97 protein-coding genes and 6 rRNA genes (1 of these 103 only partly in view) are annotated in these 114185 nt (G+C 70.7%); 64 read left to right on the top strand and 39 right to left on the bottom strand.

Annotated elements, in window-relative coordinates; translation table 11 throughout:
- Window positions 1–262: the start of a DUF5937 family protein gene (locus tag V4Y03_RS14630; protein ID WP_332437181.1), read on the bottom strand. 821 nt of this gene lie to the left of the window's left edge; only the first 262 of its 1083 coding nucleotides appear in the window; it begins with the start codon at window positions 260–262; the stop codon falls past the left edge of the window.
- A gap of 106 nt (window positions 263–368) precedes the next feature.
- Between V4Y03_RS14630 and V4Y03_RS14625 the strand changes: the two genes are divergently transcribed.
- Window positions 369–569 carry a hypothetical protein gene (locus V4Y03_RS14625; protein ID WP_332435202.1) on the top strand — a complete coding sequence of 67 codons (201 nt, stop codon included), beginning with the start codon at window positions 369–371 and terminating at the stop codon, window positions 567–569.
- On the opposite strand, the gene V4Y03_RS14620 is transcribed toward V4Y03_RS14625, so the two are convergent.
- Window positions 566–1804 (bottom strand): threonine aldolase family protein, encoded by a 1239-nt coding sequence (locus V4Y03_RS14620; RefSeq protein WP_332435201.1) that lies wholly within the window; start codon window positions 1802–1804, stop codon window positions 566–568. The two genes, V4Y03_RS14625 and V4Y03_RS14620, sit on opposite strands and share 4 nt — an antisense overlap.
- A 124-nt stretch (window positions 1805–1928) precedes the next feature.
- Here V4Y03_RS14620 and V4Y03_RS14615 point away from each other — a divergent pair, with 124 nt between their 5' ends.
- The 10 genes from V4Y03_RS14615 (at window position 1929) to V4Y03_RS14570 (ending at window position 9974) form a co-directional block, all read left to right on the top strand.
- Window positions 1929–2894, top strand: coding sequence for a Rossmann-like and DUF2520 domain-containing protein (locus V4Y03_RS14615; protein ID WP_317878775.1), 966 nt, complete (start codon window positions 1929–1931; stop codon window positions 2892–2894).
- On the top strand, window positions 2891–3982 hold the full coding sequence (gene panC, locus V4Y03_RS14610) for a pantoate--beta-alanine ligase (RefSeq protein ID WP_332435200.1): 1092 nt from the start codon (window positions 2891–2893) through the stop codon (window positions 3980–3982). The genes V4Y03_RS14615 and panC overlap by 4 nt, the downstream gene beginning before the upstream one ends.
- Window positions 3979–5673: an L-aspartate oxidase gene (locus V4Y03_RS14605; RefSeq protein ID WP_332435199.1), complete on the top strand. Its 1695-nt coding sequence runs from the start codon at window positions 3979–3981 to the stop codon at window positions 5671–5673. Before panC ends, V4Y03_RS14605 begins: the two co-directional genes overlap by 4 nt.
- Window positions 5674–6696, top strand: a complete 1023-nt coding sequence (nadC, locus tag V4Y03_RS14600; RefSeq protein WP_317878470.1) for a carboxylating nicotinate-nucleotide diphosphorylase — start codon at window positions 5674–5676, stop codon at window positions 6694–6696. It abuts the gene before it with no gap.
- Window positions 6696–7502: a type III pantothenate kinase gene (locus tag V4Y03_RS14595; RefSeq protein ID WP_317878471.1), complete on the top strand. Its 807-nt coding sequence runs from the start codon at window positions 6696–6698 to the stop codon at window positions 7500–7502. Before nadC ends, V4Y03_RS14595 begins: the two co-directional genes overlap by 1 nt.
- 114 nt (window positions 7503–7616) lie before the next feature.
- On the top strand, window positions 7617–8213 hold the full coding sequence (locus V4Y03_RS14590; protein ID WP_332437180.1) for a hypothetical protein: 597 nt from the start codon (window positions 7617–7619) through the stop codon (window positions 8211–8213).
- 14 nt (window positions 8214–8227) lie between these two features.
- Window positions 8228–8407, top strand: coding sequence for a hypothetical protein (locus V4Y03_RS14585; RefSeq protein WP_317874820.1), 180 nt, complete (start codon window positions 8228–8230; stop codon window positions 8405–8407).
- 120 nt (window positions 8408–8527) lie between these two features.
- Window positions 8528–8947: a BlaI/MecI/CopY family transcriptional regulator gene (locus V4Y03_RS14580; RefSeq protein ID WP_317874819.1), complete on the top strand. Its 420-nt coding sequence runs from the start codon at window positions 8528–8530 to the stop codon at window positions 8945–8947.
- A gap of 9 nt (window positions 8948–8956) precedes the next feature.
- Entirely contained in the window at window positions 8957–9502 is a 546-nt protein-coding gene (locus tag V4Y03_RS14575; RefSeq protein WP_317874818.1) for an amino-acid N-acetyltransferase, read from the top strand.
- A gap of 136 nt (window positions 9503–9638) precedes the next feature.
- A complete protein-coding gene (locus tag V4Y03_RS14570; RefSeq protein ID WP_317874817.1) occupies window positions 9639–9974 on the top strand; it encodes a histone-like nucleoid-structuring protein Lsr2 in 336 nt (111 codons plus the stop codon).
- Here V4Y03_RS14570 and V4Y03_RS14565 read toward each other — a convergent pair.
- Window positions 9953–10543, bottom strand: coding sequence for an SCO3374 family protein (locus V4Y03_RS14565; protein WP_332435198.1), 591 nt, complete (start codon window positions 10541–10543; stop codon window positions 9953–9955). The genes V4Y03_RS14570 and V4Y03_RS14565 overlap by 22 nt on opposite strands.
- A gap of 461 nt (window positions 10544–11004) precedes the next feature.
- Here V4Y03_RS14565 and V4Y03_RS14560 point away from each other — a divergent pair, with 461 nt between their 5' ends.
- Entirely contained in the window at window positions 11005–13527 is a 2523-nt protein-coding gene (locus V4Y03_RS14560; protein WP_317874815.1) for an ATP-dependent Clp protease ATP-binding subunit, read from the top strand.
- 95 nt (window positions 13528–13622) lie between these two features.
- Here V4Y03_RS14560 and V4Y03_RS14555 read toward each other — a convergent pair whose 3' ends face one another.
- From V4Y03_RS14555 to V4Y03_RS14545, 3 genes are read right to left on the bottom strand one after another with little or no spacing between them, the layout of a single operon-like run.
- Window positions 13623–16418, bottom strand: a complete 2796-nt coding sequence (locus V4Y03_RS14555) for an NACHT domain-containing protein (RefSeq protein WP_332435197.1) — start codon at window positions 16416–16418, stop codon at window positions 13623–13625.
- Entirely contained in the window at window positions 16415–16747 is a 333-nt protein-coding gene (locus V4Y03_RS14550; protein ID WP_317874813.1) for a trypco2 family protein, read from the bottom strand. The genes V4Y03_RS14555 and V4Y03_RS14550 overlap by 4 nt, the downstream gene beginning before the upstream one ends.
- Before the next feature lie 38 nt (window positions 16748–16785).
- Window positions 16786–19833 (bottom strand): NACHT domain-containing protein, encoded by a 3048-nt coding sequence (locus tag V4Y03_RS14545; protein WP_332435196.1) that lies wholly within the window; start codon window positions 19831–19833, stop codon window positions 16786–16788.
- A gap of 488 nt (window positions 19834–20321) precedes the next feature.
- Here V4Y03_RS14545 and V4Y03_RS14540 point away from each other — a divergent pair, with 488 nt between their 5' ends.
- Window positions 20322–21023 (top strand): M23 family metallopeptidase, encoded by a 702-nt coding sequence (locus tag V4Y03_RS14540; RefSeq protein WP_317874811.1) that lies wholly within the window; start codon window positions 20322–20324, stop codon window positions 21021–21023.
- A gap of 67 nt (window positions 21024–21090) precedes the next feature.
- On the opposite strand, the gene V4Y03_RS14535 is transcribed toward V4Y03_RS14540, so the two are convergent.
- The gene (locus V4Y03_RS14535) at window positions 21091–21648 is read right to left on the bottom strand and encodes a TetR/AcrR family transcriptional regulator (RefSeq protein ID WP_317874810.1); all 558 of its coding nucleotides are present in this window, start codon (window positions 21646–21648) and stop codon (window positions 21091–21093) included.
- A 101-nt stretch (window positions 21649–21749) separates the two neighbouring features.
- On the opposite strand from V4Y03_RS14535, the gene V4Y03_RS14530 reads away from it, so the two are divergent.
- Window positions 21750–23336, top strand: coding sequence for an MDR family MFS transporter (locus V4Y03_RS14530; protein WP_332435195.1), 1587 nt, complete (start codon window positions 21750–21752; stop codon window positions 23334–23336).
- 120 nt (window positions 23337–23456) lie between these two features.
- Here V4Y03_RS14530 and cseC read toward each other — a convergent pair whose 3' ends face one another.
- The 6 genes from cseC to V4Y03_RS14500 form a co-directional block, all read right to left on the bottom strand.
- The gene (gene cseC, locus V4Y03_RS14525) at window positions 23457–24821 is read right to left on the bottom strand and encodes a two-component system sensor histidine kinase CseC (protein WP_332435194.1); all 1365 of its coding nucleotides are present in this window, start codon (window positions 24819–24821) and stop codon (window positions 23457–23459) included.
- A 12-nt stretch (window positions 24822–24833) separates the two neighbouring features.
- On the bottom strand, window positions 24834–25535 hold the full coding sequence (gene cseB, locus V4Y03_RS14520; protein ID WP_317874807.1) for a two-component system response regulator CseB: 702 nt from the start codon (window positions 25533–25535) through the stop codon (window positions 24834–24836).
- A 118-nt stretch (window positions 25536–25653) separates the two neighbouring features.
- Entirely contained in the window at window positions 25654–26457 is an 804-nt protein-coding gene (locus tag V4Y03_RS14515) for a hypothetical protein (protein ID WP_443079785.1), read from the bottom strand.
- Window positions 26445–27017, bottom strand: coding sequence for a SigE family RNA polymerase sigma factor (locus V4Y03_RS14510; protein ID WP_317874806.1), 573 nt, complete (start codon window positions 27015–27017; stop codon window positions 26445–26447). The genes V4Y03_RS14515 and V4Y03_RS14510 overlap by 13 nt, the downstream gene beginning before the upstream one ends.
- 189 nt (window positions 27018–27206) lie before the next feature.
- Window positions 27207–28259: an A/G-specific adenine glycosylase gene (locus V4Y03_RS14505; RefSeq protein WP_332435193.1), complete on the bottom strand. Its 1053-nt coding sequence runs from the start codon at window positions 28257–28259 to the stop codon at window positions 27207–27209.
- A gap of 32 nt (window positions 28260–28291) precedes the next feature.
- Window positions 28292–28975, bottom strand: coding sequence for a phosphatase PAP2 family protein (locus tag V4Y03_RS14500; protein WP_332435192.1), 684 nt, complete (start codon window positions 28973–28975; stop codon window positions 28292–28294).
- A 269-nt stretch (window positions 28976–29244) separates the two neighbouring features.
- Between V4Y03_RS14500 and V4Y03_RS14495 the strand changes: the two genes are divergently transcribed.
- The gene (locus tag V4Y03_RS14495) at window positions 29245–30087 is read left to right on the top strand and encodes a hypothetical protein (protein ID WP_332435191.1); all 843 of its coding nucleotides are present in this window, start codon (window positions 29245–29247) and stop codon (window positions 30085–30087) included.
- A 156-nt stretch (window positions 30088–30243) separates the two neighbouring features.
- Here V4Y03_RS14495 and disA read toward each other — a convergent pair whose 3' ends face one another.
- A complete protein-coding gene (gene disA, locus V4Y03_RS14490; protein ID WP_056569600.1) occupies window positions 30244–31368 on the bottom strand; it encodes a DNA integrity scanning diadenylate cyclase DisA in 1125 nt (374 codons plus the stop codon).
- A gap of 287 nt (window positions 31369–31655) precedes the next feature.
- Window positions 31656–33053: a DNA repair protein RadA gene (gene radA / locus V4Y03_RS14485; RefSeq protein ID WP_317877424.1), complete on the bottom strand. Its 1398-nt coding sequence runs from the start codon at window positions 33051–33053 to the stop codon at window positions 31656–31658.
- Window positions 33054–33224: 171 nt separating this feature from the next.
- Between radA and V4Y03_RS14480 the strand changes: the two genes are divergently transcribed.
- The gene (locus V4Y03_RS14480) at window positions 33225–35060 is read left to right on the top strand and encodes a BACON domain-containing protein (protein ID WP_332435190.1); all 1836 of its coding nucleotides are present in this window, start codon (window positions 33225–33227) and stop codon (window positions 35058–35060) included.
- A 75-nt stretch (window positions 35061–35135) separates the two neighbouring features.
- Here the strand turns inward: V4Y03_RS14480 and V4Y03_RS14475 are convergent, their stop codons facing one another.
- Complete coding sequence (locus tag V4Y03_RS14475) at window positions 35136–35891, bottom strand: hypothetical protein (RefSeq protein WP_332437178.1); 756 nt, start codon at window positions 35889–35891, stop codon at window positions 35136–35138.
- Between the two features lie 152 nt (window positions 35892–36043).
- On the opposite strand from V4Y03_RS14475, the gene V4Y03_RS14470 reads away from it, so the two are divergent.
- The 4 genes from V4Y03_RS14470 to ilvD all read left to right on the top strand — a co-directional run bounded on the left by V4Y03_RS14470 (window position 36044) and on the right by ilvD (window position 40594).
- Window positions 36044–36976 carry a Ppx/GppA phosphatase family protein gene (locus V4Y03_RS14470; protein ID WP_317878822.1) on the top strand — a complete coding sequence of 311 codons (933 nt, stop codon included), beginning with the start codon at window positions 36044–36046 and terminating at the stop codon, window positions 36974–36976.
- 152 nt (window positions 36977–37128) lie between these two features.
- A complete protein-coding gene (locus V4Y03_RS14465) occupies window positions 37129–37965 on the top strand; it encodes a sugar phosphate isomerase/epimerase family protein (protein ID WP_332435189.1) in 837 nt (278 codons plus the stop codon).
- Window positions 37962–38573: a TetR/AcrR family transcriptional regulator gene (locus tag V4Y03_RS14460; RefSeq protein WP_317878339.1), complete on the top strand. Its 612-nt coding sequence runs from the start codon at window positions 37962–37964 to the stop codon at window positions 38571–38573. The genes V4Y03_RS14465 and V4Y03_RS14460 overlap by 4 nt, the downstream gene beginning before the upstream one ends.
- Window positions 38574–38740: 167 nt before the next feature.
- On the top strand, window positions 38741–40594 hold the full coding sequence (ilvD, locus tag V4Y03_RS14455) for a dihydroxy-acid dehydratase (RefSeq protein ID WP_332435188.1): 1854 nt from the start codon (window positions 38741–38743) through the stop codon (window positions 40592–40594).
- A gap of 106 nt (window positions 40595–40700) precedes the next feature.
- On the opposite strand, the gene V4Y03_RS14450 is transcribed toward ilvD, so the two are convergent.
- Window positions 40701–42926, bottom strand: coding sequence for a protein kinase domain-containing protein (locus V4Y03_RS14450; protein WP_332435187.1), 2226 nt, complete (start codon window positions 42924–42926; stop codon window positions 40701–40703).
- A gap of 158 nt (window positions 42927–43084) precedes the next feature.
- Here V4Y03_RS14450 and V4Y03_RS14445 point away from each other — a divergent pair, with 158 nt between their 5' ends.
- The 6 genes from V4Y03_RS14445 (at window position 43085) to proC (ending at window position 47773) form a co-directional block, all read left to right on the top strand.
- On the top strand, window positions 43085–43399 hold the full coding sequence (locus V4Y03_RS14445) for an SH3 domain-containing protein (protein WP_317877185.1): 315 nt from the start codon (window positions 43085–43087) through the stop codon (window positions 43397–43399).
- Window positions 43400–43434: 35 nt separating this feature from the next.
- On the top strand, window positions 43435–43983 hold the full coding sequence (locus V4Y03_RS14440) for a hypothetical protein (RefSeq protein ID WP_332435186.1): 549 nt from the start codon (window positions 43435–43437) through the stop codon (window positions 43981–43983).
- A gap of 146 nt (window positions 43984–44129) precedes the next feature.
- A complete protein-coding gene (locus V4Y03_RS14435) occupies window positions 44130–45221 on the top strand; it encodes an NAD(P)/FAD-dependent oxidoreductase (RefSeq protein ID WP_332435185.1) in 1092 nt (363 codons plus the stop codon).
- A gap of 57 nt (window positions 45222–45278) precedes the next feature.
- Complete coding sequence (locus V4Y03_RS14430) at window positions 45279–46145, top strand: ABC transporter ATP-binding protein (protein ID WP_332435184.1); 867 nt, start codon at window positions 45279–45281, stop codon at window positions 46143–46145.
- Window positions 46142–46879: an ABC transporter permease gene (locus V4Y03_RS14425; protein WP_332435183.1), complete on the top strand. Its 738-nt coding sequence runs from the start codon at window positions 46142–46144 to the stop codon at window positions 46877–46879. Before V4Y03_RS14430 ends, V4Y03_RS14425 begins: the two co-directional genes overlap by 4 nt.
- Before the next feature lie 84 nt (window positions 46880–46963).
- Window positions 46964–47773: a pyrroline-5-carboxylate reductase gene (proC, locus tag V4Y03_RS14420; RefSeq protein ID WP_317877189.1), complete on the top strand. Its 810-nt coding sequence runs from the start codon at window positions 46964–46966 to the stop codon at window positions 47771–47773.
- 6 nt (window positions 47774–47779) lie between these two features.
- Here the strand turns inward: proC and V4Y03_RS14415 are convergent, their stop codons facing one another.
- Window positions 47780–48391 (bottom strand): cysteine hydrolase family protein, encoded by a 612-nt coding sequence (locus V4Y03_RS14415; RefSeq protein WP_317877190.1) that lies wholly within the window; start codon window positions 48389–48391, stop codon window positions 47780–47782.
- A gap of 45 nt (window positions 48392–48436) precedes the next feature.
- On the opposite strand from V4Y03_RS14415, the gene V4Y03_RS14410 reads away from it, so the two are divergent.
- A complete protein-coding gene (locus V4Y03_RS14410) occupies window positions 48437–49480 on the top strand; it encodes a GlxA family transcriptional regulator (RefSeq protein ID WP_332435182.1) in 1044 nt (347 codons plus the stop codon).
- Here the strand turns inward: V4Y03_RS14410 and trpS are convergent.
- Window positions 49447–50445, bottom strand: a complete 999-nt coding sequence (trpS, locus tag V4Y03_RS14405) for a tryptophan--tRNA ligase (protein WP_317877192.1) — start codon at window positions 50443–50445, stop codon at window positions 49447–49449. The two genes, V4Y03_RS14410 and trpS, sit on opposite strands and share 34 nt — an antisense overlap.
- Window positions 50446–51200: 755 nt before the next feature.
- Between trpS and V4Y03_RS14400 the strand changes: the two genes are divergently transcribed.
- The 14 genes from V4Y03_RS14400 (at window position 51201) to V4Y03_RS14335 (ending at window position 69031) form a co-directional block, all read left to right on the top strand.
- A 16S ribosomal RNA gene (locus V4Y03_RS14400) occupies window positions 51201–52726 on the top strand.
- A 287-nt stretch (window positions 52727–53013) separates the two neighbouring features.
- Window positions 53014–56136, top strand: a 23S ribosomal RNA gene (locus V4Y03_RS14395).
- Window positions 56137–56210: 74 nt separating this feature from the next.
- Window positions 56211–56327 (top strand): 5S ribosomal RNA (rrf, locus tag V4Y03_RS14390).
- A 579-nt stretch (window positions 56328–56906) separates the two neighbouring features.
- Window positions 56907–58432 (top strand): 16S ribosomal RNA (locus V4Y03_RS14385).
- Window positions 58433–58721: 289 nt separating this feature from the next.
- Window positions 58722–61843: ribosomal RNA gene (locus tag V4Y03_RS14380) — 23S ribosomal RNA — on the top strand.
- A gap of 74 nt (window positions 61844–61917) precedes the next feature.
- Window positions 61918–62034 (top strand): 5S ribosomal RNA (gene rrf / locus V4Y03_RS14375).
- Together the 16S, 23S and 5S rRNA genes form the textbook arrangement of a ribosomal RNA operon.
- Before the next feature lie 67 nt (window positions 62035–62101).
- Window positions 62102–62749 carry an HAD family hydrolase gene (locus tag V4Y03_RS14370; protein ID WP_317876977.1) on the top strand — a complete coding sequence of 216 codons (648 nt, stop codon included), beginning with the start codon at window positions 62102–62104 and terminating at the stop codon, window positions 62747–62749.
- A 43-nt stretch (window positions 62750–62792) separates the two neighbouring features.
- The gene (locus V4Y03_RS14365; protein WP_332435181.1) at window positions 62793–63998 is read left to right on the top strand and encodes an MFS transporter; all 1206 of its coding nucleotides are present in this window, start codon (window positions 62793–62795) and stop codon (window positions 63996–63998) included.
- Window positions 63967–65145 (top strand): acetoin utilization protein AcuC, encoded by a 1179-nt coding sequence (locus V4Y03_RS14360; protein ID WP_332435180.1) that lies wholly within the window; start codon window positions 63967–63969, stop codon window positions 65143–65145. Before V4Y03_RS14365 ends, V4Y03_RS14360 begins: the two co-directional genes overlap by 32 nt.
- 105 nt (window positions 65146–65250) lie before the next feature.
- Window positions 65251–66066, top strand: a complete 816-nt coding sequence (locus V4Y03_RS14355) for a phosphatase (RefSeq protein WP_332435179.1) — start codon at window positions 65251–65253, stop codon at window positions 66064–66066.
- Window positions 66067–66193: 127 nt separating this feature from the next.
- Window positions 66194–66403, top strand: a complete 210-nt coding sequence (locus V4Y03_RS14350) for a helix-turn-helix domain-containing protein (RefSeq protein WP_015034391.1) — start codon at window positions 66194–66196, stop codon at window positions 66401–66403.
- Between the two features lie 164 nt (window positions 66404–66567).
- Window positions 66568–66666, top strand: coding sequence for a 30S ribosomal protein bS22 (locus V4Y03_RS14345; protein WP_003948845.1), 99 nt, complete (start codon window positions 66568–66570; stop codon window positions 66664–66666).
- 136 nt (window positions 66667–66802) lie between these two features.
- A complete protein-coding gene (locus V4Y03_RS14340) occupies window positions 66803–67915 on the top strand; it encodes an NAD-dependent epimerase/dehydratase family protein (RefSeq protein ID WP_332435178.1) in 1113 nt (370 codons plus the stop codon).
- 15 nt (window positions 67916–67930) lie between these two features.
- Complete coding sequence (locus tag V4Y03_RS14335) at window positions 67931–69031, top strand: lysophospholipid acyltransferase family protein (RefSeq protein WP_332435177.1); 1101 nt, start codon at window positions 67931–67933, stop codon at window positions 69029–69031.
- Window positions 69032–69096: 65 nt separating this feature from the next.
- Here V4Y03_RS14335 and V4Y03_RS14330 read toward each other — a convergent pair whose 3' ends face one another.
- From V4Y03_RS14330 to V4Y03_RS14320, 3 genes are all read right to left on the bottom strand, one after another.
- Window positions 69097–70335: a DUF5667 domain-containing protein gene (locus V4Y03_RS14330; protein ID WP_332435176.1), complete on the bottom strand. Its 1239-nt coding sequence runs from the start codon at window positions 70333–70335 to the stop codon at window positions 69097–69099.
- A 298-nt stretch (window positions 70336–70633) separates the two neighbouring features.
- Window positions 70634–71425 carry an ECF subfamily RNA polymerase sigma factor, BldN family gene (locus V4Y03_RS14325; RefSeq protein WP_332435175.1) on the bottom strand — a complete coding sequence of 264 codons (792 nt, stop codon included), beginning with the start codon at window positions 71423–71425 and terminating at the stop codon, window positions 70634–70636.
- A gap of 420 nt (window positions 71426–71845) precedes the next feature.
- Window positions 71846–72802 carry an HAD family hydrolase gene (locus V4Y03_RS14320; RefSeq protein WP_332435174.1) on the bottom strand — a complete coding sequence of 319 codons (957 nt, stop codon included), beginning with the start codon at window positions 72800–72802 and terminating at the stop codon, window positions 71846–71848.
- Between the two features lie 92 nt (window positions 72803–72894).
- Here V4Y03_RS14320 and V4Y03_RS14315 point away from each other — a divergent pair, with 92 nt between their 5' ends.
- The 6 genes from V4Y03_RS14315 (at window position 72895) to hemB (ending at window position 79380) form a co-directional block, all read left to right on the top strand.
- Complete coding sequence (locus tag V4Y03_RS14315; protein WP_332437177.1) at window positions 72895–73173, top strand: glutaredoxin family protein; 279 nt, start codon at window positions 72895–72897, stop codon at window positions 73171–73173.
- Between the two features lie 272 nt (window positions 73174–73445).
- Window positions 73446–74246, top strand: a complete 801-nt coding sequence (locus V4Y03_RS14310) for a redox-sensing transcriptional repressor Rex (RefSeq protein WP_317874886.1) — start codon at window positions 73446–73448, stop codon at window positions 74244–74246.
- Window positions 74243–75598, top strand: a complete 1356-nt coding sequence (locus tag V4Y03_RS14305; protein ID WP_317874885.1) for a glutamyl-tRNA reductase — start codon at window positions 74243–74245, stop codon at window positions 75596–75598. The genes V4Y03_RS14310 and V4Y03_RS14305 overlap by 4 nt, the downstream gene beginning before the upstream one ends.
- The gene (hemC, locus tag V4Y03_RS14300) at window positions 75595–76581 is read left to right on the top strand and encodes a hydroxymethylbilane synthase (protein ID WP_332435173.1); all 987 of its coding nucleotides are present in this window, start codon (window positions 75595–75597) and stop codon (window positions 76579–76581) included. The genes V4Y03_RS14305 and hemC overlap by 4 nt, the downstream gene beginning before the upstream one ends.
- Entirely contained in the window at window positions 76578–78248 is a 1671-nt protein-coding gene (locus V4Y03_RS14295) for a uroporphyrinogen-III synthase (RefSeq protein WP_317874883.1), read from the top strand. The genes hemC and V4Y03_RS14295 overlap by 4 nt, the downstream gene beginning before the upstream one ends.
- 127 nt (window positions 78249–78375) lie before the next feature.
- On the top strand, window positions 78376–79380 hold the full coding sequence (gene hemB / locus V4Y03_RS14290) for a porphobilinogen synthase (RefSeq protein WP_332435172.1): 1005 nt from the start codon (window positions 78376–78378) through the stop codon (window positions 79378–79380).
- 127 nt (window positions 79381–79507) lie between these two features.
- Here the strand turns inward: hemB and V4Y03_RS14285 are convergent, their stop codons facing one another.
- Complete coding sequence (locus V4Y03_RS14285) at window positions 79508–80284, bottom strand: DUF4253 domain-containing protein (RefSeq protein ID WP_317874881.1); 777 nt, start codon at window positions 80282–80284, stop codon at window positions 79508–79510.
- 110 nt (window positions 80285–80394) lie between these two features.
- On the opposite strand from V4Y03_RS14285, the gene V4Y03_RS14280 reads away from it, so the two are divergent.
- On the top strand, window positions 80395–80664 hold the full coding sequence (locus tag V4Y03_RS14280; RefSeq protein ID WP_317874890.1) for a DUF1876 domain-containing protein: 270 nt from the start codon (window positions 80395–80397) through the stop codon (window positions 80662–80664).
- A 51-nt stretch (window positions 80665–80715) separates the two neighbouring features.
- On the opposite strand, the gene argS is transcribed toward V4Y03_RS14280, so the two are convergent.
- A complete protein-coding gene (gene argS / locus V4Y03_RS14275) occupies window positions 80716–82485 on the bottom strand; it encodes an arginine--tRNA ligase (RefSeq protein ID WP_332435171.1) in 1770 nt (589 codons plus the stop codon).
- Window positions 82486–82701: 216 nt separating this feature from the next.
- Here argS and lysS point away from each other — a divergent pair, with 216 nt between their 5' ends.
- The gene (gene lysS / locus V4Y03_RS14270) at window positions 82702–84426 is read left to right on the top strand and encodes a lysine--tRNA ligase (protein ID WP_317874879.1); all 1725 of its coding nucleotides are present in this window, start codon (window positions 82702–82704) and stop codon (window positions 84424–84426) included.
- Window positions 84427–84510: 84 nt separating this feature from the next.
- Here the strand turns inward: lysS and V4Y03_RS14265 are convergent, their stop codons facing one another.
- From V4Y03_RS14265 to V4Y03_RS14255, 3 genes are all read right to left on the bottom strand, one after another.
- Complete coding sequence (locus V4Y03_RS14265) at window positions 84511–85773, bottom strand: DUF2637 domain-containing protein (RefSeq protein WP_332435170.1); 1263 nt, start codon at window positions 85771–85773, stop codon at window positions 84511–84513.
- Between the two features lie 121 nt (window positions 85774–85894).
- Entirely contained in the window at window positions 85895–86635 is a 741-nt protein-coding gene (locus V4Y03_RS14260; RefSeq protein WP_317874877.1) for a DUF3558 domain-containing protein, read from the bottom strand.
- 122 nt (window positions 86636–86757) lie between these two features.
- A complete protein-coding gene (locus V4Y03_RS14255) occupies window positions 86758–87711 on the bottom strand; it encodes a DUF3558 domain-containing protein (protein WP_332435169.1) in 954 nt (317 codons plus the stop codon).
- A 174-nt stretch (window positions 87712–87885) separates the two neighbouring features.
- On the opposite strand from V4Y03_RS14255, the gene V4Y03_RS14250 reads away from it, so the two are divergent.
- Entirely contained in the window at window positions 87886–89079 is a 1194-nt protein-coding gene (locus tag V4Y03_RS14250) for an RtcB family protein (RefSeq protein WP_332435168.1), read from the top strand.
- 70 nt (window positions 89080–89149) lie between these two features.
- Here V4Y03_RS14250 and V4Y03_RS14245 read toward each other — a convergent pair whose 3' ends face one another.
- Together V4Y03_RS14245 and V4Y03_RS14240 are read right to left on the bottom strand one after the other, a co-directional pair.
- Complete coding sequence (locus V4Y03_RS14245; protein ID WP_332435167.1) at window positions 89150–89914, bottom strand: SDR family NAD(P)-dependent oxidoreductase; 765 nt, start codon at window positions 89912–89914, stop codon at window positions 89150–89152.
- A gap of 68 nt (window positions 89915–89982) precedes the next feature.
- Window positions 89983–90318 (bottom strand): YnfA family protein, encoded by a 336-nt coding sequence (locus V4Y03_RS14240; RefSeq protein ID WP_332435166.1) that lies wholly within the window; start codon window positions 90316–90318, stop codon window positions 89983–89985.
- Window positions 90319–90393: 75 nt separating this feature from the next.
- Here V4Y03_RS14240 and V4Y03_RS14235 point away from each other — a divergent pair, with 75 nt between their 5' ends.
- Window positions 90394–90876, top strand: a complete 483-nt coding sequence (locus V4Y03_RS14235) for a hypothetical protein (RefSeq protein WP_317874873.1) — start codon at window positions 90394–90396, stop codon at window positions 90874–90876.
- A gap of 28 nt (window positions 90877–90904) precedes the next feature.
- Here the strand turns inward: V4Y03_RS14235 and V4Y03_RS14230 are convergent, their stop codons facing one another.
- Window positions 90905–92329, bottom strand: a complete 1425-nt coding sequence (locus V4Y03_RS14230; RefSeq protein ID WP_332435165.1) for an FAD-dependent monooxygenase — start codon at window positions 92327–92329, stop codon at window positions 90905–90907.
- A gap of 115 nt (window positions 92330–92444) precedes the next feature.
- Here V4Y03_RS14230 and V4Y03_RS14225 point away from each other — a divergent pair, with 115 nt between their 5' ends.
- Both V4Y03_RS14225 and V4Y03_RS14220 read left to right on the top strand, forming a co-directional pair.
- On the top strand, window positions 92445–93005 hold the full coding sequence (locus V4Y03_RS14225) for a TetR/AcrR family transcriptional regulator (RefSeq protein WP_332435164.1): 561 nt from the start codon (window positions 92445–92447) through the stop codon (window positions 93003–93005).
- A gap of 90 nt (window positions 93006–93095) precedes the next feature.
- Complete coding sequence (locus V4Y03_RS14220; protein WP_332435163.1) at window positions 93096–93581, top strand: MarR family winged helix-turn-helix transcriptional regulator; 486 nt, start codon at window positions 93096–93098, stop codon at window positions 93579–93581.
- Window positions 93582–93605: 24 nt separating this feature from the next.
- Here the strand turns inward: V4Y03_RS14220 and V4Y03_RS14215 are convergent, their stop codons facing one another.
- The gene (locus V4Y03_RS14215; protein ID WP_332435162.1) at window positions 93606–94343 is read right to left on the bottom strand and encodes a Mut7-C RNAse domain-containing protein; all 738 of its coding nucleotides are present in this window, start codon (window positions 94341–94343) and stop codon (window positions 93606–93608) included.
- A gap of 77 nt (window positions 94344–94420) precedes the next feature.
- Window positions 94421–95272, bottom strand: a complete 852-nt coding sequence (locus tag V4Y03_RS14210; RefSeq protein ID WP_332435161.1) for an NmrA family NAD(P)-binding protein — start codon at window positions 95270–95272, stop codon at window positions 94421–94423.
- A gap of 138 nt (window positions 95273–95410) precedes the next feature.
- Between V4Y03_RS14210 and V4Y03_RS14205 the strand changes: the two genes are divergently transcribed.
- A complete protein-coding gene (locus V4Y03_RS14205) occupies window positions 95411–95860 on the top strand; it encodes a GNAT family N-acetyltransferase (RefSeq protein ID WP_317877579.1) in 450 nt (149 codons plus the stop codon).
- Here the strand turns inward: V4Y03_RS14205 and V4Y03_RS14200 are convergent.
- Window positions 95857–96393 carry a GNAT family N-acetyltransferase gene (locus V4Y03_RS14200; RefSeq protein ID WP_332435160.1) on the bottom strand — a complete coding sequence of 179 codons (537 nt, stop codon included), beginning with the start codon at window positions 96391–96393 and terminating at the stop codon, window positions 95857–95859. The two genes, V4Y03_RS14205 and V4Y03_RS14200, sit on opposite strands and share 4 nt — an antisense overlap.
- A 14-nt stretch (window positions 96394–96407) precedes the next feature.
- On the bottom strand, window positions 96408–97265 hold the full coding sequence (locus V4Y03_RS14195; protein ID WP_317877578.1) for a helix-turn-helix domain-containing protein: 858 nt from the start codon (window positions 97263–97265) through the stop codon (window positions 96408–96410).
- Between the two features lie 80 nt (window positions 97266–97345).
- Here V4Y03_RS14195 and V4Y03_RS14190 point away from each other — a divergent pair, with 80 nt between their 5' ends.
- Window positions 97346–97948 carry a TIGR03086 family metal-binding protein gene (locus V4Y03_RS14190; RefSeq protein WP_332435159.1) on the top strand — a complete coding sequence of 201 codons (603 nt, stop codon included), beginning with the start codon at window positions 97346–97348 and terminating at the stop codon, window positions 97946–97948.
- 57 nt (window positions 97949–98005) lie between these two features.
- Here the strand turns inward: V4Y03_RS14190 and V4Y03_RS14185 are convergent, their stop codons facing one another.
- Entirely contained in the window at window positions 98006–98185 is a 180-nt protein-coding gene (locus V4Y03_RS14185; protein WP_332435158.1) for a hypothetical protein, read from the bottom strand.
- A gap of 195 nt (window positions 98186–98380) precedes the next feature.
- Window positions 98381–98785: a MerR family transcriptional regulator gene (locus V4Y03_RS14180; RefSeq protein ID WP_332437176.1), complete on the bottom strand. Its 405-nt coding sequence runs from the start codon at window positions 98783–98785 to the stop codon at window positions 98381–98383.
- Window positions 98786–98987: 202 nt separating this feature from the next.
- On the opposite strand from V4Y03_RS14180, the gene V4Y03_RS14175 reads away from it, so the two are divergent.
- Window positions 98988–100946 (top strand): APC family permease, encoded by a 1959-nt coding sequence (locus tag V4Y03_RS14175; RefSeq protein WP_332435157.1) that lies wholly within the window; start codon window positions 98988–98990, stop codon window positions 100944–100946.
- Window positions 100947–100974: 28 nt separating this feature from the next.
- On the opposite strand, the gene V4Y03_RS14170 is transcribed toward V4Y03_RS14175, so the two are convergent.
- A complete protein-coding gene (locus tag V4Y03_RS14170) occupies window positions 100975–101592 on the bottom strand; it encodes a hypothetical protein (protein ID WP_079044608.1) in 618 nt (205 codons plus the stop codon).
- A gap of 230 nt (window positions 101593–101822) precedes the next feature.
- Here V4Y03_RS14170 and hemL point away from each other — a divergent pair, with 230 nt between their 5' ends.
- The 8 genes from hemL to V4Y03_RS14130 all read left to right on the top strand — a co-directional run bounded on the left by hemL (window position 101823) and on the right by V4Y03_RS14130 (window position 110331).
- On the top strand, window positions 101823–103169 hold the full coding sequence (gene hemL, locus V4Y03_RS14165) for a glutamate-1-semialdehyde 2,1-aminomutase (protein WP_317875783.1): 1347 nt from the start codon (window positions 101823–101825) through the stop codon (window positions 103167–103169).
- Window positions 103166–103882, top strand: coding sequence for a histidine phosphatase family protein (locus V4Y03_RS14160; RefSeq protein ID WP_317875782.1), 717 nt, complete (start codon window positions 103166–103168; stop codon window positions 103880–103882). The genes hemL and V4Y03_RS14160 overlap by 4 nt, the downstream gene beginning before the upstream one ends.
- Window positions 103883–104139: 257 nt before the next feature.
- A complete protein-coding gene (locus V4Y03_RS14155) occupies window positions 104140–105411 on the top strand; it encodes a hypothetical protein (protein WP_332437175.1) in 1272 nt (423 codons plus the stop codon).
- A gap of 113 nt (window positions 105412–105524) precedes the next feature.
- On the top strand, window positions 105525–106130 hold the full coding sequence (locus V4Y03_RS14150) for a TlpA family protein disulfide reductase (RefSeq protein ID WP_332435156.1): 606 nt from the start codon (window positions 105525–105527) through the stop codon (window positions 106128–106130).
- A 4-nt stretch (window positions 106131–106134) separates the two neighbouring features.
- The gene (locus V4Y03_RS14145; RefSeq protein WP_317875780.1) at window positions 106135–106872 is read left to right on the top strand and encodes a cytochrome c biogenesis CcdA family protein; all 738 of its coding nucleotides are present in this window, start codon (window positions 106135–106137) and stop codon (window positions 106870–106872) included.
- A 5-nt stretch (window positions 106873–106877) separates the two neighbouring features.
- Complete coding sequence (resB, locus tag V4Y03_RS14140) at window positions 106878–108674, top strand: cytochrome c biogenesis protein ResB (RefSeq protein WP_317875779.1); 1797 nt, start codon at window positions 106878–106880, stop codon at window positions 108672–108674.
- Complete coding sequence (gene ccsB / locus V4Y03_RS14135; protein WP_317875778.1) at window positions 108671–109756, top strand: c-type cytochrome biogenesis protein CcsB; 1086 nt, start codon at window positions 108671–108673, stop codon at window positions 109754–109756. The genes resB and ccsB overlap by 4 nt, the downstream gene beginning before the upstream one ends.
- A 44-nt stretch (window positions 109757–109800) precedes the next feature.
- Window positions 109801–110331 carry an SRPBCC domain-containing protein gene (locus V4Y03_RS14130; protein WP_317875777.1) on the top strand — a complete coding sequence of 177 codons (531 nt, stop codon included), beginning with the start codon at window positions 109801–109803 and terminating at the stop codon, window positions 110329–110331.
- 51 nt (window positions 110332–110382) lie between these two features.
- Here the strand turns inward: V4Y03_RS14130 and V4Y03_RS14125 are convergent, their stop codons facing one another.
- Together V4Y03_RS14125 and V4Y03_RS14120 are read right to left on the bottom strand one after the other, a co-directional pair.
- Window positions 110383–111930 (bottom strand): hypothetical protein, encoded by a 1548-nt coding sequence (locus tag V4Y03_RS14125; protein ID WP_332435155.1) that lies wholly within the window; start codon window positions 111928–111930, stop codon window positions 110383–110385.
- A 4-nt stretch (window positions 111931–111934) separates the two neighbouring features.
- Window positions 111935–114061 (bottom strand): hypothetical protein, encoded by a 2127-nt coding sequence (locus V4Y03_RS14120; RefSeq protein ID WP_332435154.1) that lies wholly within the window; start codon window positions 114059–114061, stop codon window positions 111935–111937.
- Window positions 114062–114185: the final 124 nt, after the last annotated feature.

Raw genomic sequence — 114185 nt, 5'->3', positions numbered from 1 at the left:
CGTCCAGCTCCTCGGCGAGGGTCCCCCGGGGACGCGAGGGCAGCAGGATGTCCGAGCGGGTGGAGTTCCACATGAAGTCGGCCTCGTGGAGCCGGTCCGCGAGCTCCGGCTTCAGCGCCGCCGCCGTCGTCGTGGTCCAGGCGTGGAGCCGGGCGTGGTGCGCGGGCTCGGACAGGGCGTGCAGGGCGGCGCCCAGCTCGGCCAGCGGCGAGGGGCTGAAGGTGATCCGCTCGTGCGGCAGTCCGGTGATGTCGATGGTCACGCTCACCCGTCCATGGTGCGGGGTGGAGCGGGGGTGGTGTCGCGCCGTTTGACGACGGCCGTCAATCGGCGCGCCAAGGGCTGGGGGCCGGGCGCACGGTGAGGGCATGAACGCGATGCACCAGTACCTCTTCGACGCGTACCGCGCCGCCCGGCTCGGCGAGCCGGCGCCGCCGGCGCCCGGCACCCATGACGTCGCCGTCCTGCGGGCGGTCCGCGAGCGGCGCCGCGCCGAGCGTGAGCGCGCGGGCCGCCCGGCGCGGGGCGCCCTCCGCCACCGCCTCCGAGCGGCCCTCGGCCTCCGCTAGCCCAGCCGCCCCAGGAAGTCCCGTACGGCCGTCCTCACGTCCTCCGCCGTCCACTCCAGGCCCGGCTCCGTCACCGTCACCTCCGTGAACGAGACGCCCGGCGGGCCGCCCGCGCCCGGGGCGAACCAGCGGCGGAAGAGCGCCGTGCCGGTGTCCTCGGTCTGCGCGAGCGCCGCCGCCGTCAGGGCCTCGGGGGCGTACGGCAGCCAGACCTGGAACTGGTGGGTGTGCGGCGCCTCGGGGTGGATCCGGAACCAGCCCGTCCCGGCCTCCGTGAACGCCTCCCGCAGCGCGTCCGCCACCACGCGCGCGTGCGCCACGTACGACGGGAGCAGGGGCAGCTCGATGTCCAGGCCCCGGAGCGCGGAGAGCGCCGCCGGGTACTGCTGGAAGACCATCCCCCCGTACCGGTGCCGCCAGACCCTGGCCTCCTCCATGACGTCCTCGGGGCCGGCCAGCGCGGCCCCGGACATACCGCCGAGAGACTTGTAGAACGAGACGTAGACGCTGTCGGCGAGCCCCGCGATCTCCGCGAGCGGACGGCCGAATCGCGTCGCGCACTCCCAGAGCCGGGCCCCGTCGAAGTGGACCACCGCGTCCCGCTCCCGGGCCGCCTCGACGACCTCGGTCAGCTCCTCCCAGGTCGGCAGGACGAAGCCCGCGTCCCGCAGCGGCAGCTCCAGCATCAGCGTCCCGAAGGGTTCCGGGTGGTCCCGCACCTCCTCGGCCGTCGGCAGCCGGGGCGCGTCGGTGGGGTGGACGGTGCGGAGTCCGGAGACGGCCCCGAACGCGCCGTTCTCGTGGACCTCGGGGTGGCCGAGCGGGTGGAGGGCGACGACGGGACTGCCGGTGCGCCCGGCCCAGCAGCGCAGAGCCACCTGCTGGGCCATCGTGCCGGTGGGGAAGAAGACGGCGGCGGGCAGGCCGAGCTCCTCGGCGACGCGCCGCTCCAGCACCTCCACGGTGCCGTTGCCGTAGGTGCCGAGCGGGGCCCCGCCGTATCCGGCGGTGTCCGCCCAGTCGGCCAGCTCACGCAGGCGCGTGCCGACCGTGCCGTCCACCGAGGTCTGCCCCATCTTGCGCGCGGCCTCGCCCCAGACCTTCGCCCGGTGCAGCCGGGCCGCTTCCTCGTCCGGAGGCTCCACGGGGTCTGTCCGGTCCGCGGGGGCCACCGGGTCCGTGCCGTCCACCGGGTCCGTGCCGTCCACGGGATTCACGGGATGCATGCCATTCATGAGCCGATCATCACACCCCGCCCACACCCTGTGGACAGCCACCGAGGAGCGCGAAACGCTGGCGTAGCATGACCAGAAATCGTCCGGTACCCGCCGAGGACTGGAACGGAAGGCCGTCCCCACCGTGAACGCACCAGCAGCGCCAGAGCCCCGAGCCGAGGACCGACCCGCCCGGCTCACCGTCGGAGTCGTCGGCGCCGGCCGCGTGGGCCCCGCCCTCGCCGCCGCCCTCCGGCTCGCCGGGCACCGCCCCGTCGCCGTCTCGGCGGTCTCCGACGCCTCCCGGCGCCGCGCCGCCGCCCTCCTGCCCGACGTCCCCGTCGTCGAGCCCGCGCGCGTCCTCGCCCTCGCCGACCTGGTCCTGCTCACCGTCCCCGACGACGCCCTGCCCGGGCTGGTCGAGGGGCTCGCCGACACCGGGGCCGTACGGCCGGGACAGCTGATCGTGCACACCTCCGGGCGGTACGGGGCACGGGTCCTCGACCCCGTCCGCCGGGCCGGCGCCCTGCCGCTCGCCCTGCACCCCGCCATGACCTTCACCGGCACGGGGGTCGACGTCCAGCGGCTCGCCGGCTGCTCCTTCGGCGTCACCGCGCCCGGGGAACTGCGGCTCGCCGCGGAGGCCCTGGTGATCGAGATGGGCGGCGAGCCCGAGTGGATCGCGGAGGACGCCCGCCCGCTGTACCACGCGGCCCTGGCCCTCGGCGCGAACCACCTGGTCACGCTGGTGGCCCAGTCGATGGAACTGCTCCACAAGGCGGGCGTCGCCGCCCCCGACCGGATGCTCGGCCCGCTGCTCGGCGCCGCCCTCGACAACGCCCTGCGGTCCGGGGACGCGGCCCTCACCGGCCCGGTCGCGCGCGGTGACGCGGGCACGGTCGCCGCGCACGTCGCGGAACTGCGCAAGCACGCGCCCGGCACCGTCGCCGGCTATCTGGCGATGGCCCGCACGACCGCCGACCGGGCGCTCGCGCACGGCCTGCTCAAGCCCGAGCTGGCCGAGGACCTGCTGGGCGTGCTCGCCGACACCCCGGCGGGTGCGACCGGCCCCACCGGAAGCGCCGACGGGCCGCAAGGAGACGACCGATGAGCCTGTTCGCCCGTGACGGCGACACCGGTCGCCCGGTCCGCCACCAGCCCGCCGAACTCCTGCGCACCGGCGAGGACCTCAGGGACGCCGCCGCCCACTTCGCCGTCCCCGGCTCCACCGCCGTGGTCATGACCATGGGCGCCCTCCACGAGGGCCACGCCACCCTGGTCCGGGCCGCACGCGCCCGCGTGGGGGAGAAGGGCTTCGTCGTCGTCACCGTCTTCGTCAACCCGCTCCAGTTCGGCGCCGGCGAGGACCTCGACCGCTACCCCCGCACCCTCGACGCCGACCTCGCCCTCGCCCTCGAATCGGGCGCCAGCGCCGTCTTCGCGCCCTCCGCCGACGAGGTCTACCCCGGCGGCGAGCCGCAGGTCAGGATCACCGCCGGCCCCATGGGCGAGCGCCTCGAAGGCGCCTCACGGCCCGGCCACTTCGACGGCATGCTGACCGTCGTCGCCAAGCTGCTCCACCTCACCGCGCCCGACCTGGCCTTCTTCGGCCAGAAGGACGCCCAGCAGCTGGCGCTGATCCGGCGCATGGCCCGCGACCTGAACTTCCCGGTCGAGATCGTCGGCGTGGAGACCGTCCGCGAGCCCGACGGCCTCGCGCTGTCCAGCCGCAACCGCTACCTGTCGGCCGAGGAGCGCCGTACCGCCCTCGCGCTGTCCGGCGCGCTGTTCGCCGCCCGCGAGCGGCTCGCCGCGCAGGAGGCCCTCCGCGCGCGTGCCGCCGCCCTGCCCGCCGCCCAGGGGCGTGCCGAGAACCGCGCCGAGGCGCTCTCCCGGCTCGGCGAGGCACGGGCCGCCGCCGACGCCCACGCGGTCGCGCAGGCCGTCGAGGGCTGCGGGGCCGAGGCCGTCAGGGCCGCCGCCCGTACCGTCCTCGACGACGCCACGAGGACCGAGCCGCCGCTCACGCTGGACTACCTCGCGCTCGTCGACCCGGCGGACTTCACCGAGGTCGCCGACGACCACGACGGGGACGCGGTCCTCGCCGTCGCCGCGCGCGTGGGCACCACCCGGCTGATCGACAACATCCCCCTCCACCTCGGAGGCACCATGTCCACCACCCTGGGAGCGAACCCGTGACCGGAATACGGCTGCACGCCGCCGCGCCCGGCTGGGCCATCGACGCCGATGTCGTCGTGGTCGGCTCCGGAGTCGCCGGCCTCACCGCCGCCCTGCGCTGCACCGCGGCCGGGCTCCGTGCGGTCGTCGTCACCAAGGCCCGGCTCGACGACGGCTCCACCCGCTGGGCCCAGGGCGGCATCGCCGCCGCGCTCGGCGACGGCGACACCCCCGAGCAGCACCTCGACGACACGCTCGTGGCCGGCGCCGGGCTCTGCGACGAGCAGGCCGTGCGGGTGCTCGTCACCGAGGGGCCCGACGCCGTCCGCAGGCTCATCGCGACCGGCGCCGACTTCGACAAGGACGCCGACGGCGGGATCGCGCTGACCCGGGAGGGCGGCCACCACCGCCGCCGGATCGCGCACGCCGGCGGCGACGCGACCGGCGCCGAGATCTCCCGCGCCCTGGTCGAGGCGATACGGGACCGGGGCGTGCGCACCATCGAGCACGCCCTCGTCCTTGACCTCCTCACGGACGCCGGGGGCCGCACGGCGGGCGTGACCCTGCACGTCATGGGCGAGGGCCAGCACGACGGCGTCGGCGCCGTCCACGCGCCCGCGGTGGTCCTCGCGACCGGCGGCATGGGCCAGGTCTTCTCCGCCACCACCAACCCGACGGTCTCCACCGGCGACGGCGTCGCGCTCGCGCTGCGCGCCGGCGCGGAGGTCTCCGACCTGGAGTTCGTCCAGTTCCACCCCACGGTGCTCTTCCTCGGCGTCGGCTCCGAGGGTCAGCAGCCGCTGGTCTCCGAGGCGGTCCGGGGCGAGGGCGCCCACCTGGTCGACGCCGACGGGGTCCGCTTCATGCTCGGACAGCACGAGCTGGCCGAGCTGGCGCCCCGGGACATCGTCGCCAAGGCGATCACCCGCCGGATGGGGGAGCAGGGCACCGACAACATGTATCTCGACGCCCGCCACTTCGGCGCCGAGATGTGGGCGGAGCGCTTCCCGACGATCCTCGCCGCCTGCCGCTCCCACGGCATCGACCCGGTGACCGAGCCGATCCCGGTCGCGCCCGCCGCGCACTACGCCTCCGGCGGCATCCGTACGGACCTGCGGGGCCGTACCACCGTCCCCGGCCTGTACGCGTGCGGGGAGGTCGCCTGCACGGGCGTCCACGGCGCCAACCGGCTCGCCTCGAACTCCCTCCTGGAGGGCCTGGTCTTCGCCGAGCGGATCGCCGAGGACGTCATCTCGGCCGCCCCGCGCGTGCCGGGCGCCCCGGTCGCGCACCCGTCCCCGGTGACCCTGCCGCTGCCCGTGGCCGGCGCCCGGACCCGTATCCAGCGGATCATGACGGCCGGCGCCGGGGTGCTGCGCTCCGAGACCGGCCTGCGGGGGGCCGCCGAGGCCCTCGACGCCCTGCACGGCGACGCCCTCGCGGGCGGCACCGACGACACCAAGGCCGGCGAGCCGGGCGTGGACGCCTGGGAGACCACCAACCTGCTGTGCGTCGCGCGCGTGCTGGTCGCCGCCGCCCGCCGCCGCGAGGAGACCCGCGGCTGCCACTGGCGCGAGGACCACCCGGACCGCGACGACACCGACTGGCGCCGGCATCTCGTCGTACGCCTCACCCCGGAGCGGACCCTCGACGTCCGGACGACCGGCACACATGACTTTCCCCCCACCTCCGATGCCCCAAGGGAGCCGTAAGTGACCACGCCCGAGGAAGCCCGTCCGCAGCCCGTGGACGTCCCTCTCATCCAGATCCACACGGTTTCCTCCGACGAGGCGGCCGGCGGCTGCGGCGACGGCTGCGGCTGCGGCGGTGCCGACGAGTTCGAGTGCGGGCTCGACCCGGCGCTGGCCGAGCTGCTGGAGGCCGCGGGACTCGACCCCGTCCAGGTCGAGGACGTCGCCCACCTGGCGATCGCCGAGGACCTCGACGGCGGCGTCGACGTGACGACCGTGGCGACCGTCCCCGAGGACGCCGTCGCCACCGCCGACTTCACCGCCCGCGAGGCCGGTGTCGTGGCCGGTCTGCGGATCGCCGAGGCCGTCCTCTCGATCGTGTGCACGGCCGAGTTCGAGGTCGAGCGGCACGTCGAGGACGGCGCGCGCGTCGAGGCCGGGGACGTGCTCCTCAGCGTCACCGCCCGCACCCGTGACCTGCTCACCGGCGAGCGCAGCGCGCTCAACCTCCTGTGCCGCCTCTCCGGCATCGCCACCGCAACGCGCGCGTGGGCCGACGCCCTGGAGGGCACGAAGGCCAAGGTCCGCGACACCCGCAAGACCACTCCGGGCCTGCGCGCCCTGGAGAAGTACGCGGTCCGCTGCGGCGGCGGCGTCAACCACCGCATGTCGCTCTCCGACGCGGCGCTGGTGAAGGACAACCACGTGGTGGCGGCCGGCGGCGTGGCCGAGGCCTTCAAGGCCGTGCGCGAGCTGTTCCCCGAGCTGCCCGTCGAGGTCGAGGTCGACACGATGCCCCAGGTCCGCGAGGTCCTGGAGGCGGGCGCCGATCTGATCCTGCTGGACAACTTCACCCCGGCCGAGACCGAGGAGGCCGTCGCGCTGGTCGCGGGCCGCGCCGCCCTGGAGTCCTCGGGCCGGCTGACCCTGGAGAACGCGGCGGCGTACGCGGCGACCGGGGTGGACTACCTGGCGGTCGGCGGGCTCACCCACTCCTCCCCGATCCTCGACATCGGCCTCGACCTGCGCGAGGTGCGGGCCTGATGCTGCTCACCATCGACGTCGGCAACACGCACACGGTCCTCGGTCTCTTCGACGGTGACGAGATCGTCGAGCACTGGCGGATCTCCACCGATCCGAGCCGCACCGCCGACGAGATGGCGGTCCTGCTCCAGGGCCTCATGGGCATGCACCCGCTGCTCGGCGTGGAGCTGAGCGACGGCATCGAGGGGATCGCGATCTGCGCGACGGTCCCCTCGGTGCTGCACGAGCTGCGCGAGGTCACCCGGCGCTACTACGGGGACGTCCCCGCGGTCCTGGTGGAACCGGGCGTCAAGACGGGCGTGCCGATCCTCACGGACAACCCCAAGGAGGTCGGCGCGGACCGCGTGATCAACGCGGTCGCGGCCGTCGAGCTCTACGGCGGCCCGGCGATCGTCGTCGACTTCGGTACGGCGACGACGTACGACGCGGTCACCACGCGCGGCGAGTACGCGGGCGGCGCCATCGCGCCGGGCATCGAGATCTCGGTCGAGGCGCTCGGGGTCAAGGGGGCCATGCTCCGCAAGATCGAGCTGGCCAGGCCGCGCAGCGTGATCGGCAAGAACACGGTGGAGGCGATGCAGTCGGGCATCGTCTACGGGTACGCGGGCCAGGTCGACGGCGTCGTCGCCCGGATGAAGCGGGAGCTGGTCGGCCCGAACGGCGACCCCTCGGACGTGACGGTGATCGCGACCGGCGGCCTGGCGCCGATGGTCCTCGCCGACTCCCGGGAGATCGACGAGCACGAGCCCTGGCTGACCCTGATCGGCCTGCGCCTGGTGTACGAGCGGAACGTCTCCCGCATGTGAGGGAGGCGGGCGGACGGGCGGGCCGTCGGCGCGCCGCAATGATCGCTAAGAGGAAATTGTCCGATTAGCGCGTATCGTCGGCCCATGCCCACGCCATACGGATCCCGCGGCGGCATGGCGTTCAGCGCGGACGAGCTGCGTGTGCTCCGCCGTGCCCTCGCCGTCGCCCTCCACCCCGCCCCGCTCCAGGACGAGGACGTCCAGGACACCCTGCGCCTGGCCGAATCCGTGGACGAGGCGGTACGCGAGGCCGGCCGGCTGCGCGCCTTCCTCCTCGCCGACCTGGCCCGCTACCGCGAAGCGCTCCCCGGGTCCCTCGGCGGCTATCTGGAGCTCCTCCAGGACGCCCTCGCCGCCGGTTACGACCCCGGGGCCGACGACCTCGCCGCACTGCGCGCCCTGCGCCGCAACCCCGCGGCGGCCGAGCTGCTCGCCCGCTGCCAGATCCTCGCCGAGCGCTCCGTACGCGCGCGCCTCGCCCGGGTCTCCCAGGCCACCGGCACGACCGCCGGACGGAGCCCGCAGGGCGCCGTGGTCACGGCGCCCCGGGTCCGGCTGCTCGCCCTGCCCGGCGGGCGCGCGGCGGCCGACGATCCCAAGCCGACGCCCCCGGCGCCCGCCGAGCGTCCGGTGCCCAAGCCCTCCGAGGTGTTTCCGCCGCGCCGGAGGCCCGTACCCCCGCCCCCGCCCGAGGAACGCGTCGCCGGATAGCTAGGCTGGTCGCCATGGACTACGTATCCGCGCTCGTGCCCCCCGTCGTGATGGCCGCGTTCTTCATCGGCCTCGTCGTCACGATCGTCAAGAGCCAGGGCGGCCCGAACAAGGCGAAGGAGGACGCGGTCGTGGACGCCGCGCTCGCCCGCGCCGAGGCGACCCGCCAGGCGGACAGCACCCCCGCCGTCTGACGCCCGCCCGCACCGCCGCAGTACCCGGGACGTACGACCCTTCGTGGTCGTGCGTCCTTTTTGTTGTGTTTCCTTACGTCAATGGGCGCTAAATGGCGTTTTGAGCACTAAAGTGACGTTGTGCCCCGTCCCCTGGGAGAGCTCGAAGACGCCGTGATGACGCGCGTCTGGCAATGGAACCGTCCGGTGACCGTCCGGGAAGTTCTGGAGGACCTTCAGCAGGAACGGTCCATCGCCTACACCACCGTCATGACCGTCATGGACAATCTCCATCAGAAGGGCTGGGTCCGCCGAGAAGTCGAAGGCCGCGCCTATCGATATACGGCGGTCTCCACCAGGGCCGCCTACGCGGCCGCCCTGATGAACGAGGGATGGGCACAGAGCGACAATCCGGCCGCCGCGCTCGTCGCCTTCTTCGGGATGATGTCGCAGGAACAGCGCGAGGCCCTCAACGACGCCATCCGGATCGTGCAGCGGGACACCCCGCTCCCCGCCCCGCCCGAGGAGGGCGCCGAGGGATCCGGGGCCCGGGAGCGATAGCGTCCCCCCATGTCGCCGTCCGCTTCCCCGGCCGCTTCCCCGGCCTCCGCCAAAGCCGTCACCGTCCGCAGGGCCCGCACCGGAGACGTCGCCGCGGTCCGCCGCCTCGTCGACCCCTTCGTGAACCGGGGCATCCTGCTCGACAAGGCCACCGTCACCCTTTACGAGTCCATCCAGGAGTTCTGGGTGGCGGAACGGGACGAGGACGCCACCGTCGTCGGCTGCGGCGCTCTCCACGTCATGTGGGAAGACCTCGCCGAAGTGCGCACTCTCGCCGTGGATCCCGAGTTCAAGGGAGCCGGCGTCGGACATCAGGTGCTGGACAAGTTGTTGCACACCGCCCGATGGCTCGGTGTGCGGCGGGTATTCTGCCTCACCTTCGAAGTCGACTTCTTCGTGAAGCACGGCTTCGTCGAGATCGGCGAGACCCCGGTCGACGGAGATGTCTACAGCGAGCTGCTGCGTTCCTATGACGAGGGAGTCGCCGAGTTCCTCGGTCTCGAACGAGTGAAGCCGAACACCTTGGGCAACAGCCGGATGCTTCTGCACCTGTGACCCGTGCGGATCCCTATGTCCGAATCGCGCACGTTTCCCGCGCGGTCGGGGTTCTGAACCTCTGCCAGGGGTTTGTGTTTTTCCGGGAAAAGCGGTTTCCTTTCCGCGTACTGCATTTTCGATGAAAGGAAATCCGGTGGCACAGAAGGTTCAGGTCCTTCTTGTCGACGACCTCGACGGCGTCGAGGCGGACGAGACCGTGACGTTCGCGCTGGACGGCAAGACCTACGAGATCGACCTCACCACCGCGAACGCGGAAAAGCTCCGTGGTCTGCTCGAGCCCTACACCGCGAGCGGCCGTCGTACCGGTGGTCGTACCGCCGGCGCTCGCGGCAAGGGCCGCGCCGTGGCGGCGGGCAGCCAGGACACCGCGAAGATCCGCGCGTGGGCCAAGGAGAACGGCTACGACGTGAACGACCGCGGTCGCGTGCCGGCCACCGTCAAGGCGGCCTACGAGGACGCGAACCGCTGAGGCGACAGCTGCTGAGCCGCCGGCCCCCGGGTCCGCGCACTCAGCAGCCGCGCCCGGTGGCACTCCGCGGCCGCCGCGGCCACCAGACGCACCAGGCACGGGGCATCCGCACCGCCCCAGGGCGTGGACCGCAGGGCCGGCAGCGAGGACTCGACCTCGCGGCCCGGCGCAGGGGCCCGCAGCCACACGGAGGCACCCGGCGTGCCGGATCCGCCCCGCTCCGGGGGAAGGGGTGCGGTCATCCGGCCGTCGGCCCCCATGGCCGTGAGGTCGAGCGCGATCCCGCCCCACTCCAGCCAGTCGAGCAGACCCGGTAGCTCCTCGGCCGTCCCGGCGGCCACGAGGAGCCGCATCCGGCGCCCCAGCAGGGCCACCGGACCCGTCGCCGGGCCCGTCCGGCGCAGCACGCCCCGGCCGGCCTCGGCGGGCAGCTCAAGGACGTCGAAGCGCAGCCCCGTGACCAGCTGCACCGGCGGACCCGCCACCGTCGCCCAGCCGAGCTCCCGCTCGTACCACCGCGCCAGAGCGCCGTCGAGCGGCGTACGGGGAAGCGGGACGGTGAAGGCCATGCCGGGGGAACTCCCGCGAGGGCGTGTTGGTTACGCCCGCGATGACACACGGTCTCCGTCCGGACGCGCAAGGTGTCCGTGATGGGGCGTACGCGTGCATTCGGCAGCGCAAGGGTGTTCGCTGGTAGCGGAGGGAACCGGGGTGCGCCGCATGGAGTGTCAGTCCTTACGGGTAAGACATTCCTAGTGGAGAGGGGCGACTCGCGGGCTTCGGCGTCTCACGTTCGCCATCGGCGTACTGATGGCGCGGCTAACTACTTGGCCTGCGGGAACATCGTCTCGCACCATCGGGTTGGAGCATTTGTCGGCTGTTCGGCAGCAGGTCTCCCCGCGGAAGGTGGGGTGATCCGGACGGATGTCGGCAGTTGGAATGAGCGGTCCCCGCTTGCGGGACTAAGCTGCGGAAGGACAGGGAGGGGATCGACCCCTAACTGACTGACCGCTCTGAGGAGCGATTAACGATGTTCGAGAGGTTCACCGACCGCGCGCGGCGGGTTGTCGTCCTGGCTCAGGAAGAAGCCCGGATGCTCAACCACAACTACATCGGCACCGAGCACATCCTTCTGGGCCTTATCCACGAGGGTGAGGGTGTCGCCGCTAAGGCCCTGGAGAGCCTCGGGATTTCGCTCGAGGCGGTCCGCCAGCAGGTTGAGGAGATCATCGGGCAGGGGCAGCAGGCCCCGTCCGGGCACATCCCCTTCACCCCGCGTGCCAAGAAGGTCCTGGAGCTCTCGCTCCGTGAGGCCCTCCAGCTCGGCCACAACTACATCGGCACCGAGCACATCCTGCTCGGCCTGATCCGCGAGGGCGAGGGCGTCGCCGCCCAGGTCCTCGTGAAGCTGGGCGCCGACCTCAACCGGGTGCGGCAGCAGGTCATCCAGCTGCTCTCCGGCTACCAGGGCAAGGAAGCCGCCACGGCCGGCGGTCCTGCCGAGGGCACCCCCTCGACGTCCCTGGTCCTCGACCAGTTCGGCCGGAACCTCACCCAGGCGGCCCGCGAATCCAAGCTCGACCCGGTCATCGGGCGCGAGAAGGAGATCGAGCGGGTCATGCAGGTGCTGTCCCGCCGCACCAAGAACAACCCGGTCCTCATCGGCGAGCCCGGCGTCGGCAAGACCGCCGTCGTCGAGGGCCTGGCGCAGGCCATCGTCAAGGGCGAGGTGCCCGAGACCCTCAAGGACAAGCACCTCTACACCCTCGACCTCGGCGCGCTGGTCGCAGGCTCCCGCTACCGCGGTGACTTCGAGGAGCGCCTGAAGAAGGTCCTCAAGGAGATCCGCACCCGCGGCGACATCATCCTGTTCATCGACGAGCTCCACACCCTCGTGGGTGCGGGTGCCGCCGAGGGCGCGATCGACGCCGCCAGCATCCTCAAGCCGATGCTGGCCCGCGGTGAGCTCCAGACCATCGGTGCCACCACGCTCGACGAGTACCGGAAGTACCTGGAGAAGGACGCGGCCCTCGAGCGCCGCTTCCAGCCCATCCAGGTCGCCGAGCCGTCGCTGCCGCACACCATCGAGATCCTCAAGGGTCTGCGCGACCGGTACGAGGCCCACCACCGGGTCTCCATCACCGATGAGGCGCTCGTCCAGGCCGCGACCCTGGCCGACCGGTACATCTCGGACCGCTTCCTCCCGGACAAGGCGATCGACCTGATCGACGAGGCCGGCTCCAGGATGCGCATCCGCCGGATGACCGCGCCGCCGGACCTCCGCGAGTTCGACGAGAAGATCGCCGGCGTCCGCCGCGACAAGGAGTCCGCGATCGACTCGCAGGACTTCGAGAAGGCCGCCTCGCTCCGCGACAAGGAGAAGCAGCTCCTCGCCGCGAAGGCCAAGCGCGAGAAGGAGTGGAAGGCCGGCGACATGGACGTCGTCGCCGAGGTCGACGGCGATCTGATCGCCGAGGTCCTCGCGACCGCCACCGGCATCCCGGTCTTCAAGCTGACCGAGGAGGAGTCCAGCCGCCTGCTCCGCATGGAGGACGAGCTCCACAAGCGCGTCATCGGGCAGAAGGACGCCGTCATCGGCCTCTCGCGGGCCATCCGCCGTACGCGTGCCGGTCTCAAGGACCCGAAGCGCCCCGGTGGCTCGTTCATCTTCGCCGGTCCGTCCGGTGTCGGTAAGACCGAGCTCTCGAAGGCTCTCGCCGAATTCCTCTTCGGCGACGAGGACGCGATGATCTCCCTCGACATGTCGGAGTTCAGCGAGAAGCACACGGTTTCGCGTCTCTTCGGTTCGCCGCCCGGATACGTCGGCTACGAAGAGGGCGGCCAGCTCACCGAGAAGGTGCGCCGCAAGCCGTTCTCCGTCGTCCTCTTCGACGAGGTCGAGAAGGCCCACCCCGATATCTTCAATTCCCTTCTCCAGATCCTGGAGGACGGTCGTCTGACCGACTCCCAGGGCCGGGTCGTGGACTTCAAGAACACGGTCATCATCATGACGACCAACCTCGGGACCAGGGACATCTCGAAGGGCTTCAACCTGGGCTTCGCCGCCCAGGGCGACACGAAGTCCAACTACGAGCGGATGAAGGCGAAGGTCAGCGACGAGCTGAAGCAGCACTTCCGCCCCGAGTTCCTCAACCGCGTGGACGACATCATCGTCTTCCCGCAGCTGACCCCGGAGGACATCCTCCAGATCGTCGACCTGATGATCGGTCGCGTCGACGAGCGCCTCAAGGACCGGGACATGGGCCTTGAGCTCTCCCAGTCCGCGAAGGAGCTGCTGTCCAAGAAGGGTTACGACCCGGTCATGGGCGCCCGGCCGCTGCGCCGGACGATCCAGCGCGAGATCGAGGACACGCTCTCGGAGAAGATCCTCTTCGGCGAGCTGCGTGCCGGTCACATCGTGGTCGTGGACACCGAGGGCGAAGGTGAGGAGCGCAAGTTCACCTTCCGCGGCGAGGAGAAGACGGCGCTGCCGGACGCCCCGCCGATCGAGGCCACGGGCGGCACGGGCCCGAACCTGTCGAAGGAAGCGTGACGCTGCGCTGAGCAGGTGGCGCGGTAAGGGGCGGCCCCGGAACCCGATGGTTCCGGGGCCGCCCCTTTTTGCCGTCCCGGCGGCGCCCCGGCCGTCTATTCGACGGTGAGCCGGTCACCGAGGGCGGCGGCGCCGAGGATCCGCTTGCGGGGGAAGGACGTGATGTTCACGATCACATGGGGCAGGTTGTGGAGCGGGGTGAGGTCCAGCGTCCCGGTGGAGTCCTGGACGCCGCCGACCCTGAGGTAGGCGAGCGCGCTCAGCCGCGCCACCGCCGTCAGATCCGTCAGCCGGGGGCAGTGCGCCAGGTAGAGGCCGGTGAGCTGGGCGCAGTCCACTCCGCTCAGGAAGCCGAGGTCGGTGAGCCGGGTGTTCTGGGAGATGCCGAGGAAGCGCAGCCTCCGCCCGCTGAGGCCGCTGAGGAGTTCGGGTGCCTCGAAGTCCCCGTAGAGGTGGACGCTCGGGTGGTCCGGCAGATGCCGCAGCTGTTCCACGCCGGTCACCATGATGGGGGCGTCCGGGGTGAGGTGCGGGGCGATCTCCCGCGCGTACGCCTCAAGGGGGAACTGGCTCCAGACGCCGGAGAACCTGTCCGCCTCTCCCGCCTCGGCGAATGCGCGGGCGTACGGCAGGGCCTCCCGGCCGCCGATCGTGAAGACCAGATGGACGATGGTGCCGATGGCCTCCCTGGACACCTCCGCGGGGCCGGGCAGCAGCGGCAGTACGTATCCGCCCAGGCGGGCCAGCTGTCCCACCTGCTCGGTGTTCCGCGGCGGGATCACCGACTTCACCGCCTTCCGCACCCGCCCGTGCAGGGCGCCGTCCAGCCAGGCCGCGTGCTGGGCCGCCAACGCCGCCAGGACGTACAGCGTGGTCTTCAGGTCGCGTTTGCGGGTGGCCGATCCTGCCGTGAGGAGGCCCTCGACCAGGGTGGGCAGGTCGCGGCGGGTGCAGTGGCCGGCCGCCAGGAGCAGGACGTCGTGCCACTGCTGGTCGTGGGCGTGCCGCAGGGCCTCCTTGAGCTGGTCGTCCTCCACCAGTTCCTTCGCCGCCAGGAAGTCCTGGAAGGTGCGGTGGGCGAACTGGAAGACGTCGTCCGTGCGTTCCTGGAGCAGGCCGCTGCGGTTCAGGAGATGGGTGAGGATCTGCTCGGGGGCGCCCTGGGCGGCGACCCTCGGCATCCCGGGCAGGGCGCGGGCGAGCTGGTGCAGGGCCTGTTCCCGGGTGAACTCGGTCTGGCCGCCCCGGACCAGCCAGGCCGCGAGCCGCTGGAGGAGTTCGGTGTGCTCGTCGACCGTCATGCCGATGCCGTCGGGGGTGCCGATCCCGCGCTGTTCGTCGCGGACGCCGAGCAGCAGGTGCAGCGCCGAGGAGTAGAGCGCCCAGCGGGTCTCGGGCAGGAAGCCCTCCCGTAGCCGGTGCAGGGCGCAGATGACCGCGCAGAGCAGCGGGGTCCGGGCGAGATCGGCCAGAGCACGGTTGTGGCGGAACTGCTGGGCCAGGTCGCGTTCGAGGTCGGTGAGGTTCCGGTCGGGGTCTCCGTCCAGCCGGGCGGCGGCGTGCCAGGCGGCGACGAAGGCCTGGATGTCGGCGTCCCTGAGCGGGAGGAGGGTCAGTTCCTCGAACTGCTCGGAGCCGAGCCAGTCGGGGGCGACGGCGAAGGGCCGTACGGTCGCCACGCACCGGGTGCGGGGGTAGCGGGCGAGCAGCTGGGAGAGCCAGGTGTGGGCGGCCTCGCGCTCCTCCGCCGGGACCTCGTCGAGGCCGTCGACCAGGAGCAGGCCGCGCCCCGCGTTGAGGACCCGGCCGGCCCAGCCCTCGGGGGCGGGGTCGATCATGAGCCCCGAGACGCGGGCCAGTTCGGCGGGGGAGGGGTAGCCGTTGCCCCGGGCGCGCAGGGTGCGCAGCGGGACGACGAAGGGGACGAGGCCGTTCAGCTCGGCGAGGTTGGGCCCCAGGGTCCCGGCGGCGGCGTGCGCGGCCAGCCACCACACCAGGGTGGTCTTCCCGGCCCCGGCGTCGCCCCTGAGGAGGACGCGCGGCCGGGAGGCGAGCAGGTCGTCGATGCGCTGCGGGACGCGGTCGGGCGAGCCGGGGGTCCTGGACGCGGCCTCCAGGGAGAGGTAGGCGGTGTCGAGGTCCCACTGGGAGGCGCGCTTGCCCAGTTCGTCGAGGCCGAAGATCCGGGTGCGGCGGTAGAAGGCTCCGACGGCCTCCGCGTACTCCTCCTCGTACGGCCGGTCATGGGGGTGCGTGCCGGTGATCCGTACCGGCGGGGCGACGTCGGGGGGAAGCCACCGCCGTACTTCCTCGTCCGCGAGGACGGCGGTCAGGGGTACGCACTCCAGACGGCGGTGGCCGCGTCCGCGCGGTACGGCGCGGACGATGCCGAGCAGTCTCCCGTCGGCGAGGACGGGGGCGCCGGAGAGGCCCGCGAGGGGCGAGGGGCCGTCCTCCGTGCCGGTGACGGGAGGGTGGTCCAGCTCGACGGTCAGGGTGTGGCGGAGGAGTCCGGCCATGGGCAGGACGGTGCCGGTGAACTGGTCGACGTCCGGTTTCCGGCCCTCGTACCGCTGGACCCGGGGGAAGCCGACGATCTCGCAGCCGGGTATCGGGCGGTCGGTGGCGAGGGCGCTGAACAGGGGCGGGGTGCCGAGGCGATGGCCGGACCGGAGGAGGGCGGCGTCGAGGCGGTCGTCGGACCAGACGACCGACAACCGTCCCGGTACCGCCATGTGCGGGGCGGCGGCCGTGGCGCTGCGGGCGCCGCCGAGGACGTGGGCACTGGTCAGGACGAGGGTCGGGGTCAGCAGGACCCCGGTGCCCTGCTGCTCGCCGAGGACGGCGAGGACGGCGGTGGTGGCGGCGGTGGCGGGGGTGAAGTCGCTCACCGTGCCTCGGACCCGCCGCCGAAGTCGGACAGGTCCGCGCCCTCGTCGTTGCCGACGAGCCAGGGGCCGGCGGTCGTGGCGTTCCGGGGCTTGAGCGTGAAGGAGACCCGGTGGGTCTCGCCCCGGGTGCGGGAGGCGTCCGCACCGGCCTCGACGACCCAGGCCTTGACCTTGCCGCCGGCCTTCACCTCCTTGCGGAGTTCGATGGTGAACTCCATCTCGATGTCGCCCACTTCGAAGGCGACGGGCTGCCCGGTCGCCCGAGTGGCGGCGGCGACGAGCTGGTCGCGTACGGAGGCGATGGCGTCGGCGAGTTCGATGTCGGTCATGACCATGAACGTATCGGGGGAGGTGGAGGGCGGTCAGGTCATGGGCGGATCTCGACCGTGGCGGCGAGGGCTTCGGCGCCGGTGAAGCCGCTGCCGTTGATGTACCGGAGTTGGGTCAGGGACGCCAGCGGGGTGAGGTCGTGGACGTTTCCTTCGAGGTCGCCGTAGAGGACCAGCAGACGCAGGGCGGGGAACGACCGGGCGATGATGTCCAGGGGCGCGGGCGAGCCGAAGCACCCCACCCACAGGGTCTGCGTCTGCGGCAGCCTCAGCGATTCCGGAATGTTCCTCATCGTCTCGGCCATCAGATCCAGCAGCGAGAGGTAGTCCAGGGCGGCCACCGTGGCCCAGTCCTCCGCACTCAAGACGGCGTCGTTGATGGCGAGCTCGTGGAGACCGGTCAGGCGACGGAGGAAGCCGAGTCCCCCGGTGGGTTGGCTGGTCAGGGTGAGCCTGCCCAGCTTGTTGTCGGAGGGGAGGCGGCTCAGGAACGGGGCCAGGGTTCCCGGCACATGCGCGATTTCCGCCTCGCCCAACGCCTCGCGGAGCATGGCCATGCCGTCGGGGGTGAGGCTCGGGCTCATGCGCAGGTCGAGGCGCTCGGGGCGCAGCCCGAGGCGGGCGATCTCGGCTGCCTGGTTGTTGGACACCAGGGTGAAGTTGAGGTCGCTCGGATCGAGCCGGGCGATGATCTCCTCCGCGTAGGGGGCGGTCGCGAACCGGCCCCAGCCCCACATCAGCTGGGAGCGGACGCCCAGCGACGAATGGTCCGTGAACTGGGCGAGGTACGGCAGCGTGGCATCGTCCGTGATGTGGGTCGCCGTGATCACCAGGTCCTCGACCACCTCGTCGTCCAGCCCCTCCGGCCCCGGCAGCAGGTCCAGGACCGCCCGTCCCACCGACGCCAGCTCCCGCGCCTCCTCCGGACCGCGCGGCGGGATCACCTCGGCCGTGCGGGCCAGGATCCGTTCCCGGATCTCCGGTGCCACCTCCGTCGCGTGGGTCAGCGCCGTCGCCGCCACCACCAGCACGCGGAGCTGCGTCCGGCGGTCCGGTGCCGCGTCCGCCGCCTTCAGCAGCTCGTCGAAGATCTCCGCGCACTCGCGCGGGCGCGCGTGCCCGACGGCCATGCGGATGACGTCCTCCCACTGGTCGTCCGCCGCGTGCCGGACGAGGACGCCGATGTCCCAGCGGTCCACGAGGGCCTTCGCCGCCAGGTAGTCCTGGAAGGTGCGGTGCACGAAGTCGACCGTGTCCGCGGTCGGCTCGCGCAGGAGGCCGCTGCGGTGGAGCAGATGCGTGAAGACGGTGCCGGGGTCGTACCCGGCCGCCTCCGTGATCGCGGGTACGGCCTCCCGTACGACGTCCTGCGCGTGCGCGCGGTCCATCGCCGTGCGGCCGTTGAGCGTCAGCCAGTACGCGATCCGCTGGATCAGCTGGATCTGCGGGGTCTCGCCGAGGTCGATCCCGTACGGGGTCCCCATGTCCCGCTCGCGGTCCCGGCGCGAGAGCAGCATCGAGAGGGCCGCTTCGTACAGCGCCTTCCGGCCGCGGGGCAGGAAGCCGCGCCTGCCGTGGTGCAGGGCGCAGATCAGACCGCACATCAGGGGGTTGGTGGCGAGCTGGGCGACGTCCGCCGTCGTGCGCAGGGCGTCGAGGAGGGGCCGCTCGTACGGTGCCGCCTCCGGTCCTGCGGCCCGGTGCCAGCGGCGGACGAAGGTGGCGACCGCGGCGGAGGACATCGGGGAGAGGGTGAGTTCGGCGAAGCCGTCCGGGGCGAGCCAGTCGTCGCGCACGGCGGTGGGGCGTGAGGTCACGAGCCAGCGGTTGCCCTCGTAGGCGTCGAGGAGGTCGCGGAGCCAGCGCCGGGCGCGGTCCCGCTCGGCCTCGGGGATCTCGTCGATGCCGTCGACGAGGACCAGGCCGCGCCCGGCGGCGAGGACGCGGTCGGCCCAGCCGTCGGGTGCGGGAAGGGGGCAGTCGACGGCGGAGAGGAAGCGGTCGGGGGTGGGGAGCCGCTCGCCGTGGCGGGTCAGGGCGCGCAGGGGGAGGACGAAGGGGATGCGGTCGCGGAGGTACGCCATGCCGTCCGCGAGGTCCTCGCGTGCGGCGGAGACGGCCAGCCACTGGATGAGGGTCGTCTTGCCGGAGCCGGCGGTGCCGCGCAGGAGGACCTTGTCGTGGCGGGTGAGGATCTGGTCGGCGGGGCCGCCGGACGGGTCGCTCCGGAGGATGGCGGTGGCGGTGTCCGGGAACCCCGCGGACGGGGTCTCGGAGAACCCGTCCGCGGGGTTCCCGGAGAACACCGTCTCCACCCGGCGTGCGTACTCCCGCTGCATCCGGCTCAGGGTCATGGGCCCTCCCGTCGCCTCCAGCGACAGGTACGCCACGTCCAGCGGCCACTTCTCCGGGGCGTCCCTGAGGTCCACGCCGTAGATGGTCAGTCGGCCGTGCTTCTTGGCGAGGTGGGTCAGATAGCGGCGTTCGAACTCGGCGTCCCGGCCGTCCTGCCGCGGTGTCCTGCGGATGACCTCGTCGACCTTCGCGATGAGTTCCCGCTGGCCACGGGTCTGTTCCACCAGGCTGCGGGCCACGAAGGTGGAGCGCTGGGTGAAGAAGTCGAGGATGTGGAGGCAGGCCCACTCCGTCATCGACTCCAGGTAGAGGACCGAGTCGGTGGACAGGCCGTCCGGGGCGGGGGCCGCCGCGCGCAGGCGGCGGGCGAGGTCGAGATGGCCGAGGCGGACCGCCTGGACGTCGTCCATGTCGAGGTCGCCGAGGGCGATCAGGGTGGCGGCGAGGGTGTCGGTGACGGCCTCGGCCTCGTCGGCGGGGAAGGGGCGCTCGTCGGTGGAGCCGCTGTCGCCGCCTCGCAGCGAGCGCTCGACCAGCGTCGACGCCAGCTTCCGGACGTCCTTCTCGGTCAGCGTGCGCTTCTCACCGCGGAAGGAGACCAGCGAGGAGAGCCGGACCTTGCCGGACCGCCCCGTGAGGCCTGCCCCCGGACCCTCGTTGACCAGCAGTTTCCTCAAGAGCGGGCCGATCGCGGCCGAGGCGAGGCGTGTGCCGATGAGTGCCGGTTCCATCTGTGTCCCCCCATGGGTCCCCGAAGCGGTCAGCGTAGTGCGGGAGGGGCCTCGGGGTGGGCCGGTCGAGTGACCCAGGTCCCATCCGGGGCCGGTGCCTGGTGACAAGGCGCACAGGGCTTTCGAGGGGTACTAACCGGAATAGTGGCGACCTTTGGTGTCGATTCGGGACGTTACGGAGCGAACCGTCGGGACTTTGGTCCCGAGGGGTCCCGAACCGGACGGGAGGCGGCGTTTTCGGCGGTTCCGGGCATCCGTGACATGCGGATAAACCGATTCACTTGTGCCGCTATGTCCGATTTCAAGGATGGGTCCGGGGGTCGTCAAGGGGTGAACTTCCCCGGAGATCGCTACGAGGCGATGTCGTAGATGGGGTGTTTTGGGCTGGATGGGGGTCCGGGTTACCAAGGATGAGCAAGCCCGGCGCCGCACCGTTCGCGTCGGGCCTCGCACATTCCGTTCCGCACTACCCGGAGGTTTTCCCCCGTATGTCGAAGCGCGTCATGAACCCCGCCGCCCGTGTCACCGTCGTCGCTCTTGCCGCCGCCGGCCTGGGAGCGTCGCTGGTGGCCGGAGCTGGGTCCGCCTTCGCCGCCGAGGGCAAGGTCGCCGCCCCGGTAGCGCTCACCGCGTCCGCCGCCGTCTCCGCCCAGGCCGAGGCCCAGGCCCACGTCGCCGCCCAGGTGAAGGCCGCCGCCGCGAAGGCGAACGCCAAGACCGTGGCCGTGAAGGCCGCCGCCACGCAGCACACCGTCGCCGCCAAGAAGGCCCCGTCCTGGGTCAAGCCGGTCAGCGCCTACACGCTGAGCGCCAGCTACAACCAGGGCGGCGCCATGTGGGCCCACAAGCACTCCGGCCAGGACTTCGCCGTCCCGACCGGCACGCCGGTCAAGGCCGCGGCCGCCGGCACCGTCGTGAAGGCCGGCCCGAACGGCGGCGGCGACGGCCCCGCGTACGGCAACGCGATCGTCGTCAAGCACGCCAACGGCACGTACTCCCAGTACGCCCACCTGTCGAAGATCAAGGTGCACGTCGGCCAGAAGGTCGGCGCCGGCCAGCAGATCGCCCTCTCGGGCAACACCGGCAACTCCTCCGGCCCGCACCTGCACTTCGAGATCCGTACGACCCCGAACTACGGCTCCGCCGTGAACCCGGCCGCCTTCCTGCGGACCCACGGCGTCTCCATCTGAGCACCCTGAGCGCCCTGGGGCGCCGGGGCCTCCCCCGGGCGCGCCCGGTCCAACCGCATAGAGCGCTCTACACGGCCCCGTGGGCCTGATTGAGCAGATCGAGGGCGACCTCGAGGGTGGCCTTGTGCTTCTCCTCGGGGTCGCCCTCGAGGTTCTGCATGAAGAACGTGCCCGCGTGCAGGGTGAAGATCGCGCTGACGCAGCGCACCTGGTCCACCATCGCGAAGTCCGGCTCCTGGATCAGTCCGGTCAGTTCGAGCATGCGCTCCTTGAACGTGAGGCCGACGCTGAGCTCGCGGACCGTCGCCTGGTTCTCCTGCATGAAGCGGAAGAGCGGGGCCGCCGCGCGCAGCGCCACCTGGTAGCGGCGCAGTACCTCCTGGCGGGTCTCCAGGGTGCGGGGCTGTTCCCGGGCCCAGGCGATCAGCTCGTCCATGGGCCGGGTCAGGTCCTCGAAGATCCCGACGAGGATGTCTTCCTTGGTCTTGAAGTGGTAGTAGAGGGCCGCTTTGGTGACGTCGAGGCGTTCCGCGATCTCGCGCAGGGAGGTCTTCTCGTAGCCCTGCTCGGCGAAGAGGTCGAGGGCCACGTCCTGGATGCGCTGGCGGGTGTTGCCTCGGGCCATGACTGCCCTCCACTTTCCAAAGAACTTACTTGACGACCGGCAAGTTGCAGGTCTACTTTCCCCAGTGTAGTAACTAGCCGGGCGGCAAGTAAGGGACTGACATGGCGGCGCAACAAGACACAGCGAAAACGACGCAGGGGGAATCGGAGCCGCAGCCACGCAGCGTCCGCGTCGTCCTCCTCGCCCTGATGATCGCGATGCTCCTCGCGATGCTGGACAACATGATCATCGGCACCGCGATGCCGACGATCGTCGGTGAGCTCGGCGGCCTGGAGCACCTCTCCTGGGTCGTCACCGCCTACACCCTGGCCACCGCCGCCTCCACCCCCCTCTGGGGCAAGGTCGGCGACATGTTCGGCCGCAAGGGTGTCTTCCTCACCTCGATCGTGATCTTCCTGATCGGCTCGGCGCTCAGCGGCATGGCCCAGGACATGGGCCAGCTCATCGGCTTCCGTACGATCCAGGGCCTCGGCGCCGGCGGCCTCATGGTCGGCGTGATGGCGATCATCGGCGACCTCATCCCGCCCCGCGAGCGCGGCAAGTACCAGGGCATGATGGCCGGCGTGATGGCCCTCGCCATGATCGGCGGCCCGCTCGTCGGCGGCACCATCACCGACCACTGGGGCTGGCGCTGGTCCTTCTACATCAACCTGCCGCTCGGCGCCGTCGCCCTCGCCATGGTCAGCACCGTCCTGCACCTGCCGAAGAAGCAGCGCGCCACGGGCGCCCGGATCGACTTCCTCGGTGCCGCGCTGCTCACCGTCGGCATCACCGCGATCGTCCTCGTCACCACCTGGGGCGGTACGGAGTACGCCTGGGGCTCGGCCACCATCATCGGTCTCGCGGCCGGCGGAGCCCTCGCCCTCGCCGCCTTCCTGTGGGTGGAGACCCGGGCGAGCGACCCGATCATGCCGCTGCACATCTTCCGCAGCCGCAACTTCACCGTGATGTCCCTGATCGGCTTCATCACCGGCTTCGTGATGTTCGGCGCGGTCCTCTACCTGCCGATCTTCCAGCAGTCCGTCCAGGGCGCCTCGGCGACCAACTCCGGTCTGCTCCTCCTGCCGATGCTGCTGTCGATGATGGTCGTCTCGCTGCTCGTCGGCCGGTTCACCACCAGCACCGGCAAGTACAAGATCTTCCCGATCGTGGGCGGCGCGCTCATGACGGCCGGCCTCTTCCTGCTCTCCACGATGGACACCGGCACCTCCCGGCTGACCTCGGGCGTCTACATGGCCGTCCTCGGCGCCGGCATGGGCTTCCTCATGCAGATCACGATGCTGGTCGCCCAGAACAGCGTGGAGATGAAGGACATGGGCGTCGCCTCGTCCTCCACCACCCTCTTCCGGACGCTCGGCTCCTCCTTCGGCGTCGCGATCATGGGCGCGCTCTTCACGAGCAGCGTCCAGGACGAGATGGCCACGCGCGGCGGGTCCGGGATCACCGAGCGGACCGCCCAGCTCGACGCGGCGAGCCTCGCCAAGCTGCCGGCGGCGCTCCGCGAGGCCTACCAGCACGCGGTCTCCGCCGGTACCCACGGCGCCTTCGTGGTCGCCGCGGCGGTCTCCGTCCTCGGCTTCGCCCTCGCCTTCCTCGTCAAGGAGGTGGCGCTCCGCGGCGCCGGTCCCGCGGCGGGGCCGAAGGCGTCCTCGGACGACGAGAGCGCGAAGGTCGACCAGAAGGTCTGACAGTCCGACCCGAAAGCGGAAGCGGTACGTACGGCGGTGGGGCCGGTCCCGGAACAGGGGCGGGCCCCACCGTCGTACCCCCGGAAACCCGGTCCGACGAAGGCTCGGTCCGACGAAGACTCAGTCCGACGAGGTCCGCGACTCCGCCGCCCGCTGCTCCAGCCGGCACAGCTCCGAAGGCCGCAGCATCGGGAAGCTTCCCGTGTTCGTCGGCGCGTGGTCCGGCAGCCACAGCACGGCGATCGCGCCGGCCACCCCGTTCGGTGCCGCCTCGGACGCCACGTTCCGGAAGGTGAGCCGGGCGCCCAGGACCCGGGCCTGGCCCGACGCGATGGTCAGGCCCAGACCGTGGCCCTGCCCCGCGCGGTCGCTCGTGCCCGTACGGAAGCGGCTCGGGCCCTCCTTGAGGAGCGCCTCGGGGAAGCCGGGGCCGTGGTCCCGGACGCGTACGACCCGGCCTTCGACGGTGACCTCGACCGGCGGCTTGCCGTGCTTGGCGGCGTTCGCGAGGAGATTGCCCAGGACGCGTTCAAGACGCCGGGGGTCGGTGTTCACCCAGGACTCGTGGACGACGCGGACGACCACCTCGGGGTCCAGGGCCCGCACCCGCCGCTCCACGAACTCACCGAGCGCGATCTCCTGCAGCTCCGCCCGCTCCGAGGCGCTGTCCAGCCGGGCCACTTCGAGCACGTCCTCGACCAGTGTCCGCATCGCCTGCGCCCGGTCCCGTACCAGCTCCGTGGGGCGGCCGGGCGGCAGCAGCTCGGCCGCGGTGAGCAGCCCGGTCACAGGGGTGCGCAGCTCGTGCGCGATGTCGGCGGTGACCCGCCGCTCGGCCTCGATCCGTTCGTTGAGGGCGTCGGTCAGGGCGTCGACCGCCCACGCGAGGTCGTCGGTCTCGTCCCGGACGACTCCGCCGACGGCGTCCCGCACCCGTACCTCCGTGTTGCCCTGGGCGACCCGTCCGGCCGCGACGGCCGCCTTCCGCAGCCGCCGGGAGAGCTGGCCGCCGATGAGCACGCCGAGCGCGCAGCCGCCGAAGACGACCGAGACCGAGCCGATGACCAGGGCCCGGTCGAGATCGCTCATGATCGTGGCGCTGCGGTCGGCGAAGGGGATGTGGAGGGAGAGCACGTCGCCGTTGGCGAGCGGCACCGCGGCCCACACGTCGGGCGGCCCGCCGTGCCGGTGCTCCTGCACATACGTGCCGCGTCGCCGGTCCCGCATCAGCTGGTCGAGCTGGGCGGGCAGCGAGGGGTCGTTGATCTTCGTGCCGAAGCGCGGTTCCTTGGGCTTGGAGGTCTCGTACATGCGCTGGGCGAACAGCAGCCGCTCCATCTGCACCTCGCGCGCGTTGTCGAGCATCGAGATGCGGGCGGCGTTGTGCACGACCACGCTCAGGGTGACGGCGATCAGCGCGCCGACCGCCGCGATGGCGACGGCGATCTTCCAGCGGACCCCGGTCCGGAGGGGGAGCAGCTTCATCCGGTACGCGCCCTAGCTCTTGAGCTTGTAGCCGAAGCCGCGGACCGTCTCGATCCTGTCCTGGCCGATCTTGGCGCGCAGCCGCTGCACATGGACATCGACGACCCGGGTGTCGCCGCCCCAGCCGTAGTCCCAGACCCGTTCCAGGAGCTTGTCCCGGGAGAGCACGGTGCCGGGCGCGGAGGAGAACTCGAGGAGCAGCCGCATCTCGGTCGGGGTCAGCCCGACCGTCGTGCCGCCCTTGCGGACCTCCATGCCCTCGGTGTCGACCTCCAGGTCGCCGAAGACGAGGAGGCCGCCGTCCGCCGCCCCCTCGCCGTGCTCACCGGCGCCGGGGCCGCCCGCGTGCCCGAAACGGCGCAGGACGGCGCGGATCCGGGCCATCAGCACCGAGCCGTCGAAGGGCTTGGTGACGTAGTCGTCGGCCCCCGCCTCCAGACCGAGGACGACGTCGATCGAGTCGGCGCGCGCCGACAGCATGATCACCGGCACGGTCGACTCGTCGCGGATGCGACGGCAGAGGCTGACCCCGTCCATGCCCGGCAGCATGACGTCGAGCAGGGCGATGTCCGGCCGCTGCGCGCGGAAGGCGTCGAGGCCGGAGAGCCCGTCGGGCATGGCCGTGACCCGGAAGCCGTCCCGCTCCAGGGCGAGCTGGGTGGCCTCACGGATGACGTCGTCGTCCTCGACGAACAGGACATGGGTTTCGGCCATCGTGCGTGTCCTTCGGGTCTGTGCGCTGCTGCTGTGTGCGTCGTGCGTGTTCGGGGAGTGTCGGCCGGGTCCGGAGCGTTCGCCGCGGGGCGTCCGCCGGGTGCGGGAGGCGTACGGCTCAGTCGGCGGGGGACGCGGACGGGGCGGGCTCGGCGACGTCGGCGTCGCCGAGGGCACGGCTGTAGTCGTTGTGCACCCAGTCGTGCTGGGTGAACTTGTTCCCCGACCAGCGGTAGGTGATGACGTCCTCGCCCGAGGGATACGCGACCGGGTCGCCCTTGGCGTACACCTGCTTGGTGACGACGAGGTCGCCGCGGTCGATCGTGGCGTACACGGCCGCGTCCTCCGCCATGAAGACGTTCTCGTACCGGTCGCTCTGCATCCGGTACACGTACGTGCCGATGCCGACGGCGTCGCCGCAGGTCATCACGTTGACGACCACGTCGGGGGCGGGCACGCCGGTGAGACTGCCGTAGGAGGCGTCGACCGGGTACGCGTCCGCGACACAGGGCTTCAGATCGGCCTTGAGCCGGTCGCCGATCTTGGGGTCGGCCTTGAGCAGCGCGATCGGGTCCACCCGCTCGGCGGACTGCGGACCACCGGAGGCGGAGACGGAGGGAGTGGGAGCGGTGGCGGCCACCCCGTCGCTGCGGGCGGCGCCCTCGTCGCGGGAACCGGTGCCGCCGGTCGAGCAGGAGACCAGGAGAAGACCGAGGGCGACGAGCCCGGCCGTCGCCGTGAGCCCCGTCGCCCGGGAGGTACGGCGCCGGCGGCGCCGCCCGGTTCCGCACCGGTCGTCGCCGCCGTCGCAAGCGCGGTCGATGCCGACGCTGCCGCCGCGGCGTACGCCGTGGTGGCCTCCGCCGCCGCGCCGCTCGCCGCCTTCGCGTCTGCCGTCGGATTCGCCGTCTAGGCCGCGCACTGCTCCCGCCCCCGTCCGTCGCCAAGTGCGGTCGTGCGCTCCCCGGGGCGCCCCAGGGCACGGGCGTCGAGGTCACGGCTCTCCAGCTCCTGACGGAGCCGGGCGAGCGCGCGGTGGAGCGTGGACTTCACCGTACCTGTCGACATGCCGAGCGCCGCCGCCGTCTCCTCCGTGCTCATCTGCTCCCAGTGGCGCAGGACGACGACGCTGCGCTGCTTCGGTGCGAGCACCTTCAGGATGTCCATGAGCAGGGCGCGGTCGGCGTGCTGCTCGGTGGGGTCGTCGACGCAGGCGTCGGGGAGCTGCTCGGTGGGGACCTCTTCGAGCTTGCGGGAGCGCCACCACTCGGTCCGGGTGTTGATCATGACCCGGCGGAGGTAGGCGTCGGCCAGCGACTTGTCGGCGATGCCGTCCCAGCGCCCGAACGTGCGGGCGAGGGCGGTCTGGAGCAGGTCCTGCGCGTCGACGGGGTCGGCCACGAGACGACGGGCACTGCGCAGCAGCGCGTCCTGCCGCGTGCGTACGTACTCCTCGAAGTCGAGCACCTCGCCATGCCTCATCCGAACCGCCTCCGAACCCCGTGACCTGCTTCGTTCCTCGTGTCGTGGAAGACGCTACGGAGCGGTTGTCACGGGGTTGTGCGTGGCAGCCGTCGGTGGACGCACGGGTACCCATCGGTTGTGTAACGACGAGGGGGAGGAGGTTTCCGGCGCGGATTCCCACGGGTCCCGGGCCGGGCCCGCCCGGGTTCAGGACACCGGAAGCCGGTAGAAACCGTCCTCCAGCGGCTCGACCAGGCCGTCCGCTACCAGGCCGTCCAGCGCCCTGGCCCGCTGCACCGGCTCGTCCCAGACCGTGTCCAGGGCCGCCTGCGCCACCGGCTCGCGCGACTCCCGCAGCACCGCGAGGAGCCGGCCGCGGACCTGGCGGTCGGTACCCGCGTACGTCTGGCCGCGCCGGGGCGGGCCGTCGTGCGCCGGCTTCCCCGCGAGCCGCCAGGCGCACCGCCCGGAGATCGGGCAGCGCCCGCAGTCCTCGTTCTTCGCCGTGCAGACGAGCGCGCCCAGCTCCATCGAGGCGGCGGCCCAGCGGGCGGCCGTCGGCTCGTCCTCGGGGAGCAGCGCGCGGGCGAGCTTGCGCTCGGCGGCCGTGGTGGCGTTCGGCGGGTACTGGACTCCGCTCGCCGCCCGCGCGAAGACCCGGCGCACATTGGTGTCCAGGACCGCGTGCCGCTGCCCGTACGCGAAGGAGGCCACCGCCGCCGCCGTGTACTCGCCGATGCCGGGCAGCGCGAGCAGCTGTCCGTGATCGCTGGGTACGTCGCCGCCGTGCCGTTCCGTTATGGCCACGGCCGCCGCGTGCAGCCGCAGGGCCCGGCGCGGGTAGCCGAGTCGCCCCCAGGCGCGGACGGCCTCGCCGGGGGCGTCGGCGGCCAGGTCGGCCGGCCGGGGCCAGCGCGCGAGCCACTGCTCGTACACCGGGAGCACCCGGACGACGGGGGTCTGCTGGAGCATGAACTCGCTGACCATGACGCCCCAGGCGCCGGCCTCGGGGTGCCGCCAGGGCAGGTCACGGGCGTGCCGGTCGAACCAGGCGAGGACGGGCCCGTGCAGCTCGGCGGGGGGCGTCGGGACCTCTGGGGCGCCCGCAACGGCGGGGACGACCGGGGTGCCGGGGACGCCGGAGGCGCGGGGGGCGGCGGAGGCCTGGGGCGCGGCCGGGACGGTCGAGGCAGCCGGGACAGCCGAGGCAGCCGAGGTGCCGGGGACGGCGGGAGTGAGGGGAGCGTCGATGGAAGTCATGGCACCCCGATCCTGGCACGTCCCCGACGGGATCAGTACGCGCCGTGGCGTGAGCGCGGGGCTTCCTCGCCATACGGGGAGGCGTGCGCCGGGGCGTGCGCGCTGGGCCCGCGCCCCGCGCACCATGCCACGGCCGGGTTCCGGCTGGACCTGGCCGTCTCCACCAGCGCCCCCATCGGCCGCGCCGCCGTCCGCATCACGACGAAGGCGACCAGGGCGCCGACGAGCAGGCCGACGGTCACGTCGTGCGGGTAGTGGACGCCGACGAAGACCCGGGAGAACGCCATGAGCAGCGCCATCGGCACGGTCAGCCAGACGATCCCGCGCCAGGACAGGGCGAGCGCGACGGCGGCGGCGCCCGCGATGGCCGAGTGGTTGCTGGGGAAGGACCAGTCGCCGTGCGGCGGGCAGGTCACGAGTGAGGCGGGCGCCCCGAGGAGGGCCCGGCACGGGCGGTCCTCGTCGACCAGCGACTTCAGCGCCTCGCTCACCACGTATCCGAAGGCGGTGGCGAGCGGGGCGAGCAGGGCGAGGGCCATCATCCGGCTCGAACCCTCGCGGGAGCGCCACCAGACAGCCAGGAACAGCACGCCGAAGAGCAGCAGTCCGGCCTCGGTCCAGACCTCGGCGCCCCACTGGAACCAGTGGGGGGTGGAGTGCGCGAAGTCGGCGACGTCGAGATACAGACGGTCGGAGAGGTCGAGAAGGGTGTCCATGGTGGATGACGCTAACCGGAATCCGGAGTCCTCCGCCCCGGGCCAACGGCCAGAGCGACCCCTGACGAAAGTGGGGGTCTCCCGGAGCATGTCGGTTCTCTCCCGGTTCCGGTGGGCTTGGGAGGGTGGCCGGCCGGGTCCGGGAGGGGGCTCGGCGGCGGTTCCCGAAAAAGTTCCCGGAACCGACGGATGTGATCATCGGCAAAACTTGAGGTCTCGGGCGGCGGGTGGGGCGGGAGTTGGGCCGGATCTCTCGTAAGGTTCGGGTCGTGGGATCTCTGCGCAATCCGGTCGGGCCGCTTCCCTCCACCATCTACTGGCGACGGAGGGCGGTGGCGGCGTGCCTGGCGGCGGTTCTGGCGCTCCTCGCCGTGTGGGCCCTCGCCTCCGGTGACGAGGGCGGGAAGAAGTCGAACGACGCCGCCAACGGCTCGTCCCCCACACCTCCCTCGATCACCCCCGGCCCCTCCGGCACCGGGCCCGCGATCAGCCAACACCCCGGCGGACGAGACGAGTCGGGCGACTCCACGGGCGGCAGCGGCGGCTCGGAGGGCACCGGTACGGGCCCGGGTTCGGGCGCCGACGCGGGTACGGACGCGGGTACGGGTGCGGGCACCGGGGCCGGCGGCAAGAACGGCGACACGGACGGCGCCGGCGGCGACGGCGGCGCGGGCACCGGCGCGGGCCAGCAGGTCCCGGCCGGCTCCCCGCTCCCGAACTGCCCCGCCGGAGCGCTGCAGTTGACGCTCCGCAGCACCAAGGTCACCTACGAGGCGGGGGAGAAGCCCCGCTTCCACCTCGTCGTGAAGAACACCTCGAACACCACGTGCAAGGCCGACTTCGGGCCCCGCAGCGCGGTTCTGACGATCAGTGACAACAAGGACGACGAGGTGTGGTCCACCGCGGACTGCCCGCGCCCCGGCAACCCGGTCCTGCTGCGCGTCCCCGCGCACGCCACCGTCACCCACACCGTGGAGTGGGACCGCGTCCGCAGCGCCCCGCGGTGTGCCACCGTCCCGGCGGGCCCGGTCGGCCCCGGCACCTACCTCGCGGAGGCGACGATGCCGGGCGCGAAGGTGCTCCCGGCCCCGTTCAGCCTGGCCAAGGACTGACGGGCAGGACAGGCCCACGGCTCAGGCCCACGGCTCAGGCGGGACAGGCCCACGGCTCAGGCCGGACAGACCCACGGCTCAGGCCGGACAGGCCCACCGCTCAGGCCGGACAGGCCCACCGCTCAGGGCCGGGGAATCGGCGCCCCGGGCCGGAGGTCAGACGTACCGCTCCAGGATCGAGGACTCCGCGAGCCTGGACAGGCCCTCGCGGACGCTGCGGGCGCGCGCCTCGCCGACGCCGTCGACGGTCTGGAGGTCGTCCACGCTGGCCGCGAGCAGCTTCTGCAGCCCGCCGAAGTGCTCCACGAGCCGCTCGATGATCGCGCCCGGCAGCCTCGGCACCTTGGCGAGCAGCCGGTAACCGCGCGGCGAGACCGCCGAGTCGAGAGTCTCGGGCGAACCGCTGTAGCCCAGCGCCCGTGCCACGACCGGGAGTTCGAGCAGCTCGGTGTGGGTCAGCGCGTCCAGCTCGGTCAGCGCCTCCGCGACCGTCCGCGAGCGCTTGGCGGTCGGCTCGGGCACGTAGTCCCGGATCACCAGCTCGCGTTCCGGCTCCACGCCCGCGATCAGCTCGTCGAGCTGGAGCGAGAGGAGCCGCCCGTCCGTACCGAGCTCGACCACGTACTCGGCGATCTCGGTCGCGATCCGGCGGACCATCTCCAGACGCTGGGCGACCGCCGTGACGTCCCTGACCGTGACCAGGTCCTCGATCTCCAGCGCGGAGAGCGTGCCGGCCACCTCGTCGAGCCGGAGCTTGTACCGCTCCAGGGTCGCGAGCGCCTGGTTGGCCCGGGACAGGATCGTGCCCGACTCCTCCAGGACCCGGCGCTCCCCGTCCACGTACAGCGCGATCAGACGCATGGACTGGGAGACGGAGACGACCGGGAAGTTGCACTGCTTGGAGACCCGGTCCGCCGTGCGGTGGCGGGTGCCGGTCTCCTCGGTGGGGATGGAGGCGTCCGGAACCAGCTGGACACCCGCGCGGTGGATCTTGGTGATGTCCTTGTCGAGGACGAGCGCGCCGTCGAGCTTGCACAGCTCCCGCAGACGCGTGGCGGCGAACTCGACGTCCAGCACGAAACCGCCGGTGCACATCGAGTCGACCGTCTTGTCCAGGCCCAGCACGATGAGACCGCCCGTGTTGCCCCGGAGGATCCGCTCCAGGCCGTCACGCAGCGCGGTGCCCGGCGCGACCGCGCTCAGGGCGGCGCGCATCAGCGCTTCGTTGCCGGAGCCCGCGCCGGACTTTCCAGGAGCTGCTGCCCCGTCCTTGGCTGCCACTGCACTCCTCCGGCTCGTACGGATGGGCGAGACCAGGGCAAAGTCTAGCGACACCACCCCGCCGCCCTCCGCCCCCGACCGATCGCGGGTGGTCCGAAAGGGGTCCCCGGCCTGGCACCGGCCAAACCCTTCCCGCCTTTGCGAAGCGTACGGAACACACCTGTGCACCCGTCGAGCCGCACCCGGCACCGCTTCTCGACGGAACCCTACGCACCCGAGGCGGACGCCCGGCCCGGCACCCCGCGCACCCCGCGCGGACGCCCGGCCGTGACACCCTTCCGCCGGGCCTACTCCTGCGCCCCCTTCGCCGCGCGGCGGCTGCGCGGCAGCACCCGCAGCGCGTCGCCCATGTCCGCGACCTCCGTCACCTTCATGCCCGCCGGGACCCTGCCCGGGTCCGAGGGGACGAGTGCGTGTGTGAAGCCCAGCCGGTGCGCCTCGGACAGCCGGCGCTGGACGCCCGTCACCCGCCGGACCTCGCCCGCGAGCCCGACCTCACCGATCGCGACGAGGTTCTTCGGCAGCGGCGTGTCGCTCGCGGCGGAGGCGAGCGCGAGGGCGATCGCCAGGTCGGCGGCCGGCTCGGTGAGCTTCACACCGCCCACGGTCGCGCTGTAGATGTCCCGCTTGCCCAGCGCGGTGATCCGGCCGCGCTGCTCCAGGACCGCCAGCATCATCGAGACGCGGGAGGTCTCAAGACCCGAGGTGGTCCGGCGCGGGGACGGGATCTGGCTGTCCACGGTCAGCGCCTGCACCTCGGCGACGAGCGGACGCTTGCCCTCCAGGGTGACCGTGAGACAGGTGCCGGGCACGGCCACGTCACGCCGGGTCAGGAAGAGCCCGGAGGGGTCGGCGAGCCCGGTGATGCCCTCGTCGTGCAGCTCGAAGCAGCCGACCTCGTCGGTCGCCCCGTACCGGTTCTTCACGCCCCGGACCAGCCGCAGGCGCGCGTGCCGGTCGCCCTCGAAGCTCAGTACGACGTCGACCAGGTGCTCCAGGAGACGGGGCCCGGCGATGGCCCCGTCCTTGGTGACGTGACCGACGAGGAGCGTGGCCATGCCGCGCTCCTTGGAAGCCCGGATGAGCGCTCCCGCGACCTCGCGGACCTGGGCCATGCCGCCGGGCGCGCCGTCGATCTCGGGGGAGGCGACGGTCTGCACCGAGTCCATGATCAGCAGCGAGGGCTTCACGGCGTCCAGGTGCCCCAGGACCGCCGACAGATCGGTCTCGGCCGCCAGGTACAGGTGGTCGCTGAGCGCGTTGATCCGGTCGGCGCGCATCCGGACCTGGCTCGCGGACTCCTCGCCCGTGACGTACAGCGTGCGGTGCTCGTCGCTCGCCGCCTTGGCCGCCACGTCCAGCAGGAGCGTGGACTTGCCGACGCCCGGCTCGCCCGCGAGGAGGACGACGGCGCCGGGCACCAGCCCCCCGCCGAGGACCCGGTCCAGCTCGTCGACGCCGGTGGAGCGGGCGGTCGCCTGCCGGCTGTCGACCTGCCCGATGGGGACGGCGGCGGTGGACACCCGCCCCGCCGCGGTCGTACGTACGGCGGGCGCGCCGTACTCCTCGACCGTCCCCCAGGCCTGGCACTCGGGGCAGCGGCCGAGCCACTTGGCCGTCTGCCAGCCGCACTCGGTGCAGCGGTAGGACGGCCGGTCCTTGGTCGATTTCGTACGGGCAGCCATGTCGCCCACCGTAGCTGCCGCCACCGACAACGGGCCCCGGCCCGGGACACGGCCGGCACCCGCCCCCGGAACGTCCGGTTCCTGTCCCCCTTCGGGCGATAGCTTCACCCGTACGAATGAGAAGTCCGCAACCGGTACGAAGAGCGCCCCCGCGCTGCCTACGGTCGACCGGTGACGAGCAGCAGGCTGGAATCCCCCGCACGCACCACCGGCGCACACCGGGCGCACTCCGCCGCGGACCAGGGCCCGCGCACGCTCGGCCGACGGCCCCCCGCCCGCTACGAGGCCGCCCTCGACGGTCTCTTCACGTACTGCCTCTCCGTGCTCTGCGACCACGACACGGCCACCGCCGTCCTCGGCGACGTCCTCGCCGTCGCCGACCGGCACCACGGCCGCTGCCCCTCCGACGAGGACGGCCGTACGGCCTGGCTGTACGCGCTCGCCCGCTGGGCCTGCCTCCGCAGCCTCGGCGAGCAGCGCCGCAGGCGCCAGGGCGCCCACACCGGCCGGCCCGCCGTCACCGCGCCCGAGCCGCCCCGGGTCCCCGAGGAGACCGCCGAGCGCCGCCGCGCCGAACTCGCCAGGCTCGCCTGGCCCGAGGCCGCCGGCACCACCCCCGAGCAGCGCGAGGCCCTGGAACTGGCCGTCCGCCACGGCCTCAGCCACCGCCAGGTCGCCGCCGTGCTCTCCCTCGACCCGCTTGCCGCCCGCGAACTCCTCGCCACCGCCGGCTGCGAGGTCGAGCGCACCCGCGCCGCCCTCACCGTCGTCGAGACCGGCAGCTGCCCCACCGTCGCCCGGCTCACCGGCGACCACCAGGTGCTCCTCTCGGCCGCCCTGCGCGCCGAACTCGTCCGGCACGTCGACGACTGCCCCCGCTGCCGGAAGGCCGCCGAGCGGGTGGGCGCCACCGCCCCCTGGCCCGGCGCCGGGGCCCTGCCCTCGGCCGGACTGCCGCTCGTCGCGGCGCCCCGGGCCGCCGCGTACATGGCGATGCTGCACGTCCCGCGCGCGCGTGCCGGCGCCCCGCGCTTCGCGCCGACCGGATTCCCCATGGACCCGAAGGACCATGTGGCCCGCCGCGACCGGATGCGGGCCCGCGCGGTCACCACCACCGTCGTCGCGGCCGTGGTCGCCGCCCCCGTCCTCGCCCTGTGGACCTCCTACCGGGGCAGCCCGGTCGCCGACGCGGGCGCCCGCGACGGGGCCCGGATCAGCGCGAGCGACCAGGACGAACAGGTAGGCCCCGACGGCCGCCCCTACGACCACTACGAGAACGCGGGCAACGCCCGCACCACCCCCGAGCCCCGCTTCACCCGGGGCAGCCGCGCCCCCGACGTCTCCGTCGAGGTGCTCAGCCCCGGCGGTCCCACCGGCTCCGCGGGCCCGTCCCGGCCCGGTGAACCCGCCCCCGGCTGGATCACCGTGAGCGCCCGGAGCCACGGCGACCTGACGCTGCTCACGCTCACCGCCGAGGGCGGCTCGCCCGTCGACTGGTCGCTGTGGACGGACGCGCCCTGGCTGTACGTGAGCCGGGCCTCGGGCACGCTCCGCCCCGGCGAGACGGTCACGATCGCCGTCCGCGTGGACCACGGCCGCGAGCCCCGGGGCGCCTGGAGCGCGCGGATCGGGGTGAACCCCTCGGGCGCGGTGGTCAGGATCGACGGGCGCGGCGAGACCGCCGTGCCGCCGGTCGTCGACCCGGTCACCCCGCCGCCGACGACGACGGAGCCGACGACCCCGCCGACGAGCCCGCCCACCACCGGGCCGACGACCCCGCCGCCGACGACGGACCCGGGCACGACCCCGCCGACGACCCCGCCGACCACGGAGCCGACCACCCCGCCGCCCACGACGGACCCGGGCACGACCCCGCCGACGACCCCGCCGACCACGGAGCCGACCACCCCGCCGCCCACGACGGACCCGCCGACGACGGGCCCGGGCACGACGGAACCGAACACCCCGCCGCCGACGACGGAGGAACCGCCGTCACCGTCGTCCTGAGCCGGGCCCCCGGCATCAGGATCTCGGCGTGGGACGGGCCTCCGGCCTCAGGCCTCCGGGGTCAGGCCTTCGGCCTCAGGCCTTCGGGTCAGCCGGGTGCGGGGCCACCAGCGGCAGCTGCGAGGAGAGCCGCGCCGCGCACAGCCCGGCCAGTACCTCGTAGGCCTCCTTGCCCATCATCTCGGTCAGCTCGGGCCGGTACGTCACGTAGACCGGCTCGCCCGCCCCGTGCGCCGAGGTGGCCGAGGTGCACCACCAGTGCAGGTCGTGGCCGCCGGGACCCCAGCCCCTGCGGTCGTACTCGCCGATCGACACCTGGAGGACCCGGGTGTCGTCCGGCCGGTCGATCCAGTCGTACGTGCGCCGCACCGGCAGCTGCCAGCAGACGTCCGGCTTGGTCTCCAGTGGCTCCTTGCCCTCCTTGAGGGCCAGGATGTGCAGCGAGCAGCCCGCGCCGCCCGCGAAGCCGGGACGGTTCTGGAAGATGCAGGACCCCTCCCAGCGGCGGGTCTGCCGGTCACCGTCCTCGTCGAGTTGGGTCCAGCCCGACCCGGTGCCGATGTCGTGGAACTGCCACAGCTCGGGCGTCAGCCGGGCCACGTGCCCGGCGACCCGCTTCTCGTCGTCCTCGTCGGAGAAGTGCGCGCCGAGGGTGCAGCAGCCGTCGTCGGCCCGGCCCGCCTGGATGCCCTGGCAGCCGCTGCCGAAGACGCACGTCCAGCGCGAGGTCAGCCAGGTCAGGTCGCAGCGGAAGACCTGCTCCTCGTCGGCGGGGTCGGGAAACTCGACCCACGCGCGCGCGAAGTCGAGCCCCTTCTCGTCCGGCTCCATGTCCTTGCCCCGCTTCTTGCCGCTCTTCACACCCTTGCCGGCCTTCACACCCGTCACGTCCGTGTCGCCACCGCGGTCTTTGCCCGGCTTCGCCTTCTTCGTCTTTGGCACAAGTCCAAGCGTATGCGGGCAGGCGCAGTAGCGTTCCGCCCATGAGACTCGGAGTCCTCGACGTCGGTTCGAACACAGTGCACTTCCTGGTGGTGGACGCCCACCCCGGCGCCCGGCCGCTGCCCGCCCATTCCCACAAGGCGGAGCTGCGGCTCGCCGAACTTCTCGACGAGCGGGGTGCCATCGCGCCCCACGGCGTCGAGCGGCTCATCGCGACCGTCAGGGACGCGCTGCTCGCCGCCGAGGACAAGGGCTGCGAGGAGGTGCTGCCGTTCGCGACCTCGGCGGTCCGCGAGGCCAGCAACGCCGACGCCGTCCTCGCGCGCGTGAAGGACGAGACCGGGGTCGACCTCCAGGTCCTCACCGGCGAGGAGGAGGCCCGGCTCACCTTCCTCGCCGCTCGCCGCTGGTACGGCTGGTCCGCGGGGAAGCTCCTCCTCCTCGACATCGGCGGCGGCTCCCTCGAAGTCGCGTACGGCCTCGACGAGGACCCCGACACCGCGGTCTCCCTGCCGCTCGGCGCGGGCCGGCTGACCGCCGGCTGGCTTCCCGGCGACCCCGCCGACATCGCCGACGTGAAGGCCCTCCGTCGCCATGTGCGCGCACAGATCGCGCGTACGGTCGGCGACTTCAGCCGCTCCGGCCGCCCCGACCACGTCGTGGCCACCTCGAAGACGTTCAAGCAGCTGGCCAGGATCGCCGGCGCCCCTGGCTCGGGGGAGGGCCTCTACGTCCAGCGGATCCTGACCCGCAAGTCCCTGGAGGAGTGGGTCCCGCGCCTCGCCGCGATGACCGCCCCCGAGCGCGCGGCCCTGCCGGGCGTCTCGGAGGGCCGCGCGGGCCAGCTCCTCGCGGGCGCGCTCGTCGCGGAGGGCGCGATGGACCTGCTCGGGGTGGAGGAACTGGAGATCTGCCCCTGGGCCCTGCGCGAGGGCGTCATCCTGCGCCGCCTGGACCACCTGCCGACGGAGTAGCCCGGGCCACACGCGCGCGTGGCGCCGGGACCCCGGTCCACGCGCGCGTGCCCCCCACTCCGCCGGTCAATCCCCGCCCGCGCGCGCGTGCCCCCCGCCGGCGTGACCTGAACCACCCCCCGGCCCCCCGGCCCGCCCCGTACCCTGTCCCCGTGGCAGAACCAGTGGTGCGCATCCCGGATGCGAAGGTCGCCCTGTCGACGGCCTCGGTCTATCCGGAGTCGACGGCGACGGCCTTCGAGATCGCCGCGCGCCTCGGATACGACGGTGTCGAGGTCATGGTGTGGACCGATCCGGTCAGCCAGGACATCGAGGCGCTCCGCCGCCTCTCCGACTACCACCAGGTCCCGATCCTGGCCGTGCACGCCCCCTGCCTCCTCATCACCCAGCGCGTCTGGTCCACCGACCCCTGGGCCAAGCTCCAGCGCGCCCAGGCCGCGGCCGAGCGGCTCGGCGCGTCGACGGTCGTCGTCCACCCGCCGTTCCGCTGGCAGCGCCAGTACGCCAAGGACTTCGTCACCGGCATCTGGCGGATGGCCGACGAGACCGACGTGCGGTTCGCCGTCGAGAACATGTACCCCTGGCGGTACAAGGACCGCGAGATGCTCGCGTACGCCCCCGAGTGGGACGTCACCAAGGACGACTACCGGCACTTCACCGTCGACCTCTCGCACACCGCGACCGCACGCACCGACGCCCTCGCGATGATCGACCGCATGGGCGACCGGCTCGGTCACGTCCACCTCGCCGACGGCAAGGGCTCGGCCAAGGACGAGCACCTGGTCCCGGGGCGCGGCACCCAGCCCTGCGCCGAACTCCTGGAGCGGCTGGCGCTCACCGGCTTCGACGGCCATGTCGTCATCGAGGTCAACACCCGTCGCGCGATGTCGGCCGCCGAACGCGAGGCCGACCTCGCGGAGGCCCTGGCGTTCACCCGGCTCCACCTCGCGTCGGCGGCCCCCCGCCCCTCCCGGGTGCCGCGACCGTGACCGAACCGGCCCCGCGCCGGCGCGGCCGCCCTTCCCGTACCGGCGAGGAGAGCGGACCGGGCACCCGCGAACGCATCCTGGAGGCGGCCCGCGCCCGGTTCGCGGAGCGGGGTTACGACAAGACCTCGGTGCGCGGCATCGCCAAGGCGGCCGGGGTGGACCCGGCGCTCGTCCACCACTACTTCGGGACGAAGGACGAGGTCTTCGCCGCTTCGATCGAGGTCTCCTTCGATGCGGCGACGGTGGTCCCGGCGATCGTCGGCGGCCCCCGCGAGGCGATCGGGGAGCGGCTCGCGCGCTTCTTCATCGGCGTCTGGGAGAATCCGGCCAGCCGCGCCCCGCTGCTCGCGGTGGTGCGCTCGGCGCTGACCCACGAGGCGGCGGCGAAGGTGCTGCGGGCGTTCGTGCTGCGGCGGCTCCTTGAGCGGATCGCGGCCGAGCTCGACGTACCGGACCCCAAGTTCCGGGCGGAGCTCGCGGCCTCCCACATGATCGGGATCGCGATCATGCGGTACGTGATCCAGGTCGAGCCGATGGCCTCGGCGGACCCGGAGGACATCGTGGCCCAGGTGGCCCCGACGCTCCAGCGCTACCTGACCGAGGCCTGAGCACCGGCCGGAGGCCCGGACCGCGCGCCCCGGCCGAGCCCGGTCCGCCGGGCCGAGCCCTGACCGAAAACTGAACACCCGGTCCGCCATGCGGACGCGCTGTCCAGATCTTGGTCCGTCGGCGTACGCTCGACGGCAAGCACACCCTTCACGAGGAGCGAGCGACGATGCCCGAGCTGAGGTCCCGCACAGTCACCCACGGCCGCAACATGGCGGGCGCACGCGCCCTGATGCGCGCCTCCGGTGTACCCGGCGCGGACATCGGCCGGAAGCCGATCATCGCGGTGGCCAACTCCTTCACGGAGTTCGTCCCCGGCCACACCCACCTCCAGCCCGTCGGCCGGATCGTCTCCGAGGCCATCACGGCCGCCGGCGGCATCGCCCGCGAGTTCAACACGATCGCCGTCGACGACGGCATCGCGATGGGCCACGGCGGCATGCTGTACTCGCTCCCCTCCCGCGACCTGATCGCGGACAGCGTGGAGTACATGGTCGAGGCGCACTGCGCCGACGCCCTGATCTGCATCTCCAACTGCGACAAGATCACCCCCGGCATGCTGATGGCCGCCCTGCGCCTCAACATCCCGACGGTCTTCGTCTCCGGCGGCCCGATGGAGTCCGGCCGCGCCACCCTCGTCGACGGCTCGGTCCGCACCCTCGACCTGGTCGACGCGATCTCCGACGCGGTGAACCCGAACATCTCGGACGAGGACATCTCCCGCATCGAGGAGAACGCCTGTCCGACCTGCGGGTCCTGTTCCGGCATGTTCACCGCCAACTCGATGAACTGCCTGACCGAGGCGATCGGCCTCTCCCTCCCCGGCAACGGCACGGTCCTCGCCACCCACACCGCCCGCAAGGCACTGTACGAGGACGCCGCCCGCACGGTCGTCGACATCACCCGCCGGTACTACGACGAGGACGACGCCTCCGTCCTGCCGCGCTCGATCGCGACCCGCGGCGCCTTCGAGAACGCCATGGCCCTCGACATCGCCATGGGCGGCTCGACCAACACGATCCTGCACCTGCTCGCCGCCGCCCAGGAGGCCGAGCTCGACTACGGCCTGCCGGACATGGACGAGGTCTCGCGCCGGGTGCCCTGCCTGGCCAAGGTCGCCCCGAACGTCGCCAAGGACCGTACGTACTACATGGAGGACGTGCACCGGGCGGGCGGCATCCCGGCCATCCTCGGCGAGCTCTACCGCGCGGGACTCCTGAACGAGGACGTCCACACCGTCCACTCCCGCTCCGTCAAGGAGTGGCTGGATGCCTGGGACGTGCGCGGCGGCTCCCCCTCGGACGAGGCCGTCGAGCTGTGGCACGCGGCCCCCGGCTGCGTCCGCTCGGCGACCGCCTTCTCCCAGTCGGAGCGCTGGGACACCCTCGACACGGACGCGGCGAACGGCTGCATCCGCGACGCGGCCCACGCGTACTCGAAGGACGGCGGCCTCGCCGTCCTGCACGGCAACCTCGCCGCCGACGGCTGCGTCGTGAAGACCGCCGGCGTCGACGAGTCGATCTGGACCTTCGAGGGCCCGGCCGTGGTCTGCGAGTCGCAGGACGAGGCCGTCGAGAAGATCCTCAACAAGCAGATCACCCACGGCGACGTGGTCGTCATCCGCTACGAGGGCCCGCGCGGCGGCCCCGGCATGCAGGAGATGCTCTACCCGACGTCCTTCCTCAAGGGCCGGGGCCTGGGCAAGACCTGCGCCCTCGTCACCGACGGCCGCTTCTCCGGCGGCACCTCGGGCCTGTCCATCGGCCACGCCTCGCCGGAGGCGGCCTCGGGCGGCACCATCGCCCTCGTCGAGGACGGCGACCGCGTCCGCATCGACATCCCGAACCGCTCGATCGAGCTGCTCGTCGACGAGGAGACCCTCGCCGCCCGCCGGGACGCGCTGAACGGCGTGTACGAGCCGAAGAACCGTCAGCGCAAGGTGTCGGCGGCCCTCCGCGCGTACGCCGCGATGGCGACGAGCGCCGACAAGGGCGCGGTCCGCGACGTGACGAAGCTGGGCTGACCCGCCCGGAGACCCACCCGGAGCGGACGGGAACGAACGACGGCGGCGGGGAGCGGGCGGAGACGCCCACTCCCCGCCGCCCTCGTCTCCGCGCGGCCGCCCGGCGTCACCAGGACGCGGGATCGCGCGCGTCCACCGCGAAGACGGAGCCGTCCGGGGCCGTGCCGAACACCCGGTCCCCGACGACCAGCGGTACGGGCACGAGCGGCGCGTACTCCATCCGCCCGTTCGTGAGCCGGGGCCTGGTCTGGCCGATCAGCGCCCCGCGCGCGGTGTCCACGGCGAGCAGCCGTCCGTCCTGGGCGGCGAAGTACAGCCGGTCGCCGGGGCCGAGGACCGGCGCGGACACGTTCCCGGCGCCGGTCTCCAGCTCCCACAGCACCCGGCCCTTGGGCGCCGCCGTGTCGAAGGCGGTGAGATGCCCGTCCGCGTCGAGGACGTGGACGACCGCGCCGCGCACGGCGACGCCCCGGATGTCGGTCCGGTAGGGCAGCGCGAGCCGGCGTACGGAACCGCTCTCCGGGTCCAGCAGGACCAGGGTGTCGAACAGCGAGGCCTGGTAGCGGGAGGCGAGGAGCACGGCGCCGTCCCCGGTGAGGCCCAGCGGGTCGAGGTCGCCTTTCAGGTTCCGCTGCCGGACCAGCTCGCCGGTCCTCGGCCGGAGCGTGCCCACGCGCGTGTGCGTGCCGTCGGCCGAGGTCTCGGACACGGTCATCAGCCCGGTCGGGGCGTCGTACGGCCCGAGCCGCGCGGCTCCGAAGCCGGCCAGCCCGTGCCGCCAGAGTTCCTTCCCGGTGCGGCCGTCGACGGCCCGCGTCCCGCCCCGTCCGTCGGAGACCACGACGGCGGTACCGGCCGGCCGGTACAGCTCGGGGAGGTCCGCGTCGGTGGTCCAGCCGGGGACGCCGCCCTCGGCCGCGTACGCCCGCAGGGGACCGGTCGGCGTGGAGGCGCCGACCAGGCCGTCGGCGAGGAGGAGGGGCGGCTTCGGGGAGTCGCCCTCGACGGGAGTGGTCCGCGACCAGAGGACCCGCCCCGTGACGGGGTCGAGCCGGGCCAGGCCGATGCCCCGGGCCGCGCAGTACAGGGCGCCGCCGCCGTACGCGCAGGCGGGAGCGGCGGTGGGGCCGTGCTTCTGGAGCCCGGTGTGCCAGCCGGCGAAGGCGGTGGCGACCTCGGCCGGACGGGCGGGGGGCTCGGGGGTGCCGCCCGTCGGCGGGGTCAGCGCCGCGTACAGCCCGGCCCCGGCCAGCGCGAGCGCGGCGACGGCGGCGAGCGTCGGCCGGAGCCGCACCCTGCCGAGGCCCGTCCGGCCGCCGCGCGTGCGGCCGGACGGCCCGTCCGCGCGGTCCCGGCCGGGGCGCGGACGCCGTCGGGGCGGGGCCGGAGCGGTGGCCCGGACCGGTGTGTCCGCGTCCCACGCGGGCGTGGGGCCGGACACGTCGTCCCGGCCGTCCGGCAGGGCGGGCCGCCGCCGCTGCGCCGGTATGAAGGCCTCCGCCGCGTACGAGGGCGGCAGCAGCGCCGACATGATCTCGGCCGGCGTCGGCCGCCCGGCGGGGTCCTTGGCGAGGCAGCGCGCGACGAGCGGCGCGAGGTCCGCGGGCACACCCGTCAGGTCGGGCTCGTCGTGGACCACCTGGTACGCCACGATGTACGGGCTGTCGGAGTCGAAGGGGCCGTGCCCGGTCGACGCGTGCACGAGCACGGAGCCCAGCGCGAACACGTCCGCCGCGGGACCGACCTCCCTCGGCCGCTGGAACTGCTCGGGCGCCATGAACGGCGGCGAGCCGATGAGCTTGCCCGTCTCGGTGTGCAGATCGCTGTCGACGGGCCGCGAGATGCCGAAGTCGATGACCTTGGGGCCGGTGTCGGTGAGCAGGACGTTGCTGGGCTTGAGGTCGCGGTGGACGACCCCGGCACGATGGATGTCGCGGAGGGCCTCCGCGAGTCCAGCGGTGAGCCTGCGCAGCTCGGCGGGGGCCAGTGGGCCGTTCCGTTTCACCTGGTCGGAGAGGGTGGGCCCGGGAACGTAGAGGGTGGCCATCCAGGGGCGTACGGCATCGGGGTCGGCGTCGACGACCGGCGCGGTGAAAGCCCCACTGACCCGGCGGGCGGCGGCGACCTCCTGGCGGAAACGCGCCCTGAACTCGGGGTCCTCCGCATACCGTGCGTGCACGACCTTGACCGCGAGCCGCAGCCCCGAGGCCGAGGCGGCGAGGTGTACGACCCCCATGCCACCGGCTCCCAGACATGCCTGCAGGCGGTAGTCGCCCGCGTACTCGGGCCCCTCCGCTTCCCGGTCGGCACCGGTGTTTCGCAGCGGCGGCATCGCCCACCCCCGTGTGGTTGCCCGTCACCTCGCGCGCACGTGCGCGACCCGACGGAGCCTAGTCCATGACCCCCGCGATGTCGGTGCGGCTTGCTAGCCTGCGCGTCGCGGAGAGTGAAACTCAGCGGAGCGCTTTTGCGCCAACGGGGGAGGACCAGATGGACACGGACAAGAACAAGACGACGGACGACGCCGCCACGCCGAGCGCGGTGACGGCGATGGCCGCTTCGCGCTACACGGTCGCACCGGGCTACCAGGTCAACGTGCGCTCGGGCCCGGGCACCCAGTACGCGATCGTGCGCGCGCTGCCCGTGGGCGCCACGGTGGCGATCTCCTGCCAGAAGTACGGCGAGTGGATCACCGGCCCGTACGGCACCACGAGGATCTGGGACAGCATCGCGCCCGGCGAGTACGTCTCCGACGCCTATGTGCACACGGGCAGCGACGGCTTCGTCGCACCGCGCTGCGCCTGAGGCCCTCCTCCGCCGGCCCGGGGATAATCGACCTCGTGAGCGACCAGAGCGACGACGAGCAGACCCCCCGTACGGCCGGCGGCACGGGCGGTGGCACTCCTGGCGGCACCCCCGCCGGGCCGCGGCCCGAGGAGATCCGTTTCTTCGGTACGACCTGGGTCGGCCACGACGGCCCTTACACGGCGCGCCGCGTCGGCATGGCCGCCGGCTCGCTCGCCGCCGCCGTCGCGGCCTGCTTCGTGCTGCGCTTCGCGTACGAGGGCCTGGAGATCGCGGACGTCGGCGGCATCGTCAACATGCTGGTCGTCCTCATGTTCGCGGTCTGCAGCGCCATCGCCTTCCGCAAGACCTGGGAGGGCTTCCTCCGCCGGCCCGCCGACCCGGCCCGCGAGGAGTCCCTGCGCAGCCTCAAGGCGATCGGCTTCATCGGCTCGCTCCTCGCCTACTGCGCCCGCTGCTTCGTCGAGGCACCCGGCGAGAAGCTGCGCCGCGCCGAGTACGAGACGGCCGTCGCCCAGTTCGAGAAGCGGCGCGGAACCCGCACGGGCAACCCGGCCGCCCGCAAGAAGCCCAAGCGCAAGTAACCCGCGCGCGAGGCGGCGCGCCCCCGGCCTCTCCCGGCCCACCGCCCCCGAATCACCGCTCCCGGCCCCCGCCCCCGAATCACCGCTCCCGAACATTCCTTCCGCGCCGATGTCACACTTCGCGGGGCCTGCGCCGTCCCCTTGGCATGCAGACGACACAGCACCGCCCCGCCCACCGCGTTCTCGTCCTCGGCGCCGGATACGCGGGCCTCATGACCGCCCTCCGGCTCGGCCGGCACGCCCAGGTCACCCTGGTCGACCCCGCCGACCACTTCACCGAGCGGGTACGGCTCCACGAGCGGGCGGCCGGCCGCCCCGACGTCACCCACCCCCTGGCCGGCCTCCTCCACCGCACCGGCATCGAGCACGTCCCGGCCCGCGCCACCGCCATCGACACGGCGGCCCGCCTGGTCACCACCGACGACGGCCGCCGCCTCCCGTACGACCGGCTGGTCTACGCCCTCGGCAGCCGCACCCGTCTGCCCGCGACGACCGGGGACTCCCGCGCCTACACGGCGGAGTCCGCCGAGGCGCTGCACAAGCACCTGCGGGACCGCCCCGGCACGGTCACCGTCGTCGGCGGCGGCCTGACCGGCATCGAGATGGCCACCGAGCTGGCGGAGACGTACCGCCCGCTGGGCGCCGGGGTACGCCTCCTCACCGGGGGCCGGGTCGGCCCCGGGCTCTCCCCGCGCGGCGCGGCCCATGTGCACCGGGTTCTCCAGGCGCGAGGGGTCCGCGTCGAGGAGGGCCGCAGGGTCACCACCGCCGACGAGATCGACTCGGACGTGGTCGTCTGGGCCGCCTCCCTCGTCCCGAACGCCGAACTCGCCGCCTCCGCCGGCCTCACCCTCGCCCCCTCGGGCCGGATAGCCGTCGACTCCTCGCTCCGCTCGGTCTCCCACCCGGAGATCTACGTCCCCGGCGACGCGGGCGCAGCCCCGCACGCGGCCACCGGCGGGGAGCTGCGGATGGCCTGCGCCACCGCGCTGCCCACGGGCATCCACGCGGCTCGGTCGATCGAGAGGGAGCTGCGCGGCGAGGAGCCGGAGCCGCTCGACTTCGGGTTCCACTTCCAGTGCGTCAGCCTCGGCCGCCGCGACGGGCTCATCCAGTTCGTCCACCCGGACGACTCGCCCCGCGACCGCATCCTCACGGGTCGCCCGGCGGCCGTGTTCAAGGAGCTGGTGGTACGCGGCGCGACCTGGTTCGTCCGCCGCTCGGCCCACCGCCTCTGACCGGCGAGGCACGCCGGGTGCTTGACGACGGGTACCCCCGGGAGCAGTATTCATCGCATGATGAATTACTCGGCGGGGGAGCCCGCCGACCCCGCCAGGCACGCCCGGGCCACCACGCCGCCCACCGCCGCTGCCCAAGAAGCCGCCGCGGCCCAAGAGGCCACCCCCGCCATCACCGCCCACGGCCTCACCGTCGTACGCGGCGACCGCACCGCCCTGCGCGACCTCGACTTCACCGTCCCCGCCGGCCGCATCACCGGCCTCCTCGGCCCCTCCGGCTGCGGCAAGTCCACCCTCATGCGCGCCATCGTCGGCACCCAGGCCAAGGTCGACGGCACCCTCCGCGTCCTCGGCCGCCCCGCCGGCGACGCCGCCCTCCGCTCCCGCATCGGCTACGTCACCCAGGCCCCCTCCGTCTACGACGACCTCACCGTCCGCCAGAACCTCGACTACTTCGCCGCCGTCCTGCTTCCCGGCCGCGCCCGCCGCCAAGAGCGCCGCGCCGCCGTCGACCGGGCCGTCGAGGACGTCGACCTCGCCTCGCACGCCGACTCCCTCGCAGGCCGGCTCTCCGGCGGCCAGCGCAGCCGCGTCTCCCTCGCCGTCGCCCTCCTCGGCACCCCGGAACTCCTCGTCCTCGACGAACCCACCGTCGGCCTCGACCCCGTACTCCGCCGCGACCTCTGGAACCTCTTCCACCAGATCGCCGCCGACCGCGGCACGACCCTCCTGGTCTCCTCGCACGTCATGGACGAGGCCGAGCGCTGCCACCGCCTCCTCCTCCTGCGCGACGGGGAACTCCTCGCCGACGACACCCCCGAGAACCTCCGCCGACGCAACGACACCAACACCGTCGAGGAGGCCTTCCTCCACCTGGTCGACGCCGCCGCGGCCCGAGCCGCCCACGAGGAGCCCCGGACATGAACACCGCACGCACCCTCGCCACCGCCGCCCGCGTCCTGCGTCAGCTGCGCCACGACCCCCGCTCGATCGCCCTGATGCTGCTGGTGCCCTGCGTGATGCTCTTCCTGCTCCGGTACGTCTTCGACGGGAGCCCGGGCACCTTCGACAACATCGGCGCCTCCCTGCTCGGCATCTTCCCGCTGATCACGATGTTCCTGGTGACCTCCATCGCGACCCTCCGCGAACGCACCTCGGGCACCCTCGAACGCCTCCTCGCCATGCCCCTCGGCAAGGCCGACCTCATCGGCGGCTACGCCCTCGCCTTCGGACTCGTCGCCGTCCTCCAGTCCGTCCTGGCCACCGGCCTCGCCGTCTGGTTCCTCGGCCTCGACGTCATCGGCTCCCCCTGGCTGCTCCTCCTGGTCGCCCTCCTCGACGCCCTCCTCGGCACCGCCCTCGGCCTCTTCGTCTCGGCCTTCGCCGCCTCCGAGTTCCAGGCCGTCCAGTTCATGCCGGCCGTGATCTTCCCCCAGCTGCTCCTCTGCGGCCTCTTCACCCCGCGCGACCGCATGGCCCCCGCCCTCGAAGCGATCTCGGACGTCCTGCCCATGTCGTACGCCGTGGACGGTATGGACCAGGTCCTCCACCACCCCGACATCACCGGCGACTTCGTCCGCGACGCCCTCGTCGTCGCGGGCTGCGCCGTCCTCGTCCTGGTCCTCGGCGCGGCCACCCTCCGCCGCCGCACCGCGTGACCGCCCCTCGGACACCGGCACACCACCCGGCCCACCGGTGCGAGGATGACGACACGTACCCCCTCCGGCGAGGTGAACAGAGCCATGACCCAGACCGTCGCAGTCCTCGGCACCGGCAAGATCGGTGAAGCGCTCCTCAGCGGCATGATCCGCGCCGGCTGGCGCCCCGCGAACCTCCTGGTCACCGCCCGCCGTGCCGAGCGCGCCGAGGAACTCCGCGCCCGCTACGGCGTCGAGACCGTCACCAACGCCGAGGCCGCCAAGCGCGCCGACACCCTCATCCTGGCCGTGAAGCCCCAGGACATGGGCCGCCTCCTCGACGAGCTGGCCCCGCACGTCGCCGCCGACCGCCTGGTCATCAGCGCCGCCGCCGGCATCCCCACCTCTTTCATCGAGGACCGCCTGACCACCGGCACCCCCGTCGTCCGCGTCATGCCGAACACCCCCGTCCTGGTGGACGAGGGCATGTCCGTCATCTCGGCCGGCAGCCACGCCACCCCCGAGCACCTCGCCCACACGGAGGAGATCTTCGGCGGCGTCGGCAAGACCCTCCGCGTCCCCGAGTCCCAGCAGGACGCGGCCACCGCCCTGTCCGGCTCCGGCCCCGCGTACTTCTACTTCCTCGTCGAGGCCATGACCGATGCCGGCATCCTCCTCGGCCTGCCCCGCGCCCAGGCCCACGACCTCATCGTCCAGGCCGCCATCGGCGCCGCCGTGATGCTCCGCGACAGCGGCGAGCACCCGGTCAAGCTCCGCGAGGCCGTCACCTCCCCGGCCGGCACCACCATCAGCGCCATCCGCGAGCTGGAGAACCACGGCGTCCGGGCCGCCCTCATCGCCGCCCTCGAAGCCGCCCGCGACCGCAGCCGCGAACTCGCCTCCGGCAACAGCTGACCCCTACTACTCCGAGGCCGCGCCCTTCAGCACGTCCTCCGTGGTCACGACCCGGGCGAACCGCCCACCGTGCAGCGACACCGCCGTCGCCCGGGTCAGCTCCTCCGCCGTCTGCGTCCAGTCGAACGGCCCCGCCAGGTCGAAGGTGTGCATCGCGTCCAGCGGGAACAGCACGTCGTACCCGAGGTTCCCGCCCATCCGGGCCGTCGTCTCGTTGCACATGTTCGTCTGGATCCCGACGATCACGATCTGCCCACGCTGTCCATCAGCGGCTCCGCCGCGGGCCGCGCCCTTCAGCCAGGCGTCCAGATCCGGCTCCCCGTAGAACGCCGAGTTCACCGACTTCGTGACGAGCAGCTCCGGACCGGAGCCCTTCCCCCGCCGCTCCTCGACGAAGTCCTTGAACCCGTTCCCCTCGGTCCCCGGCTCCAGCGGCGAACCCGCCCGGGGCGAGTCGTGCCGTACGAAGACGACCGGCCGTCCCGTCTCCTGCCAGGCATCGATCAGGGCCGCGATGTTCCCCTCGGCCTCCGGGTTGTCCCGGCGCCCCCAGAAGTCGAACTCGAAACCCTTCTGTACGTCGATGACCACCAGCGCTGCGTTCTCTGCGATCTCCATGCCCACGATCCTTCCCCCGCGCGGCCCCCACTCCCAGAGGGACGAATGACAGCGATCGATGATTTACTGCCACACGTGCCGCCGACCCCCGCGCCCCGCCCCCAGCGCATCGCCCTCCTCTCCTTCCCGGGCATTCGCGCCTTCGACATCTCCGTCATCACCGAGGTCTGGGGCAGCGACCGCACCCTCCGGGGCGTGCCGCCCTTCGAACTCCGCAGAGCCGCCGCCGACCCGGACACCCCCATCCCCCTGCGCGGCGGCCTCACCCTCACCCCCGACCGCCCGCTCGACTGGCTCGACGCCCTCACCACCACCGACCTGGTCGTCGTCCCCGGCATCGAGGACCCCGACGCCGACCTCCCGGCCCCCGTCCTCGACTCCCTCCGCCGCGCCCACACCAGGGGCACCCCGGTCGCCTCGCTCTGCGCCGGCGCGTTCGTCCTCGCCCGCGCCGGACTCCTCGACGGCCGCCGCGCCGTCACCCACTGGCACCTGGCCGCCACCCTGGCCGCCCGCCACCCCGGGATCCAGGTCCAGGCGGACGCCCTCTTCGTCGAGGACACCGGAGTCTGGACCTCCGCCGGCACCGCCGCCGGGATCGACCTCTGCCTCCATCTCGTACGCACCGCCCACGGCGCCGAAGCAGCCGCGGCCATCGCCCGCTCGATGGTCACCGCCCCCTTCCGTACGGGCACCCAGGCCCAGTTCATCGAGCACCCCACGCCACGCGCCGACCGGGACGCCGACGCCCTGGCCGCCGTCCGCGCCCATGCCCTCGCCCACCTGGACGAGCCCCACACGGTCGCCACGCTCGCCGCCCGCGCCGGCATGTCCCCCCGCTCCTTCGCCCGCCACTTCCAGGCGACCACCGGAGCCACCCCCCTGCACTGGCTCATCACCCAGCGGGTGGCCGCCGCGCAGAAACTCCTCGAACTCACCGACCACCCCCTCCCCGAGGTGGCCCGCCGCGCGGGCTTCGGCAGCGAGGTCACGATGCGCCAGCACTTCGCCTCGCACCTCGCCACCAGCCCGCGCGACTACCGAAACGCCTTCCGTCACCCGGCGGGCAACAGCCCGATCGCCCGATAGGCCCGGTCCACCAGGGGCCGCGCCGTCCCCCGGGCCCGCTCGGCCCCGTCCCGCAGCACCCGGTCCACATGACCGGGATCCGCCGCGAGCCCGGCATGCCGTTCCCGTACGGGCCTCAGCATCTCGACGACCGCGTCGGCGGTATCCCTCTTCAACGCCCCGTACGACTCGTACGCATCAGCGAGCACCTCGGGCTTCCCACCCGTCGCGGCGGCCAGCAGATCGAGGAGGTTCGCGATCCCCGGCCTGCCCTCACGGTCGTACTCCACGTCCCGCCCGCTGTCGGTGACCGCCCGCATGATCTTCCGCCGCACGGTCTCCGCTTCATCGAGCAGATAGACGATCCCGGCCGTGTTCGCGTGCGACTTCCCCATCTTCGAGTGGGGGTCCTGCAGGTCCATGACCCGCGCCGCCACCTCGGGCCGAGTGGCCCGGGGCACGGTGAACGTGTGCCCGTACTGCTGGTTGAACCGCACCGCCAGGTCCCGCGTCAGCTCCACGTGCTGAGTCTGGTCCTCACCCACCGGCACCTCGTCGGCCCCGTACGCCAGGATGTCCGCCGCCATCAGCACCGGATACGTCAGCAACGACAGCCGCACCCCCTGCCCGGCCGCCCGCGCCTGGACGCTCTTCTCCTTGTACTGGATCATCCGCCGCAGCTCACCGTCGGTGGCCGTGCACTCCAGCAGGTACGAGAGCCTCGCGTGCTCGTCCACGTGGCTCTGCACGAACAAGGTGCACAGCTCCGGATCGAGCCCCGAGGCCAGCAGCAGCGTCGCCGCCTGCCGGCTGAGCCTCCGGACCCGGGCCGGATCGTGCTCGACGGTCAGGGCGTGCAGGTCCACGACGCTGAACAGCGCCTCCGACCGGTGCTGGTCGACCTCGACCCACCGTCGTACGGCCCCGAGGTAGTTGCCCAGCGTCAGATGCCCGGTGGGCTTGACCCCGCTGAAGATCCTGGTCATCGCGTTCGTTCTCCCTCTTCTCCTGGGCGCCGGCCTCGACGGCCCGGCTCCCGGAGGGGGATACGCGAACGGCCGCCGAAGCGGCGGCCGCGTGGTGCATGCGCGAGTGCGGGCCGCCGTCAGGCGGCCCACCACTGGGTGGTGTGCGCACGCGTAGTCATGGGGGAGAGGCTACCCCCCAGGACCCGGGTTGACACGGGATTACCGGATCCGTAGTGTTCTCCGAGTTGTCCGACGTGAGCACCGACTCCGGTCGGCCCCGGACAGCCATCCCGCAAGATCCACAGAAGCCGTCGGCGCTTTGTCGCGCCGTTCTGCTTTCCGTGCGTTTTTGCGAAATGAGGAATCCGCGTTCGAACTTCGGACGCAGCCGCCCGATTAGCGTCGGAGGCAGGGAATCCGCTAAAGTCTCACTCGTCGGAACGGCCCAACAGCCGGAAAGACAAATCCCGCTGACTGGGAATCAGACGCCGAAAGGATCTGATAGAGTCGGAAACGAAGGAAGCGCCGGAGGAAAGCCCGAGAGGGTGAGTACAAAGGAAGCGTCCGTTCCTTGAGAACTCAACAGCGTGCCAAAAATCAACGCCAGATTAGTTGATACCCCGTCCATCTTCGGATGGCAGGGTTCCTTTGAAAGTCCTGCCGGCCCTTGTGGTCAGCAGGCAACATACACAGCGAGGACGCTGTGGACAGTCGGCCTTATTCCGGCCTGACTGTCCCGCTCAACGCGAGTGTGACCCGATTACGGGTAAACATTCACGGAGAGTTTGATCCTGGCTCAGGACGAACGCTGGCGGCGTGCTTAACACATGCAAGTCGAACGATGAAGCCCTTCGGGGTGGATTAGTGGCGAACGGGTGAGTAACACGTGGGCAATCTGCCCTTCACTCTGGGACAAGCCCTGGAAACGGGGTCTAATACCGGATAACACCGGCTCCTGCATGGGAGCTGGTTAAAAGCTCCGGCGGTGAAGGATGAGCCCGCGGCCTATCAGCTTGTTGGTGGGGTAATGGCCTACCAAGGCGACGACGGGTAGCCGGCCTGAGAGGGCGACCGGCCACACTGGGACTGAGACACGGCCCAGACTCCTACGGGAGGCAGCAGTGGGGAATATTGCACAATGGGCGAAAGCCTGATGCAGCGACGCCGCGTGAGGGATGACGGCCTTCGGGTTGTAAACCTCTTTCAGCAGGGAAGAAGCGAAAGTGACGGTACCTGCAGAAGAAGCGCCGGCTAACTACGTGCCAGCAGCCGCGGTAATACGTAGGGCGCAAGCGTTGTCCGGAATTATTGGGCGTAAAGAGCTCGTAGGCGGCTTGTCACGTCGGGTGTGAAAGCCCGGGGCTTAACCCCGGGTCTGCATCCGATACGGGCAGGCTAGAGTGTGGTAGGGGAGATCGGAATTCCTGGTGTAGCGGTGAAATGCGCAGATATCAGGAGGAACACCGGTGGCGAAGGCGGATCTCTGGGCCATTACTGACGCTGAGGAGCGAAAGCGTGGGGAGCGAACAGGATTAGATACCCTGGTAGTCCACGCCGTAAACGTTGGGAACTAGGTGTTGGCGACATTCCACGTCGTCGGTGCCGCAGCTAACGCATTAAGTTCCCCGCCTGGGGAGTACGGCCGCAAGGCTAAAACTCAAAGGAATTGACGGGGGCCCGCACAAGCAGCGGAGCATGTGGCTTAATTCGACGCAACGCGAAGAACCTTACCAAGGCTTGACATATACCGGAAAGCATTAGAGATAGTGCCCCCCTTGTGGTCGGTATACAGGTGGTGCATGGCTGTCGTCAGCTCGTGTCGTGAGATGTTGGGTTAAGTCCCGCAACGAGCGCAACCCTTGTCCTGTGTTGCCAGCATGCCCTTCGGGGTGATGGGGACTCACAGGAGACCGCCGGGGTCAACTCGGAGGAAGGTGGGGACGACGTCAAGTCATCATGCCCCTTATGTCTTGGGCTGCACACGTGCTACAATGGCCGGTACAAAGAGCTGCGATGCCGCGAGGCGGAGCGAATCTCAAAAAGCCGGTCTCAGTTCGGATTGGGGTCTGCAACTCGACCCCATGAAGTCGGAGTTGCTAGTAATCGCAGATCAGCATTGCTGCGGTGAATACGTTCCCGGGCCTTGTACACACCGCCCGTCACGTCACGAAAGTCGGTAACACCCGAAGCCGGTGGCCCAACCCCTTGTGGGAGGGAGCTGTCGAAGGTGGGACTGGCGATTGGGACGAAGTCGTAACAAGGTAGCCGTACCGGAAGGTGCGGCTGGATCACCTCCTTTCTAAGGAGCACAGTACCGATTGCAGACAAACGTTCTGCACGGTCAGCTCATGGGTGGAACGTTGATTAGTTGGCACAGTCTCTCTCCGAGAAAACGTGAGTACTGCTTCGGCGTGGAAAACGGGATCGAGGAACGGACTGTGCTTGGCACGTTGTTGGGTATCTGAGGGTACGGCCGTAAGGTTTGTATCTTCGCGATGCCGGCCCCAGTGAACTTGGTTCTTATGGATCAGGGTGATGGGTGGCTGGTCGTTGCTTGAGAACTACACAGTGGACGCGAGCATCTGTGGCCAAGTTTTTAAGGGCGCACGGTGGATGCCTTGGCACCAGGAACCGATGAAGGACGTGGGAGGCCACGATAGTCCCCGGGGAGCCGTCAACCAGGCTTTGATCCGGGGGTTTCCGAATGGGGAAACCCGGCAGTCGTCATGGGCTGTCACCCATGCCTGAACACATAGGGCATGTGGAGGGAACGAGGGGAAGTGAAACATCTCAGTACCCTCAGGAAGAGAAAACAACCGTGATTCCGGGAGTAGTGGCGAGCGAAACCGGATGAGGCCAAACCGTATGCGTGTGATACCCGGCAGGGGTTGCGCATGCGGGGTTGTGGGATCTCTCTTTCACAGTCTGCCGGCTGTGAGACGAGTCAGAAACCGTTGATGTAGGCGAAGGACATGCGAAAGGTCCGGCGTAGAGGGTAAGACCCCCGTAGCTGAAACATTAACGGCTCGTTTGAGAGACACCCAAGTAGCACGGGGCCCGAGAAATCCCGTGTGAATCTGGCGGGACCACCCGCTAAGCCTAAATATTCCCTGGTGACCGATAGCGGATAGTACCGTGAGGGAATGGTGAAAAGTACCGCGGGAGCGGAGTGAAATAGTACCTGAAACCGTGTGCCTACAAGCCGTGGGAGCGTCGCTCATTGAGTTTACTCAATGGGTCGTGACTGCGTGCCTTTTGAAGAATGAGCCTGCGAGTTTGCGGTGCGTTGCGAGGTTAACCCGTGTGGGGAAGCCGTAGCGAAAGCGAGTCCGAACAGGGCGATTCAGTAGCGCGCTCAAGACCCGAAGCGGAGTGATCTAGCCATGGGCAGGTTGAAGCGGAGGTAAGACTTCGTGGAGGACCGAACCCACCAGGGTTGAAAACCTGGGGGATGACCTGTGGTTAGGGGTGAAAGGCCAATCAAACTCCGTGATAGCTGGTTCTCCCCGAAATGCATTTAGGTGCAGCGTCGTGTGTTTCTTGCCGGAGGTAGAGCACTGGATAGGCGATGGGCCCTACCGGGTTACTGACCTTAGCCAAACTCCGAATGCCGGTAAGTGAGAGCACGGCAGTGAGACTGTGGGGGATAAGCTCCATGGTCGAGAGGGAAACAGCCCAGAGCATCGACTAAGGCCCCTAAGCGTACGCTAAGTGGGAAAGGATGTGGAGTCGCAGAGACAACCAGGAGGTTGGCTTAGAAGCAGCCACCCTTGAAAGAGTGCGTAATAGCTCACTGGTCAAGTGATTCCGCGCCGACAATGTAGCGGGGCTCAAGCGTACCGCCGAAGTCGTGTCATTGCAGCATGAGCCCCAACGGGCGCTGTGATGGGTAGGGGAGCGTCGTGTGCCGGGTGAAGCAGCCGCGGAAGCGAGTTGTGGACGGTTCACGAGTGAGAATGCAGGCATGAGTAGCGATACACACGTGAGAAACGTGTGCGCCGATTGACTAAGGGTTCCTGGGTCAAGCTGATCTGCCCAGGGTAAGTCGGGACCTAAGGCGAGGCCGACAGGCGTAGTCGATGGACAACCGGTTGATATTCCGGTACCCGCTTTGAAACGCCCAGTATCGAATCCATTAATGCTAAGGCCGTGAAGCCGTTCCGGACCCTTCGGGGAAAGGAAAGTGGTGGAGCCGCTGATCCAAGGTGGTAGTAGGTAAGCGATGGGGTGACGCAGGAAGGTAGTCCAGCCCGGGCGGTGGTAGTCCCGGGGTAAGGGTGTAGGGCGTTGTCCAGGTAAATCCGGACAGCACATAGCCTGAGACCTGATGCCGAGCCGATTGTGGTGAAGTGGATGATCCTATGCTGTCGAGAAAAGCCTCTAGCGAGTTTCATGGCGGCCCGTACCCTAAACCGACTCAGGTGGTCAGGTAGAGAATACCGAGGCGTTCGGGTGAACTATGGTTAAGGAACTCGGCAAAATGCCCCCGTAACTTCGGGAGAAGGGGGGCCACGTCTGGTGATGAGTCTTGCACTCTGAGCTGGGGGTGGCCGCAGAGACCAGCGAGAAGCGACTGTTTACTAAAAACACAGGTCCGTGCGAAGCCGTAAGGCGATGTATACGGACTGACGCCTGCCCGGTGCTGGAACGTTAAGGGGACCGGTTAGTCACATTTCGGTGTGGCGAAGCTGAGAACTTAAGCGCCAGTAAACGGCGGTGGTAACTATAACCATCCTAAGGTAGCGAAATTCCTTGTCGGGTAAGTTCCGACCTGCACGAATGGCGTAACGACTTCTCGACTGTCTCAACCATAGGCCCGGTGAAATTGCACTACGAGTAAAGATGCTCGTTTCGCGCAGCAGGACGGAAAGACCCCGGGACCTTTACTACAGTTTGATATTGGTGTTCGGTTCGGCTTGTGTAGGATAGGTGGGAGACTTTGAAGCAGCCACGCCAGTGGTTGTGGAGTCGCCGTTGAAATACCACTCTGGTCGTGCTGGATGTCTAACCTCGGTCCGTGATCCGGATCAGGGACAGTGTCTGATGGGTAGTTTAACTGGGGCGGTTGCCTCCCAAAGGGTAACGGAGGCGCCCAAAGGTTCCCTCAGCCTGGTTGGCAATCAGGTGTTGAGTGTAAGTGCACAAGGGAGCTTGACTGTGAGACCGACGGGTCGAGCAGGGACGAAAGTCGGGACTAGTGATCCGGCGGTGGCTTGTGGAAGCGCCGTCGCTCAACGGATAAAAGGTACCCCGGGGATAACAGGCTGATCTTCCCCAAGAGTCCATATCGACGGGATGGTTTGGCACCTCGATGTCGGCTCGTCGCATCCTGGGGCTGGAGTCGGTCCCAAGGGTTGGGCTGTTCGCCCATTAAAGCGGTACGCGAGCTGGGTTTAGAACGTCGTGAGACAGTTCGGTCCCTATCCGCTGCGCGCGTAGGAATATTGAGAAGGGCTGTCCCTAGTACGAGAGGACCGGGACGGACGAACCTCTGGTGTGCCAGTTGTCCTGCCAAGGGCATGGCTGGTTGGCTACGTTCGGGAGGGATAACCGCTGAAAGCATCTAAGCGGGAAGCCTGCTTCGAGATGAGTATTCCCACCTCCTTGAGAGGGTAAGGCTCCCAGTAGACGACTGGGTTGATAGGCCGGATGTGGAAGCCCAGTAATGGGTGGAGCTGACCGGTACTAATAGGCCGAGGGCTTGTCCTCAGTTGCTCGCGTCCACTGTGTTAGTTCTGAAGTAACGAACTGTGCCGATATCCGGTTGGTTAACTTCATAGAGTTTCGGTGGTCATAGCGTTAGGGAAACGCCCGGTTACATTCCGAACCCGGAAGCTAAGCCTTTCAGCGCCGATGGTACTGCAGGGGGGACCCTGTGGGAGAGTAGGACGCCGCCGAACAATCATTGTGGGAAAGCCCCGCACCTTATGGTGCGGGGCTTTTCTGCGTTCTGGCCCCGGACCAGCTCCGCGGTCGCCGGCAGCTGCCCGCGGTGGCCGGCGACGGCCGGCCGGGGTGGCAATCGGGCCCCGAAACATCTGATAGAGTCGGAGACGCAGGAAGGGACCAGCGCGAAAGCGATGGGACCGGAAAGCACCGAGGAAATCAGGACCGCAAGGATCTGATAGAGTCGGAACCGCCGGAAGGGCCCGGAGCGAAAGCAAAAGGGACCGGAAAGCACCGAGGAAATCGGATCGGAAAGATCTGATAGAGTCGGAAACGAAGGAAGCGCCGGAGGAAAGCCCGAGAGGGTGAGTACAAAGGAAGCGTCCGTTCCTTGAGAACTCAACAGCGTGCCAAAAATCAACGCCAGATTAGTTGATACCCCGTCCATCTTCGGATGGCAGGGTTCCTTTGAAAGTCCTGCCGGCCCTTGTGGTCAGCAGGCAACATACACAGCGAGGACGCTGTGGACAGTCGGCCTTATTCCGGCCTGACTGTCCCGCTCAACGCGAGTGTGACCCGATTACGGGTAAACATTCACGGAGAGTTTGATCCTGGCTCAGGACGAACGCTGGCGGCGTGCTTAACACATGCAAGTCGAACGATGAAGCCCTTCGGGGTGGATTAGTGGCGAACGGGTGAGTAACACGTGGGCAATCTGCCCTTCACTCTGGGACAAGCCCTGGAAACGGGGTCTAATACCGGATAACACCGGCTCCTGCATGGGAGCTGGTTAAAAGCTCCGGCGGTGAAGGATGAGCCCGCGGCCTATCAGCTTGTTGGTGGGGTAATGGCCTACCAAGGCGACGACGGGTAGCCGGCCTGAGAGGGCGACCGGCCACACTGGGACTGAGACACGGCCCAGACTCCTACGGGAGGCAGCAGTGGGGAATATTGCACAATGGGCGAAAGCCTGATGCAGCGACGCCGCGTGAGGGATGACGGCCTTCGGGTTGTAAACCTCTTTCAGCAGGGAAGAAGCGAAAGTGACGGTACCTGCAGAAGAAGCGCCGGCTAACTACGTGCCAGCAGCCGCGGTAATACGTAGGGCGCAAGCGTTGTCCGGAATTATTGGGCGTAAAGAGCTCGTAGGCGGCTTGTCACGTCGGGTGTGAAAGCCCGGGGCTTAACCCCGGGTCTGCATCCGATACGGGCAGGCTAGAGTGTGGTAGGGGAGATCGGAATTCCTGGTGTAGCGGTGAAATGCGCAGATATCAGGAGGAACACCGGTGGCGAAGGCGGATCTCTGGGCCATTACTGACGCTGAGGAGCGAAAGCGTGGGGAGCGAACAGGATTAGATACCCTGGTAGTCCACGCCGTAAACGTTGGGAACTAGGTGTTGGCGACATTCCACGTCGTCGGTGCCGCAGCTAACGCATTAAGTTCCCCGCCTGGGGAGTACGGCCGCAAGGCTAAAACTCAAAGGAATTGACGGGGGCCCGCACAAGCAGCGGAGCATGTGGCTTAATTCGACGCAACGCGAAGAACCTTACCAAGGCTTGACATATACCGGAAAGCATTAGAGATAGTGCCCCCCTTGTGGTCGGTATACAGGTGGTGCATGGCTGTCGTCAGCTCGTGTCGTGAGATGTTGGGTTAAGTCCCGCAACGAGCGCAACCCTTGTCCTGTGTTGCCAGCATGCCCTTCGGGGTGATGGGGACTCACAGGAGACCGCCGGGGTCAACTCGGAGGAAGGTGGGGACGACGTCAAGTCATCATGCCCCTTATGTCTTGGGCTGCACACGTGCTACAATGGCCGGTACAAAGAGCTGCGATGCCGCGAGGCGGAGCGAATCTCAAAAAGCCGGTCTCAGTTCGGATTGGGGTCTGCAACTCGACCCCATGAAGTCGGAGTTGCTAGTAATCGCAGATCAGCATTGCTGCGGTGAATACGTTCCCGGGCCTTGTACACACCGCCCGTCACGTCACGAAAGTCGGTAACACCCGAAGCCGGTGGCCCAACCCCTTGTGGGAGGGAGCTGTCGAAGGTGGGACTGGCGATTGGGACGAAGTCGTAACAAGGTAGCCGTACCGGAAGGTGCGGCTGGATCACCTCCTTTCTAAGGAGCACAGTACCGATTGCAGACAAACGTTCTGCACGGTCAGCTCATGGGTGGAACGTTGATTAGTTGGCGTGAGTGAACCTGATGGTTCTTCGAGTACTGCTTCGGCGTGGAAAGAAGAAGACGGACGGTGGCTCACGCTTGGCACGTTGTTGGGTATCTGAGGGTACGGCCGTAAGGTTTGTATCTTCGCGATGCCGGCCCCAGTGAACTCATCTGCTTGTCGGGTGGGGTGATGGGTGGCTGGTCGTTGCTTGAGAACTACACAGTGGACGCGAGCATCTGTGGCCAAGTTTTTAAGGGCGCACGGTGGATGCCTTGGCACCAGGAACCGATGAAGGACGTGGGAGGCCACGATAGTCCCCGGGGAGCCGTCAACCAGGCTTTGATCCGGGGTTTCCGAATGGGGAAACCCGGCAGTCGTCATGGGCTGTCACCCATGCCTGAACACATAGGGCATGTGGAGGGAACGAGGGGAAGTGAAACATCTCAGTACCCTCAGGAAGAGAAAACAACCGTGATTCCGGGAGTAGTGGCGAGCGAAACCGGATGAGGCCAAACCGTATGCGTGTGATACCCGGCAGGGGTTGCGCATGCGGGGTTGTGGGATCTCTCTTTCACAGTCTGCCGGCTGTGAGACGAGTCAGAAACCGTTGATGTAGGCGAAGGACATGCGAAAGGTCCGGCGTAGAGGGTAAGACCCCCGTAGCTGAAACATTAACGGCTCGTTTGAGAGACACCCAAGTAGCACGGGGCCCGAGAAATCCCGTGTGAATCTGGCGGGACCACCCGCTAAGCCTAAATATTCCCTGGTGACCGATAGCGGATAGTACCGTGAGGGAATGGTGAAAAGTACCGCGGGAGCGGAGTGAAATAGTACCTGAAACCGTGTGCCTACAAGCCGTGGGAGCGTCGCTCATTGAGTTTACTCAATGGGTCGTGACTGCGTGCCTTTTGAAGAATGAGCCTGCGAGTTTGCGGTGCGTTGCGAGGTTAACCCGTGTGGGGAAGCCGTAGCGAAAGCGAGTCCGAACAGGGCGATTCAGTAGCGCGCTCAAGACCCGAAGCGGAGTGATCTAGCCATGGGCAGGTTGAAGCGGAGGTAAGACTTCGTGGAGGACCGAACCCACCAGGGTTGAAAACCTGGGGGATGACCTGTGGTTAGGGGTGAAAGGCCAATCAAACTCCGTGATAGCTGGTTCTCCCCGAAATGCATTTAGGTGCAGCGTCGTGTGTTTCTTGCCGGAGGTAGAGCACTGGATAGGCGATGGGCCCTACCGGGTTACTGACCTTAGCCAAACTCCGAATGCCGGTAAGTGAGAGCACGGCAGTGAGACTGTGGGGGATAAGCTCCATGGTCGAGAGGGAAACAGCCCAGAGCATCGACTAAGGCCCCTAAGCGTACGCTAAGTGGGAAAGGATGTGGAGTCGCAGAGACAACCAGGAGGTTGGCTTAGAAGCAGCCACCCTTGAAAGAGTGCGTAATAGCTCACTGGTCAAGTGATTCCGCGCCGACAATGTAGCGGGGCTCAAGCGTACCGCCGAAGTCGTGTCATTGCAGCATGAGCCCCAACGGGCGCTGTGATGGGTAGGGGAGCGTCGTGTGCCGGGTGAAGCAGCCGCGGAAGCGAGTTGTGGACGGTTCACGAGTGAGAATGCAGGCATGAGTAGCGATACACACGTGAGAAACGTGTGCGCCGATTGACTAAGGGTTCCTGGGTCAAGCTGATCTGCCCAGGGTAAGTCGGGACCTAAGGCGAGGCCGACAGGCGTAGTCGATGGACAACCGGTTGATATTCCGGTACCCGCTTTGAAACGCCCAGTATCGAATCCATTAATGCTAAGGCCGTGAAGCCGTTCCGGACCCTTCGGGGAAAGGAAAGTGGTGGAGCCGCTGATCCAAGGTGGTAGTAGGTAAGCGATGGGGTGACGCAGGAAGGTAGTCCAGCCCGGGCGGTGGTAGTCCCGGGGTAAGGGTGTAGGGCGTTGTCCAGGTAAATCCGGACAGCACATAGCCTGAGACCTGATGCCGAGCCGATTGTGGTGAAGTGGATGATCCTATGCTGTCGAGAAAAGCCTCTAGCGAGTTTCATGGCGGCCCGTACCCTAAACCGACTCAGGTGGTCAGGTAGAGAATACCGAGGCGTTCGGGTGAACTATGGTTAAGGAACTCGGCAAAATGCCCCCGTAACTTCGGGAGAAGGGGGGCCACGTCTGGTGATGAGTCTTGCACTCTGAGCTGGGGGTGGCCGCAGAGACCAGCGAGAAGCGACTGTTTACTAAAAACACAGGTCCGTGCGAAGCCGTAAGGCGATGTATACGGACTGACGCCTGCCCGGTGCTGGAACGTTAAGGGGACCGGTTAGTCACATTTCGGTGTGGCGAAGCTGAGAACTTAAGCGCCAGTAAACGGCGGTGGTAACTATAACCATCCTAAGGTAGCGAAATTCCTTGTCGGGTAAGTTCCGACCTGCACGAATGGCGTAACGACTTCTCGACTGTCTCAACCATAGGCCCGGTGAAATTGCACTACGAGTAAAGATGCTCGTTTCGCGCAGCAGGACGGAAAGACCCCGGGACCTTTACTACAGTTTGATATTGGTGTTCGGTTCGGCTTGTGTAGGATAGGTGGGAGACTTTGAAGCAGCCACGCCAGTGGTTGTGGAGTCGCCGTTGAAATACCACTCTGGTCGTGCTGGATGTCTAACCTCGGTCCGTGATCCGGATCAGGGACAGTGTCTGATGGGTAGTTTAACTGGGGCGGTTGCCTCCCAAAGAGTAACGGAGGCGCCCAAAGGTTCCCTCAGCCTGGTTGGCAATCAGGTGTTGAGTGTAAGTGCACAAGGGAGCTTGACTGTGAGACCGACGGGTCGAGCAGGGACGAAAGTCGGGACTAGTGATCCGGCGGTGGCTTGTGGAAGCGCCGTCGCTCAACGGATAAAAGGTACCCCGGGGATAACAGGCTGATCTTCCCCAAGAGTCCATATCGACGGGATGGTTTGGCACCTCGATGTCGGCTCGTCGCATCCTGGGGCTGGAGTCGGTCCCAAGGGTTGGGCTGTTCGCCCATTAAAGCGGTACGCGAGCTGGGTTTAGAACGTCGTGAGACAGTTCGGTCCCTATCCGCTGCGCGCGTAGGAATATTGAGAAGGGCTGTCCCTAGTACGAGAGGACCGGGACGGACGAACCTCTGGTGTGCCAGTTGTCCTGCCAAGGGCATGGCTGGTTGGCTACGTTCGGGAGGGATAACCGCTGAAAGCATCTAAGCGGGAAGCCTGCTTCGAGATGAGTATTCCCACCTCCTTGAGAGGGTAAGGCTCCCAGTAGACGACTGGGTTGATAGGCCGGATGTGGAAGCCCAGTAATGGGTGGAGCTGACCGGTACTAATAGGCCGAGGGCTTGTCCTCAGTTGCTCGCGTCCACTGTGTTAGTTCTGAAGTAACGAACTGTGCCGATATCCGGTTGGTTAACTTCATAGAGTTTCGGTGGTCATAGCGTTAGGGAAACGCCCGGTTACATTCCGAACCCGGAAGCTAAGCCTTTCAGCGCCGATGGTACTGCAGGGGGGACCCTGTGGGAGAGTAGGACGCCGCCGAACAATTTTTAGCCTCAACCCCCGGACCTTGTCCGGGGGTTGAGGCATTTTTGCGTTCTAAGCTGGGGCCATGCGCTACGACCTGGTCATCTTCGACAACGACGGTGTGCTCGTGGACAGCGAGCCGATTTCCAACACGCTGCTTGCCGGCTATCTGACAGAACTCGGGCACCCCACCACGTACGAGGAATCCGTACGCGACTACATGGGGTCCGCCATGCACCGGATTCACGACCTGGTCGAGGAGCGGAGCGGGCAGCGGCTGCCGGCGGAGTTCGACGAGACGTTCCACGGGCGGGTCTTCGCGGCCTTCCGTGACGAGCTGGAGGCCGTGCCCGGGGCGCCGGACGTGGTGAAGCGGCTCGCCGAGGCCGGGGTTCCGTACTGTGTGGCCTCCTCCGGGAGTCACGAGCGGATCCGGGTGGGGCACCGGAAGACCGGGCTCGACGCCTGGTTCCGGGACGAGATCGTCTTCAGCGCCGAGGACGTCGGGCGTGGGAAGCCGGCGCCGGACCTCTTCCTGCACGCCGCCGCGCGGATGGGAGTGGCCCCCGAGCGCTGTGTGGTCGTCGAGGACAGCCGGCTCGGGGTACAGGCCGCACAGGCCGCCGGGATGGACGTGTACGGGTTCACCGCGATGACTCCCCAGGAGAAGCTGACCGGCGCGAACGGCCACTTCGGGACGATGGACGAGCTGCCGGCGATATTGGGGCTGTGATCCATCTACCCAGCGGTAAGTTCCGGCCGTACGCTTTGCCGCCATGACGGATGCGCGGTTGCGGCGTGGGCGGGGATCCCTGGCGGTCAGTTTCTTCGTGCAGGGGGTGACGTTTGCGCTGCTCGTCACCCGAATACCGGCGCTCCAGGACCAGTACGGGATCTCTGACGGGCTGTTGCCGGCCTTCCTGGCCGCTGTGCCGATCCTGGCGGGTGTGGCCAGTGTGGTGACCGAGAAGGTCGTCGCCAGGGTGGGGCCCGCCGTGGTACTGCGGTGGGCCCAGCCGTTCGTGCTGCTGGCCCTGCTCTCCGTGGGGATGGGGTCGGAGCTCTGGCACGCGGCCGTGGTCCTGGGGCTCTTCGGACTGGCCGTGGGTTCCCTCGACGCCTCCATGAACATGCTGGGGGTGAGCCTCCAGCGGGCGTACGGCCGGAGCATCATGCTCGGCTTCCACGCCTCGTACAGCCTGGGCGGGATCGCGGGGGCCTCGCTGGCCTGGGTGGGGGCGCACTGGCACCAGTCGCTGTTCGAGTCCTTTCTCCCGGTGGTGGCGGTGCTGCTGCCCGTCGTGGTCGTCGGGAGCCGGTGGTACGTCGCCGGCGGTGCCGGGCCCGAGGGGGCCTCGGCTGCGGAGGAGAACAAGGGCAACGGTGTCGTCTTCAAGCTGCTGCTGCCGCTCTGCCTGGTGATGACCTTCGCCTACATCGGGGACTCCACCGTCTCCAACTGGAGTGCCAAGTACCTCCAGGACGTGCTCGGCAGCTCGGAGGAGCTGGCGACCGTGCCGTACAACGCGTACATGGTGACGACGCTCCTCGGGCGGACCGTCGGGGACTTCGGGGTACGGCGGCTCGGGGCCGTGGTGGTCGTGCGGGCCGGCGCGGTGCTCGGGGCGCTGGGCTTCGCGGTGGTGGCGGTGGCGCCCGGGGCCTGGTCGGGGATCGCCGGGTTCACGGTGCTCGGACTGGGGCTGAGCGTGATCGTGCCGCAGACCTTCGCGGCGGCCGGGCGGCTGTTCCCGGGGGCGAGCGACGCGGCGGTGGCGCGGCTCAACGTCTTCAACTACGTCGGTTTCCTCGTCGGGTCGCCCCTGGTGGGGGCCCTCGGGGACGCGTGGAGCTACCGGTGGGCGATGCTGGTGCCGATGGTGCTCGTCCTGGTGACGGTGGTGTACGCCACGTCGTTCGGATCGCGAGAGGCCCGATACGGTGGCGGGCATGAGCAGCCGCGCACTGTTGATGTGGGATGAAGCCGTCACGCGGTACGACTTCGGGTCCGAGCACCCGATGGACCCGGTACGGCTCGCGCTGACGATGTCGCTGGTGCGGGCCTACGGGCTCGACCGGGCGGTCGACGTGGTGGCGGCGAAGCCGGCGGGGGACTCGACGCTGCGGCTCGTCCACCGCGAGGACTACGTGGACGCGGTGCGGGCGGCCTCGGCGGACCCGCGCCACGCCGACCAGGCGTACGGGCTCGGCACGGTCGACGATCCGGCGTTCGCCGGGATGCACGAGGTATCGGCGCTGATCGCGGGTCAGTCGGTGGGGGCCGCGGAGGCGATCTGGCGCGGGGAGGCCGAGCACGCGGTGAACTTCGCGGGCGGGCTGCACCACGCGATGCCGGGGGCCGCATCGGGCTTCTGCATCTACAACGACGCCGCGCTGGCCATCGCCCGGCTGCTCGAACTGGGCGCGGAGCGGGTGGCGTACGTGGACGTGGACGTGCACCACGGCGACGGGGTGCAGGCGGCGTTCTGGGAGGACCCGCGGGTGCTGACCGTCTCGCTGCACGAGCACCCGCGGACGCTCTTCCCGCAGACCGGGTGGCCGGAGGAGACGGGCGCGGCCGGGCCCGGCGAGGGCGGGGCCGTGAACGTGGCGCTGCCGGCGGGGACAGCCGACGCGGGGTGGCTGCGGGCCTTCCACGCGGTGGTGCCGGAGCTGATCGCGGACTTCCGGCCGCAGGTGCTCGTCACCCAGCACGGGGCGGACACGCACTTCGAGGACCCGCTCGCGCACCTGGCGGTGTCGCTCGACGCGCAGCGGGCGGTGCAGGAGGCCTGTCACGATCTGGCCCACGAGCACGCGGAGGGGCGCTGGCTGGCGCTCGGCGGCGGTGGGTACGCGGTGGTGGACGTCGTACCGCGGTCGTGGACGCATCTGGTGGCGATCGCGGCGCACGCTCCGGTGGATCCGGAGTCGGTGATCCCGTCGTCCTGGCGGGACGAGGCGTACGCGCGGACGCGGCAGCCGGGTCCGGCGCGCATGACGGACGGGCGGTGGCCGCCGGCGGGCCTCCGGGACTGGGCCGACGGGTACGACCCGGCGGACCGGTTGGACCAGGCCGTGCTCGCGACGCGCAAGGCGGCCTTCCCGCTGCGGGGGCTGCTCGCCTGACCCCGGGGCCGTACCCCTGGAACGTTCTGGTGGGCGTTACGCCGACTGTGCGGTGTGCGGGAGGTTTGGACTCCTCGGAACGGGTGTTCCGGCAGCATCGGTGGGGTGTTGAGTACCGGGGCGCTGCGGGCGCATCTGTTGGCGGCGGGGTTGGCGGGGACGGTCGCGACGTCGCGGGAGGAGAACCTGCGGAGCTATCGGCTGTTCGCGGCGCGTGATCCGCGGGTGCTGCTGGGGCTCGATCCCGCGTGGGGGTGGGGCGAGGCGGATCTGTTGCGGCTGATGGCCGACAAGTGCGGGGTGTCGGGGGACCCGGCGCACCGGTCCGGGCTGGACGTCATCGATCCCGAGCGGACGCTGAGGGGGCTGGACGCCTTCGCCGAGCGACTGGGGGCGGCGGCGGCGCGACGGGTTCCGGTGCTCCTCGGGACCGGGCATCCGCATCGACTCCTCGGTTTCTACGTCGCTCTCGCAGACGCCTTGTCGGCGGCGGGATGTCTTGTCCTCACACCGGCGCAGGGGAGATGTGTCGACATAACGACCCGGTTCGGCGTACGCACGCACCTCCTCGACTACGTACGGGGGGTCGCGTTGGTGCGAGAGCCGGGGCCGTCGGGGGGAGGGCGTGAACCGGGGGCGCACTCCCATTCGCCGCTGCCGGTCAGAGCCGCTCTGGAGAGCGCGGCCGAGTGCGGCGGGCCGCTGCCGGAACTCGTGGTGGGGGACCACGGCTGGGTCTGCGGGGCAGGTCAGCTGGGTATCGAGGCCATCGGGCTCGCCGATACGGACGATCCGGCGCTGTTCGTCGGTGAGGCGGAGGGGCAGGTGTCGGTGGCCGTTCCGCTGGACGACGGCGTGCGCTCCGACCACTACCGGCCGTTGACTCGCTATGTACTCAATCGAGCGTGTCTGTCACGGTAAACGGCCGATGGCAGCTCCTCTTCCCCACTCGTACCACCCGCCCCTAGTCTGGAGAGTGAGCGCTCGGCGACGAAGAGTCACCGGAGGGGAAGCCGGTGGGCGTCGCGGCGGAAGGTACAGGTGGGTCATGGCTGCTGGCGAGCGACCTCTCAACGAGGTCAAGTTTCTGACCGTGGCGGAAGTCGCCTCGGTGATGCGCGTGTCCAAGATGACCGTGTACCGCTTGGTGCACAGCGGTCATCTGCCGGCGATCCGGGTGGGCAGGTCCTTCCGGGTGCCGGAACAGGCGGTTCACGAGTACCTGCGGGAGTCCTTCGTGGGGGTGGGGACCGCGTAGCGCGAGCGCGGCGACAACGTCGGGAAAGCTCCGTATGTCCCTCGGATTACAAGCGGGGTGCTCGGGACGGTAGGCTAGGCCGACGTAGGTCGTGTGGGCCCAGACGCCCCGCACCGATTCCCGCCGGGAGGCGGGGATGTTCCGAGAAGTGAGCGAGGGTAGTCGTGGGCTCTGTTATCAAGAAGCGGCGTAAGCGGATGGCCAAGAAGAAGCACCGCAAGCTGCTCAAGCGCACGCGCGTTCAGCGTCGCAACAAGAAGTAAGCGACAGCTGCACCGCAGCGTTTCGTGCGTAAGACGTGGCCCTTCACCGTTCGCGGTGGAGGGCCACGTTTCATTGCGCGGAAATCCTGAGGCGCTACGGTGGCGGACAACGGAAGACGGACGGAAGGCGCTGATCTTGGGCAAGGTCGTGCTCGTCACCGGTGCGGCCCGGCACCTCGGGGGCCGCTTCGTACGGCGGATCCAGCGGGACCCGGAAGTGGAGCGGGTGATCGCGGTGGACGCGGTCGACCCGGCGCACCAGCTCGGCGCCGCCGAGTTCGTACGGGCGGACATCCGCCGGCCCGAGATCGCCAAGGTCCTCGCCGCGCACGACGTCGACACCGTGGTCCATCTGGACGTGACGGGTACGGCGATCGGCGGCGGAGGCCGTACGTCGGTCAAGGAGACCAACGTCATCGGCACCATGCAGCTGCTCGGTGCCTGCCAGAAGTCGCCGCGGATCAGCCGGCTCGTCATCAAGTCCAGTACGAGCGTCTACGGCTCCGCGCCCCGCGACCCGGCCGTCTTCACCGAGACGACACCGGCGAAGTCGCTGCCCAGCGGGGGCTTCGCGAAGGACGCGGTCGAGGTCGAGGGGTACGTACGGGGCTTCGCCCGGCGGCGCCCGGACGTGGCCGTGTGCGTGCTGCGGTTCGCGAACATCCTCGGGCCCCGGATCGACTCCCCGCTGTCCGAGTACCTGGCGCTGCCGGTCCTGCCGACCGTCCTCGGCTACGACCCCCGGCTTCAGTTCGTCCACGAGGACGACGTCGTCGACGTGCTGCGCCTGGGCGCGCACGAGCCCCGCAGGGCCACCCAGAACAGCGGCACCTTCAACGTGGCCGGTGACGGGGTGCTCCTGCTGTCCCAGTGCGCGCGGCGGCTCGGCCGGCCGACGGTTCCGGTGCTGCTGCCTGCGGTCACCTGGGTGGGGACGGCGCTGCGCACCGTCGGGATCACCGATTTCGCGCCCGAGCAGATCCGGCTGCTCACGCACGGCAGGGTCGTCTCGACGGTCCAGACGCGTGAGGTCCTCGGGTTCGCACCGCGCTACACGACGGCGGAGACCTTCGCCGACTTCGTACGGGGCCGGGGGCCGGGGCTGCTTCCGCCGGAGATGCTCGCGGGGGCGGTGGACCGGATCGCGGGGCGGCTCGGCTCGTCGGCCGCGCGGCCGGCCGGCTCCGTACCGCCCGTCTCGCCCGTACCTCCCGTACCTTCTGTTCACCCTGTTCACGACGGCGCCTGAGGAGACCGGACAGCGATGGCGGACGCCAAGGTCATTCCGTTCGACGACGACCGGTCGCGGGCCCGGCGACGGCCCGTGCGCGCCGACGGCGAGGCGGCGGCCGTACGGGCCCTGCCGGGGCCTCAGGGGCCCCTGGAGCCGGAGGAGGGCCGGGAGGGCATCCGCGGCGCCGGGGGCGGTACGGAGGCGGGTGAGACGGGCGGGACGGGCGAGGTGAGCGGTGCCGTGGTCGGTGCGTCCGACGGGAGTTCCGGGTCAGGGGCGCAGGCCGGTGCCGGGAGCTGGGAGCGGCGGCTTGCCGGTGGGCTCTCGTTCCTGCGGCGGCGGATCACCGGGGAGTACGAGGTCGACGAGTTCGGCTACGACGAGGAGCTCACCGACCAGGTCCTGGTGTCGCTGCTCCGGCCGCTGTACGAGAAGTACTTCCGGGTCGAGGTGAAGGGCGTCGAGAACATCCCCGCCGAGGGCGGGGCGCTGATCGTCGCCAACCACTCGGGGACCCTGCCGCTGGACGGGCTGATGATGCAGGTCGCCGTCCACGACCGGCATCCGGCCGGGCGGCATCTGCGGCTGCTCGCCGCGGATCTGGTCTTCGTCCTGCCGGTCGTGAACGAGCTGGCCCGCAAGGCGGGGCACACGCTGGCCTGTGCGGAGGACGCGGAGCGGCTGCTGCGGGCGGGCGAGATCGTCGGGGTGATGCCGGAGGGCTTCAAGGGGATCGGGAAGCCCTTCGGGGAGCGGTACAAGCTCCAGCGCTTCGGCCGGGGCGGGTTCGTGTCGACGGCGCTGCGGGCCGGGGTGCCGATCGTGCCCTGTTCGATCGTCGGGGCCGAGGAGATCTACCCGATGGTCGGGAACGCCAAGACCCTGGCGCGGGTGCTGGGCTTCCCGTACTTCCCGCTGACGCCGACCTTCCCGTGGCTGGGGCCGCTGGGGGCGCTGCCGCTGCCGACGAAGTGGACGATCCAGTTCGGCGAGCCGATCCCGACGGACTCCTACGCGCCCGAGGCGGCGGAGGATCCGATGCTGATGTTCAACCTGACGGATCAGGTGCGGGAGCAGATCCAGCACACGCTGTACAAGTTGCTGGTGCAGCGGCGGTCGGTGTTCTTCTGACCGCGTTCGTGCCCAGGCATGGAAGAAGGGGCGCCCCCCGTCCGTGGGGGCGCCCCTTCTCCTTGCTAGCGAGCGTCCTCGCTGTCGATGCCGAGGCCTGGTAGCAGGCCCGGCAGGAGTGGCGGAAGGGTCACGTCCGGTACGCCGGGTGGCGTCTGGCCGCCCGGGGGTGCCGTCGGTACTCCGGACGGGGAGGGCTTGAGCAGTCCGCCGGTGTTGCCGCCGAGCAGGCCGTCGTCCTCCGGGGAGCCGGTGCCGCTGTCCGTGCTCGGGCTGGTGCCCGTGCTGGGGCCGGACGGGCGGGGCGGCGCGGAGTGGCTGCCGGCCGGAGGGGTCTCCTGGCCGGACGGCGGACTCGGGGTGTCCGTCGCCTGGGGATCCCTGGGCGTGCTGGTCCTGCCGCTGGGGCTCTCGGAGCCGACCGCGCCCTTCTCCGGGGTGCGGGGGAGGACCGACTGCAGCGGCTCGACGTCTTCGTCTATGGCGTCGAAGACGTTCGTCACCTCGCTGCCGACGTCCGCCAGCTGGACGGGGAGCCGGTCACGGATGCCGTTCCAGGTGTCCCGGTGGGCCTGTGCGAAGGAGTTGAGCCGGGCCATCGGCCCGATCTCCCCGTCGCGGTCGTACGCCTGGCGGAGCAGGCGGTGGCCCTCGCTTGCGTCGTGCTTCATTCCGCCCAGGGCGCGACGGATCTCGGTGAGGGACTCGTGGTCGAGGTCGCCGATGCGGCCCCGCTCCATGAGCCGGCGGGCCTCGCTGAGCCGGGTGGACGCCTGGTCGAGGTAGATGCCGCCGCGGTCCGCGTCGTCGTCCGCCATTCCCAGTTTGATGTCCTCCATGCCTCGCTTGAGCCCGTAGAGCGAGTCACCGGGAAGCGCGTCGGAGCTGGCAGCGGCCACTCCGCCGAAGGCGCCCGCGGCCACACCGACCGTGAGCCCGCCGGCGGCGAGGCCCTTGGTCCAGCGGGAGCGGGGGCGCAGTTTCCGCAGCGGGGAGGCCCGATGGCTTCCCTTGCCGCCCGCGGCCCGCTGTTCCGGCACCGTAGGGCCTGCGGCCGCGCTCCCTTCCATGAGCATCGCTTCCATGGCGGCGACGAGCTGGGCTCGCTGCACCACCTTGACCTCGGGGTCCAGCTGTGGCTTCGGCAGTTCGCCGAGACCGTTCGCCAAGGCCAACAGCCGTCCCTGCTCGGCAGGTTCGGCCGGGGCCTCGGGCTGCTCGGTCGCAGCGCCCTCGGCCTCCCGGTCCTCCAGGGCCTGGGCGAAGGCGTTCGCCCGCCGGTGCGCCGATACGTTCGCGATCACTGGCGGCACCTCCTCTCGTCATGACGGTCGACTCCCCGGGGTGTCCGGAAGGTTGCACACCTTGAGCGCATCCACACGAAAGAGTGAGTGGCTGCGGACATGGCGTGTCCACAGGGAGCCTGCATCCCGCACAACGAGCGGCGCGGCACTTGGGTTACGCGCGAAAGATGATCGGACCAGTGCGTCATCGAGGCGTCACCGACTGTGAGTTGGGCGGGGGTCGTGGGGATGTGGGGGGAGAGGCGGTGGTGGGGGCGCGGACCGGCGTCCGGGGGCGCGTGTGGGGGGCGCGTACCGGTCAGCGGGCGTCGTCCGGGAGGAGTCGGGCCAGGGTGCGTACGGCCCGGTACTGGAGGGTCTTGATCGCTCCCTCGTTCTTCCCCATGACGCGGGCGGTCTCGGCGACCGAGAGGCCCTGGAGGAAGCGCAGGGTCACGCACTCCTGCTGCTGGGGGTTGAGGCGGCGGACCGCGTCGAGGAGGGCGGCGTTGGAGAGGGACTCCAGGACGGAGTCCTCCGGGCTGCGCTCGACCTCGTTGGCGTCGAGCATCTCGCCGGTGGTGACTTCCAGGCGGAAGCGGCTGGACTTGAAGTGGTCGGCGACCAGGTTCCTGGCGATGGTGACGAGCCAGGCGCCGAAGTCGCGGCCCTGCCAGGTGAAGGTGGAGATCCGGCGCAGGGCGCGCAGGAAGGTCTCGCTGGTGAGGTCCTCCGCCGTCGCCTTCCCGCCGACGCGGTAGTAGATGTAGCGGTAGACCGTGTCGCTGTACTGGTCGTAGAGGCGGCCGAAGGCTTCGGCCTCGCCCGCCTGGGCGCGCTCGACCAGATCCATCATCCGGGCGCTGTCGCTGTCGGCGGTCGGGCGTCGTGCGGTGGTCGAGGTTCCGGAGCCGGAGCGGACACCCCGTCTGCCCACGGCGGCCCCGCCGTCGGCCAGGGCATAGCAAGGGCCGGCGGGTGCCGGTGCGGCGAAGGCGAAGGCGGGGACAGGGCCGGCGTACGCGGTGGGGACGAAGCCGCGCAAGTGGTCGAGGACCGTTGCGCGCAGCGTAGCCAGGCCCGAGGTGTCAACCCCGACGTGTGGGTACACGGGACTCCCAGAGGCAGAGCTTCCATCACGTGCAGTGCGGGACCGTTCACTCGTCGTGGCGACGTGAGGGGTCCTTTGTGCGTCTGAGGAGAATAACGCTTCGTACAGGCAGCGCTACACCCAGTTGCTCAAATCACCGGTTACGTCTGTTCCGTTACTGCTTGCAGTCGGATCTCGTCGCAGTTCGTGACCAGTTGTTGATCGGTTTGCTTTCGAGTGTGACTGCGCAGGCGATGCGTTGTGCTCAAGTGCGGGACGGGTGCGTGATCGGGGCCGCTGCGGGGTAAGGAGTCCGGATTGCCTGGTGGTCGACGTGTGCGGTGCTGTTCGACCACGGATGGGTGAGGGCACCTGGTCCGGGGTTGTCGCAGATGATCGCAGCCGAAACGTATCGGCAGATCGATGGCGCGCCGGGGAGCGTCAGTGACGGCGGCGGTGCAGCGCCACGGCGGCGGCCGTGCCGCCGGCGATCGCGCCGAGGCCCGCGGCGGCGGGGATGCCGACCTTGGCGGCCTTGCGGCCGGTCCGGTAGTCGCGCAGCCGCCAGTCCCGGTCCTTCGCGTGCTTGCGGAGCTTGGCGTCCGGGTTGATCGCGTACGGGTGCCCGACCAGCGACAGCATCGGGATGTCGTTGTGCGAGTCGCTGTACGCGGCGCAGCGGCCGAGGTCGAGGCCCTCGGCGCCGGCCAGGGCCCGTACCGCCTCGGCCTTCGCGGGGCCGTGCAGGGGTTCGCCGACCAGCCGGCCCGTGTAGACGCCGTCGACCGACTCGGCGACCGTGCCGAGCGCGCCGGTCAGGCCGAGCCGCCGGGCGATGATCGTCGCCGTCTCGACCGGGGCGGCCGTGACCAGCCAGACCTTCTGGCCCGCGTCCAGGTGCGCCTGGGCGAGACCGCGGGTGCCGGGCCAGATGCGGTCGGCCATGTACTCGTCGTAGATCTCCTCGCCGATCGACATCAGTTCGGAGACGCGGTGGCCCTTGACGATGGACAGGGCGCTGTCGCGGGCGTCCTGCATGTGCTCGGGGTCCTCGACGCCGGCCAGCCGGAACCAGGCCTGCTGCCAGGCGAAGCGGGCGAGTTCGCGGCGCTGGAAGAACTTCCGCTTGTACAGGCCGCGGCCGAAGTGGAAGATCGCGGCGCCCTGCATCACGGTGTTGTCGAGGTCGAAGAAGGCGGCCGCCCGTACGTCGCCGACGACCGGGAACTCGGGCTCGGCGGGTGTCTCGGCCTCGGTCGCGGTGGCCGCGGCCTCCTCCCGCTCCCGTTCCAGCTGGAGCGAGGACTTGCGCGCTGCCTCGGCAGCGGCCTCGCCTGCGAGGACGCTGCGCGCGGTGGCGGAGCGCCTACGGGGGGTGAGCCATCCCAGAGCGGCCATGTCGTGAGCATAGCCAGTCTGTTCGGTACTTCCCGACTTGTGACGATGCCAGCGCGTGAACACTGTGGGGCTCCCCTGTGGATCGGGACAGAATGGGCGTCATGTTCGGACGTACGAAGAAGAAGCACGCCGGGTCGCGGACCGTGACGCTGATCGGCAAGCCGGGATGCCACCTCTGCGACGACGCCCGCGCGGTGGTCGAGGCCGTCTGCGCGGAGACCGGAGCACGCTGGGAGGAGAAGGACATCACCGAGGACGAGGAGCTCCACCGGGCCTACTGGGAGCAGATTCCCGTCGTCCTGGTCGACGGCGAGCAGCACACCTTCTGGCGCGTGGACGCGGGGCGGCTCCGGCGCGAACTGGGTGCGTGACCGAAAGACGGTTACCATCATGGACGTTTTGTTGGGTTTCGGGGGCGGCATCGTGAGGAGAGTGTGCGGCTTTGCCCCCTTCGGGTTCTCAACGCGCTGACGGGCTCCGCGGTTCCACGACGATGCGAACCAGCCGCGTGACCCCGGTCACTTTGGCCAGACAAAACGGACACCATCTTTGTGCACGCGTTCACAAAGACATAGCCTGCATTCGACGGGGCGGTCTTGGGACATATGGCCGCCTGCAGCCCCGCTCATCCCGCAGGAGCACCGTGGCAACTGGCCGAACTCACCGACCGGCGACCCGTAGCCGAGGAATTCCCGAGGCCACCGTCGCCCGGCTTCCGCTGTATCTCCGCGCACTCACCGCGCTCTCGGAGCGCTCCGTACCCACGGTCTCCTCCGAGGAGCTCGCGGCGGCGGCGGGGGTCAACTCCGCGAAGCTGCGCAAGGACTTCAGCTACCTCGGCTCCTACGGCACCCGCGGGGTCGGCTACGACGTCGAGTACCTCGTCTACCAGATCTCCCGTGAGCTGGGCCTCACCCAGGACTGGCCGGTCGTCATCGTCGGCATCGGTAACCTCGGCGCCGCGCTCGCCGGCTACGGCGGCTTCGCCTCCCGCGGCTTCCGCGTGGCCGCGCTGATCGACGCCGACCCCGCCATGACCGGCAGGCCGGTCGCCGGGATCCCCGTCCAGCACAGCGACGACCTCGAGAAGATCATCGAGGAGGACGGCGTCTCCATCGGCGTCATCGCGACCCCGGCCGGCGTCGCCCAGCAGGTCTGCGACCGGCTCGTGGCCGCCGGAGTCACCTCCATCCTGAACTTCGCCCCGACCGTGCTCTCCGTGCCCGACGGCGTGGACGTGCGCAAGGTCGACCTCTCCATCGAGCTGCAGATCCTCGCCTTCCACGAGCAGCGGAAGGCCGGCGAGGAGTCGAACGCCGAGAGCGCGGACACCGGCGCGGAGGCGGAGCCCGCCCCGGCCGCCGCGCCGCCGGCCCCCCGTGGCACCACGGGCGGCAGCCGCAAGGGACCCGACGGGGACATCCCCGCCGTGATGCCGGCATGAGCCTCCTCGTCGTCGGCCTCAGCCACCGCAGCGCCCCCGTCTCCATCCTGGAGCGGGCCGCCCTGGCGGCGGACACCCAGGCCAAGCTGCTCCAGGACACCCTCGCCGCCGAGCCGGCCGCCGAGGGCACCGTCCTGGCCACCTGCAACCGCATCGAGCTGTACGCCGACGTGGACAAGTTCCACGCCGGTGTCGCCGAGCTGTCCACGCTCCTCGCCCAGCACAGCGGCGTCGGCCTGGACGAGCTCACCCCCTATCTCTACGTGCATTACGAGGACCGGGCCGTCCACCACCTCTTCTCGGTGGCCTGCGGGCTCGACTCCATGGTCGTCGGCGAGGGCCAGATCCTCGGCCAGATCAAGGACGCCCTCGCCCGCGGGCAGGAGCTGCACACCGCGGGACGCCTCCTCAACGACCTGTTCCAGCAGGCCCTGAGGGTCGGCAAGCGCGCGCACAGCGAGACCGGGATCGACCGGGCCGGGCAGTCGCTCGTCACCTTCGGCCTGGAACAGCTGGCCGACGGCACCGACGTCGACACCTGGGCCAAGGGCAAGAAGGCGCTCGTCATCGGCGCCGGCTCGATGTCCTCGCTCGCCGCCGCGACGCTCGCGCGCTCCGGCGTCTCCGAGATCGTCGTCGCCAACCGCACCCTGGCCCGCGCCGAGCGGCTCGCGCAGATCCTGAACGAGGCCGGGGGCACGGGTGTCACCGCGCACGCGGTCGAGATGGTTGCCGTCGGCGACGAACTGACACGTGCCGACGTCGTCGTCTCCTGCACCGGCGCCACCGGACTCGTCCTCACCGGCGAGGACGTCGAGACCGCCGTACGGGGACGCCGCACCCCGCTCGCCCTGCTCGACCTCGCCATGCCCCGCGACATCGACGCCGCCGCCCACCGGGTTCCCGGAGTCCGGCTCGTCGACATCGAGTCGCTCGCCGAGGCCTCCGCCGACGCCCCCATGGCCGCCGACGTCGACCAGGTCCGCGGCATCGTCTCCGACGAGGTGGCCGCCTTCGGCGCCGCCCAGCGCGCCGCCCACATCACCCCCACCGTCGTCGCCCTGCGCACCATGGCCGCCGACGTGGTGGCCGGCGAGGTCGCCCGGCTGGAGGGCCGGCTGCCCGACCTCGACGAGAAGCAGCGCGCCGAGATCACCCAGACCGTGCGCCGGGTGGTCGACAAGCTCCTGCACGCGCCGACCGTGCGGGTCAAGCAGCTGGCCAGCGAGCCCGGCGGCGCCGGGTACGCGGACGCGCTGCGGACACTCTTCGACCTCGACCCGGAAACGGTGGCTTCTGTCAGCCGGGCCGACCTGAATGACGCCGACGTCAAGAACCGAGGGCGAGTATGACCGAGAGGGCACTGAGGCTCGGGACCAGGCGCAGCAAGCTCGCCATGGCCCAGTCCGGGCACGTGGCCGACGCCGTCCGGCGGCTGACCGGCCGGGCCGTCGAGCTCGTGGAGATCACGACGTACGGGGACACCTCCCGGGAGCACCTCGCGCAGATCGGCGGCACCGGCGTCTTCGTCGCCGCGCTGCGTGACGCGCTGCTCGCCGGCGAGGTGGACTTCGCCGTCCACTCCCTGAAGGACCTGCCGACCGCCCAGCACCCCGAGCTGGTGCTGGCCGCGATTCCGCAGCGCGAGGACCCGCGCGACGTACTGATCGCCCGCGACGGACTGACGCTCGACCGGCTGCCCCAGGGCGCCCGGGTCGGCACCGGCTCGCCGCGCCGCATGGCCCAGCTCCACGCGTACGCGCGCAGCCACGGCCTGGAGCTCACCTGCGTCCCGATCCGGGGGAACATCGACACCCGGGTCGGCTATGTGCGCAGCGGTGAGCTGGACGCCGTGGTCCTCGCCGCGGCCGGGCTCAACCGCATCGGCCGTACGGAGGAGCTCACCGGCTCCCTGTCGCTCGACCACCTGTCGGTCGACTCCGTGCTGCCCGCCCCCGGCCAGGGGGCCCTGGCGATCGAGTGCCCGGCGTCCGACGCCGAGCTCGTCGCCACGCTCGCCGCGCTCGACGACCCGCACACGCGGGCCGCCGTGACCGCCGAGCGATCCCTGCTCGCCGCCCTGGAGGCCGGCTGCTCCGCACCTGTGGGTGCGCTGGCCGACCTGCTGGCCGACGACCCCGGTCACGGGCAGGTTGTCACCGAGATGCGCCTGCGCGGCGTCGTCGGCACCACCGACGGCTCGACGCTGGTGCAGCTGTCCACCACCGGACCCGTACCCACCTCGCACGACGAGGCCATGGCGCTCGGACGCGAACTCGCGGACGAGATGCTCGCCAAGGGTGCGGCCGGTCTTATGGGGGAGCGAGCACTTTGAACCCCGCCAGCCCGACCACCAGCCCGCTGTCCCCGGCCTTCGCGGGCCATGGGCACGTCACATTCCTCGGTGCAGGCCCGGGTGACCCCGGACTCCTGACCCTCAGGGCCGTCGAGGCCCTCGCCGGAGCGGATGTCCTGATCGCCGAGCCGGAGGTCCTCGACGTCGTTCGCGGCCATGCGCGGGTGGGGGTGAGCACGCCTGAGCTGACGGTTGTTGACGAGGCGTCAACAACCGCCGGGGTCCCCGTGTTGAGGGATGCGGCCAATCTTGTCATGGAGGCCGCGAGGGGCGGCAGGCGGGTCGTCCGAGCGGTGACCGGCGACCCCGGCCTCGACGGGAACGCGGGGGCCGAGATGCTCGCCTGCGCCGCCGAGGGCATTCCCTTCGAAGTCGTGCCCGGTGTGGCCACGGCCGTCGGCGTCCCGGCGTACGCGGGTGTCCCGCTGCGCGACGCGCAGGGCACGGACGTGCGCTTCGTCGACGCCCGTACCGCCGACGAGCGGTGCTGGACCGAGGTCGGTGCCTCCGACGGCACCGTCGTCGTCTCGACGTCCCTGGATTCGGTCGCCGCGGCGGCCGGTGAGCTGGTGGCGGCAGGCCGTAAGCCGGACACCCCGCTCACCGTCACCATCGCCGGTACGACCACCCGGCAGCGGACCTGGAACGCCACGCTCGGCACCATCGCCCAGGTCTTCAAGCAGGGCAAGATCCTCCCCTCGCCCGAGGGCCACCGGCCGGTCATAGCCGTGGTCGGCGAGCGCAGCGCCCCGGCGCAGCGGGACCAGCTGTCGTGGTTCGAGTCGAAGCCGCTCTTCGGGTGGCGGGTGCTCGTGCCGCGTACCAAGGAACAGTCCGCGTCGCTCTCCGACCAGCTGCGCTCGTACGGCGCGGTGCCGCACGAGGTGCCGACCATCGCCGTCGAGCCGCCGCGCACCCCGCAGCAGATGGAGCGGGCCGTCAAGGGCCTGGTCACCGGGCGCTACGAGTGGATCGCGTTCACCTCGGTCAACGCGGTCAAGGCGGTGCGGGAGAAGTTCGAGGAGTACGGGCTCGACGCGCGCGCCTTCGCCGGGATCAAGGTCGCCGCGGTGGGCGAGCAGACGGCCGCCGCGCTGGTCGACTTCGGTGTGAAGCCGGACCTGGTGCCCAGCGGTGAGCAGTCGGCCGCCGGTCTCCTGGAGGACTGGCCGCCGTACGACCCGGTCTTCGACCCGATCGACCGCGTCTTCCTGCCGCGGGCCGACATCGCGACCGAGACGCTGGTCGCGGGCCTCATCGAGCTCGGGTGGGAGGTCGACGACGTCACCGCGTACCGGACCGTACGGGCTTCGCCGCCGCCGGCGGACACCCGGGAGGCGATCAAGGGCGGCGGCTTCGACGCCGTGCTCTTCACCTCGTCCTCGACGGTGCGGAACCTGGTGGGCATCGCCGGGAAGCCGCACAACGTGACCGTCATCGCCTGCATCGGTCCCGCCACGGCCAAGACGGCCGAGGAGCACGGGCTGCGGGTGGACGTGCTGTCGCCCGAGCCGTCGGTGCACAAGCTCGCCGAGGCGCTCGCGGACTTCGGGCTGCGGCGCCGGGAGTCGGCCCTTGAGGCGGGCGATCCGGTGACGCGGCCGAGCGAGCGGCGGCCGGGGGCGCGGAGGCGTCGTACGACGTAGCGGCGCGGTGCGCTTCGATGGGCGGGGCCTTTACGGGTCCCGCCCTTCTGCGTGTGCGGGGCCGGGGCGGGGGACGGCAACACCGTGTCGGTAAAACCACTGTTTGTTCGGGCGTAGCCTCGGGCCTATGAACTCGTACGGATCCTTTCCCGGGGCGCGGCCGCGGCGGCTGCGGACGACGCCCGCCATGCGGCGGATGGTGGCCGAGACGCGGCTGCATCCCGCCGATCTGATCCTCCCCGCGTTCGTGCGCGAGGGGATCACCGAGCCCGTGCCGATCCAGGCCATGCCCGGAGTCGTCCAGCACAGTCGCGACACCCTGCGGAAGGCCGCGGTGGAGGCGCTGGAGGCCGGGGTCTCCGGGATCATGCTCTTCGGCGTGCCCGAGGACGCCAAGAAGGATGCCGCGGGCACCGCGGGCACGGATCCCGAGGGGATCCTCCAGGTCGCGATCCGCGATGTGCGGGCCGAGGTCGGCGACGAGCTGGTCATCATGTCGGACCTGTGCCTCGACGAGTACACCGACCACGGGCACTGCGGAGTCCTGGACGCCGACGGCCGCGTCGACAACGACGCCACGCTGGAACGTTACGCCGAGATGGCGCAGGTCCAGGCCGACGCCGGCGCCCATGTCGTCGGCCCCTCCGGGATGATGGACGGCCAGGTCGGCGTGATCCGCGACGCCCTGGACACCATCGACAAGGAGGACGTGTCGATCCTCGCGTACACCGCGAAGTACTCCTCCGCCTTCTACGGTCCCTTCCGCGAGGCCGTCGGCTCCTCCCTCGAGGGCGACCGCAAGACCTACCAGCAGGACCCCGCGAACCTCCGCGAGTCGATGCGCGAGCTGGCGCTCGACCTGGAGGAGGGCGCCGACATGGTCATGGTGAAGCCCGCCGGGCCCTACCTGGACGTGCTCGCGAAGGTCGCCGCGTCGGTGGACGTGCCCGTCGCCGCGTACCAGATCAGCGGTGAGTACGCGATGGTCGAGGCCGCCGCCGAGAAGGGCTGGATCGACCGCGACCGGGCGATCTTCGAGACCCTGACCGGCATCCGGCGGGCCGGGGCGCAGATGATCCTGACGTACTGGGCCACCGAGGCGGCGCAGAAGCTGGGCGCAGGGCGGGGTTAGGCGGGTACCCGGTTCGCCGGGTGCCGGTGGTTCGGGTCCCGGTGGTTCGGGTCCCGGTTCGCCGGGTGGCGACGGCGCGGGGCCCTGTCCGCGGGGTGCCGACGGCGCGGGTCCCGGTCCGCCGGGGTTAGTCCCACCAGAAGGTCCAGACGGGGGTGTCCACCAGGCCCTTGTGGGCGTAGTCCCGCAGGGTGCTGTGGTGGCCCTGCGTGATGCTGTCAGGGCAGAACGCGAAGTGCTCCGCCGCCACCGCCTCGGCCTCCTCGGCCGTGCGCGGCGGCGCCGCCACCGAGACCACCAGCTGGTCGAAGGTGAGCGCGACGACCCGGGCGCCGAAACGGTCCTCCCATGAGCGCAGCACCGCGCACAGCCGGGCCACGTCGTTCTCGTGGTTCAGGGGCCCGCCCCAGCCGATGACCGCTGGTATGTCCGCGCTGCGCCGCGCCGGAACCAGCGCCGGACGGGCGTCCTCCAGCCAGAACCCCGGCTCCGTCAGCATCTCGGCGACCGTGGCCGCCGCCCCGTCGGGATCCGTGTCGCAGGGCAGCGCCGGAGCCAGGCCCGGCCAGCCGCCGGCCCCGGGCAGCTCATCCGAGGCGTTCGCCTCCCAGAACTCGGCGAGGACCTCCTCGGCCTCGTGGTCCGCCGGGTCGCTCATCCGCTCCGGCTCCAGCTCCCACCTGTCCAGGTCCCACTTCCCGCCCAGCAGGACCGGCAGCAGCCCCGCCGTACGTGCCGCCGGGCGCAGTGCGTTCCAGGCGGCCGGGCCCGCCGCCTCCTGTCCCGACCAGAGGTACGGGGCGTCCGCCGGGCCCATGAGGGTGCCGGGCGGCAGGTCGAGGCCGAGGGAACGGCCGGTCGGGTCGGACACGAGCCGGGGAAGCTGGTTCGGGATCATCGCCATGACCAGAACGTACGGGGTGCCACTGACAACGGGGCGAGTGGTGCGGCGGCACCGGGCGGCGCACTCTGGAGAGGTAGCCGACAGGTACCTCGCTGGAGGTGGTCCTCATGATGCACACGCTTGTCGGATGGCACGTGGAGATGGAGTTCCAGGAGGAAGGCGACCGGACGAGGGCCGCGGCGATGGTCCGGCTCACCGACGGCACCGAGTTCCGGGCCCATGGCACCGCGAACCGGCACCCCTCCGACCCGGACCAGCTGCGGGTCGGCGAGGAGATCGCCGGCGCGCGGGCGCTGATGGACCTGGCCTCGCAGCTGCTCCAGAAGGCCCACACGGAGATCGACGAGGTGTCGGGCAGGACCTCGCGCAACCTTCGCTGACGACGAAGCCCCCGGGCGGTGGTCCGCGCCGGGGGCTCCGCCTTCGAGGCCTCAGAGGCGCTCGGGCGTCCTGATGCCGAGCAGCGCCATGCCCTGGTGGAGCGTGCGTGCGGTCAGCTCGCAGAGGAAGAGGCGGTTCTCCGCGACCTCCTGCGCCGGCTCGGGCTTGATGACGGGGCAAAGGTCGTAGAACGTCGTGAACAGCGAAGCCAGCTGGTACAGGTACGCGGCCAGCTTGTGCGGGGCGTACTCCGCGGCTGCCTCGGCGATCACCTCGCCGAACTGGTCCAGGTGCAGGCCGAGCGCGCGCTCGGCCGGGGCCAGCTCCAGCTCCGGGTGGGCGAGCGGCTTGCGGTCGCCGGCCTTCCCGAAGATCGAGTTGATCCGCGCGTACGCGTACTGCAGGTACACCGAGGTGTCGCCGTTCAGCGAGACCATCTGGTCCAGGTCGAACTTGTAGTCACGCGCGGCGGACGTCGACAGGTCGGCGTACTTGACCGCGCCGATGCCCACCTGGGTGCCCCGCTCGGAGATCTCCTCCTCCGTGAGGTCCCGAGCCTTCTCGCGCACGACCGACGTGGCCCGGTCCACGGCCTCGTCCAGCAGGTCCACCAGCCGCACCGTCTCGCCCTCGCGGGTCTTGAACGGCTTGCCGTCCTTGCCGAGGACCGTGCCGAAGGCCAGCTGGACGGCCTTGACGTCGTCGTTCAGCCAGCCGGCCCGGCGGGCCGTCTCGAAGACCATCTTGAAGTGCAGCGACTGGCGGGCGTCGACCACGTACAGCAGGGTCGTCGCCTTCAGGTTCCGGACCCGGTCGCGGATCGCGGACAGGTCCGTCGCCGCGTACCCGAAGCCGCCGTCGGACTTCTGGACGATCAGCGGGGTCGGGTTGCCGTCCGGGCCCTTCACGTCGTCGAAGAACACGCAGAGCGCGCCCTCGGAGCGGACGGCGACGCCCGACTCCTCCAGGACGCGGCAGGTCTCCGCCAGCATCTCGTTGTAGCCGGACTCGCCGACGACGTCGGCGTCCCGGATGTCCATGTCGAGCTTGTCGAAGACCGAGTAGAAGTAGATCTTCGACTCGTCGACGAACCGCTGCCAAAGCGCGAGGGTCTCCTCGTCACCGGCCTGGAGGTCGACGACGCGCGCGCGGGCCCGCGTCTTGAACTCCTCGTCGGAGTCGAAGAGGGCGCGCGAGGCCTTGTAGAGCCGGTTCAGGTTCGACATGGCCTCCTCACCGGAGACCTCGGTGCCGTCCTCGGCCTTGTGGTCCAGCTCGTGCGGGTGCTCGATCAGGAACTGGATGAGCATGCCGAACTGGGTGCCCCAGTCGCCGATGTGGTGGCGGCGGACCACGCTCTCGCCGGTGAACTCCAGGATCTCGACCATCGCGGCGCCGATCACGGCGGAGCGGAGGTGGCCGACGTGCATCTCCTTCGCCACGTTCGGCTGGGCGTAGTCGATGACCGTCGTGCCGGCCGACTCGTTGAACGGCACGCCGAGCCGGGCGTCGGCCGCGCGGGCCGCGAGGGTCCGCACGATCGCCGCGTCGGTGACCGTGATGTTCAGGAAGCCGGGGCCCGAGACCTCGATCTCCGCCAGGACGTCGTTCTCCGGGATCGCGGCGACGACCTGGGTCGCCAGCTCACGCGGGTTGCCCTTGAGCCGCTTGGCCAGGGCCAGGATGCCGTTGGCCTGGAAGTCGGCCCGGTCGCTTCGTCGGAGCAGCGGGTCGGCGGACGCGGCCTCCGGCAGGGCTGCCGAGAGGCCGTCCGCGAGGCGCTGCTGCACGGTCGAAGCGAGGGAAGGGACCGAGGCCATGAGCTTCCGTTCCTGTTGAGTTCGGTGAGTTCGGTAGGTCTGAATCGCTTGTCAAGTGTCCCATGGGAGCGCAACGTGATTTCCCCGCCTGTGGACGACGGCGGGCCGCAAGCGATCTCCGGCTGTGGACAACCTCGGAGTGCGCTCTTCCGTCTGGGAGAATGGCTCACGTAGGGCCGTCAGGCAGCACCCCTCAGGAAGAAGGACGTACCGACCGTGGCTCAGAGCAGCACCGAGACCGACTGGGTCTCCCGTTTCGCGGACGAGGTCATCGCCGAGTCGGAGCGACGTGCGCCTGGCAAACCGGTCGTCGTCGCCTCCGGTCTCTCCCCGTCCGGCCCGATCCACCTGGGCAACCTCCGCGAGGTCATGACCCCGCACCTGGTCGCCGACGAGATCCGCCGCCGCGGGTACGAGGTCAGGCACCTCATCTCCTGGGACGACTACGACCGCTACCGCAAGGTGCCCAACGGCATCGAGGGCATCGACGCGTCCTGGGCCGAGCACATCGGCAAGCCGCTGACCTCCGTCCCGGCCCCCGCCGGTTCCCCCCACCCCAACTGGGCCGAGCACTTCAAGGCCGCCATGGTCGAGTCGCTGGCCGAGCTGGGCGTCGAGTACGACCCGATCAGCCAGACCGAGCAGTACACCGCGGGCACCTACCGCGAGCAGATCCTGCACGCGATGAAGCACCGCGGTGACATCGACGCCATCCTCGACCAGTACCGGACGAAGAAGGCGCCGAAGAAGCAGTCGCAGAAGCCTGTCGACGAAGCCGAGCTGGAGGCCGAGGAGGGCTCCGGCGCGGCGAGCGAGGACGACGGCTCCGGCGGCTCCTCGGGCTACTTCCCGTACAAGCCGTACTGCGGGCAGTGCGAGAAGGACCTGACGACCGTCACGTCGTACGAGGACGAGACCACCGAGCTGGCCTACACCTGCGCCAACTGCGGCTTCGCCGAGACCGTGAAGCTCAGCGAGTTCAACCGCGGCAAGTTGGTCTGGAAGGTCGACTGGCCGATGCGCTGGGCGTACGAGGGCGTCATCTTCGAGCCCTCCGGCGTCGACCACTCCTCGCCCGGCTCGTCCTTCGTCGTCGGCGGCCAGATCGTCCGCGAGATCTTCGACGGCGTCCAGCCGATCGGCCCGATGTACGCCTTCGTCGGCATCAGCGGCATGGCCAAGATGTCCTCCTCGCGCGGTGGCGTCCCGACCGCCGCCGACGCGCTGAAGATCATGGAAGCACCGCTGCTCCGCTGGCTGTACGCCCGTCGTCGGCCCAACCAGTCGTTCAAGATCGCCTTCGACCAGGAGATCCAGCGGCTGTACGACGAGTGGGACAAGCTGGAGGCCAAGGTCGCGGACGGCAGCGTGCTGCCCGCGGACGCCGCCGCGCACGCCCGTGCCGCCCGCACGGCCGCCGGCGAGCTGCCGCGCACCCCGCGCCCGCTGCCGTACCGGACGCTCGCCTCGGTCATGGACATCACCGCCGGCCACGACGAGCAGACCCTGCGGATCCTGACCGAGCTCGACCCGGAGAACCCGGTCACCTCCCTCGACGAGGTCCGTCCGCGGCTGGACCGCGCCGAGAACTGGATCACCAGCCAGGTCCCGGCCGACCAGCGCACCATCGTCCGCGAGGAGCCCGACACCGAGCTGCTCGGCTCCCTCGACGACGAGGGCCGCGAGTCGCTCCGCCTCCTCCTGGCGGGCCTCGACACCCACTGGTCGCTCGACGGGCTCACCACGCTCGTCTACGGCGTCCCGAAGGTGCTGGCCGGTCTCGACCCCGAGGCAAAGCCGACGCCCGAGCTGAAGCTCGCGCAGCGCGCGTTCTTCGCCCTGCTGTACAAGCTCCTGGTCAGCCGCGAGACCGGGCCGCGACTGCCCACGCTGCTGCTCGCGGTGGGCGCGGACCGAGTGAGGAAGCTGCTCGGCGCGTGAGCGTGAGTACGTGAGTACGTGAGTACGTGAAAGGGGCCGCCACCCGGATCCGGGTGGCGGCCCCTTTGCGCGCTGCTGGGTCGGTCAGGGAGTGTCGTACTCGGTCATGTCCCGCTGGATCTCCTGCTGGATCTCAGGAATCAGCCGGTGCAGCAGCTCGGGATCGCGGAGCCGCTGGACGCCGTAGTACTCGGCCACCTGGCGCTCGAGCTCCGGGTCCTCCGGGAAGCGGTTGTGCTCCACGGCGTACGCCCAGGTGAGCTTGTGGACGACCTCACGGAAGTCGTCGGCCGGCGGCTCCTGCTGCTCCTGCGGCTCCACCTGCTCCACGTACTCGGGGTACTCGACGAACTCCTCGGGACCCGACGGAGGCACATCCTCCGGTCCCTGCGGGACCGGGACCGGCATGGGCTCCAGACCCTCGACGATCCGCGGGTTGTACGTGCCCTCGTACGTCTCCGGGGACAGCTGCTGCGTGTCGAACCACGGGCTCTCGTGGTTCACGGGCGCTGCCGGCACATCCCCCTGCGGAAGGCCAGGGTGCGGAAGCTGCTGCGGCAGCGGTGCCTGCGCTGCATGCTGCAACTGGGGCTGGAGGTGCGGCTGGGGCTGCTGGGGCAGCTGCGCCGGTGCCTGCGGCTGCGGGGGCAGCAGGGCCGGTTCGATGCCGGCCGCGGCCAGGCCCGCCGCGGCCGTCTCCGCCAGCGGCACCCCGTACCGCGCGAGCCGCAGCGGCATCAGCGCCTCCACCGGCGCCTTGCGCCGCCAGCTGCGGCCGAAACGGGCCTGCAGCCGCGCCTGGTAGATCAGCCGCTCCTGCTCCAGCTTGATGACCTGCTCGTACGAGCGCAGCTCCCACAGCTTCATCCGGCGCCACAGCCGGAACGTCGGCACAGGGGAGAGCAGCCAGCGGGTCAGCCGGACGCCCTCCATGTGCTTGTCCGCCGTGATGTCCGCGATCCGGCCCACCGCGTGCCGCGCGGCCTCGACGGCCACCACGAACAGGACCGGGATCACCGCGTGCATGCCGACGCCCAGCGGGTCCGGCCAGGCGGCCGCGCCGTTGAACGCGATCGTCGCCGCCGTCAGCACCCACGCGGTCTGGCGGAGCAGCGGGAACGGGATGCGGAGCCAGGTCAGGAGCAGATCGAGGGCGAGCAGCACACAGATACCCGCGTCGATGCCGATCGGGAAGAAGTACGAGAAGGTGCCGAAGCCCTTCTGCAGCGCGAGCTCCCGCACGGCGGCGTACGAACCCGCGAAACCGATCCCCGCGATGATCAGCGCACCGGCGATGACGAGGCCGATGAGTATTCGGTGTGTGCGTGTCAGCTGCATCGCGGCCACCCGCGATCCCCTCCCGTCAAACGACATCCCGCGCGCACAGAGTGGCACATGTGCGCGAAGCCCGGCCCTCGGGGGGAGGGACGGGCTCCGCGCCGACAGGCCTGTCTGCGCTGTTTTGTGACTACTTGTTGGCTGCGACGACCGCGGCCACGGCTTCCTTGGCCGCCGTCGTCGCGCCCTTGATGATCGATGCCTCGCTCGGGGTGGCGGCGCCCGCGTAACCGGCGCCGTTGTAGGAGAGCAGCACCAGGACGTTGCCCGTGCGCGCCACGACGGAGGTGTAGACGAAGTCCTCGTTCGTCTTGCGCAGCTGGTACGTGACCGCCTGAGCCTCCTCGCCGATGCCGGGGGCCGGGGCGGTGCGGAGCTTCTTGGCGCCCTCGGTCTGCTGGACCTTGCCGAGCTCCTTGGTGAAGTTCTCCTGGGCGCGCTCCTGGCCGCTGCCGAGGGAGGTGTCCGACTCGTACCGGTAGAAGGACACGTCGAGCCAGCGGTACTGCGAGCCCTTCACGCCCTTGTCGTCCAGGCCGTTCCACGAGCAGCCGCTGCGGCTGGTGAGGTCGCTGGAGGGGGCGGGCGTGCCGCTCTTGGTCTTCGCCTTGGGAACCAGGGCGGCGACGGTCTTGGCGGTGATCGCCTTGCAGGCCTGGGGCAGCTCCGTGAACTTCGCCGGCTCGACCGTCTTCGTCGTCTGCGAGGGCGTGGGGGTCGCGGTGGCGGACGCGGCGCCCTTGTCCTTCGACCCCGTCGAACCGGCGCCGCCGGAGTCCCCGGAGTCCGAGGAGCAGCCGGCGACGACGAGCATCACCGGGACGGCGGCGCAGGCGAGTATGCGGGTGAGTCGCGGGGCGGTTCGCTGCATGGTTCCTTCAGTCGCTTGTCGTACTGGTCCGGCGTGGGTCTCGGGTACGGCCACGGCGTGGGGCCACGGGTACGCCGACACGTTACGTGGTCGCCGTCCGCTCACGGAGCGGAGACGAACGGCTACTCCTCCAGCCGTTCGGCGAGCAGCCGGGCCAGGTTCCGGGCCTTTTCCTGCAGTTCCTTGCTGTCCGGGGCCTCCGCGGAGCCGTTGGTCTGCTCCCGGTAGGAGACGGTCACGATGACGTTGGATGTGCGGAACACCACGCTGACGACCCGCTGATGGCCGTTCGCGCCGACCTTGCTGAGGACGTCGTCGAGGTACGCGATCTCGCCGAGGCCTTCGAGGACGCGGGGTTCGAGGCCGGTGGGGTCGACGGTGGGGGTGGGGGTGCCGGCGGGGGCGCCCGAGGTGCCCGGGTTGCCGGGGGTGGCCTTGGCGGCGTTCGTCGTGACGTTCGTCGTCCTGGCGTTCGTGGAGGCCTTGTCCGAGGGGGTGCCGCCGGGGGAGGTCTGGCCGGGCCGGGTGCCCTTGCCGTCGCCCGCGCCCGTGCCCGTGCTCGGTGACGCCGGGGGCGTCGTGGGCTGCGGTGTCACGGGCAGGGGGATGCCGGCCGCGAGCTGCTTGCGGACGTACACCTCCTGCGCCCGGTCGTCGTCGCTGACGGCGGTGTCGTACGAGACGACCCGCTCGATGTCGAGGGCGAGCCGGTGCGAGGTGTCGGGGGTGTCGGCCTTCCACGTGCAGCCGACGCGCCGGTCGGTGTCGTACGTGACGGCGGCGGAGCCGCGGTACGCCTTGCCCCGCTCGGGGTCGGGCAGCGCGGCGGCACCCGGGAGCATGTCCTTGAGCGCGGCCTGCGGGACGGAGCCGCAGGGCTCGAAGAGGGTGTGGTAGCGGCCCGGGGGCGCGACGGGCTCGGCTGGGCCGGCCTTGGCGTCGACGGCGATGTCGTCGGCGGGGGTCCCGCTGGAGCAACCGGTGAGGCCGATGCCCAGGCCGAGGCCCAGGGCGAGGGCGACGGCGGTGCGAGCCGCGGACCCGGTGCGGCCGGGGGCGTACCTCTTTCGCTGCACGGTCCCAGGCTCCCTTCTCCCGAAGTCTTTCCCGAAAACTGTTTGCCGCGCGAACCCGGCCGATGGACACAATGTCTATCGCACACGCAGCTGTTGATGCCGGTCCGCTGTCACCTGTACGGGCTTTGGCTCCGGTTTTTGCGTTATCAGACTTTTCGGGGGAATCGAGGGAGTATGTCGTACGTCGAGGTGCCGGGAGCGAAGGTGCCGATCCGGATGTGGGCCGATCCCGCCACGGTGGAGGGCGGTGCCATGCAGCAGTTGCAGAACGTGGCGACGCTGCCGTGGATCAAGGGCCTGGCCGTGATGCCGGACGTGCACTACGGCAAGGGTGCGACGGTCGGTTCGGTGATCGCGATGCAGGGTGCGGTCTGTCCGGCGGCGGTCGGTGTGGACATCGGCTGCGGGATGTCGGCGGTCAAGACCTCACTGACGGCGAACGACCTGCCGGGCGACCTGTCCCGCCTCCGCTCGAAGATCGAGCAGGCGATCCCGGTGGGGCGCGGCCTGCACCGCACGGAGGTGGACCCGGGGCGGCTGTACCAGTTCCCGACGGCGGGGTGGGGGGACTTCTGGGCGCGGTTCGACACGGTTGCCGATCCGGTGAAGTTCCGTCGCGAGCGGGCTGCCCAGCAGATGGGAACGCTCGGCGGGGGGAATCACTATGTGGAATTCTGCATAAGCGCGCAGGGTGACGTGTGGCTCGTTCTTCACTCCGGATCGCGCAACATCGGCAAGGAACTCGCCGAGTACCACATCGGCGAGGCGCAGAAACTGCCGCACAACCAGGGCTTGGTGGACAGGGACCTGGCGGTGTTCGTCGCTGACACCCCACAGATGGCGGCCTATCGGAACGACCTCCACTGGGCTCAGGACTACGCGAAGTACAACCGGGCCGTCATGATGGCGCTCTTCCAGGAGGTCCTTCGCCGGGAGTTCCGCAAGGCGAAGGTGACCTTCGATCCGGTGATCTCCTGCCATCACAACTACGTGGCGGAGGAGCGGTACGAGGGCATGGACCTGCTGGTCACGCGGAAGGGTGCGATCCGGGCCGGCTCCGGTGAGTTCGGGATCATCCCGGGCTCGATGGGCACGAGCTCGTACATCGTGAAGGGGCTCGGCAACGAGAAGGCCTTCAACTCCGCCTCGCACGGTGCGGGGCGGCGGATGAGCCGGAGCGAGGCGAAGCGTCGCTTCACGGTGCGGGACCTGGAGGAGCAGACGCGGGGTGTGGAGTGCCGCAAGGACTCCGGCGTCGTGGACGAGATCCCGGGCGCGTACAAGCCGATCGAGCAGGTGATGGAACAGCAGCGGGACCTCGTGGAGGTCGTCGCCAAGCTGAAGCAGGTCATCTGCGTGAAGGGCTGAGCCGCCGCTTCACGGGGGTGGAAGGGAGGGGGTGGCGCGGTGCGCCGGCCCCTCCCTTCGCCCTGTCGTCCTACAGCTCGCGGTGGACCTTGGTGTTGGAGGCCTGGGCTCGGGGGCGGACTACCAGGAGGTCGATGTTGACGTGCGGGGGGCGGGTGCAGGCCCAGGTGATGGTGTCGGCCACGTCGTCCGCCGTGAGGGGGGCCGCCACGCCCGCGTAGACCTTCGCCGCCTTTTCGGTGTCGCCGCGGAAGCGGGTGGCGGCGAACTCGTCGGTCTTGACCATGCCGGGGGCGATCTCGATGACGCGGACCGGGGTGCCGACGATCTCCAGGCGGAGGGTCTCGGCGAGGACGCGGGCGCCGTTCTTGGCGGCCACGTAGCCGGCGCCGCCCTCGTAGGTGGAGTGGCCGGCGGTGGAGGAGAGGACGACGACCGTGCCGTCGCCGCTCGCGGTGAGGGCCGGGAGCAGGGCCTGTGTCACGTTCAGCGTGCCGATGACGTTGACCTCGTACATCTGGCGCCAGTCGGCCGGGTCGCCGGTGGCGACGGGGTCCGCGCCAAGGGCGCCGCCCGCGTTGTTGACGAGGACGGCGAGGCTGTTGAAGGCGGTGGCGAACTCGTCGACGGCGGCGCGGTCGGTGACGTCCAGGGCGTAGGCGGTGGCCTGGTGGCCGGCTTCGTTGATCTCGGCGGCCAGGTCCTCGATGCGGTCCTTGCGCCGGGCGGTGAGCACCACGCGGTAGCCGGCGGCGGCCAGCTGCCTGGCCGTGGCCGCGCCGATTCCGCTGCTCGCTCCGGTGATGACGGCGATGGGGGTACCGGGGGCAGTCATGACGTGGTGCTCCTCGCGCAGGTGGTCGAATACGTCGATCGCCCGGTCAGGATAGGACGGGGCGCCGGTCAGCGGCCTCGCGGGGCGTACATGATCAAGGCCATTCCGGCGAGGCAGACGAGTGCGCCGATGACGTCCCAGCGGTCGGGCCGGTAGCCGTCGGCCACCATGCCCCAGGCGAGGGATCCGGCGACGAACACTCCTCCGTAGGCCGCGAGGACGCGGCCGAACTCGGCGTCGGGCTGGAGGGTCGCGACGAAGCCGTACACGCCGAGGGCGAGGACTCCGCCGCCGATCCAGATCCAGCCCCGGTGCTCGCGGACGCCCTGCCAGACGAGCCAGGCGCCGCCGATCTCGAAGAGGGCGGCGAGGACGAAGAGGGCGAGGGAACGGGCGGTGATCATGAGGGCAGCGTCCCATGAGACACGCTGGCTGACAGGTTGTCAGAATATGAGATGATCTGTGGGTATTTTGGCCCTATGCATGGAATGCGGAAGGGTGTGCTCGGGGTCGTTCTCGCGGCGGCCGTGGTGATGGGTGCGGGCCCGGGTGCCGGCGCCGTGGGGCCGGTGGTCGGGCCCGAGGCGGATCTGGCCCATCACGGTCATGTCTCCCTCTGGGACGGGCGGGTCGGGGTGTGGCTGGTCAGCGAGAACCTCGGCCCCAGCGATGTCCCCCAGGCGACCGTCCGGCTCGCCTTCTCCGAGTCGATGGCGGGCGGCCAGGAGCTGCCGTCGGCCTGTCTGTGGAGCAGCGACCGGGTGGTGTCCTGCCGGACGGGCGAACTGCCGGCCATGGGAGGTGCCGGCGAGCTGGCGCTCGACCTGCGGACCGCCGGTCTCCCGGACGAGCTGACCGTGGAGATCAGCACCGCCTGGCGGGACGGGGTGGCCGACCGGAACCCCGGGAACGACCGGCATCGCGTCCTCGTGCTGGCCACCGGCGACCCGTACGTCTTCTGACGGCCGGGGTGGCGGCCGGGCCGGGTGCTCAACGGCTCGTCCACTGGACGTAGCCGTCGGGGCGGACCAGGACCGCCGTCCGTCGTGCCGGATCCGTCCAGGTGGCCCGTACGAGGTGTCCCGGAGCGACCGGGGCGGTCCCCGGCAGGGCCGGAGGCTCGCCCTCCGGGGCGATCAGGACGAACTCGCCCCGGCGCAGCAGCTCGTAGAGCCGGCCCTCGCGCAGTCGCGCGTCCGGTGCGCGGCGCCCCGCGGGGCGGGCGGCGCCGGCCGGGGGCGCGTAGGCGATGCCGATTCCGCTGATCATGCCCAGGGCGCGGGCGGAGGCCGGCCGGACCGCGCCCAGGAAGCGGGCGGTGAGGGTGCGGGCCGCGCGGGTGAGCGGGGTGTGGGCCATCGCCAGGCGCACGATCGCGCCGCTGCTGCGCAGCACCATCGCGCCGACCGGGTGCCGCTCGGACTGGTAGCTGTCGAGGAGGGCTTCGGGGTCGGGGGCGTCGCCACGCAGGACGGCGGTGAGCTTCCAGGAGAGGTTGGCGGCGTCCTGGAGGCCGGTGTTCATGCCCTGGCCGCCGGCGGGGGAGTGGACGTGGGCGGCGTCTCCGGCGAGGAAGACCCGGCCCACCCGGTAGGCCGGTGCCTGGCGCTCGTCGCTGTGGAAGCGGGAGATCCAGCGCGGGTCGTGCATGCCGTGGTCGGTGCCGAAGGCGAGGCGGGCGATCTCGCGGACCTCGTCGAGGTCGACGGGCTCGCTGTCGGCGACCTGGCGGGTGCGGCTCCAGCCCATCACCCGGTACCAGCCGTCGCCGAAGGGGGCGAGGAAGGCGAAGCTGTCGCCGGAGCCGCTGACGGTGAACGACTCGGCGGGCTCCTCGGCCAGGCGGACGTCGGCGAGGACGAGGGAGCGGATCACGGAGCCGCCGGGGAAGGGCAGGCCCAGGGCGGTGCGGACCGCGCTGCGGACCCCGTCCGCGCCGACCAGTTGGCGGGCGGTGAGGGTGAGCGGCGCCCCGTCCGGGTCGGTGAGCTCCGCGGTGACCGTGCCGGCGTCCTGGCGCAGGCCGCGCAGCTCCGTCCCGTACCGGAAGGTGACCCCGGCGGACACCGCGCGGCGCTCCAGGAGGCGCTCCACCTCGTACTGCGGGGTGACGAGCAGGTGGTTGAAGCGGCTGGGCAGCCGGGTGAGGTCGAGGTCGAGGGCGCCGAAGAGCCGGGCGCGGTCCAGGGTGGTGCCGGTGGTGAGGAGTTCGTCCGCGAGGCCGCGGGCGTCCAACTGCTCCAGTGTGCGGGCGTGGACGCCGAAGGCGCGGGTCATGTTGCTGAGGCCGTGCGGGCGGCGCTCGACCAGGGTGACGCCGATGCCCGCGGTGGCGAGGTCGCCGGCGAGCAGCAGACCGGTGGGGCCCGCGCCGACGACCAGTACGTCCGTGTCCGTCTTCTCCGTGGTGCTCATGGCTGCCTCCAGGGTGCCCACGACCGTTGGCCAACAACTGTTGGTCAACGCTTGTTGGCAAATGTAGAGGTGGTTCGAATGGAATGTCAACGCCTGTTGGCCTACAGTCGTTGACATGACCACCGCCCGCCGCTCCGACGTCACCAGGGCCGCCATCCTGGAAGCCGCCCGTGAGCGCTTCGCCTCCGACGGATACGACCGCGCCACCATCCGGGCCATCGCCCGGGACGCCGGGATCGATCCGTCGATGGTCATGCGCTACTACGGCAACAAGGAGGGCCTGTTCGCGGCCGCCTCCGAGATCGACATCGGCCTGCCCGAGCTGGGTTCGCTGCCCGCGCGGCACATCGGCGCCGTCCTGGTCACCCACTTCATCGAGCGCTGGGAACGGGACGAGGTCCTCACCGGGATGCTGCGGGTCGGCGTCACCAACGCGGCCGGGGCCGAGCGGATGCAGGAGATCTTCGCCCAGCAGCTCGGGCCCGTGACCCGGGGCGTCTGCCCCGACCCGGCGGAGGCCCCGCAACGTGCCGCGCTCGTCGCCTCCCAGATCCTCGGCATGGCGCTCACCCGCTATGTGCTGCGGCTGCCGCCCGCCGTCGAGATGTCCCCCGAGGAGATCGTGGCCTGGCTCGGCCCGACCGTGCAGCGCTACCTCACCGCCGAGGCGCCCTGAGGAGGGTCGTCCTGAGGCGAGGCGCGCGCCGGTGCGAGTGGTGCACGGCGCGGGCCCGTGCGAGCGGTGCCTGGTTCGTACACTCTCTGCATGCCGCAGAAGAGTTCCGTCCGGCGCGACGCCCTGATGACCGAGCTGTTCGGGGAGGCACGCCGCTACATGGCCGCGTACGCCCTGTTCAACCAGGCCGTCGCCGACCACCTGGGGCTCCACCCGACCGATGTGCAGTGCCTGAACCTGCTCAGCCTCGAAGAGGCGCCGGTGACCACCGGCCGGGTCGCCGAGCTGACCGGTCTCACCACGGGCTCGGCCACCCGGCTCGTCGACCGCCTCGAACGGTCCGGCTATGTGACGCGCGAACGCGACACCGAGGACCGGCGCCGGGTCCTGGTCGCGCTCGTGCCCGAACGGATCGCGGAGCTCGGCGCCCTGTGGCGCAAGCTCAACGGCGCCTGGGGCACGATGTTCGACGTCTACAGCGACGCAGAGCTGGCCCTGCTCATCGCCCATATGCGGCGGACCGTCGAGGTCAGCGCCGCACAGATCGAGCGGCTGCGCGGCGGCGACCTCGGCTGACCGGGAGCGGGCCGGCCGTCCCCGTCAGCCGGCCGCGGTCCCGCCGAACTCCCGTACCGCGTCGGAGACGATCGTCTCCAGGCGGTGGTGGTGCGCGCCGCGCCAGTAGACCCTGCCGCACTCGACGCATTCGGCGAACACGTCGTACGTCTTCTCCGTGCCCAGCTCCAGGCGCTCGCGGACCGCGTCCTTGTCGGCGCCGCTCAGCTCTCCGTTGCACGCGGTGCAGCGCGTCCAGGGTGCGAGCCGCGGGGCGAAGCGCTCCAGGACGTCCCGCAACTGGTCCTCCGGCCGGTCGCTGTAGACGTAGGCGCCCGCCCACAGTTCGCGGCGGCGCAGCAGACCGCGGTCCCGCGAGAGCATCACGCGCCGGTCCCGGGCCGAGAGCGCGGCGAGGGCGGGGTCGCCGATGTCCTCGCTCTCGTACGCGGCGTCCACCCCGAGCAGGCGCAGCCGCCTGGCCAGCGTGCCGAGGTGCACGTCGAGCAGGAACCGGAGCGGGGCGCCCGGCACCGGCTGCGGGCGGGCGACGCTCTCCACCTCGACCGTCTCGCCCGCCGCCGGGACGTGCGAGGTGTCGACGGGCCGCCCGTCGACCAGGAGCCGCCCGGCCTCGGTCAGCGGCACGCCGAGGGACTCCACGACATGGCCGAGCGAGGAAGTGCCGTCGGTGGTGAGGGGCGTCGCGCCCGAGCGGCGGTCCGCCGCGACGAACAGCCCCAGGCCGGGGGCGAAACTGATGTGGATCTCCGGTCCGTTCACGGGGACAGGATGGCACCGGGGCGGGCGGGGCGGCCAGGGAATTCGTCGCGGGCGGGGTCCCGGTGCGGTGGGCGTGGTCAGGGGCGGAAGGCCTCCTCGTGGTCGGTGACCCACTGGGCGAAGGTGCGGGCCGGGTGGCCGGTGAGTTCCTCGACGGTGTGGGTCACGGGTGTCGGCCGGCCGTCGTGCGCGGCCCAGTAGGACAGCAGGGCGTCGGCGAAGGCCTCCGGCAGGTAGGCGGCGACGGAGTCCTTCCACTGCTCGGGCGTCACCACCGTGTGGGGAGCAGGTCTCCCCGTCACCTCGGCGAGGATCGCCAGCTGCTCGACGAAGGTCAGCGACTCGGGACCCGTCAGCAGATACGAGGAGCCCCGCAGCCGGGGCTCGGTGAGCACCGCGAAGGCGGCTTCGGCGACATCGCGCTCGTGGATCGGGTCCCCGTACGTGTCGGGGTGGGGCAGGGCGGGTCCCCGTCCGTCCCTGAGCGAAGGGACCCATTGCAGGGTGTTGGTGGCGAACGCGCCCGGCCGGAGGTGGGTGGCCCGGAAGGCTCCGGCCTCCGCTGCGGCGGAGAGGGCGCGCTCGGCTGTGAGGTGGGAGGCGGCGATCGGGTTCTCCTCGGCGTCCGGGGCGAGGACTGAGCTGGAGGAGAGGAGGACGACGTGCTCGACGCCGGCGGCGCGGGCCCGGTCCGCGAAGGCCTCGGCGTGGGTGGCCTCGGCGTAGAGGAAGACGGAGTCGGCGCCGTCCAGCGCGGCGTCGAAGGTGGCCGGATCGGCGAGGTCGCAGCGCACGGTGTCCACCCCGGGCGGTGGGGAGAGGTCCGCCGGGTTCTTGGAGCCGGCTCTGGCTTTGATGCCCGCGGTGTCGAGCAGTCCGAGCAGGGTGGAGGCGACACGGCCGCGGCTGCCGGTGACGAGAACGGTCATGGGAGCTGTCCTTCCGGAGGTGGATGCAGCGGCAGGGCGAATTCCGCTGCGTGGCGCATCATCTGCGTCATGCAGATAAATATCCAGGGTGGTGCACGGTGCGTCAACCCCGACAAAACCCTGAGGTACGGTCCCGCCATGAAGATCATCGACCTCGAACCCGGCGACCCCCGGCTGGAGAGCGACCTCCTGCCGGTCCTCTCCGAACTCCGCCCCCACCTCACCCCGGACCTCTTCCGCGAGGTGTACCGGGCAGGGCACCCGCAGGGGCTGCGGTTCAGCGCCGCCTACGCGGACGACGGCCGCTGCGTCGGCGCGGCCGGCTGGCGGATCGTCGACAACACCAGCTCCCTGCGCAATCTCTACGTCGACGACCTCGTGACCGCAGCCGCCAGCCGCTCCACCGGCGTCGGCCACGCGCTCGTCGCCCATCTGGACGACCACGCCCGCGCCGCCGGCTGCCACGAGCTCAACCTGGACTCCGGCACCCATCGCACCGGGGCCCACCGCTTCTATCTGCGCGAGCGCTTCGACATCGTGGCCTTCCACTTCACCCGGCCGCTCACCGCACCGGAGGAGCCGGCCTAGGGCCTGTCGTCCGGTTCCGTCAGCTCCAGGCGCCAGTCGTTGCAGCGCATCGGGTGCCCCGGCGGGTACTCGAAGTCCCGCTCGCCGAGCAGCTCGAACCCCGCCTTGCGGCACACCGCGTTCGACGCGCCGTTGTCCGTCGACGGGTACGCGTGCAGGAAGCGGTGGAGACCCGCCCGCCGGGCCTCCCCGGCCACCGCGCGCGTGGCGGCCGTCGCCACCCCCCGGCCCTGGAAGCCCGGCAGCACGGCCCACCCGGTCTCGTACGTCGGTTCGCCGTCCCCGGTCCGCACCCAGAACCCGATGCTGCCCACCACGGCCTCCTCCGGCAGCAGCACGATCCGGAACATCCGCCCCGCGCCCGGTTCCTGGGCGCTCATGCCCACGTACTTCCGGTGGCGCAGGACGAGCTGCTCCTCGGTCTCCGGGCCGCCCAGGTGCTCCGTCAGCTCCGGTGCGTTCAGGGCGCGCAGGAGCTCGCCGTCGCCCTCGGACCACGCTTCGAGGCGTACCGGTGAGATGTCGTTGTCCATCTCCGTACGGTAGGTCAGGGGGCTGACAGTCCCCGGGCGTACGCCGTCGGCGGCACCCCGATCGTCGCGGTGAAGTCCCGTACGAGATGGGCCTGGTCGCTGTAGCCCAGCTCCGCCGCGAGGCCGGCCCAGTCCGGGTCGCCGCCGGCCGTCTCCGCGGCCTCGGCACGCTCCAGGGCCTCGTGGATGCGGTAGCGCAGGATCACCCACTTCGGGCCCACGCCGACGTGGGACGAGAACAGGCGTTGCAGCGAACGTGCCGAGAGGCCGGTCGCGGCGGCCAGTTGGGACACCCTGCGGACCGTGCGGTCCGCGCGGACCAGGTCGACGAGCTCCATGGCCTGGTCGGCCGCCGGATCGGGGGCGGGACCGTGGCCCAGGAGGAACGCGTCGAGCGTCGCCACGCGCGCGTGGTCGTCGTCGGGGGAGAGGACGTCGGCACTCGCGTCCGCGCCCGCGTCCGGGAACACCTCGGTCAGGGGGACCCTGCGGCCCGTCCAGGTCGACACCGGCCACGCGGGCGCGAACGGGCGGAAGCCGCCGGGGCGGAACTGCACCCCGCAGACCCGGCCCGACTCCTCCAGCTTCTGGGTGAAGAGGCCGAGCCCGATCCCCGAGACCTCGGCGGACGCGCGCGTGGACCCGGCCGGGGCGCCGAGCGGCCCGTACCGCTGGAAGACGATGTTCACCGAAGGGTGCGGGACGAGGTGGCTCGCGTACGGCTCCTCCAGGTCCCAGTCGATCAGCCAGTAGTGCTCCAGGAAGGCCCGCAGCTCCGGCGCCGGGGCGTGGCGGCGGAAGCGGACGCGGGAGAGCAGTTCGGCGGGGTCGACGATGCCCCGGGTGTCCCTGCGCGGTGCGGAGTCGGACATCCTCCGATGCTAGGGGGCGGGTTCCCGCCTTGGCGTGTTTCTTCAAGACGGGGGTGGGCATGCTCGCCTAACGTCGCCCCATGACGCCCAAGACACCCCCGGCGGACGGGGTCCGGCTTCCCATCGGTGACCTGCTCCGCAGTGCCGCCGCAGATGCCGCGCCCCTGGTCAGGGACACCCCCGACACGTCGTTCGGAGCGCCCACGCCCTGCGCCGAGTACGACGTACGCGCCCTGCTGAACCACCTCTTCGCCGTGGTCGTGAACTTCCAGGACCTCGCCGCGAAACGGTCCGCCGACTTCTCCGACACCCCGGACCGGCTCGCCGAGGCCGACTGGCGCGGGCGCTTCGAGAACGAGACCGGGAAGCTCGCCGAGGCCTGGTCCGCGCCCGGCGCCGAGGAGGGCACCTCGGGATCCCTCGGCCTGCCCGCGCGGACCGTCGGCTCCATGGTGCTGCTCGATCTGACCGTCCACGCCTGGGACCTGGCCCGTGCCACCGGACGGACCTTCGAGCCCGACCCGGCGGTGGTCGCCGGGCTCGCCGAGGAGGTGGAGCGGATGGCGCCCATGGCCCGTCAGGCAGGCGTCTTCGGAGAGGCCGCCGAGCAGCCCGCCGACGCCACCGCCTTCGAGCGGCTGCTCGCGACCACGGGCCGCGATCCGCGCGGCTGGAAGGCCTGAGCCGGAGTTCTGGTCCGAGCCGAAGCCCGAGCCGCCCGTGTCCGTCTGCCCGCCCGCTCAGCGCAGGCGGCCGGCCGCGCCCAGGGACAGCCGGGACACGACCTGGCGGAAGGCGTGCTCCTCCGCGGGTGTCAGCATCGTCGTCTCCTGTGGGTGCCAGACCCGCGCCGGCGGGGTGTGCGCCCGGTCGCGGCGGTCGCGGGCACGGGCGCGCAGGCTCAGCGAGAGCCACGCCACCGTCGAGACGGCGAGCAGCCCGAGGAGGGTGATGGACGCCGCCCAGCCCGGCCGCGTACGCGCGCTTCTTCCGCGCTCTCGCCGGGCCCCTCACCGCCTGAGCCGCCACGGACCCGCGTTCAGGCCCGGGCCGCGTCGGGCGCGTGTGGCGGGAAGCTCAGGCCCGGGTCGCGTCGGGCGCGTGCGGCGAGAAGGTCAGACCGGGGCCGCCGTCAGGCGGGTGCGTCGGAGCGAGTCCGCGAACTCCTCCGCGCGCGTCAGCTGGGCCCGCAGTTCGGCGACCCGCTCCGCGGCCGCCTGCTCGTACCCCCGGACGCGGGCGACGAGCGCGGCCCGCTCGTCCGGGTCGAGCTCCGCGTCCGTGCCCGCGCGGTCGGCGGCCAGCCGGTCGACGGCCGTGAGGAGCTCGCGGGTCTCGTCGAGGGTGAAGCCGAGCGGCTTCATCCGGCGGACGACCATCAGCCGGGACACGTCGGCGTCCGTGTAGAGGGGGAATCCGCCCGGTGAGGCGGCGGACGGGACGACCAGGCCGCTGTCCTCGTACTGGCGGATGGTGCGGAAGGACAGTTCGGTCCGTGCGGCGACCTCGCCGATCTGCATGGGCTCGCCGCCCCCGCCGCCCGCCGCCCGCGCGTCCCTCCGCGCGTCGCGCACGCCTCGTACGTCCCGTACTTCCCGTGCTCCTTGTGCTCCGCTCACGCGTCAGGTCCTTCCTCGTACGGGGCTCCCACAGGGCGTACGGGGGCTCCCACAGGGCGCGGCTTCCGCGCATTACATCCCATTCGTCCTAACTTCATCACTTATGAGAGCTGGAAGTGCGGCGAAACGCCTGCTGGTAGGTCGTCCGTTGGACAGCGGCCGACTCGGGGAGACCTTGCTGCCGAAGCGGCTCGCCCTGCCGATCTTCTGCAGCGACCCGCTCTCCTCGGTCGCGTACGCCACCGAGGAGATCCTGCTGATCCTCGCGCTCGGCGGCCTCGCCGTGCTCCATCTGGCCTGGTACGCGGCCATCGGCATCGTCATCCTGCTCCTGGTCGTCGTCGCCTCCTACCGGCAGACCTGCTACGCCTATCCCGGCGGCGGCGGGGCCTACGTCGTCTCCGCCGAGAACCTCGGGCAGTCCGCCGCGCTCACCGCGGCCTCCGCGCTGCTCATCGACTACGTGATGACCGTCGCCGTCTCGGTCGTCTCCGGGGTCGCCGCGATCACCTCGGCCGTGCCCTCGCTCGACGGCCACGCGGTCGCCCTCTCGGTGTTCTTCGTCGTCGTGCTGGCCTGGATGAACCTGCGCGGGGTACGGGAGTCGGGCCGCTGGTTCGCCTTCCCCACCTACGCTTTCATCACGGTGATCTACCTGATGTTCGCGGTGGCCGGCGTACGGATGGCGACCGGTGCGACGATCCGCGCGGAGTCCGCCGACCTGCCCGTCGACGCGGTCTCCACCTACTCGGGGATCGCGCTCGTGCTGCTCGCGCTGCGCGCCTTCTCCTCCGGCTGCACCGCGCTCACCGGTGTCGAGGCGGTCAGCAACGGCGTACCGGCGTTCGAGAAGCCGAAGAGCCGGAACGCGGCCATGACGCTCGCGATCATGGGCGGGTTCTCCGTGACCATGTTCTTCGGGATCACCGTGCTCGCGATGGTCTACGAGGTCCATGTCGCCGAGGACCCCACCGCACTCGGGCTCCCCCCTGGCACCCCGACGTCCACCGCGCTCGCCCAGATCGGCCGGGCCACCTTCGGCGACTGGCACATCCTGTTCTACGCGCTCCAGGCCGTCACCGCGGGCGTCCTGGTCCTGGCGGCCAACACCGCCTTCAACGGATTCCCGATGCTCGCCTCCGTCCTCGGCCGCGACCGCTACGCGCCCCGCCAGCTCGTCCACCGCGGCGACCGGCTCGTCTACTCCAACGGCATCGTCCTCCTCGCGCTCGCCGCGATCGTCCTCATCGTCGCCTTCGACGCGCAGCTGACCCGCCTCATCCAGCTGTACATCCTCGGCGTCTTCGTCTCCTTCACCCTTTCCCAGGCCGGCATGGTCAAGCACTGGCGGCGAGAACTCGCCACCCCCGCCGGAGCCGCCGACCGCCACAACATCCGCCGCCGCCTCACCATCAACGCCTTCGGCGCCTGTCTGACGGCGGTCGTCCTCGTCATCGTCCTCTTCACCAAGTTCACCCACGGCGCCTGGATCGTCGTCATCGCGATGCCGGTGCTCTTCGCCGGGATGAAGGGGGTGCGCCGGCACTACGACGCCGTCGCCGCCGAGGTCGCCGTCGCACCGGGGGAGCGGCCCCACACCTTCGCCGAGAACCACGTCCTCGTCCTGGTCGCCTCCGTCAACGCGCCCAGCCTCCGGGCGCTCTCCTACGCCAGGACCCTGCGCCCCGCCTCCCTCACGGCCGTCACCGTCGCCGAGGACCCGGCGGAGGCGGAGGTGCTCCGGGCGACCTGGGAGGCGCACGGCATCGACGTACCGCTGCGGGTGCTCAGCTCCCCGTACCGGTCGATCGTCCAGCCCGTCATGCGACACGTCAGGGACGCGCCCGAGCGGACGGCGGAATCGGTGATCTCGGTGATCATCCCCGAGTACGTGGTGGGGCACTGGTGGGAGCAGCCGCTGCACAACCAGAGCGCGCTGCGTCTCAAGACCCGGCTGCTGTTCATGAAGAACGTCGTCATCATCGACGTGCCGTACCGGCTCGCCTCAGCCCGCGAGCTGGCCGCCGAGCGCGCGGAGACGCCCTCGCGCCAGGCCTCGTAGCGGGGAACCTCGTACGGGAGGGTGGGCCCTACGGCCACACCAGGCAGTACGGCTGGTGTCCCGCCTCGTGGAGGCGGACCGAGAAGTCCTGCCACTCGTGGAGCAGCTGGTAGACGTCGAAGGCGTCGCGGGGGCCGCCGCGGTCCGGGACCGTGGACCAGATGAAGGCTGCGGCGCCGACCGATTCCTCACCGATCCCGCGCAGCGGGTCGACGACGGTCATCGGCAGCTTCACCACCGCGTAGTCCGGGTGCAGCACCACCAGCTCCAGCGGGGGCACCTTGTGCAGGGGCATGCCCTGGATGCCCGTCAGGACCATCGCCGCTATGGTCTCGGGCTTGATCTTGGTGAACATGCCGCCCATGCCCAGCTCGTCCCCGCCGAGCTCCTCCGGGCGCATCGAGATCGGGACGCGGGCCGCAGTGGCGCCGTCGGGCGCGCCGAAGTACTTGTACGTCACCCCCAACCGGCCACTCCCGCTTCCGGGGGCCGGCTCGCCCGGGGGGCCAGGGGGTCCCTGCGCGCCGGGGCCGACCGGAGTGCCCGACGTCGGGTCTTCGGTCCGCCGGCGCCGGTGCCTGCCCCGGCGGGCAGACTCCGGACCCAGGTCGTCCGTCCCCTCGCCCGGTCCGCCACCGCGATGCATATCTCCACCCGACTGCTTTTTCTCGGCAACACGACCCCGCCGCGCAACCCGATCATCGTGTCAGTGACCTCCCCCGCGTTCGTACGGTGAAACACCTGTCCGCAAGAACGCCGTGGCCTCTGACACCATGGATTCCGTGAGCCATCCCTATGACGCCCCAGTTTCGCAGACGCGGAGGGCGAACGCCCCGGCGTAATACAGGGGATGTTCACGCCGTCCCTCCGTTCCCGATGTCGTGCCCGAAGTCGTTCTCGCAGGTCAGGATCACAGTGCCGTATTCATACGAAGCCCCAGTCTCACAGACGCTTTTCGACCGCGCTTCCCTCGTGACGCCCGGCGGCGTGAACTCACCGGTGCGTGCCTTCCGGGCCGTGGGCGGAACGCCCCGGTTCATGGTGTCCGGTTCCGGTCCCTACCTCACTGATGCGGACGGTCGTGAGTACGTCGACCTCGTCTGCTCGTGGGGACCGATGATTCTCGGCCACGCGCACCCCGAGGTCACCGCCGCCGTGCAGGACGCCGTGGCGCGGGGCACCTCCTTCGGTACGCCCGGCGAGGGCGAGGTCGCGCTCGCCGAGGAGATCGTCGCGCGCGTGGAGCCGGTCGAGCAGGTGCGTCTGGTCTCCTCCGGTACGGAGGCCACGATGTCCGCGATCCGGCTGGCCCGCGGGTTCACCGGGCGCGCCAAGGTCGTCAAGTTCGCGGGCTGTTACCACGGCCACGTGGACGCGCTGCTCGCCGCGGCCGGTTCCGGTGTCGCCACCCTCGGTCTGCCCGACACTCCCGGCGTGACCGGCGCTCAGGCCGGCGACACGATCGTGCTGCCCTACAACGACCTGGAGGCCGTGCGGGCCGCGTTCGCCGCGCACCCGGGCGAGATCGCCTGTGTCATCACAGAGGCCTCGCCCGGCAACATGGGCGTCGTGCCGCCGATGGCCGGTTTCAACCAGGGGCTCGCGGACCTGTGCCGGGAGAACGGCGCGCTGTACATCTCCGACGAGGTGATGACCGGTTTCCGTACCTCGAAGGCCGGCTGGTACGGCGTCGACGGCGTCAAGGCCGACCTGCTGACCTTCGGCAAGGTCATGGGCGGCGGCTTCCCGGCCGCCGCGTTCGGTGGCCGGGCCGACGTCATGGGCCACCTGGCCCCGGCCGGGCCGGTCTACCAGGCGGGCACCCTCTCCGGTAACCCGATCGCGACGGCCGCCGGGCTCGCGCAGCTGCGGCTGCTCGACGACGCGGCGTACGCGAAGGTGAACGCGGTCTCGGAGGAGATCCAGGGCCTGGTCACGGGCGCGCTCGCCAAGGAGGGCGTGGCGCACCGGCTGCAGACCGCGTCCAGCATGTTCTCGGTCTTCTTCACCGCCGACGAGGTGCGGAACTACGACGAGGCGAAGCAGCAGGAGGCCTTCCGCTTCAACGCCTTCTTCCACTCGATGCTGGCCGACGGCGTGTACCTGCCGCCGTCCGCGTTCGAGTCCTGGTTCGTTTCGGCCGCGCACGACGAGCGGGCGATCGAGCGGATCGCCGCCGCCCTGCCGGCCGCCGCCCGCGCCGCCGCGGAGGCGACGGCATGAGCGACGCGACGAGCCTTCCGGAGAGCTCCGCGAAGAGCGACCAGGACATCACCGTCGTCCACCTGATGCGGCACGGCGAGGTGCACAACCCCGACGGGGTCCTGTACGGGCGCCGCGCCGGCTACCACCTGTCCGAGCTGGGCCGGCAGATGGCGGACCGGGTCGCCGAGCACCTGGCCGACCGGGACATCACCTATGTGGTGGCCTCCCCGCTGGAGCGGGCGCAGGAGACGGCGACGCCGGTCGCCAAGTCGCACGGTCTGGATCTGGCGAGCGACGAGCGGCTGATCGAGGCGGCGAACGTCTTCGAGGGCAAGACCTTCGGCGTCGGTGACGGGGCCCTGCGCAAGCCGGGGAACTGGAAGCACCTGACCAATCCGTTCCGGCCGTCCTGGGGCGAGCCGTACGTCGAGCAGGTCGTCCGCATGATGGGCGCGCTCGACGCCGCGAAGGACGCGGCCCGGGGGCACGAGGCGGTCTGCGTCAGCCACCAGCTGCCGATCTGGATCGTCCGCAGCTTCGTGGAGAAGCGCCGGCTCTGGCACGACCCGCGGCGGCGGCAGTGCACGCTGGCCTCGCTGACCTCGTTCACCTACCGGGGCGACAAGATCGTCTCGGTCGGCTACAGCGAGCCGGCCCGGGACCTCGTACCGGCGCACCTGCTGGCGGGCGCGAAGCCGGTCAAGGGGAAGTCGAAGGCGTTCGGGGCGTAGCCCCACGAGCCGGATGGCACTGGCCCACGGGCCGTCCGGCACAGCCCCGTAGGCGGAGAGATCCGCCTCACTGGACAGGGCGGTACCCGAGGGCCAGAGTTCAGGGCGATTGGATGATGATGTTCATATCATCCGGTCGCCCTGAAATTTTTGTGCGATTTTCCGGAACCTCCGTGTTCCTCCCGGCATCTCACTCATTGTCGGTTTGGATGACGTTTAGGTAATACGTCAGCGCGAATGGGGATGTCATGCGCGGGATCAGCGGAATCAGTCGAAGGGGGCTGCTCGGGGCGGGCGTTGGCGCTGCGGCGGCGATGGGAGTCGCCGCGTGCAGCACCAATAATCAGGACAAGCCAGGGCGTTCCGGACCCGGCAAGGGGGGAGACGTCTCGGCCGATCCGGGAACGCCCACCCCGACCAAGGACGACGCCAAGCTCATCGGTGACGGTTCCACCGCGGACACCGGAAAGCAGCCGCACCAGCCCGACGCCCCCGTCCCGCTCGAACCCGGCCAGGCCCCGCCCCAGTTCGTGATCTTCTCCTGGGACGGTGCCGGCGAGGTCGGCAACGGCCTCTTCCCGCGCTTCCTCGAACTCGCCAAGAACCACGACGCGGCGATGACCTTCTTCCTCTCCGGGATCTACCTCCTCCCCGAATCGAAGAAGGACCTCTACCGCCCGCCGAACAACCGCGTCGGCGCCTCCGACATCGGCTACCTCACCGACGCCCACATCAAGGACACCCTGAAGTACGTCCGGCAGGCCTGGCTCGAAGGCCACGAGATCGGCACCCACTTCAACGGGCACTTCTGCGGCGGCTCCGGCTCCGTCGGCAACTGGACCCCGGCCCAGTGGCAGAGCGAGATCGACCAGGCCATGAAGTTCGTCACCGAGTGGAAGACGAACAGCGGCTGGACCGACGTCGAACCGCTGCCCTTCGACTACTCCAAGGAGCTCGTCGGCGGCCGCACCCCCTGCCTCCTCGGCCAGGACAACCTGCTGCCCACCGCCAAGCGGCTGAACTGGCGCTACGACGCCAGCTCGCCCGGCGGCCGGCAGACCTGGCCCGACAAGCGCCAGGGCATCTGGGACCTGCCCCTCCAGGCCGTGCCCTTCCCCGGGCACTCCTTCGAGGTCCTCTCCATGGACTACAACATGCTCGCCAACCAGTCGAAGAACACGACCAAGGGCATGCCCTCGCGCTACCCGGGCTGGCGCAAGCAGGCCGCCGACGCGCTGCTGGGCGGCTTCACGCGCGCGTACGGGTCGAATCGCGCGCCCTTCTTCATCGGCAACCACTTCGAGCAGTGGAACGGCGGCATCTACATGGACGCCGTCGAAGAGGCGCTCAAGGGAATGGCCGGGAAGAAGGACGTACGGCTCGTCTCCTTCAAGCAGTTCGTGGACTGGCTCGACGTCCAGGACCCGAAGATCCTCGCGAAGCTGCGTACGCTGGAGGTGGGACAGAAGCCGGAGGGCGGCTGGAACACCTTCCTCAGGCCCGCCGCCTCGCCCACCCCGACCGCGTAAGGGCTGTCCGGGCCCCTTGCGCACCTGATCGCTTAGGCGATCTTGACAAGGGGCTTTCCGGGCACGTAGGGGGGTGCCCAAGATCCCCCAAACGCCCATGCGAAACTTTTCACATGAGCCTTAGCCGTGCCCCTCGACGCACCCTGCTCGCCGTCGGAGTGCTGACCGCCGCCCTCACGCTCTCGGCCTGCGGCGGCGACAGCAACGGCAAGTCCGGCGGCGGTGGCAACACCAACTTCGTGACCAACACGGGCGGTATCTCCACCGCCGCCAAGGGCGAGCGCGCGGCCACCGGGAAGCTCGCCGGCGAGACCCTCGACGGCAAGCAGCTCGACGTCGCCGACCTCAAGGGCAAGGTCGTCGTCCTCAACGTCTGGGGTTCGTGGTGCCCCCCGTGTCGCGCCGAGGCCCCGCATTTCGTCAAGGTCGCCAATGCCCTCAAGGACCAGGGCGTGGCGTTCGTCGGAATCAATACGCGTGATTTCAACAAGCAACCGGCCCTCGCCTTCGAAGAGGACTACGCAGTCCCCTATCCGAGCCTCTACGACCCGCAGGGCAAGCTGATCCTCAACGGCTTCCCCAAGGGCACCCTCAGCCTCCAGGGCATCCCCTCCACCGTCGTCCTCGACAAGGAGGGGAAGATCGCCGCCCGCTCGCTCATGGCGCTCGACGAGACGAAGCTCCGGTCGATGATCGAGCCCGTCCTCAAGGAGAAGTGAGCCGGTGAACGAGACGGTCACCAGCGGAGCCCTGCTGCTCGCCCTGCCCCTCGCGGTCCTCGGCGGCCTGGTCTCCTTCTTCTCGCCGTGCGTCCTGCCGCTCGTCCCCGGGTACCTCTCGTACGTCACCGGGGTCACCGGCACGGATCTCGCCGAGAGCCGCCGCGGCCGGATGACCGCGGGTGCCGTCCTCTTCGTCCTCGGCTTCACCGCCGTGTTCGTGTCCGGCGGCGCGCTCTTCGGCTACTTCGGGTCGACCCTCCAGGAGTACCGCGAGACGCTCACCACGATCCTCGGCGTGCTCATGATCCTCATGGGCGTGTTCTTCCTCGGCCTGATGCCCTGGTTCACCCAGCGCGAGTTCCGCTTCCACAAGAAGCCCGTCGCCGGCCTCGTCGGCGCGCCGCTGCTCGGCGCGCTCTTCGGCATCGGCTGGACCCCGTGCATCGGCCCCACGCTCGCCTCGGTGAACGCCCTCGCCCTGGAACAGGCCAGCGCCGGACGCGGAGCGCTGCTCGCCTTCGCGTACTGCCTCGGGCTCGGCGTACCGTTCGTGCTCGCCGCCATCGCCTTCCGCAAGGCGCTGGGGGCGTTCGGATGGGTCAAGAAGCACTATGTGTGGGTGATGCGGATCGGCGGCGGCATGATGCTCGTCACCGGTGTCCTTCTCCTCACGGGCGCGTGGGACAGCATGGTCGCCACGATGCAGGGCTGGTCCAGCGGTTTCACGGTGGGGATCTGAGTTCCATGAGCAAGACCGATACGACGGAGAACACCGCGGCCCCGGAGGAGGCGGCCCGGGCGCAGCTGTCGACCGCCCCACGGGAGGACACCGCGATCGGCGGACCCGCCCTCGGGGTCGTCGGCTGGGTCCGCTGGTTCTGGCGGCAGCTGACGTCCATGCGGGTCGCGCTGATCCTGCTCTTCATGCTCTCCCTCGGCGCCGTCCCCGGCTCCCTCATCCCGCAGACCAGCGCGGACGAGCTGAAGGTGCAGGCCTTCAAGGACGCCCACGAGACTCTCACCCCGCTCTACGAGAAGCTCCAGTTCTTCGACGTCTACAGCTCGGTGTGGTTCTCCGCGATCTACATCCTGCTGTTCGTCTCCCTCATCGGCTGCATCGTGCCGCGCAGCTGGCAGTTCGTCGGCCAGCTCCGCAGCCGCCCGCCGGGCGCCCCCAAGCGCCTCGACCGGCTCCCCGCGTACACCACCTGGCGTACCGAGGCCGAGCCCGAGCAGGTCCGCGAGGCCGCGCTCACCCTCCTCAAGGGACGCCGCTTCCGCGCCCACACGGCGGGGAACGCGGTCGCCGCCGAGAAGGGCTACCTCCGCGAGGCCGGGAACCTGGCCTTCCACGTCGCCCTGATCGTGATGCTCGTCGCCTTCGCCTGGGGCCAGCTCTTCAAGTCCGAGGGCGGCAAGCTGATCGTCGAGGGCGACGGCTTCTCCAACACGCTCACCCAGTACGACGACTTCAAGTCCGGCTCGCAGTTCGGCGTCGACGAGCTGGAGCCGTTCAGCTTCACGCTCGACTCGTTCAACGGCACGTACGAGAAGAACGGCCCCCAGCGCGGCACCCCCCGCACCTTCGAGGCGGCCGTCACCTACTCCCGGGGCGGCGCCGACGAGAAGGCGGTCATCCGGGTCAACGAGCCGCTCAAGGTGGGCGACTCCAAGGTCTATCTGATCGCCCACGGCTACGCGCCCGTGGTCACCGTCAAGGACGGCCGCGGCAAGACCGTCTTCCACGGCGCCGTACCGCTGCTGCCCATCGACAACAACATCACGTCCACCGGTGCCATCAAGGTCATGGACGGCTACCGCGACAAGAACGGCAAGAAGGAGCAGCTGGGCTTCCAGGCCTTCTTCGTGCCGACCTTCGCGGGCGCCGGCAAGGGCACGATGTTCTCGCAGTTCCCCGGGCTCGACTTCCCCGTCATGGCGCTCACGGGCTTCCACGGCGACCTGCGGGTCAACTCCGGACTGCCGCAGAACGTGTACCAGCTCGACAAGTCCAAGATGAAGCAGTTCATGGACGCGTCCGGCAACAAGCTCGCCCAGCGGATGCTGCCCGGCGAGACCATGACGCTGCCCGGCGGCGCCGGCTCGATCACCTTCGAGAAGGACGTCAAGGAGTGGGCCAGCTTCCAGATCTCGCAGCAGCCCGGCAACGGCCTCGCGCTCACGGGCGCGATCGCCGCGATCGCCGGACTGACCGGCTCGCTCTTCATCCAGCGGCGCCGGGTCTGGGTCCGGGCCGTGCGCGGTGCGGACGGGGTGACCGTCGTCGAGATGGCGGGCCTCGGCCGGAGCGAGTCCGCGAAGCTCCCCGAGGAACTGGGTGACCTGGCGGTCGCCCTCACGGCCGACGCGCCGCCGGCGCCGGAAGCCGATCCGGATCCCGTACGGGAAGACGGGACCGGTCCCGTACGGGACGACGTGACCGAAGCCGATCCGGAGGCCGTACCGGAACCCGTGGAAGAACTCGAAGAACCCGAAGAACCCGCGGAAGACCCTGCCCTTTCTGGAGAGGCCGACAAGTGATCCTCGCCGCCACGACCAACGAGAGCCTGGCGCGGATGAGCGACCTGCTCATCTACTCCTCGATGGCCGTCTACACCCTCGCCTTCTTCGCCCATATCGCCGAATGGGTGCTCGGCAGCCGCAGCAAGGTCGGCCGTACCGCCGCCGCGCTGACCGCCGGCGCCTCGGCCGCCGCCCCCGCCGCCGTGACCGTCCAGGTCAAGAAGGCCGGAGGCACCGCCGTCCTGGAGAGGCCGAAGGTCGTCACGCGCTCCGCGGCCGGCACCCGGGACGTCCCTGACGGCCCCGGCGCGGCCGGCGGCACGGTCAAGGGCGACCTGTACGGCCGTATCGCCATCTCGCTCACCGTCCTCGCCTTCGCGGTCGAGGCGGCGGGCGTGATCACCCGGGCGCTCTCCGTGCAGCGGGCCCCCTGGGGCAACATGTACGAGTTCTCCACGACCTTCTCGACGGTGGCGGTCGGCGCGTACCTCGGCTTCCTCGTCGCCAAGAAGAACATCCGCTGGATCGGTCTGCCGCTGGTCACCACGGTCCTGCTCGACCTGGGCATGGCCACCACCTGGCTGAAGACCCCCAGCGACCAGCTGGTCCCCGCGCTCGACTCGTACTGGCTGTGGATCCACGTCTCCACCGCGATCTTCTGTGGCGCCGTCTTCTACATCGGCGCGGTCGGAACCGTGCTGTACCTCTTCCGCGACTCGTACGAGAACAAGCTCGCGGCCGGCGGGAACCCGGGCGCCTTCGCCCGCTCCGTCATGGAGCGGCTGCCCTCCGCGGCCTCGCTCGACAAGTTCTCGTACCGGGTCAACGCCACCGTCTTCCCGCTCTGGACCTTCACGATCATCGCGGGCGCGATCTGGGCCGGCGACGCGTGGGGCCGCTACTGGGGCTGGGACGCCAAGGAGGTCTGGTCCTTCATCACGTGGGTCGGTTACGCCGCGTACCTGCACGCGCGCGCGACGGCCGGCTGGAAGGGGCGGAAGGCCGCGTACATCGCGCTCATCGCCTTCGCCTGCTTCCTGTTCAACTACTACGGCGTCAACATCTTCGTCAGCAGCAAGCACTCGTACGCGGGCGTCTGAGCCCTGCGCTAGCGGGTGGCGGGCCCCGGGGTCACGCTTGAGGTATGAGCGAGATACCCCGGGGCAGGAGCGAGACCCACGACGGGGACACGCACCTGCTGCGGTACGTCATGGAGCTACCGCATCCGCTGCCCCTGGTCTGGGCGGCCGTCGCCTCCCCCGAGGGGCTGCCCGGCTGGCTCTGCGAGGCGGACCCGCTGGAACCCCGGCTCGGCGGCCGGGTCACCCTCCGCTGGCTGAACAGCGACACGGAGGTCTCGGGGCGGGTGACCGCCTGGGACCCCGATGTCGTGGCCGAGTACACGGTCGATCCGACGCACGGCCGGATCCGGTTCCATCTGGAGCCGGGGTCCGGGGGCGACGGGTCGACCGTGCTGCGTTTCAGCAACGAGTTCCGCGGGACCCGCGAGTACCGGCTCGACTGCCTCGCCGGGTGGCACGAGCACTTCGAACGGCTCGCGGCGGCGCTGGACGGCCACCCCTCGGACTGGAGGACGTGGACGCCCGAGCGGTGGCGGCACCTGCGGGAGCTGTACGAGCGGGACGAGGCGACCTGGCCGAAGTGGGAGCCGTAGGGGCCGCAGGGGCCTTAGGGGAGTGCTGCGGGCCCGTAAGGCGACCCCGGCTCACCCCCGTTTCGGCGGCAGGCAGGACTCCGTCGGCGGTTTGCCCTCCGGCCAGGCGATCTGGACGAAGCGCTGGGTGCCGTCCTGCGCCAGTTCCACGATCGGGACCGCCTTGTCGTAGGGGTTCCCGTAGTTGTCCAGGCAGATCCAGCCGCTCGCGCCCCGCACCCGCAGCGAACCCTTGACCTGCGGCCACTGCGTCCCCACGTCCTCCTTCGTCGGGTACGCCGAGCCGTCCGGGGTGGCCTGGCGGATCGCGTGGACCGCCGTCGCCATCGCGTCGTACGCGATGATCGCCTGGCCGTCCGCGAGCGCCACCGGCTCCTTCGCGGCGCGGGCGATGTCCGTCAGGAACGTCGAGTACGCCACCACCGAACCGCCCGTCGCCGGGATCTGCCGCCCCGGTGCGGGCTTCCAGGCGTCCGGATGGGCGAGCGAGGCGTACCGCACGGTCAGCTTCGCCTTCAGTGCCTTGCGGTCGAGCTGCTTGTCCGCGCCCAGGTAGGAGCCCTCGTCGCCGGTGAGGACGGTGAAGGCGCGGTCGGTGCAGCCGCGCGAGCCGAGCGCGTTGATGAACTGCCGGAGCTGGGTGTGGCGGCCCGCGAAGAAGACGGTCTCGGCGCGGGTGTCGCAGATCAGATGGGTGATCTGGCGGAAGGTGTTGGCGGTGGTGCCGTCCTCGGTGGGGTCGGCGGGCGAGGTGAAGAGCCCCGGTTCGTGCGGGGCGCCCTTGAGGTTGGCGGTGAAGGCGGCCTTGAGGGTGTCGGTGTAGTGGTCGCCGGTCCGGGTGTCCTGGACGAGGAAGGCCTTGGCGGCGTCCACCCGGCCGAAGTGCGAGAGGGCCTTTGCCTCGTCGGTGTTGGTGGGGGAGACGCGGGCGAGCCCCGGGTAGCGGTTGTGTCCGGCCCCGGGGCCGTTGGCGATGTCGTCGGCGGTGATCGTGGTGCCGACGACGGCGATCCCGGCGGCGGTGAGGGCGGCCACCGACTCCCGCACCTCGGTGGAGGAGGTCGCGACGCCGGAGACGGCCCGCAGCCGGTCGGGGGCGCCCGTCATGGCGATGAGCCGGTCCACGGTCTCGCGCCAGTGGGCGTTGCCCTTGCCGGTGTTGGCGAGGGCCAGGCGGATCTTCGGAGTCTCGCTGTTGGACTCGTGGTTGGCCCGGTACTGGTAGGCGTACGCGCCCTGGATCTCGTGCAGCACCTTGATCCGCATGCCGCTGTCGGGGGCGGTCAGGGGCAGCAGGACGGCGACGGTGACGTACTCGCCGTCCTTGAGCGTGGCGTTCTCGGCGCGGATGGCCTCGGCGACGTCCTTGAGGTCCGCGATACCGAAGTCATGGCCGGAGCCGTTGACGCCGACGCACTCCTCGCTGCCGGCCGGGCGGGCGACGCCGGGGGCGCAGGAACGGTCCTCCGGGGTGGTGAGCCGGGCGATGCCGTAGCCGCCGACGCCCAGGACGACGGCGGCCGTGACGACGGAGGCGACGAGCTTCTGGCGGGGGGTGCGGACGCGGCGGCGCAGGGGGTCGAACGGTCGGTCGGGCATGGCGTCAGACTCCGTCCTCGCGGCCCGGCGGCAGGGACGGATCCCGCCAGGCACGGATGTCGCGCGGCCAGTGGGTGGCCGCGTCCCAGAGCGAACCGCTGCCCGTCAGATGCCGGCCGGACAGTCGGCGCAGCTCGTGCGCGAGACGGTCGGCCACCTCCTCGTCGGGCAGCGCCAGCGGATCGGTGAGCAGCCATACGGCGTGCAGCAGGCGCCGTACGGCGAGATGGAGTTCGGTGCTGCCGGCGTCGGGACCAGGGGCGTCGGGACCCGGGCCGCCGGCGGCCGGGAGGTCCCGTCCCGGCGCCGGGTCGCCCGGAGCCAGGCCCCCGGCCGGGCCCTGCCCGAGGGCGATCGCCCGGCGCGGGTCGGGGCCGGTCAGGTTCCGTTCGCGGGGGTACGGGGCGGAGGCGATGAACCGCAGCCGTCCCAGCCAGCCGAGGACGTCGGGACCGGCGAAGGTGTCCCGCAGATGGACGACGGCCTCCTCGGTGCGGCCGAGCGCCAGGTCGTGGTGGAGCCGGTACGGGCCGGGCTCGGGCCCGTAGTGCCGGTGCAGGGTCTCGTGGACGGCGTGCCACGCGGCGTACCGGGGATGGTCGCCGTCCTCGAAGCGGAGCCGGTGCAGGAGCAGGGCGCGCAGCAGCGGGTCGGCGACGAAGTGGCCGGGCGCCTCCGGCCAGTCCTCGGAGCGCAGCCGGTCGCGGACGCGCAGCGCCACGTCCCCGTCCAGGGACTCGCCCTGGAGCCGGGCGTGGGCGAGCATCCGGGCGGACTCCTCGTCGTGGGCGGCGGCGAGCACGGCGTACGGGCCGGGCCGCCGTACCGGGAGGAGTTCGGTGAGGAGGGTGGCGGCGACGGGCACCGGCGGGGCGTCCTCACGGAGTTCCACCGTCAGATCGAGGAGTCCGCCGGGGGTCAGTCCGGCCCGCAGGTGCGCGGGTGCCTCCCCGGCGGCGCGGCCGAGCAGGGCGACGCCGAGCGGCCGGCCGCCGGTCAACCGATGGACGGCGCGGGCGAGTTCGGGGGGATTGCGGCCGGCCGGGTCGTGGTGGTCGAAGGCGGAGCGGGTCTGGGCGGGGGAGAGCGGGGTCAGTTCGACGGCGAGGATGCCGGAGCCGACGCTCGTCGCGCGTCGCGGGCAGGGCGCCCGGTGCGCGGTCTCCGGCAGCCGGACGCGGGTGGCGTGCCGCAGGCCCTCGTGGTCCCGGACCCGGGAGCCGGCGAGGACGACGGTCCGGTCGCGGCGTCCTTCTGCGGCCCGCGCGCGCAGAATCGGTTCGACGAGCTGCCGGCCGAGGGGCTCGTGGGCGTTGTCGAGGAGGAGCAGCGGGCGGCCGATGCGGCTGCCGCGCCGGAGCCCGGTGTAGGCGTGCAGCAGGTCCTCGGTGAGCGCGCCGACGAGGAAGTCCTCGGCCTCGCGGCGGCGCCGGCCACCCTGCTCGAAGTCGATCGCGAGCTGCTGGAGTCCGGCCTTGCCGCGCCCGCCGGCGTTGCGGTAACTCCCGTACCAGCTCTCGGAAGTGCGCTGGAGTCGGCCGAACACCTCCTCCAGGACGGTCTCGACGGTGGCCTCGGCGAGGAGTCCGGCGAGCGGGGCGGTGGCCTCGGCGAAGGTGGCGGCGAGCTTGGCGAGGACCTTGCCGACCCAGTTGGCGGCGGCGCCCCGGGTCGCGTCGACGGTCGCGAGCAGCGGCCCGAGCCGCAGCAGGTCGCGCCGGGCGCGGTCGTCGTCCTCGCGGGACCAGGCGAGCGAGGCGACGGCGACCAGGCCGAGCGAGAGCCGGGGGAACCGCACGGGCCGGGCGCCGAGCACCTTCGGCGACAGCTGCACGCCCAGCTCGGAGAGGGCTCCGGTGACCGGGGTCCAGCCGGGGCCGTGGTCGGCGGGCGGCTCGATGTGGGCGCAGTCGAGGAAGGCGAGCGGGGTGTACCCCTTGTAGCGGTTGCGGACCTCCTTGAGCAGGGCGGTCTTGCCCGTACCGCGCCCGCCGGTGAAGACGGTGACCGGCGGGTCGTCCCCGTGCTCGAACGGCACCCGGGCGGCGCCGTGCCGGGTGAGCCCGCTGAGCCGCGCGACCAGCCCGGCCTCGTCCAGGACCGCCTCGCGGCCGTACAGCTCCCTGTCCACTCCCCGTCACCCCCGTCACAGTCAACTTCAGGATATCGACGGTGTGTTGGGAAAGCGGGCGGCTTTTCGAGTCTGTTGTGGATGTGTTGCCGGCCGGTGGCGACGGCGTGCCGCCGCTTGTCGG

Source organism: Streptomyces sp. P9-A4 (assembly GCF_036634195.1).
In the GTDB taxonomy this organism is placed as follows: Bacteria; Actinomycetota; Actinomycetes; order Streptomycetales; family Streptomycetaceae; genus Streptomyces.
The sequence above is the reverse complement of the archived record's forward strand: the minus strand, read 5'-3'. Positions and strand labels throughout refer to the sequence as shown.

Excerpts from the sequence above, each read along its gene's own strand:
- V4Y03_RS14625 (WP_332435202.1), top strand. The coding sequence starts at position 369 with ATGAACGCGATGCACCAGTACCTCTTCGACGCGTACCGCGCCGCCCGG.
- V4Y03_RS14620 (WP_332435201.1), bottom strand. The coding sequence starts at position 1,804 with ATGAATGGCATGCATCCCGTGAATCCCGTGGACGGCACGGACCCGGTG.
- panC (WP_332435200.1), top strand. The coding sequence starts at position 2,891 with ATGAGCCTGTTCGCCCGTGACGGCGACACCGGTCGCCCGGTCCGCCAC.
- V4Y03_RS14595 (WP_317878471.1), top strand. The coding sequence starts at position 6,696 with ATGCTGCTCACCATCGACGTCGGCAACACGCACACGGTCCTCGGTCTC.
- V4Y03_RS14590 (WP_332437180.1), top strand. The coding sequence starts at position 7,617 with ATGGCGTTCAGCGCGGACGAGCTGCGTGTGCTCCGCCGTGCCCTCGCC.
- V4Y03_RS14585 (WP_317874820.1), top strand. The coding sequence starts at position 8,228 with ATGGACTACGTATCCGCGCTCGTGCCCCCCGTCGTGATGGCCGCGTTC.
- V4Y03_RS14575 (WP_317874818.1), top strand. The coding sequence starts at position 8,957 with ATGTCGCCGTCCGCTTCCCCGGCCGCTTCCCCGGCCTCCGCCAAAGCC.
- V4Y03_RS14565 (WP_332435198.1), bottom strand. The coding sequence starts at position 10,543 with ATGGCCTTCACCGTCCCGCTTCCCCGTACGCCGCTCGACGGCGCTCTG.
- V4Y03_RS14560 (WP_317874815.1), top strand. The coding sequence starts at position 11,005 with ATGTTCGAGAGGTTCACCGACCGCGCGCGGCGGGTTGTCGTCCTGGCT.
- V4Y03_RS14550 (WP_317874813.1), bottom strand. The coding sequence starts at position 16,747 with ATGACCGACATCGAACTCGCCGACGCCATCGCCTCCGTACGCGACCAG.
- V4Y03_RS14545 (WP_332435196.1), bottom strand. The coding sequence starts at position 19,833 with ATGGAACCGGCACTCATCGGCACACGCCTCGCCTCGGCCGCGATCGGC.
- V4Y03_RS14540 (WP_317874811.1), top strand. The coding sequence starts at position 20,322 with ATGTCGAAGCGCGTCATGAACCCCGCCGCCCGTGTCACCGTCGTCGCT.
- V4Y03_RS14535 (WP_317874810.1), bottom strand. The coding sequence starts at position 21,648 with ATGGCCCGAGGCAACACCCGCCAGCGCATCCAGGACGTGGCCCTCGAC.
- V4Y03_RS14530 (WP_332435195.1), top strand. The coding sequence starts at position 21,750 with ATGGCGGCGCAACAAGACACAGCGAAAACGACGCAGGGGGAATCGGAG.
- cseC (WP_332435194.1), bottom strand. The coding sequence starts at position 24,821 with ATGAAGCTGCTCCCCCTCCGGACCGGGGTCCGCTGGAAGATCGCCGTC.
- cseB (WP_317874807.1), bottom strand. The coding sequence starts at position 25,535 with ATGGCCGAAACCCATGTCCTGTTCGTCGAGGACGACGACGTCATCCGT.
- V4Y03_RS14510 (WP_317874806.1), bottom strand. The coding sequence starts at position 27,017 with ATGAGGCATGGCGAGGTGCTCGACTTCGAGGAGTACGTACGCACGCGG.
- V4Y03_RS14505 (WP_332435193.1), bottom strand. The coding sequence starts at position 28,259 with ATGACTTCCATCGACGCTCCCCTCACTCCCGCCGTCCCCGGCACCTCG.
- V4Y03_RS14500 (WP_332435192.1), bottom strand. The coding sequence starts at position 28,975 with ATGGACACCCTTCTCGACCTCTCCGACCGTCTGTATCTCGACGTCGCC.
- radA (WP_317877424.1), bottom strand. The coding sequence starts at position 33,053 with ATGGCTGCCCGTACGAAATCGACCAAGGACCGGCCGTCCTACCGCTGC.
- V4Y03_RS14475 (WP_332437178.1), bottom strand. The coding sequence starts at position 35,891 with ATGGAGCCGGACGAGAAGGGGCTCGACTTCGCGCGCGCGTGGGTCGAG.
- V4Y03_RS14470 (WP_317878822.1), top strand. The coding sequence starts at position 36,044 with ATGAGACTCGGAGTCCTCGACGTCGGTTCGAACACAGTGCACTTCCTG.
- ilvD (WP_332435188.1), top strand. The coding sequence starts at position 38,741 with ATGCCCGAGCTGAGGTCCCGCACAGTCACCCACGGCCGCAACATGGCG.
- V4Y03_RS14450 (WP_332435187.1), bottom strand. The coding sequence starts at position 42,926 with ATGCCGCCGCTGCGAAACACCGGTGCCGACCGGGAAGCGGAGGGGCCC.
- V4Y03_RS14445 (WP_317877185.1), top strand. The coding sequence starts at position 43,085 with ATGGACACGGACAAGAACAAGACGACGGACGACGCCGCCACGCCGAGC.
- V4Y03_RS14435 (WP_332435185.1), top strand. The coding sequence starts at position 44,130 with ATGCAGACGACACAGCACCGCCCCGCCCACCGCGTTCTCGTCCTCGGC.
- V4Y03_RS14430 (WP_332435184.1), top strand. The coding sequence starts at position 45,279 with ATGATGAATTACTCGGCGGGGGAGCCCGCCGACCCCGCCAGGCACGCC.
- V4Y03_RS14425 (WP_332435183.1), top strand. The coding sequence starts at position 46,142 with ATGAACACCGCACGCACCCTCGCCACCGCCGCCCGCGTCCTGCGTCAG.
- proC (WP_317877189.1), top strand. The coding sequence starts at position 46,964 with ATGACCCAGACCGTCGCAGTCCTCGGCACCGGCAAGATCGGTGAAGCG.
- V4Y03_RS14415 (WP_317877190.1), bottom strand. The coding sequence starts at position 48,391 with ATGGAGATCGCAGAGAACGCAGCGCTGGTGGTCATCGACGTACAGAAG.
- V4Y03_RS14410 (WP_332435182.1), top strand. The coding sequence starts at position 48,437 with ATGACAGCGATCGATGATTTACTGCCACACGTGCCGCCGACCCCCGCG.
- trpS (WP_317877192.1), bottom strand. The coding sequence starts at position 50,445 with ATGACCAGGATCTTCAGCGGGGTCAAGCCCACCGGGCATCTGACGCTG.
- V4Y03_RS14370 (WP_317876977.1), top strand. The coding sequence starts at position 62,102 with ATGCGCTACGACCTGGTCATCTTCGACAACGACGGTGTGCTCGTGGAC.
- V4Y03_RS14365 (WP_332435181.1), top strand. The coding sequence starts at position 62,793 with ATGACGGATGCGCGGTTGCGGCGTGGGCGGGGATCCCTGGCGGTCAGT.
- V4Y03_RS14360 (WP_332435180.1), top strand. The coding sequence starts at position 63,967 with ATGAGCAGCCGCGCACTGTTGATGTGGGATGAAGCCGTCACGCGGTAC.
- V4Y03_RS14350 (WP_015034391.1), top strand. The coding sequence starts at position 66,194 with ATGGCTGCTGGCGAGCGACCTCTCAACGAGGTCAAGTTTCTGACCGTG.
- V4Y03_RS14335 (WP_332435177.1), top strand. The coding sequence starts at position 67,931 with ATGGCGGACGCCAAGGTCATTCCGTTCGACGACGACCGGTCGCGGGCC.
- V4Y03_RS14320 (WP_332435174.1), bottom strand. The coding sequence starts at position 72,802 with ATGGCCGCTCTGGGATGGCTCACCCCCCGTAGGCGCTCCGCCACCGCG.
- V4Y03_RS14315 (WP_332437177.1), top strand. The coding sequence starts at position 72,895 with ATGGGCGTCATGTTCGGACGTACGAAGAAGAAGCACGCCGGGTCGCGG.
- V4Y03_RS14305 (WP_317874885.1), top strand. The coding sequence starts at position 74,243 with ATGAGCCTCCTCGTCGTCGGCCTCAGCCACCGCAGCGCCCCCGTCTCC.
- hemC (WP_332435173.1), top strand. The coding sequence starts at position 75,595 with ATGACCGAGAGGGCACTGAGGCTCGGGACCAGGCGCAGCAAGCTCGCC.
- hemB (WP_332435172.1), top strand. The coding sequence starts at position 78,376 with ATGAACTCGTACGGATCCTTTCCCGGGGCGCGGCCGCGGCGGCTGCGG.
- V4Y03_RS14285 (WP_317874881.1), bottom strand. The coding sequence starts at position 80,284 with ATGGCGATGATCCCGAACCAGCTTCCCCGGCTCGTGTCCGACCCGACC.
- V4Y03_RS14280 (WP_317874890.1), top strand. The coding sequence starts at position 80,395 with ATGCACACGCTTGTCGGATGGCACGTGGAGATGGAGTTCCAGGAGGAA.
- argS (WP_332435171.1), bottom strand. The coding sequence starts at position 82,485 with ATGGCCTCGGTCCCTTCCCTCGCTTCGACCGTGCAGCAGCGCCTCGCG.
- V4Y03_RS14260 (WP_317874877.1), bottom strand. The coding sequence starts at position 86,635 with ATGCAGCGAACCGCCCCGCGACTCACCCGCATACTCGCCTGCGCCGCC.
- V4Y03_RS14250 (WP_332435168.1), top strand. The coding sequence starts at position 87,886 with ATGTCGTACGTCGAGGTGCCGGGAGCGAAGGTGCCGATCCGGATGTGG.
- V4Y03_RS14245 (WP_332435167.1), bottom strand. The coding sequence starts at position 89,914 with ATGACTGCCCCCGGTACCCCCATCGCCGTCATCACCGGAGCGAGCAGC.
- V4Y03_RS14240 (WP_332435166.1), bottom strand. The coding sequence starts at position 90,318 with ATGATCACCGCCCGTTCCCTCGCCCTCTTCGTCCTCGCCGCCCTCTTC.
- V4Y03_RS14235 (WP_317874873.1), top strand. The coding sequence starts at position 90,394 with ATGCATGGAATGCGGAAGGGTGTGCTCGGGGTCGTTCTCGCGGCGGCC.
- V4Y03_RS14230 (WP_332435165.1), bottom strand. The coding sequence starts at position 92,329 with ATGAGCACCACGGAGAAGACGGACACGGACGTACTGGTCGTCGGCGCG.
- V4Y03_RS14225 (WP_332435164.1), top strand. The coding sequence starts at position 92,445 with ATGACCACCGCCCGCCGCTCCGACGTCACCAGGGCCGCCATCCTGGAA.
- V4Y03_RS14220 (WP_332435163.1), top strand. The coding sequence starts at position 93,096 with ATGCCGCAGAAGAGTTCCGTCCGGCGCGACGCCCTGATGACCGAGCTG.
- V4Y03_RS14210 (WP_332435161.1), bottom strand. The coding sequence starts at position 95,272 with ATGACCGTTCTCGTCACCGGCAGCCGCGGCCGTGTCGCCTCCACCCTG.
- V4Y03_RS14205 (WP_317877579.1), top strand. The coding sequence starts at position 95,411 with ATGAAGATCATCGACCTCGAACCCGGCGACCCCCGGCTGGAGAGCGAC.
- V4Y03_RS14200 (WP_332435160.1), bottom strand. The coding sequence starts at position 96,393 with ATGGACAACGACATCTCACCGGTACGCCTCGAAGCGTGGTCCGAGGGC.
- V4Y03_RS14195 (WP_317877578.1), bottom strand. The coding sequence starts at position 97,265 with ATGTCCGACTCCGCACCGCGCAGGGACACCCGGGGCATCGTCGACCCC.
- V4Y03_RS14190 (WP_332435159.1), top strand. The coding sequence starts at position 97,346 with ATGACGCCCAAGACACCCCCGGCGGACGGGGTCCGGCTTCCCATCGGT.
- V4Y03_RS14180 (WP_332437176.1), bottom strand. The coding sequence starts at position 98,785 with ATGCAGATCGGCGAGGTCGCCGCACGGACCGAACTGTCCTTCCGCACC.
- V4Y03_RS14175 (WP_332435157.1), top strand. The coding sequence starts at position 98,988 with ATGAGAGCTGGAAGTGCGGCGAAACGCCTGCTGGTAGGTCGTCCGTTG.
- V4Y03_RS14170 (WP_079044608.1), bottom strand. The coding sequence starts at position 101,592 with ATGCATCGCGGTGGCGGACCGGGCGAGGGGACGGACGACCTGGGTCCG.
- hemL (WP_317875783.1), top strand. The coding sequence starts at position 101,823 with ATGTCGTGCCCGAAGTCGTTCTCGCAGGTCAGGATCACAGTGCCGTAT.
- V4Y03_RS14160 (WP_317875782.1), top strand. The coding sequence starts at position 103,166 with ATGAGCGACGCGACGAGCCTTCCGGAGAGCTCCGCGAAGAGCGACCAG.
- V4Y03_RS14150 (WP_332435156.1), top strand. The coding sequence starts at position 105,525 with ATGAGCCTTAGCCGTGCCCCTCGACGCACCCTGCTCGCCGTCGGAGTG.
- resB (WP_317875779.1), top strand. The coding sequence starts at position 106,878 with ATGAGCAAGACCGATACGACGGAGAACACCGCGGCCCCGGAGGAGGCG.
- V4Y03_RS14130 (WP_317875777.1), top strand. The coding sequence starts at position 109,801 with ATGAGCGAGATACCCCGGGGCAGGAGCGAGACCCACGACGGGGACACG.
- V4Y03_RS14125 (WP_332435155.1), bottom strand. The coding sequence starts at position 111,930 with ATGCCCGACCGACCGTTCGACCCCCTGCGCCGCCGCGTCCGCACCCCC.